Raw genomic sequence first — 86975 nt, 5'->3', positions numbered from 1 at the left:
TAACATCCCTAACTTTTGCTATTTATTTAAACTTTATAACTCAACAACCTATCTTAGATATAAAAAACTTTATATTTTAACTAGCACAATTGGTGCACTTAATTAGAAAAGAATAAATTTGCTTGCAAGCTGATTTTTTGCGTATCACCTTTAAACCCGAACATTCAACTATGAAAACTGTGAGAATACTAATCGTAGAAGACGAAACACTGACTGCGGCAGACATCGAAGAAAAATTGACTGCTTTTGGCTATGAAATTATAGGCACAGTGCGTACTTATGAAGAAGCAATCAATGTAGTAAAAAAAGACCTGCCTGATTTAGTTTTATTAGACATCAAAATAGCAGGAAACAAAGATGGCATAGAAACAGCCAAAGCCATCAATCAGATTGCCCAGCTTCCTATTATTTTCTTGACAGCGCACAGCGAGCAGGCTATGGTAAAGCGTGCGATGCTTGCTCACCCTTCTGCCTATATTTTAAAACCTTTCCGCACCGAAGATTTTGTGATAAGCATTGACTTAGCTATTCACAATTTTTATGCTTTTCAAAACCAAGCTAAGCCCCAAAGCGGGTGGTGGGATACGGAAAAAGCATTAAAAGATGCTGTTTTTGTTCCTTCTAAGCAAGGTGGACATGAAAAAGTGTGGAAGCAAGACATTTTGTACTTAGAAGCCGACGGCTATATTTCTACCCTCTATACGGCTGATAGCCATTTTGTTATTTCTACCAATATAAAAACTATAGAAGCACAACTCACTGACCCTACTTTCATTAGAATTTCCAAACAACATTTAGTAAACCTACCTCATGTGCGCCGCATTGCCAATAGCAGCCTCTGGATTCGCGACAAAGAATTAGTGATTGGGCGAGAGTACAAGGAGGCTTTTTTTGAGAAAATTCCTAAACTTAAAACAAAGTTGGACTAAACTCAAAATAAGTAATTGTGCAAATTAAAACAACCTTCTGCTGCTATCTAAATCTTTTCTCAAAGGGTAAATCTCTTTGATTATCAATATTTTAACTCCCTTCCCAGAAAGCTAAGGGGTGGAGATGGAATGGTTATTTTTGCACAATTACTTAGAGAAATATCAAAAATCTAAGCTACCAAGTTTATTTAGAACAATTCTAAATTGATGTAATTAGTTTACATATTTTTACGTTTCTATTGAAAATTCGACTCACGCACATTTATTTTGTAGCAATTAATTCTATGAATCATTTGCAAAGATTGATTTTGCTGTTAGTTTTGTATCAAAATTGAATACTTTGAGAAGTTTAGTGAGGTAAGTAAATGATTTTTAAATTTTTGAAATCGTATTAGCCAATTTGATAAAATAAATATATATATGTCAAAGTCTATAACAACTCGCATTTTATCTTTTCTTTTTGCCTTTTTATTGGTGAGTATGTTTGCTTTCGCACAAGACGACGGCACTACTCAAGGAAACGGTACTACCGATAATACTACGCAGACAGGAGGAGCAGCAGGCGGCTTGTCCGACAACGCAGATGTGATTGCGAAAGGGGAAGAACTTTTCAACGGAAATTGTAAGCAATGCCATGCGGTCAATGCAAAAGTAGTAGGTCCTGCTTTGGCAAAGGTCTATGAACGTCGCAATATTCCTTGGTTGATTAATTTTATTAAGTATCCTCAAAAAACCATAGAAAGCGGAGATGCTTACGCAGTAGCTTTGTATAAGCAATATAATCAGTTCATGCCTAACCACGACTTTTTAAAAGACGATGAGATTGTAGCTATTCTTTCTTGGGTGAAAAAAGAAACTGATAATCCTACTGTGGCGAAAACTCCACCTACGGGAGAGCCAGGTACACCTCAAAACCCAACAGAATCTAACTCAGGCTTGTTAGTGGGTATTGTAGTAGCCTTAGCTACTCTGCTTGTAGTGGTTCTGGCGGTATTAGCTATGTTAGGTTCAGTTTTGACCAAGTATTTAGCAAAAGAAAAAGCATTGAGCGAAGCAGATAGAGCAATTTTAGAGCAAAAAGTAGAATGGGGCAAAATATTGACAAGTAGAGGTTTCGTAGGGATTGTAAGTTTTGTATTTGTGGCGTTGGTCTTAAAGGTAGCCACTGAGGCTCTTGTTACTATTGGGGTACAACAAGGATATGCACCAGACCAGCCTATTCCTTTCTCTCACAAGTTACATGCGGGTCAGTATGAAATAGATTGTAAGTACTGCCACCATACAGTGGAGAAAAGCAAACACGCAAGTATCCCTGGACCTTATGTGTGTATGAATTGCCATAATGCAATTAAAACGACTTCTCCAAATATGGATTTGATATACAAAGCAGTAGAAAACGACGAGCCTATTCAGTGGGTAAGAGTTCACAACCTTCCTGACTTGGCTTACTTCAACCACGCCCAACATGTGAAGGTAGCAGGTTTGGATTGTACTAACTGTCATGGAAATATCAAAGAAATGGAAGTAGTGCAGCAAGTTTCTTTGCTCACAATGGGTTGGTGTATAGACTGCCACCGCAAAACGGAGGTAAATGCCAAAGGAAACGGCTATTACGATAACTTATTGGAAATGCACTCTAAGTATTCTAAGCAACCAATGAAAGTGGAAAATATTGGCGGTTTAGAGTGTTCTAAGTGCCACTATTAAAAATTTAGATAAGCATGAGTTTTGGTACTCCTGCTTATTTCACTATTTTGTGAACTAATCTCAAAACAGACCCATTAATCAGTCATTTGAAATTATTTTTTTAAAAATATGAGCGACACTAAAAAGTTTTATTGGAAAGGCATCGAAGAACTTACAAATGATATAGAGGTTGTCAAATATGCGGACAAGGAGTTTCCTGAGCATTTGCCAATCAAAGATAGCTTTGGAGATAACTCGGAAGAGGTAAAATCCAATCGTAGGGATTTCTTGAAACTTATGGGCTTCAGTGTAGCCGCAGTTTCTTTGGCGGCTTGTGATACACCCGTGAAGCACGCTATTCCCTATATCGTTAAACCTGAAGAAATTACACCGGGTATTCCTAATTATTACGCCTCAACGTATGCTGAAGGGGGAGATTATTGTGCTATTTTAGTGAAAACAAGAGAAGGTCGTCCTATTTTTATTGAAGGTAACAACTATTCTAATGTTACTTTTGGTGGGACAAGTGCAAGAGTGAATGCCTCCATTATGTCTTTATATGACATTGAGAGGGCAAAAAATCCTACCATTAATGGCAAAGATACCGATTGGGCTACGGTGGACAAAGAAATCTCAGCTAAGTTGGCTTCTATTACACAAAGCGGAGGACAAATTCGCATCGTTTCCAATACAATTCTTAGTCCTTCTACTAAAAAAGTAATTGCAGATTTTATCGCAAAGTATCCTACTACTGTTCATGTTACTTATGACCCGATTTCTTCTTCGGCTCTTTTGCAAGCAAACAAGGCAAAATTCGGAAAAGCAGTAGTTCCTTCTTATAAATTTGACAAAGCAAACATCATTGCAAGCTTTGGAGCAGACTTTTTAGGGACTTGGATTTCGCCGATAGAATATGCTCGCCAATTCGCTCAGAATAGAAAAGTAAATAAAGATAAAAAGCAAATGTCCCGATTGTACTCTTTTGAGTCTATCATGTCTTTGACAGGGGCAAATGCAGATTATAGAACGCCGATTAAACCTTCACAAGAAGGCTTAGTTTTGGCTAAGCTCTACAATTTGATTGCGGCAAAAGCAGGGAAATCTACGATTAGTACCGCTGATGTCAAAATTCCTTATTTGGAAAAATGTGCGAATGATTTGTGGGAAAATAGAGAAAAAGCCTTAGTAGTTTCTGGCTCTAATGATGTAAAACTGCAAACATTAGCCAATGAAATCAATGAAATGCTGGGTAGCTATGGTACTACTATTGATATAAATACCCCTTCTTTTCAAAGACAAGGCGATGATGCAGCGATGAGTACTTTTGTAAAAGATGTAGAAGCAGGAAATGTAAAAGGTGTTATTTTTTACAACTGTAATCCCGTCTATGACCATCCACAAGGGGCAAGTTTAGCTAAAAATTTAAGTAAAGTAGAGTTGCGAATAAGTACAGCAGATAGAGCAAAGGGGGAAACTTCTTCTTTGTGTACTTACAACTGTCCTGATAGCCACTTTTTAGAGTCTTGGAATGATGCAGAACCAAAGAAAGGCTACTTTAGCTTAGGGCAGCCTACGATTATGACGATTTTCAATACGCGTCAAGTACAGCAATCTCTCTTGACATGGGCAGGCATTACTACCGATTACCTGACTTATATCCGCAATTTCTGGAAAGAAAATTTATTCAAATTACAAAGCAAAGAAAGTGAGTTTGAACTTTTCTGGAAGCGGTCTTTGCACAATGGCGTATTTGAACCCACAGTAGGGGAGGGGTACACCTCTCTTAACGAGGCAAGTGCAACCGCTCCAGCAAGCATAGACTTAGGAGCAATTGCTTCTGAAATTGGTAGTGAGTACAAAGCGACCAATTCAGGAGTGGAATTAGTGATTTACCCTAAGGTACTGATAGGTTCTGGGGCTGAGGCAAACAATCCGTATATCCAAGATTCGCCAGACCCTATCTCGAAAATGACTTGGGGCAACTATGTTTCTGTGCCTTTGAGCATGGCAAAGCAAATGGGCTTTGTCAATAAAGAAAATAAGGCAACCACCGCTACTGTCAAAGTTGGAAATCAAGAGTTTAATCTTCCTGTATTTATCCAACCGGGGCAGGCACCTGATACCATTGCGATAGCTTTGGGTTACGGTAGAGTAAATACTGATAAAATTTCAGTAGGTAAGGTTGCTAATGAAGCAGGTGGAGTAAATATGTATCCTTTTGCAGCACGAGGTAGTGAAGTGAAATATGCTCAATTTACAGGGGTAAGTATTGCAGATTCGGGAGATTGGGAAAGATTAGCTACTACGCAAACGCATAGCACATTCATGGGTAGGGAAACTATTATTCAAGAGGCTTCTTTGGCTCAGTACCAAAAAGACGAAAAGGCTGGTAGATTTTTCCCACATATTAGCGGAAGCATCAAGGGAAAAAGAAAGCCTACAGATGTAACTATTTGGGACGTTTCAAGTGATGGCTATAGTGCTGAGAATGAAACAAGAACAGAATACGAAAAAACACTTTGGAATGCGAGAAGGGGAATTAAGGCTGATATTCATAAGTATCCGAACCACCATTGGGGTATGTCTATAGACTTGAACTCTTGTATAGGTTGTGGAGCTTGTATTACAGCTTGCCATTTAGAGAACAATGTGACAGTAGTTGGCAAGAAAGAAATCATTAACCGCCGCGAAATGCACTGGATTCGCATTGACCGCTACTATACTTCAGAAGGAGATGGTTTAGAAGAAAGAGATTTTGATAAGTTAGCTCAGGTAGTAGAAAATCCAAAAGTGGTATTCCAACCGATGATGTGCCAGCACTGTAACAATGCGCCTTGCGAAACAGTTTGCCCTGTAGCTGCCACTACACACAGTACAGAAGGCTTGAACCAAATGACTTATAACCGTTGCATAGGTACAAAATATTGTGCTAACAACTGTCCATATAAGGTAAGACGCTTCAATTGGTTTAAGTATTACAATAATAACGAATTTGACTATCACCAAAACAACGATTTGGGCAAAATGGTGCTGAACCCTGATGTAACTGTTCGTTCAAGAGGGGTCATGGAAAAATGCTCATTGTGCGTACAGCGTATCCAAGCAGGAAAGTTGAAAGCAAAGAGCGAGGGTAGAAGACCTAAAGACGGTGAAATTACGACAGCTTGTGCTTCTGCTTGTCCTACTGAAGCAATCGTGTTTGGAGATTTGAACGATACAAGTACTAAAATTTCTGTATTGTTGGATTACGAAGTAGAAAAAGGTAGAGCTTATAATGTATTGGACGAAATCAATACTCGTCCTAATGTTTGGTATCTGACCAAGATTAGAAACATAGACGACGAGCAGAAAAAAGCCTAATGCTTATTCCTGCTTTTTATAAAATTTTTGCGTAATTAGAACATTAAAAAATAACTATATATCAAATGCAAATCGTATCAGAAGTAAGAGAGCCTTTGGTAACAGGAGGTAAAACACATAAAGACGTTACCGAAGATATATGCAAACAGGTAGAAGGCGCACCAAGTCCAGCTTGGTTAGCTTCCCTTGCCGCCTCGCTTTTAGCATTGGGTGTAGGTGGGTATTATTTAGGTGATATGCTTTGGAATGGTATCGGACGCTGGGGCTTAAATAAAAGTGTACAATGGGCGTGGGACATTACCAACTTCGTATGGTGGGTAGGTATCGGTCACGCAGGTACTTTGATTTCTGCCATTCTTTTGCTATTCCGTCAGAAATGGCGTACCTCTATTAACAGAGCCGCAGAAGCGATGACAATTTTTGCCGTTATTTGCGCCCTGTTCTGGCCTATTGCTCACATGGGAAGACCTTGGATAGGTCCTGTTTGGGCTTTCCCTTTACCAAACACTTATGGCTCTTTGTGGGTAAACTTTAACTCCCCACTGCTTTGGGACGTATTTGCGATTGGTACTTATTTTTCTGTATCCTTGCTTTTCTGGTATGTTGGCTTAGTTCCTGACTTTGCTACTATCAGAGATAGAGCAACTTCTAAGATTTCAAGATTGATGTACGGTATTTTGAGTTTAGGCTGGGACGGCTCAGCAAAATCTTGGATGCACTACGAAGCAGTTTCTTTGATATTAGCAGGTCTTTCCACACCTCTGGTACTCTCTGTACATACCATAGTAAGTTTTGACTTTGCTACTTCTGTTATACCCGGTTGGCACACCACCATCTTCCCACCTTACTTCGTTGCAGGTGCGATTTTCTCAGGCTTTGCCATGGTATTAACCTTGATGTTAATTACACGCAAAGTATATCACCTCGAGGATTATATTACCATTGAGCATATCGAGATGATGAATATTATCATCATCGTAACAGGCTCTATCGTAGGTATAGCTTATACAACTGAGTTGTTTATAGCTTGGTATTCTGGGGTGGAATATGAACAGTATGCCTTCTTGAACCGCTCTACAGGTCCTTATTGGTGGGCTTACTGGTCTATGATGACTTGCAATGTAATCTCTCCACAGCTTTTCTGGATAAAGAAGATTCGTACAAGTTTAATGTGGACGTTTGTATTATCGATTGTAGTGAATATAGGTATGTGGTTTGAACGCTTTGTGATTATCGTAACTTCACTGCATAGAGATTACTTACCTTCAAGCTGGACTTATTTTATTCCAACTATGCACGATGTTGGCACATATCTATTTACTTTTGGCTTGTTCTTTACTTTCTTCTTCTTATTTGCTAAGTTCTTCCCAGTAATTAACATGGCAGAGGTTAAAGCAGTATTGAAAGAGTCTAACTCAAAGGTGTATAGGGCAAGAAGAACATTGGTAAACGAACCATTACCTTCTTTGGAAGAAACGGTAGTAGAGAAAGAAGCTTAATAATCAAAAATCTATTAGAATCCTGAACAAAGTTTTTAATATGGAAAAAAATAAACATTTTTTAGTGGGCATATTCGGCGACCAAGATGACCTATTACATGGAGTAGAAGACATAAGAAAAAAAGGTGTGAAAATCTATGAAGTATTTACTCCTTTCCCTGTGCATGGTTTAGAACATGCCTTGGGCTACCAAAGGTCTTGGACTCCTAAAGCGGCATTCATGTTTGGCTTTTTAGGTACTTGTTTGGCGATTATTATGCAAGTAGGTATGATGGTGATAGATTGGCCTATGGTCATTGGGGGGAAACCTTATCTGGCTATTCCTGACTTTGTGCCTGTTACTTTTGAATTGACTGTTTTGTTGGCTTCTTATGGAATGACATTGACATTCTTGTTTGTGAAAGGCTATCTGCCTCACAAAGTACCAAGAATTTTTGATATTAGGGCTACTGATGACAAGCACGTCATGGCAATAGATTTAGCAAATAATTCTTTGAGCGAGGAGCAGATTCGTTCTATCCTTAAAGATGTTCATGCTGAGGAAGTTTATAGACGTGATTTTACAGATGAAGAAAATCAAAGTTCCTTTATCAAGTATGTGGTAGATTTATTTACCAATGGAGTAACAAGGTCAAGTAGAATTGCGCATCATCGTTAAAAAATTAAAACACATTAGCAAAAATGTTATCAAGAATACATCTAAGCATAATTGTAGCAATTTTCGCTTGCTTGCTGTATAGCTGCGAGCCTAAAGGGAATTATACAGGAACCGAATATGCACCCAATATGTATCACTCAGTTGCATACGACCCTTATTCCCAGATTATAGACTCTACTACCTATGGACGCGAGTACTATAACTCTAATCCATATAACCAATACAAAGGTAAAAAGCATATCAATATGATGCCTCCTGTGGAAGGAACCGTTCCGCGCCAAAACTATCGCTCAGTAGCAGATAGCTCCAAAGATGCAAGAGATAAGGCTTTGTATTTTTATGAATTGCATGTAGATAGTTTTGCTTTGGCAGGTAGAATTTTGACTAATCCTGTACCTGCAAGTGATGGTGTAGTAGAGGAAGGAAAAAACTTATACCTTACTTACTGCCAGCCTTGCCATGGAGAAAAAGGCTTGGGAGATGGAAAAGTAGGGGCTATGTATAAAGGGGTGGCTAACTTGACAGGGGCAGCATATAAAAACTTGCCAGAAGGACATATTTTTCATGTAATATCTCATGGTAAAGGCAGAATGTGGGGGCTTAAAACCACTATTACGCCAGAAGAAAGGTGGAAAATAGTTCATTACGTAAAGAAATTGCAAAAAGGCGAAGGTTAAGTTTAAATTGCCTTGTTCTAATATTTGAAATTAATTGAAATTGTTTTATTACAGCCTAAAATTATTGCTGTTCAAAATATAAAAAATTAAAAGATAATGAAAGCAGAATCATTCGACATTGATGAAAGGTTTGTTTTTTCAGATGGTGCAAGAAGAAGCATTTTTACCATCTTAGTTATAGGGTTAGTGCTTTTTGTCATAGGAATTGTGATGTTAGTTACAGGAGGCGGTCATGACGAGGCACATGCACTTGCTTTCGCAGGTGGCGAAGGTGGAACTACCTCAGAGCATGGGCATCACTATAGCTGGACTGACCGACTAATAGTTAATTTTTGGATTAACAACGTATTTTTCTTAGGTTTAAGTATCATAGGGGTATTCTTCTTTGCGATTCAGTATGCGGCTCATGCAGGCTGGTCTGCTGGAATTAAGAGAGTGCCTGAGGCTTTTGGTAGCTTCCTGCCTATGGCAGCTGTATTGATGCTTGCAGTATTCTTGATAGGGAATCATACTATTTTTCATTGGACAGATAGTTCCTTGTATGATAAGAGTAGTCCTAACTATGACGAAATCATTGCTGGGAAGCAAGCGTTTTTGAATCTGCCTTTTTATTTGATTAGAATGGTTGTTTTTTTAGGTGGCTGGATTGCCTTTTACTATGCACTTAGGAAACAATCTCTGTTAGAGGATATTGAAGGGGGGACCAAGCGTTTCTGGAAAATGAAAACTATTGCTACCTTATTTATTATTTTCTTTGCTGTATCTTCTTCTGTTTCTGCGTGGGATTGGATTATGTCTATTGATACACACTGGTTCAGTACTATGTTTGGCTGGTATGTATTTGCAAGTTGGCATGTGGCAGGTTTAGCAGCTATTTCATTGGCATTAGTATTTTTGAAGGAAGCAGGATACTTAAAGTTCATGAATGAAAGCCATTTTCACGATATTAATAAAATGGTTTTTGGTTTTAGTATATTCTGGACTTATATATGGTTAGGTCAGTTCCTTTTGATTTACTACGCAAATATTCCTGAAGAAACTATCTATTTTGTAGAAAGATTGGAAAGCGACTTTTACAGTAAGTTTATCTTTTTCAACTTGTTTGTTAATTTCTTCTTTCCTTTCTTAGCTTTTATGACAAGAGATTCTAAAAGAAAAGCGACTATCATCAAAATAGTTTGTATTGCGGTACTGATAGGGCATTGGTTTGATTTCTATTTGATGATTACTCCGGGTACATTAAAGGAAAATGGTGGCTTTGGCTTCTTGGAAATTGGTTTAGCTATGATATACTTGGCGGCTTTTGCTTATGTAGTAGCCAATGCTTTATCAAAAGCACCTTTGATAGCTAAGAACCACCCAATGTTACAGGAAAGTCTGCACCATCATATTTAGAATTTTACTTATTTAAAATTTTCTGAAAGTTTTTCAAAAAAATTCAATTTTTTAAAACCTTTCAATTTTACAGAAAGTAATAAGAGCAAATATTATTCAACATATTATATACAAGCTATATGACAAGTCTTCTCATTATAACAGGTACTATCCTAATCATTGCACTTTTTGCCTTGGTATATAGGATATTAGCCTTAGTAAACATTGCCAAAGGGACGCATGAAAAGCGAGTTGGCTTTAGTAATACGGTAAATGGCTTTTTATTTATTGTATTTTTCATTGTAGGTTTTGGTGCTTTCTTTTGGTATTCAGGAAAAGCAGAATATTTACCACCTCCTTCTTCGGAGCATGGGGTAATTACGGATAACCTATTTTGGGTAACAACAGCTATTATTACGGTTGCATTTGTGCTAACGCACATCTTGTTATTCTTCTTCCCATATTGGTTTAGATTTAGAGAAGATAGAAAGGCATATTGGTATCCAGATAATACAAAGTTGGAGTTATTGTGGACTGCTATACCTGGGGTAGTTATGGCACTATTAGTAATTACAGGTTTAATAGAGTGGACTAAGATCACTGCACCTGCTCCAGAAGATTCTGTTCAGTTTGAAATAGTAGGTAAGCAGTTTAATTGGATGGTTCGCTATCCAGGTAAGGACGGTAAGCTTGGGAAGTATGATTATACCAAAATAGATGGAACGAATCAGCTGGGGATGGATTTTGCTAACGATAAGGCAAATTTTGATGATTTTATTCCAAGAGAAATTCACATTCCTAAGGGTAAACCTGTAAAGTTAAATATTAGAGCGAGAGATGTATTGCACAGTGTATATATGCCTCATTTCAGGGTAAAGATGGACGCAGTACCCGGTATGCCAACTACTTTCTGGTTTATTCCTACTAAAACTACCGCTGAGATGCGTAAAGAACTAAACAATGATAAATTTAATTATGAAATGGCTTGTACTGAGGTTTGTGGAAATGGACACTTTGCGATGCGCATGGTAATAGTAGTAGATGAACCTGAGGAATTTAATAAATGGGTAACAGAGCAGGAGCCTTGGGCAAGTCAAAATAAGGATTACATATCAAGTTTGAAATTAAAAGATTTCAATTTAGCTGATTTAGAAAAGTAATAAAAAATCAATATAAAATATGTCTGTAGTAGATACACAACTTCACACATCTGTTGATAGCCACGTACATCATGACGAACATCATGACCACGAGCATCATGAGCAGTCTTTCATTAGAAAGTATATTTTCTCAGAAGACCATAAGATTATTGCTAAGCAGTTTCTTATTACAGGTATTTTCTGGGCTATTATTGGCGGCGTGTTTTCTGTAATTTTCCGTTTGCAGTTAGGTTTTCCAGAAGCAAACTTAGAGATACTTAGACCTATTTTAGGAGGTTGGATTACAGAGCAAGGTAAACTTGACCAAAATTTCTACTTGGCGTTGGTAACAATGCACGGTACTATCATGGTGTTTTTTGTATTGACGGCAGGGTTGAGTGGTACTTTCAGTAACTTTCTGATTCCTTTACAGATTGGTGCAAGAGATATGGCTTCTGGGTTTCTGAATATGTTGTCGTATTGGTTTTTCTTTGCATCAAGTGTCGTCATGTTTGCTTCTATATTCATAGAAACAGGTCCTGCGGCAGGGGGATGGGTTATTTATCCTCCTTTAAGTGCTTTGCCTCAGGCAAGTTTGGGCTCTGGATTGGGAATGACTATGTGGTTGATAAGTATGGCTCTGTTTATAGTAGGTTCTTTACTTGGTAGTATTAATTATGTTACTACAGTAATTAATCTAAGAACCAGAGGTATGAGCATGTGGAGGTTGCCATTGACAGTTTGGGCGTTTTTCTTGACAGCCGTAATAGGCATACTTTCTTTCCCTGTGCTATTCTCTGCTGCTCTACTATTAATTTTTGATAGAAGCTTTGGTACAAGTTTTTACTTGGACCAGATTTATATAGACGGAGAGGCTCTTCATCATAGCGGCGGTAGTGCGCTTCTTTTCCAACATTTATTCTGGTTCTTGGGACACCCAGAAGTGTACATAGTGTTATTGCCTGCTTTGGGTATCACCTCTGAAATTATCGCTACGAATGCACGTAAGCCAATTTTTGGTTACTCTGCGATGGTAATTTCTATGTTGGCAATTACGTTTATTTCGTTTATCGTATGGGCGCACCACATGTTTGTAACAGGTATGAATCCATTTCTTGGTTCTGTATTTATGTTACTCACGCTAATCATTGCAGTACCTTCTGCGGTTAAGTCATTCAACTACATTACTACTCTTTGGAGAGGAAATATAGTATTTACACCAGCGATGTTGTTTTCCATCGGCTTAGTATCCTTCTTCATTTCTGGTGGAGTAACGGGTATTGCGTTGGGTAACTCAGCGATTGATATTCAGTTGCATGATACATATTTCGTAGTGGCTCACTTTCACTTAGTAATGGGTTCTGCCTCTTTCTTTGGAATGTTAGCGGGTATCTACCATTGGTTCCCTAAAATGTTTGGTAGAATGATGGACGATAAGTTAGGGTATGTCCACTTCTGGATTACTTTTGTGGGTGTTTACTTCGTGTTTTTCCCTATGCACTATATCGGTATTGCAGGTTTCCCAAGAAGATACTATTCATGGACAAACTTTGATGCTTTTAGTTCTTATGCTGATTTGAATATGCTGATAAGTATTGCAGCTATCATTACTTTAAGTGCGCAATTTATTTTCCTATTCAACTTCTTCTATTCTATCTTCTATGGAAGATTAGCACCTTTGAATCCATGGAGGTCAAATACGTTGGAATGGACTACGCCAAGATTACCGGGACACGGCAACTGGCCAGGCAAAATACCAACAGTTTACAGATGGCCTTATGATTACAGCAAGCCTAATGCAAAAGAAGATTTTATACCTCAGCATATCCCTCATTACGAAACAGTTGAGTCCAACTTGGAGCATGAGAAGGTATTAGAGGAGTATGACAGGGAGTTGGCAAAGGAAAGCGAAATTCATGTATCTTCTCACTCACATTAATTTTAAACTGATATTTTGATACTCAATACAGACTGTTTAGAGGGCAGTCTGTATTTTTTTTTCTCCACTCAATACTTTGCTAACCATTCTTCTGGGTTGAGTTTTTTCTTGTTTTGCCAAACTTGAAATTGAAGTTCAGACAATCCATTATTAGCATTTATCCCTACTTTACCTATCCATTCTCTGGCTTTAACTTTTTCTCCTATTTTAATTTTTACTTCTTTAAGACGTGCATACACAGTGTAGTAATCACCATGTTGCACAAGCACCATGTACTCCTCACCCATTACCTTGCTTACAGCGATGACCGTACCCTCATAAACAACTCTTACGCCCTCATTTTGCGAAGTACGAATATCTATACCCAGATTTTCAATAGTAATGTTCTCTAAAACAGGGTGTTTATGTTTACCAAATCTTCCAATAATCAATCCTTCTTTCACAGGCCATGCCAATTTGCCTTTAGCCTCTGCAAAAGATTTTGTATTTACTATGATGCTTTCAGGAGTTCTTTTGCTGGGACTTTCTGTAATATTGCTTTCTATTTGACTGCTTCGGTTTATTGCGGCTGTTACTGCTTTATCAAGTTGTAGCATTGCCTTTTTCCGGTTTTCAATTTCTATAAAAAGTTCTCTCTCCCGATTTTTTAGAGAGCTAATAATAAGTAATTGCTCGCTCTGCAATTCTTTTAATTTTTGTTGTTGATTTTCATAATCAGAAAGCAAGTTTGCCTTTTCAACTTTTTGTTGTTGGAGTCTTTGTTTTTGCGAGGCTAATTCTTTTTGGTGTTTTTCTATCTTCTTGATTTGTTTTTTTCTACCCTCATCATACTGCTTGAGGTAATTAAGTCGCCTTGTGAGCTGGTTAAATGATTCAGAGGAGAAGATAAAGGAAAGTTTATCTAAACTATTATTGACTTTTGCAGAAAGATAAATCATCTCAGCATATTCATCTTTGAGTTTTTGGAGTAGCTTTTCGTTTGTTTTTATTAGAGAATCTGCGTGGGCAATTTCTTGGTCTATGAGAGGAATTTCTTGTAGGATAGTACTCATCAAATGATTTCTTCGTTCTATCTGTCTGTTCAGTTCATCTAACTTGCTAATATTCAGTTCTTTAAAGTGCCGTGTTTTTTTTAAGACTTGGTCTGCTTCTTGTATTTTTTTTTGCTGTATCACTCTTTCTTTATCAAGTTCTTGCTTTGTTTTTTGAGCAACAGTTACATGTGTCCAGTAGCAGCAAAGTAATAATATGAGTAGATTTCTCATTGTGAAAAGAATTTTTAAGGGGTTCAGACAAAAATAAGAAAGTTTTAAAAATGAATATTTGCAACCTTATCAGTATTTTTTTCATCTTACTTGAAAATAAGAGAATTTTTAACTATTTTCGAGATTAATTTTATAGTTTTTTAAAAGTTATTTGTAGGTTATGAAGTAACAATGTACAACTTCTAAAGTAAAAATTTCGTTTTTAATACGGATATTGCATCATCTCATCGGACTATATATCGCCAATAAACAAGCAGCAAATTTGGTAAGAATTAAATTAAAAGAACTTCTAATGGATAGATTTCTACGGCAGTCATTGTGGATAGTTGCACAAAGATTAGCGTTGCTTTTCGTTTTATTGCTTTTTTATTTTGATACTTTCGCTCAGCAAACAGTAATTACGGGAAAAGTAATAGACGCAGAAACAGGTGAGCCTATTCCCTTTGCCAATGTGTATTTTAAGGGTAGTCCTTCCAATGGAGCAACCACAGACTTTGATGGCTACTATAAAATAATTACCGATGCCCCCACTGATTCTTTGATAGCTTCTTTTGTAGGGTATTCTTCTAAAACCCGTTTTGTGGAAAAAGGTAAAATACAGATAATTAATTTTCAGCTAAATGCACAAGTAACTACACTGAGAGAGGTAGTGGTTTCTGCAAAAAACTACGAAAATCCTGCATGGGAAATTTTGCGAAATGTAATAAAAAACAAAGAAAGAAATGATAAAAGAAATTTGCAGGCTTATAGTTATGAGTCATACAATAAAATAGAATTAGATGTAGATAACATCACAGAAAAGTTCAAAAAACGCAAACTTGTTCAACAAATTATTTCTGTCATAGACTCTGCCAAAGCTGTTGCTGGGGAGGACGGTAAACCTATTATTCCCGTATTTATCTCAGAATCCCTTTCTGATTTCTACTGGCAAGCGAATCCTGAAAAACAAAGAGAAATTGTCAAAAAGACTAATATTCAAGGTATTGCGGTGGAAGATGGAAGTTTATCTGCCCAGATAATTGGGACTTCTTTTCAGCAGTATAACTTTTATCAGAATTGGCTAAAAATCCTCAATAAAGATTTTATTTCACCTATTGCAGACGGTTGGAAGGGGTTTTATGACTACGACCTCAAAGACAGCAGCCAGGTCAATGGCATGAAAACATATCGCATAGAGTTTTTCCCTAAGCGAGAGCAAGATTTGGCATTTACAGGAACGATGTGGATTACTGATTCCACCTATCACTTTGCTTTGCAACGCATAGAAGCGACGATTGACAAAAAAGCAAACCTGAACTTTATAGAGAAAATCAAAATACAGCAAGAACTCCAACCTACCGAACCCAATCAGCCATGGCTACCTGCTAAAACTCGTATTCTGGTTGATGTAGGAGATGTTAAAGACGATTGGGCGGGTCTGCTGGCAAAATCTTACATCTCCAATAAAAAATATACCATTAACAAGGTCAAAAGCGATGACTTTTTTAAGGAGAGTATTACAGTCATGGAAGATGCTAACCTAAAAGATAAAGCATTTTGGGAAAGAAATAGGCACGATTCTTTGACGATAACAGAGAAGAATATGTATCAAATGATTGATACTATCAAAAAACTCCCCATAGTCAAAAGCTACATAGAGATTGTAGATATTGCAGTAAATGGCTATAAATCAGTAGGAAAAATTGATATAGGACCGTACATTTTTCTATACTCTAACAATAATATCGAAGGACATCGGATTAGGCTTGGGTTTAAAACGAATGCAGAGTTTAATAAAAAACTCATACTAAAAGGTTATTTAGCTTATGGGACTGAGGACGAGAGGTTTAAGTACGGACTTGGCTTTGACTATATCCTTTCTCGCAAGCCGTGGACACAATTTGGTTTTTATAGCAAATACGATTTAGGTCAAGTTGCCTTGCTCAATTCAGATTTTAGTGCAAGAAGCAATGCACTTTTTGCGTCTTCTGTACTTTGGGGCAATATGTATAATCGTCGTCCTTTTATGCAACTTTCCAACGAGTTTTATTTTCAGACCGATGTAGCTAAAGGATTTATTCAGAAAATAGCCCTTAAAAATCAATTTTTTGACCCCTTATTTAGCTTCGAGTTTTTTGATGGAGTAGAAAGACAACGCACATTCTCTACTGCGGAGGTATCCTTAGAAAGTCGCATTTCGTTCAAAGAGCAGTACATTCAATACGATATGAGTCGCGAATCCATCAATGTAAAAAATACTCCTATTATTACTTTGCGTATGATATTAGGCATGAGAGGAGTATTAGGCAGCGATTTTAACTATCAGAAAATCTCAGCAAATATTTCTCAGCAAATACGCATGGGAGCATTTGGGCGGGGTACTTATTCTTTGACGGGGGTATATATTCCTAATACCCTTCCTTATCCGCTTTTGGAAGCTCATTTAGGAAATCAAACCTATTTTTACAATGGCTTTGCCTTTAACCTAATGAACTTTTTTGAATTTGTAAGCGATAGGGCTTTGTCTTTTAGCTATGTACATCGTTTTGAGGGTTTAATTTTCAATCGCTTACCTTTGATTAAAAAGCTAAAATGGCGATTTTTAGCTACGGCTAATGTGCTATACGGGGGCTTGCGAAAAGAAAATATTGACCTAATTCCTGTTACAACCCCAGACGGCATACCTCTCCGCACATTTTCTGCCTTGAGAGATGAACCTTATATAGAAGTAGGTTATGGCATAGAAAATATTTTCAGATTTCTACGCATAGACTTTGTTCATCGCCTTACCTACTTAGACCGTCCTCACATCAGCCGCTTTGGTATCAAAGGAAGTGTGCAATTTAGGCTGTAAAAAGTTATTTCATCATTTTTTGAAAAGAAAGAAGTAGAAAGTGTTAAATTTGGAGGATAGTTTCTAATTTCAAAAAACAGATGAATCATTGGTTAGTCAAATCAGAACCCAGTGCATACAGTTGGGACGATTTTGTAAACGAAAAAAGAACGTTTTGGAATGGAGTGCGGAACTTCCAAGCCAGAAATAACTTAAAAGCGATGAAAGAAGGAGATTTGGTCTTTTTCTATCATAGCGTAAATAATCCCGCAGTGGTGGGAATAGCCAAAGTAGTGAGAGAATTTTACCAAGACCCTACTACTGACGATGCCAACTGGGTAGTAGTGGATTTAGAGCCTTATCAAGTACTCAAGCATCCTGTCAGTTTGCAAAAAATTAAGGAAACGCCTGAATTGCAAAATATTGCCCTTATTCGTCAGTCGCGACTTTCGGTCATGCCTTTGAAAAAAGAGGAGTTTGACCTGATATTGGCAATGAGTGAGTAACCCAAGCATCATCTAATACTAAATTATTTAGATAATTAATTATAAATCAATATTTTATGCCAAATCAAGGCTTTTTAAAAGTAGAACATATAGGCATAGCAGTAAAAAGTATCAAAGCTTCTAATGAACTTTTTTCAAAGCTATTTGGCAAAGAAGCCTACAAAGAAGAAAAAGTTGAATCCGAAGGAGTTGTTACTTCTTTTTTTCAATTAGGGGAAACTAAAATAGAACTATTAGAAGCCAGCCGAGAAGATAGCCCTATCGCCAAGTTTATTGAGAAAAGAGGGGAGGGAATTCACCACATTGCCTATGAAGTAGAGGATATTATCTCTGAAATGCAAAGGCTTAAAAACGAAGGCTTTATACTCTTGAATGAAGTACCCAAACAAGGCGCAGACAACAAATTAGTGTGTTTTTTGCACCCTAAAACGACCAACGGGGTCTTAGTAGAAATCTGTCAAGAAAATCGTGTTTGATGCCAATAGACATCATTAGGATTGGATTAATTTAATACTAATTATCATTGTTTTAAGATTTTTTGCAACCTTATGAAGTGCAAAATACGTTAAGTAGATAAGAATGTGAGTTTTGGGTTAGTGTATCATTTAAACAATGAAAGCAGATGAAAAATATATTTTTTGTTACCTTATTCATATTTTCTTTTTATTTATTTTTTGCAGAAAGTAAAGCAAATGCACAACAACTTTCACGCGATTTTTGGCACGATGGGGAAGTCAATCTTTTTTCAGGGGAAACTTTGAAAGGAAAAATAAAGTATGATTTAGATACGGATAATATCCAATTGCAATACAACAATACTATCAAATCTTTCAGTGCTTTTCAGGTAGAATCATTCCAATTTTTTGATGAGGTACTGAAAATGCCACGTGCTTTTTATGCTTTACCATACAAAAAATCAGGTAATTACGAAAGTCCTACTTTTTTTGAACTATTGGCAGAAGGCTACCTGACCCTGTTGAATAGAGAAATCATCACTTACAGAATGATGTATCCTACGGGCTTTTGGGGGTGGGGGTATCGTCCTTGGATGGGAACGAGCGTGCCGGTATTAGACGATTCTTATTATGTGTTGTTGATGAAAGAGGAAAAAGTAGTAAAATTAGTAGATACTAAAAAAGACATTTTAGCCCTCATGCAAGACAAAGCAAGAGAGGTAGAAGGCTTTGTTGCTGCCAATCGTATTCGCTTTGATAGGCGAGAGGATTTGGTTCGTCTTTTTGATTTTTATAACTCTATGAAACCCAAAATCAACTAATTTACTTTTTGATAATCGGTTTGAATTTGGGCTTAAAAGTAGGTTTTTCAGGAGGTGGAGTTGCTACTGCACCTTCTTCTTTTTTCTGTTCTATCTCTGTTTTTACTGACTCGGCTTTGATGCTTTCAGTTTTGGCTTTTTCTCTTTCTTCTGCTTCTTTTTTTCGCATGGCTACCTCTTGCTCAGTCATTTTGCTGAATGCAAAATTCATTTGGCGAATATCAAACACGCTGTAATCGTATTCTGGGGTCATAGTAATGCACTCTGTTGGGCAGACCGTAGTACAAAGTCCACAAAAACAGCATTTTGCCATGTCAATATCAAACTTTGTAGCATATAGGCGAATAGGAGTCCCGTCTGAGGCAGTTCCTATTTGCTCTGAGGCTTTGACCGACTCTATGTCTATGCAATTAACAGGGCAGATTTTGGCACATTTATCGCAAACGATGCAGTCCTCTATTTCCACATGGAGTTGGTAACGACCTACGTCTGGGATAGGCAACCTTTCTTTGGGGTATTGCAAAGTAACAATGCCAGCCTCTTGTTGAAAATAATTTTTGTCCGTAGCGGGTATGGTATTGCGAAGTCTTTTATTTTGGATAGCTTTTTTAAAATGCCTGAACGTCAGCCTAATCCCTTTTGAAAGTGTGCTGATAGATTCGTGAACGTTAGTAAAATATTCTTTGGGTGTCATCTAATTGGGTGTTACAAACTAAATGTAGCTTTGCATCACAGTCTTAGGCTGTTTTTTGATGCTTGTATGTTTAATTCGTTTTCTTTAAAAAATGTTCCTCTTTTTACCGAAACTTCGACACAAAGTTACTTTTAAATGATTACTTTGTATATTTACCTCTGAGTAAAAATTTGTAAGGACAAAATCTACTTTGATTATTGCCTTTTATATTTTTGTAAAAATACTCAATATTATGATTCCAACACTTCGCCGACAATTTAATGCTCAATTTTCACAAGAAAAGTACGATGCCCTCTTAGATGACATTGCAGAGGAATTTGGTTATAGAGTAGCCTTCAAGATTTGCGAAACCCCCGTTTTTATAGATAAAAACTTGAAAAACATCTTGATAGAAGCCACTCAAGAAATAGTAGGTCAAATTTGGCAAGCAGATTATGCAGCTAAGATGCACTTAGCTACTCCGCCACATCTGAGCGTGCCAAATGAAGATAACCAGCCTACCTTTATGGCAGTAGATTTTGCTCTGTGCCAAGACGAGCAGAACCCAGAAAGACTTATCCCGCAACTTATAGAGCTACAAGGCTTTCCTTCCCTTTTTTGCTTCCAGCATTTTTTGAACCTCAAATACAGGAAGCACTATGCCATACCTTCTTCTTTGACTCATTTTCTTAAAGATGAATTTGTTACGGACAATCAACTATACATAGAAACGCTTAAAACAGTCATAGTAGGGGAGAGCAAGCCAGAAAACGTAATTTTGCTGGAGATAGAGCCGGATAAGCAAAAAACAAAAATAGATTTTTCTTGCACTGAAAGGTTTTTAGGAGTAAAACCTGTTTGTATCACCCAAGTTCGCAGTGAAAAAGTAGCTAATGGGAAAACTAAACTTTACTATGAGGAAAACGGCAAGAAAATTTGGATAGAAAGGATTTACAATCGCGTTATTTTTGACGAGTTGAACCTTCGCAAAGACTTGGAACTACATTTTGATTTTCGCGAAGATTTGGACGTAAACTGGTTAGCACACCCTAACTGGTTCTTTAAGATTAGCAAATTCACTTTACCTTTCTTAAAAAGCAAGTATGTGCCTCCTACCAAATTTTTGCATCAGCTTCCCTCTATTCCTGATGATTTAGAAAACTATGTGCTAAAGCCCCTTTTCTCTTTTGCAGGGGCAGGAGTAAAGTTTGATGTAAGCAAAGCGGACATAGAGCAAATCTATGCAGATAAGCACCTTGACCCCGCTAATTATATTTTGATGAAAAAAGTGCATTATCAGCCGATTATCCAAACTTTGGATATCTCCGCCAAAGTAGAAATACGCATGTTGCTTCTTTGTATAGATGGGAAAATGGAGGTAGTAACGAACCTTGTCCGATTGAGTAAAGGGAAAATGATGGGAGTAGATTTTAATAAGGGTTTGGACTGGGTAGGTGGCTCGATAGGATATTTTGAAATTTGAAAAGAAAACTTTTAAAGGCAGATGAAAACAGAACAAGATTTAGAAGATGCTTGGGAAAGTCTGGTAGCAAATATTGAGCATATTTTTGGAAAAAAACCAGACTTAAACGGCGTATTGTTTATGATAGGAGTGCAGGAACTGGGGAAGGGCGTAAAAAATTTTTCCAAAGAGGAAAAGCAAGACCTCATGCACATTGCGATATGTAAAGTGCTGAGCCTCTCAGGTTTTTATGAATTGGAAGGAGTAGATGAGCAAGGATGGCCTCACTGGAAACTTGTCAAAAAACTTCCTTTTTTTGATTTGCTTGGACAGGAGAAACTGCTCAAAATACATATCATTGAGTATTTTGAAAAAGAAATCTTTGTCGAAGACCGTTTTACTCAATAAGAAATTAGTTTACCAAAAAATTATTTTCATTTCTTATTTGTGTAAGTCTTGCTTTTTAAGCAAAAAAAGTACTAATTTGGAATTGTTAATCTTTTATGAAACTAATTACTTATAATATCAACGGCATAAGGGCTGTGATTAAAAAAGGCTTCTTGGAATGGCTCGAGGCTGCGCAGGCGGATTATGTTTGCTTACAAGAAATCAAAGCCAATGCTGACCAAGTAGATTTGTCTGTTTTTGAGCAAATGGGTTATCAAGTATATTGGTATCCAGCAGAAAAGAAGGGGTACAGTGGGGTAGCTATTTTGGCAAAGCATAAAGTAAACCGAGTACAGTATGGCTTTGGACTGCCTAAATACGATGTGGAAGGACGTTTGCTGCAAATAGAAACAAATGATTTTGTATTGATAAGTGTATATATGCCCTCAGGAACGACAGGCGAAATAAGGCAAAACTTTAAGTATGAATGGCTCGATGACTTTTATGGCTATGTTACCGACCTCAAGCAGAAAGCACCAGCACTTATTATTAGCGGTGATTATAACATCTGCCATAAAGAGATAGATATACACAACCCAACAAAAAATGTGAACACTTCTGGTTTTTTACCAGAGGAGAGAGCGTGGATGAGTAAAGTGATGGAGAGTGGATTTATAGATACGTTCAGGTATTTCAATAAAGAGCCTCATAACTATACATGGTGGAGTACAAGAGCAGGCGCAAGAGAAAAAAATTTAGGCTGGCGAATAGACTATCATTTAGCTTCTGCGCCTTTGGAAAGTAAGCTGAAAAGATGTTCTATTCTGAACAAAGTATATTTTTCAGACCACTGTCCTGTGGTATTAGAATTAAATAAATAGCACTCAACTATGGGCTTTATTGATTTTAGGTTCAATTTTTGGTATGAATTTTTGGTACTTAACTGTTTAAAAATCTATACATTGTTCTAAACCTATTCTTAAATTTTAAACTTATTTGAATTATTGTGAAACAAATGATACTTAACTCAATAAAAATGATGAAGCCGATGAGAAACATTATCATCTGTCAATTCGTAATGCTGAGCTTATTTTTGGTAGGGTGTGGCAGCGAAAGTGAAGATACTACAAAATCTTTGCAACCTGCCAACGGGGGAAGATATTATGGAGGTGTATTCAGACTGAATGAGTCAGAGTACATTAAAAATTTATTCCCTCATAATATAGTAGATGTATATTCCTATCGTGTAGCCGCTCAGATATATGAGGGACTTTTCAAGTTTGACCAAGGCGGAAACCTCAAAGTAATCCCTGCCTTAGCGGAAAGCTACGAAGTAGATGACTCTTATACAGTCTATACTTTTAAACTTCGCAAAGGAGTACTATTTCACGATGATGCTTGTTTCCCCGGTGGAACTGGACGAGAAGTAACCGCAGAAGATGTAAAATATTGCTTTACAAGACTTTGCACGCAAGACCGCAATAATCGTGCTTTTGATATTTTTGATGGAGTAGTCAAAGGAGCAAGGGCTTACTACGATGCGACGGTAGGTGGAAAAACTCCAAGTACAGAAATTGAAGGGATAAAGGTAATAGATAAATATACTATACAAATTACTTTAGAAGCTCCCAATGTGCTATTCCTCACTCATTTGGCTCGTCCTCAAACCTTCATCTTCCCTAAGGAAGCCTATGAGAAGTATGGCAATGAGATGAGAGTGAAAGCAGTAGGCACGGGTCCTTACAAAGTAGCAAGCATAGACGAGGATATTAAAATCAAATTGGTAAAAAATGATAAATATTATCGCAAAGATAAGCACGGGAATCAACTGCCTTTCATAGATGCCATAGAAATCAACTTTATTAGAGATAAAAAGACTGAATTGTTTGAGTTTCGCAAAGGGAATTTGGATATGATGTATCGCCTACCTACTGACTACATCATCGAGATATTAGAAGAAACACAAGTAGAAGACGGTGGATTGAGCAAATATGAGTTACAAAGAGAACCTGAAATGCAAACACAGATATTCTCTTTTATGAGCATGGACGGAGTTTTCAAAGATGTAAATGTACGTAAGGCTTTTTCATTTGCGATTGACCGAAAGAAGATTTTAGATTTTGTGCTTAATGGAGAAGGCTACGAGCCGGGTATGCACGGTCTGACTCCTCCTTCTTTCCCTGACTATGACATCACAAAAATACATGGATACGATTTCAACATAGACTCTGCCCAATATTATTTGGCAAAAGCAGGTTTTCCCAAAGGACAAGGTTTCCCAAAAATCACGCTTGACCTTAACCCAGAAGGAGATAGGCACTCTAACGTGGCATTGGAAGTACAAAAGCAGCTAAGAGATGTCTTGAACGTACAGTTAGAAATCAATATCCTACCACATGCCCAAATCACGGACAAATGCTTAAAAGGTAATTTCTCCTTGATTCGTCTTTCTTGGGTGGCAGACTATCCAAGCCCTCAAAACTTCCTTTGGATGTTTTATAGCAAGTACGTTACTCCATTAGGGGAAAACTCCTATCCAAACATTCCAAGATACAAAAATGAGAAATTTGACAGGCTTTATGAAAAAGCTATTGCTTCTACCTCCTCAGTCGAAGCCAATAAACTTTTCATGGACGCTGAGAATCTGGCGATGAGAGATGCTCCTATCATAGTGCTTTGGTACGATGAGTGTTATCGCTTGCTTAGTTCTCGTGTAAAAAACTTCCAAAATAATCCTATGCAATATAGAGATTTCAGTGAAGTATATTTCGAGCCTGAAACTTCTAATGCATCTGAAAAAGAAGGAGATAATTAATAACGTAATTCTTGATAAATTGTAGAAGTACAAACAGTTTTCATAGAGATAAATAGCAGCAAGAAGGCTTCCTAAGACAGGAAGCCTTCTTGCTGCAAAAACAAATACTTTTTAAGCAGCTTTTAAAACTTTAAAGATAAAGGCTTTGTTATTTACTCATTATTGATTATTTTTATCATATTTTCATAGCAAAATTGTATTTATCTAATGCTATTTGTAGATTTTATTATCATTATGACCTTGTTTTGGCTCACTATTCCTGCGGTATGTGGTTACTACGCCTATTCTCGCGGTAGGTCATTCTGGTTTTGGTTTGCTATGGGGACATTCCTACCTATCATCTCTCATGTAATTTTACTGTTTTTACCTAATCAAACCAACGAGTTTGAAAAAGAATTGGAGGAGATTCGCTTACAGTATGGTATTGCAGGAATTAAATCTGATAAAACTAATAATGCTCAAATCAATAAATTATTGAAAAAGCCCAGACAAAAAATACATTTTGAAATCAAAGAACTTAGACAAAAAAAAGTAGTAGAAATCTTCATCAATGGAGTCAATCTAAAGCACATCATTCACCAAGCAGAAAAAACAGATGCAAATATTTATGAGGGCATACCTCTGTCCCTTTTCCGTACTACTTCTTTGCACTTGCTTGGAGAACCAGAAGCAGGCTATGGAGATAACGAAAAGAGAGCTGCCCTATTGATTTGTAAATCAGATACTTATTTTAGAAGTGCCTTAATGGCAAAGATAGAAATTCATCGCAAATACATCGTTTGGCATAGTTTTCAGCGTAATCAAAAACCAGACAATCGTTACCACTCCCTTGCCTTTGCTTTTAATAAGATTCAATATATGAATGCTTTAGATGAAATCCAACAAAAAATAGAGGTCGCTTAGAAATAAGTCGCTTAGAAATAAGTCGCTTAGTCCTCTGGGAAAGGAATAAAAACAAAGTTCATAAAGTCCATATCCACAACAAAAAGGCAAGCAAACTCATCAGGCGATTTCCATGCAGACCTGAACAATTCCTCATCTGTAACTAATTGCCTATCAATAAACTCGTTTAAAAAAGAGGCATAATAGTTCCATTCTGTGCCAAATTCTCTCCTTCCTGCCAACAGCGAGCCAATAGCTATCTCCTCCTTACAAATAGGGAAAATAGGGTAATCAGAGTATCCTCTTTTGCGAATCATATAAGAGGTTTCTTTCAGTATATCAGCTACTTTGATAAAATCACTACTAATCGTACCAAGATATTTGCCATTCAACTCAGGGTCGTTGTGCATAAGATTTTTGATTTGGAAATGCAGATAAAACTTACCTGCAAATTTATTCCTAAAAATTAAAATTTTCTCTATTCTTTTATTTTTCTAACATTTTTAAGAGGCTATCCTTACGCCTTTGGGCAAGAGGGAGGTAGATTTTTTCTTGTAATACTATAGAGCCTCCTTCGCGCTTGTCTATGCGTTGCAGGTACGCCAAGTTAATGAGGTAAGACTGATGAGTGCGGAAAAAACCACTGTTTTCCAGTAACTGCTCGTATTCTTTTAAGGTCTTGGAAACAACAATTTTACGGTTTTCTGTAAGGAAAAAACTGGTATAGTTGTTATGGGCTTGTAGGTACAAAATTTCTTGCGTGCTTACTATGTAGATATTGTCGCTGTCTTTTAAGACCAGCTTTTTTACTTGCTGGCTGAAACTTTCTACATTGCTCAGAAGCGTGGCTAACTGCAATTGGTTTTGGGATTGCTGTTGGACTTTTGGGGCTTTTTGTACTGCTAAAAGCAACTCTTCAGGGTCTATGGGTTTGAGCAAATAGTCTAAAGCACTGAATTTAAAGGCTTTTACTGCAAACTCGTCATGAGCAGTAATAAAAACTACCTGAAAATCAATAGGGGAAATGCTTTTTAGTAAGTCAAAACCTGTGCCGTCAGGCATATCTATGTCCAAAAGCACCAAATCGGGAGAGGTTTCCTCTATCAAAGCCAATCCTTCAGCTACGCAAGTAGCTTCCCCTGAGCAAAGGAGGTTTTTCTCCTCTTTCAAAATGCTTTTAATCAAATTGCGGTGTTTCTCTTCGTCATCTATGATAACAAACTTCATTTTAGGCGTATTTTAAGAGCATACGAAGGCTTACATCTGTGCCTACATTTGGCTTACTATCAAATTCTATTCCAACGGGAAAGCTACTTTGCTTAGAAAGTAGGCGAATGCGGTCTTGCAAAATCTGTCCTGACATAGAGCGATGTTTTCCATGCTGAATTTCCGTTTTTTCTTCACAAGTAGGCATACCTACGCCATTGTCTTTGATTGAGATAGCAAGCTGATTATCAGATTTTTGAAAATAAATAAGAAGCTCACCACCCTCTTGCTTTTCTTTGAATCCATGCTCTATGGCATTTTCTATGATAGGCTGAAGAAGCATAACAGGAATCAGGATTTCATCAGTTTCCAAATTTTCATCATGGGTGAGTTGGTAAGTAAATTTTTGGGGGAAGCGAAGTTTTTGCAAGTCCAAATAATAGCGAAGCATCTCTATTTCAGTGCTTAATACTATAAATTCTTCTTGGGACTACTCTAAGGTTTGGCGCATGAGCTTGGCAAACTTGGCGATGTAGGCGATGGCGGTAGAAGTTTCAGAGCGAGAAACTACATCTTGGATAGCTCCCATAGCATTAAAGAAAAAATGTGGGTTCATTTGGCTTCTGCGCCACCTAAGTTCGCTTTGCAAAAGTTGGTAACGTGCCTCAATGCGGCGATTATGGGCAAATTCGTAAACCGCAAAGCCTAAAATTAGTAAGAGTACCAAAGAACCTCCTAAAAGCCAATTGCGTCTTTCTATTTCTAATTCTTGGATTTGTGCTTTTTGAGAGAGGTCTTTGATTTGACTTTCTTTTTGGGCAACCTCAAAAGAAGTTTGCAACTCTGCAATTTGCTTGCTTTTTTCTACATTAAAAATACTGTCTTTGAGTTGTTGATGCAGTATTTGCCATTGGTAAGCGCGCTGGAAATTGTTTTCCGCCGAATCTACTTGGGCATAGAGTCGATAGACTTTGGAAAGCTCTTTGGACGCACCGATTTGGCGGGCTACTGCCTCAGCTTTTTGGAAATAATCTCTTGCTAAACTTGCATTTTTGAGCATTAGATACAGATAACCAATATTTTGATAAGAAAAACACATCAAATAATAATCCTTGACCTCCTTCTCTATTTTCAAGGCTTCTAAGTAGTATTGGATTGCCAGATTGGGCTTGTTTTGTTTTTCATAAATGCCTCCTAAGTAGTTGAGGGTGTAGGCTTCCCCTTGTTTGTCTTGCATCTTTTTGCGAATTTGCAAAGATTGTTGCACGTACCACAAGGCAGAATCGTATTGGTGCATATTGTTATACACATTCCCAATATTCCCGCTAATAAGTGCCACTCCACCTAAGTTTTCCGCTTTTTTTAGAATTTGCAAAGCCTCTTGCATAAACTCCAACGCCTTGGAATAGTTTTTTAGCTCTATATAAATAGCTCCAATATTGTTCAATGACCTCGCTACATTAAGTTTGTCGCCTAAATCCTTTCGTAGTTGTACGGCTTTCAAAAGCAAATCAAGGGCTTGGGGGAACTTGCCCTCATCGGTAAGCAAGGAGCCTAATCGATGCGCCGCATCAGCTTCTATGCCTTTGTAATTGTTTTTTTGGGCATCAGCAAGCACATTTTCACAAATCTCGATAGCTCGTTTGTAATTTCCTTTCTGGAAATAGAGGTTGGCTAATTCTATTTGCTTGCTCATTTTTACAGAATCCGCCAAATCTTCTCTCTCTAAGGCTACCCAAAGACTGTCTTCACTATTTTGCTGGGCAAAAAGTCCCTCTGCTAAGCAAAGAAAAAGGAAGATGAATAGGTAAAGTGTGTTTTTCATGGTGTTTGCAATGGTGGATATAAAACAAAAATACACTAAACCTTTCATATCACCAATGAATGCACACTTCTCTATTTCAAATTCTCAACAAACCCAATCACTTTCTCGACAAATACCGTAGGCTACTCATCTGTCAAAAATGCTAACAAAACTTGCTGTAAGTTTGCAAGGTCAATCAATAAATCACTGATAAACTTTTTATTAGTAAAATAAAAAATATCAATTAAAGTCCGATAAACAGAGTACAACCCAATATCTAAAAAAGACAGATGAAAAAAGTTTTGATTGCACTATTCCTTTTCTTGTTGGTAACAGCATCTACCCATGCCCAACAAGTGCATATAAATAGCCCAGAGGCAGGTGTATGGTTTGCAGGGAGTATAGACCGCTTTCCTATTTGGCTGTATTTTACAAGTCAATATTATGAGAATAACAGCAACAAGCGTATGCTCTCGGCTTATTACGGATACAATTCGCAGAAAGGGAACTCTCTTCATTTAGACGGATATTACGACATAGCAGAAAATCGCTTAGTGCTTCATCACAAAAAGCAATATACTGATGAAATCTTAGAAACCTTTGAAGGGCAAATAACAGATATGTTCAACGAAAGCATCATCAAAGGGACTTGGAAAAACAAGACAAAAAGTTTTTCTTTTACGCTCAAATCTGCTACCCCTATGAATTTTAGTATTGGGGAGATTATTGCTAATGCGTGTACTTTAGGATTGCCCTTTAAGTTTACAGACAAAGATTTTTTTGTTGATGAACTTTTCAAAAGCAATTGGCAAGGCAAAAACTATGCGGCAATGCAGTCGAGTTTAAGCCAATATATAGGTTCTATAAACGGTCTTTGGGAGCATAAGCTCTATAATGGTACAGTTTTGGGCAAAGTTCCACTTAGTACGGGAGGTAATTTGCTGATTTTTTACTTCAATGATATAGAAAAAAATGAGAACGGGGAGGACGGAGAAGAAGCAAATGTACTGGGGGTAGCGATTTTTGATGCAAATAATAAACTCACAGACAATCACGCCTTGTTTGCGGTATCTCAAGGCTTAGGCTGGCAGTACGTAGGCTATGACATTACCGTTACCGCTACTCAAATTACTATTAAAACAACTGATTATGTGATGGATATGGGCAGGAAAGAAGCAGGACAACAAACCAAAGTCATTCGCATTATCAACAATAGATTCAAATAAAAATCATGAAAAAAATCATTATTTCTTTACTATTAACAATCAGTATGGAGGCTTTTGCCCAAAATGCCCCGCAAGGAGTAGTCGACTACTTCCGACTGCTACCCGAGGAGGTGTGTACTTTCTCCCTTCCCCAAAAGGCGGGCAAGTGGATTTCTCTTAGCCCAACTACTAAGGAGGAAGTTCAAACGGTAGTAGATACCCAAAATGGCTTTATCAGAATTACTGACAAAGGCACAAACGGAGGTACACATGAAGTTACTGTGGTGCTTTACCGCAAAGCTAATAAAGACGCAGTAATTGCCGTAAGCGACTACACCCACGATGGAGTCATGGAAACTTTCAAAGTGGATTTCTTTGAGTATAACAATAAGCAATACAGCAAACTGAAGGACGTGATGCCTCAGCTAAACCATGCTTCTTTACTCAAAGAGCGAATAGACACAAAGCAACATGAAGAAATCCTTAGCAATAGCCCTGTGGTCATAGACCTACTCCGCTTTGGTACTATGGCAAAGGCTACGATAGGCACGATGTATATGAATATGCTCTGTAACTACCAAAAAGACCACCCAGATAGCAAAAAAGCCTGCGCCCTTATGGGCAAGCAGTATTGAGTTACTTTGGGATAAGGAACGGGGAGGTTTTCCATAGGAACTGAAAAGTAATCTTTTATCAAAAAATTTTAAAAAAATAATCCAATAGTTTTAACCATTCCATAATCTTTATGAAGAAAGTAATGTTTTTGCTTTCCACACTCCTTCTGGTGAGTGTGGCAGCTCCTCTCTTTGCCTTTGATGTAACCCTTGCAGGTGGGCTTTATTTGCACCCAGATACCAAAGAACTACTTATGGTGCGATGCAACCCCGAAGACGGCTTGGTCAGTGAGGTATTACATTCGCAAGGCGGCAGAAAGTTCGTTCGCTATGAAATCATGAGCCAAGAGGAAATCGTGGATAACAGTACAGCCACCATTCACAAGGTCTTGAAACTCTACCACGAAAAAGCTCCTAATGTAGTCTATTACATGAGAATCATTACGCGTGGCTATGGCGACTACAAAATGATTTTTGAAACTGCTCGGCGCAATGACTCCAGAGTGCTGCTTCGCTTATCGGGAGAAGAAAATATTTATTTTTCTCCTGACGACTCGCCTGCTCAGTCCTTTGCCTCAGCGATGCAGCACCAATATATGCAGTTCTACGACATCAAAAACAATATTTATACCGATGCGGTAGGCGTGTCTTTCTCTGCTTTGGAAGACCCTGCCATGTTTGAGATTATTCTTGCCTCGCAGGGAGAAACTTCGCACTTATACTGCGGCTTTGACAAAGACCTCAACATACTCATAGGGACTGATAATGTGCCTTTTAACAAAGGTGAAATCGTAGGTAAGCTCTCCATACTCTCCAAAGAGCGTTGGTGCCTGAGCCTTTACGACAAGCAGGGAAATTTTATTTCTTCTTTTGCTAATCTCGAGTAGAGTAAAACAGTACACCTGTTAGGTCTTAGACCCGCAGTGGAACTGCTGACAGGTGTGGAAGCAACCTCAAAAACTTATTTATTCCAATTTTAAACCATAAAAATTATATGAAACGCTTATTTCTTTTATGCTCATTTCTATTAGCTTGCGTATTCACTACTTTCGCACAGCAAGCCCGAGTACAGCAAATACTCACCAGCGACATTTGGCTCGTAGATACTGAGGAGTTAGAAGCCTCGATAGAAGCAAAGTATGCCCATATAGACGTAAACAGGCTCTCTGACCAGCAGAAAAGGGAACTTTTTAGCAAGAGAGAAGAAGACTATGCTTTGGTAAAAGTTTACCAGTTGGTAGAGGTGCAGTTTAGCCCTAATGGTCAGTATGCAATTAGGGTAAGAGGCACAGACCAAGACGCAGGACAGTGGCAAGTGCAAAACGGAGGCAAAACCCTCGTTATGGCAAATGCTATGGAACAGACTACTTACTCCATTGAAAGCATCAATGAGAATACCTTGATTACCATTAATACAGCAAATAACGAACGCTTTACCTACTATCCTAAAAACCGCCCAAGAGCAAAAGCAAGCAAACCTGAAAATTTCGTAGGCTATGAGCTTGCCACTTTAGATGTGAGCAATAAAGTAGAAATGCGTATTAGACCAGCAGCAGACGGCAAATCTTTCAGAGTTTCATACTTTGACTTTGCCAAAAATGAAAGAGTAGTGTGCGACTGCCGAATCGACAAGGTAGAAGAGGGCTTTGAAACAGGCATCTGCAAAGGGGAAAACGCAACCGACTACTGGAAAGGCAATACGTATATGTGCTATGTAAAAAATCCTGCTACCAATACCTACCTTATTTCTACCTATAGCAGGCAGTCGACCAACTTCCGCCACCTCTATTTAGCAGCTCCTACAGGGGAGATTTTAGATGCAGAAGCCGCCACCGCCGAAACGCCCAACGCACCTATGGCTATTATGTTTGACCGAATTGTGAAGTGGTACATGGCTAAGTAAGCAACTACACAAGCCTGTCAGGTTTTCAAAACCTAACAGGTTTAAAGAAAATAACTTAAACGATTAAATCCCCATGAAAAACAAAAACCTATTTCTTTCCATAATTTTCCTTGTCAGTCTGAGCCTATTGGCGGCTTGCGGAGGGAAAAAAGACAAAGAAACTGCTGAGAAGACTGCCAGCGAAGTAGTGCCTGCTGATACAGAAACTGATTTCGAGCAGTTATTAGGTGACGACAGGCAGCCCGAACAAGTGCCTTCGCATATCAATTTTAGTGGGCTATACTATGATATAAACAACAATCTCGGCTGCTATCTCTATTGGGATACGCAAAAAGGCGAAGCTACCTCCGTTTATCTGAGCGACTCGCAAGGCAAATGGCAAAAAGCTACTATCCGCTCACAAAAGCCCTCGAATTTTTATGAATATCAGGAAGCCGAGCAGACCGTAGAAGTTACGTATCAGAATCAGCCCTTGAAACTCATCATCACTAAAGAAAATGAGGGTGTAAAAGGAGTTACGAGGTTTATCAGCAGTGCAGAACAACAAGTTTCTGTTCTGCTTGCCGATGCCTCCACTGTGCCTATTACCGAGAGCCAGCCTTTTAACCAGCACATAGCCGAAGCCCTTGTTGGTATTAAATGGCAAGTGCGCGACCCCCAAACTTTTCAGGGTTCTACGACCACGAGCGTGAGTGCCAAGCAACAAGGCAATTGGGTTATACTCACCCTTACAGAGGGCAGCACAAAAGCTACTTTTACCTGCGAAGTGCAAAAGGACAATACTATCCGCTGCGCTACGCAAGGCTTTGAAGATTTTTCTATCAAAGTAAAAATGGGTTATGGAACAGCATGGGAACTGCAATTTGATGCTCCCACAGGCGAGGCAATCATGACCTTGATAAGCCCAAGATAGCTTTAATATCGTTAGACTTTTTATCATTTATAAAACAAAATCACTATGAGCATAAAACTCATCATTTTTGCCTTTTCTCTTGCTGCAGTCTTTGGCTGCAAAGGGAAAAGCAGCGATGAAACCGCCCAAGCAAGTGGGCAAGTCGTAGAAACGCTACCTCTGCCCGACCTTGATGGCGACAAAAAGTCCGAAACCCTATTCCTGACCAACCCTCCGCCCGAAAACGACAATGGAGAAGCCTATACCACCGTAGAAGTTGTCTTTTCCAAAGGGGGCAGGTTTAGCCACACCAATAAGTACGGCTACATATGCATCAGAAAGGAGTTTTTCGGAGAAGATAAACTCACCGATAAGTTTGAGAGCAAAACCTCGCAGTATGTGGGTTATTTTCAGCACGCAAGCCTGTTCCAAGAAAAGTTTTTGTTCCTTTTTGGTGTATCGGTCGAGAGTTCGGAGCATAATACCATCATTCGCTTAGGCAAGTCGGCTGAAGCTACCAAAATTGTTTACGACCAAAATGGCTTGCTTGTAGAAGCCCGCATTACCTATATGGACACAGGCACAGAGCCGAGCATCGTCATCTCTGAAAACCTCTCGCAAGGCATGAGCGAAACGGAAGAAGACGGCTTCTATTTGTCTTACTATGTTCCCTATAAAATCATCAGCTTGGCAGATAGCCCCAGCGCATCGGGCATTGCCTATGCTACCAAGCAATACAATGCGGAAAAATACGTATGGGTAGAACCCCAAGACATTTCTAAGATAGGTATAGGCTACATAGACGATAAAGCATACGTCTTTTCTAACCTTAGTGATGATGCCTTCACACTCAAAGTCTTGCAGGGGTGGTGGGAAGCAGGAAGTGGGGACGAATCCTACCGCTTTGAGATAAAAGGCAACGAGTGGAATGACGTAAGCTATGCCGAAAGCGAAGGCGGTGCCGCCAAAATCAGCATCAAAGGCAATATCCTTAGTCGCAAGCACTCTGTGTATGGGCAAGACCAACTGAAAATCCTCAGAGCAGGACAGGGGCATTTCGTATATATTCACGGCGACTCTGGCGAAAAAACAGTATGCCATAGAATAAAAGAATAATTTAAAACCGAATCTCTGTTAGCGGTCTATAGACCCTGACAGGGCTTAAAAAAGCAAAGAAAATGGGTAATTACAATCGATTTATTGCTACTGATGTAAACAAAATAATGGCACAAGGCAAGCTAAAAATAGAGCGGCGTGCCTCTGAGTTGTCTATTCGGCTCAACTTTTATTGTGCCTACCATCAAGTGCTAATAATGCGTATAACTGCGATTTATCTCTTTGTAATAGCAGCATTCTATTTTTCCGATGAGGTAAATGAAGCCTATGGAAGTGTGAGGACTGCGTTCATTGTAGCAAGTGTTCTTAGCTCGATAGACTTCGTTCGGATACTGTATGGCGTTGTCAATAAGTCGTATATTACACTTACGCCAAGCGAGCTACAGCTTCGTTTTGGTCCCTTGCCGATGCGCGGTGGCTTGAAAATTCCAAGTCGTGAAATCGAGCAATTTGTAGTATCAGATAGGCATCTTTCTTATCAAACTCGTTCGGGGGGCAGTGTCCAAAGCACGTATTTTATTTTATCTTTGATAGACAAGCAGGGCAAGGTGCATAAACTCATCACTACAAAATACGCTACAGGTGAGGGGTTTAGCTTGAACTACATCGCAGCAGAAATGGCGAACTTTCTGCAAGTGCCATGCCAGCAGATGCCTACTGAAGAACTTTAAGGTTGTATAAAATAGCTTAAAAATTAATTACCATGAAAACCAACATCATTCTATTGTTTATTGCTCTTGCCTTTGCCGCTTGCGGAGGCAAGAACGCCCAACACGAAGGCAGTGCTACTATGAAAGCTATTGTCGAAACTGAGCAGAATCGCCAGTATTTTATTCAAGTACTGGACACTGTGAAAGCCTACTCCTCTTTGAAGGATTTGGTAAAAGCTAAAGTCAGCGAAGGAGTATTTGTTGGGGGAGAGGGTATCTCCAAAGACTATGTCCCCATGAAGGACATCAGAGAAGATGCTAATGCAATGGCTACCTTATTGGGCAAATACCAAGACGGAAACATCATTTTTTTGAAGGCTGATGTATCCACCAACCATTACAACGGCATAGAGCTTTATGCTATTGATGCCCAAACAGGCGAGCAGCTTGGCGGAGAACATCATATTATTCTTGGCGGTGGCTACTCGCACATGGGTGTTCAGGGAGATTTCGAGTCCTTGCTCGGTGCAGATGGCAGCCTCACCATAAAAGAAATCGTAAGCGAGTACGACATCGATACAGAACAGCAAGGAAAGCCAACCGTAACGACCAAAGTCTATCGATTCGACAAAACCAAAAAAGCTTTTATTAAGGTAGAATAATTATTTTGGCTCATTTATTGAAAATAGCTTATAAAAATATACTTAAAACATACTAAAACACACAAAATCTCTATGAAACAACTTTTATTCTTTTGCCTGTTTTTTCAAGGTATCATGTTTTCTTGTCTTGCTCAACAAGCAGTTAGCATAGAAGAAAATCAACCTGCTAATTATGATGGCTTAGTGTGCGGTTTTAATATTCGCAATGAGCGAGTTATGGAAATTGGCAAAGAAAACTTTAACAGATTTGAAGTTACGGTTTATATAACTAATCAAAGCGGTTGCCCTAAAATCGTTTTATTAAACGATACCTTCCGTAACTCTTTTGGTATTTTGAATGACCCTGCTATTTTTGCCATTTTTGATTGCCAAAATGCCACAGGCAAGCGACTTACCTCCAAAAGTGCTTCAGTAAGAGCAAATCAGTTCTTTATTCCTGTGCGTATCCCAGAAAGAGGAGCAGACGGCAAAGAAACCATACGTACTGTCAATACACACGCAGGTTTCATTCTTCGCAATGGCGAAACGATTGCCGAGAATATGATTATTATAGTTCCTGAGGGGGAAAGACCACGTATGCAAGCCAGAGTGGTGGTATTTTCTAATTTGTAGGCTGAGTACGTAAGCAAAAATAGCCGTACCACTCCTTCAATTGCACAGTTTGCCGATGCAATTGCGTCACTTTCTAGTGAGGGAGTGAAGATATTGATTATCAAATGGTCTTTCGCCTACGTGGAAAGATATTACATAGGGGCGATTGGTTTTAACAAATCTTGTTTTTATTCACATTTGACAAAAAAGAAATTGATTTTGTTATCTCTGCCCTAACCAAAGGCGACATAAATAGGTGTGATAGGGCAAAAAATATACTTATTCACTATGAATTTGAATTTACGAGAAAAAATACTCAAATTCGTAAAATAAAGTCAAATGTAAGACAATAAATTTATTGTTATGCCCTCTTCCTATCTCAACTTCCGTTTCAGATACCTCAATGAGCAAGGTAAACCTACTTCTATTAGGTATTATCAAGCACGTATCGATGATGACACGGGTATTATATTAGATAATGATTATATCCTGATTTCAGATATTCATGAGGTTTTTCTCTATAACAACCGAATTGCTATTATTTTACGACCATTTATTTCTTTAAGTAAAAATATTGCTGAAAATGTGCTTCCTAATACTTCCAGCATTATCATAGAAGTAGCGGATAATTTGGCAGGCGATGTCAAGAGTGCCATAGACCAGCACAGGTCAGCTCTGCTCGTTTACGCAAGAAAAAATCAGTTGAGTAAAGAAGGCAAAGGCTATACCTTCAAAGCCAAACAATGTCCTAACTGCAACGCACTCATAGATGTAACAGGATTGAAAGAAACGCTCTTTGTGTATTGCAAATATTGCGAAGTACTTTTTGATAAGCATAACGACCTCTTGCCCAACTCTGAAAACTATAAAGTTTGCCCTGAGTGCAACTATTACAATCGTGTGCAGTACTATCCTGAGTTTCATTTTTACGCTTTACCTAAAAATGTCAAAGCGAAATATCAAAATCATTACTGCTGTGATACATGCGCCCAACGCTATCATGAGCAAACTGCTTGGCGCAATGGATTGTACCTCATCGGCATTCCTTTTAATATTTACCTAAAAAATAAAATCTCAAAAGGAACAAACCAACTCTATGCAGGACTTACAGAAGCTAATAGATTGGCTCAGGATGGCAATATCAGAGAAGCAGACATTATCTACGGTTCATTGCTCATACGCAATGAGATGCACCCTGGCATCTATTTTAACTTAGGACAAGCCTTTTTTAAAGCCGCCCACGAAGACATAGAAAATAGGACTGCTTATCTTGAAAAGTCGTATCGCTACTTTGAAAAATCCTTAGAAATGTGCAGTAATTATCAACCAACCATTGACTTCTTAGCTTTCTACAAGAGTCTTTCTTGGACAGTAATAGTCAATGAATAAAATAGCATATTTTTCTTACTTTAATTAATAATCTCATGGAAAAAACATCAAAATACTCTTGCCCTCATTGTGGAAACAAAGTTAGCTTTGACTCTACATTCAAAAACTGATGAATTAAAATCAGTATCAAAGAAGAAGAAAAAATAAAGATTCCAATAAAAGAAAAAGACTAATTTTGCTTTTTCAAAAATTTAAAAGTCAGTGAACCAAACTAACATACTCATTTACAGCACTGCGCTGTTACCTTTTTTTTCTTTTCTATTATGCCTCGTACTAAGTAAGCATTTCTTCAAGCAAGCCGCTTGGATAGGCACAGGCTTAGTTTTTCTCTCTATCATTAGTTCTTCCTTGCTTTTTAAAGATATATGGATAAATGAAAATACTTATACTGATGTCTTTCAATGGTTTAGCCTCAAAGGAAAGAGTTTTGAAATAAGTATTTGGATTGACAAAACCTCTGCTTTGTTGCTTTGGGTAGTAAGCCTCGTGTCTTTTTTAGTACACTTGTTCTCCATAAGTTATATGGAAAAAGAAAAGCATTTGGGAAGATACTTTGCTTTGTTAGGCGTATTTACTTTTGCTATGCAATCCCTTTTACTCAGCAGTAACTTATTGATTATCTATATTTTCTGGGAATTAGTTGGCTTTTGCTCTTATTTACTCATTGGGTTTTGGCACGAAAAACCTGCCGCTGCTCATGCCGCCAAAAAAGCATTTTTGGTCAATAGAGTAGGAGATACAGGATTTTTGCTTGCCATCGTCTTAGTATGGTTTTCATTTAACAGTTTAGACCTACAAGTTATTAGTCATCAAAACTTTGGCAATCTTCACTTCGCATTTTTTATAGGCATAGGGTTTGTTTTGGCTTTGTGCGCTAAGTCTGCTCAACTACCCCTTTCTGTGTGGCTTCCCTCTGCAATGGAAGGTCCTACTCCTGTTTCGGCACTTATTCATGCCGCCACTATGGTAGCGGCAGGGATATATTTGCTCATCAGAGTATATTTTCTGCTTCCTGCGGAAATTTTATCTTTTCTTGTCATCATCGGCACTGCTACTGCATTTTTTTCTGCTTTTTCTGCCCTTAGCCAAACTGACATCAAAAAAGTGCTTGCCTATTCTACCATTTCCCAACTGGGTTACATGACCGTTGCTCTTGGAATAGGTGCTACTCAAATAGCTCTCTTTCATTTACTTACCCATGCTTTTTTTAAGGCGGGCTTATTCCTTTGTGCAGGTGCTATTATCCATGCGCTCCATGAACAAGACATGAATAAAATGGGTGGTTTGCGAAAAGCTATGCCTATTACTTTTGTATGTTATTCTATTTGTGCCTTTTCTTTAGCGGGTTTGCCTTTATTTTCTGGCTTTCTTTCCAAAGATTTGATACTAAGTCAAGTACAGCTGTGGGCAGGTGCGAGTGGGTGGAAATGGGGAATATTAATTATTTTAGTTTTAACCTCCTTGCTTACAGCTATTTACATAGGAAGGCAGTGGAGTTTAGTATTTATCAAAACTCCTTCAGAAAATACTCCTACCAAACTGAGTGAATCTTTTATCTCTTTCTTCCCCTTGATAGTCTTGGCTATTTTTTCAGTGGGCTTCTTTTATTCATCTAATCCATTTATACCTGAAAACTCATGGATATTGGTTTTAGAAGGATATGAGGTAAATCATTGGCTTAGTATGCTTTCTGCTTCTATGGCGGTCTTTGGTTTATTTTTCGCTTGGTGCTTGTATAGCTGTGAAAATGTTAGACAAAACGCAGTAATGAGGGTAGTTTTAAACTCACCACTTTATCGTTTTTCTTACCACTTTTTCTATTTAGATGCTTTTTACACCAAACTCTTTTATCGGTCTTGGACTTGGTTTAGTCAAAAAATTACTCATATTTCTTTTCTTGACCATCTATACGAAAAATATATTATAGATGAAGGTTTGGATTTGACTAAGCATAATGAAAATCTAAGAATCAATAAATTGCGAAAAATATTTGATTTGACTGTACTTGGTTTTGTAGCAGTAGGTTGGGCAAAAAGATTAGCCACATTTGACAATCGCCGTTTAGACAGACTGGTCAATTTATTAGGTATTTTTTGGGTGAGCATTGGCTATGTTACTGCTTGGATAGATAAGTATTTGATAGACAGCTTTGTAAAAATACTTACCATTTTGGCTTTGAGGATAGGTTGGGTGGTCAAGTCCATGCAAGGAGGCAAAGTACAATTGTATTTTGCATGGGCGATAGTAGGCGTTTTGATAGTATATATTTTGCTCGCTTTATAGTAAGACTTTGATTATTAGTTGTTTACTTTTTCTTTAATATCTTAAAATTTTGTATAAAGAAAATGAGAAACCTCACTACCAGCCTAACGGCAAATAAAATAATCAGCAAGTTTAAAAAGCCTATGGGTACAGACTCGTGATAGTAGGTTTCGTAAAATGGGGATTTTCCACTAAAGGAAAAAAGGGCAGGTAAAAACTTTGCTGCGAAGATAATAAAGAAAAATACTATAGTAATTCTGAGTTCTTTTTTCAAAAAATCTTTGGTTTCTTTTTGCATAATGAGTAAATAGATACTTGCTTTGTTTTATTCAAAAACTAAGTAAAGCCTATAAATTTTTTTTATTTATAGGTTTGAATATTTGCTAATGTGTAATTTACTAATAGTTAGTTTGCCAAAGCCATAAGTAAATCGTGTTGTGTAATGATGTGTACTTGATTGTACTCATCTCTTACTAGTAGTGCTTTGTTATTCTTATCTATCAGCGAAGACAGTGCATCTACAGTGTTATCTAAGCCAACAAAACGAAACGGCTTATCCATGATTTCTGATACGGGTTGCTCTTTGAGTTGAGGATTTTCTATAAGTTGGTGTAAAACCTTAGTATCATCTAAACTTCCCACGATGCTTTCTCCTTCAAAGACAGGTACTTGAGAAATGCCTGCTCTGCTAAGTATTTTTACTGCATTACCCACCGTTTCATTTTTATCTACGGCAATTAAGCGAGCTGAGCCGTTGCGTTTTGCAATAATATCTTTAGCAGTGGCAAAACTCCTCTGCTCCAAGAACCCATGGTCTTTCATCCATAAGTCATTATAAATCTTGGCGATATACCTTGTCCCATGGTCAGGGAGAATAATAACCATCACATCATCTTCTTTCAGAGGATGCTGCTTGATATATTCCAATGCCCCATAAACAGCGGAGCCACAAGACCAGCCAACAAATAGCCCTTCTTCTCTTGCTAAACGCCTTGCCATGATAGCGGCATCTTTGTCTGTAACCTTGATAAAAAGGTCAATCAAGTCAAAAGCCACATTTTGAGGGAGAATATCCTCTCCAAACCCCTCTGTTAAGTACGGATAAATTTCATTTGGGTCAAAAATGCCCGTTTCTTTATACTTTTTAAATACAGAGCCATAAGTATCTATACCTACGGTTACAATATCGGGCTTTCTTTCTTTAAGATATTTTGCTGTACCGCTCATCGTTCCTCCTGTGCCTACTGTAGCGACATAGTGAGTAATTTTCCCTTCGGTCTGTTCCCAAATCTCAGGGCCTGTGGTTTCGTAGTGAGCTTGGCTATTGGAAAGGTTATCGTATTGATTTGGGTAGAATGAATTAGGAATTTCGCTGTTTAGTCTTTTAGCCACTGAATAGTAAGAACGTGGGTCTTCGGGTTCTACATTGGTTGGGCAAACCACTACCTCAGCCCCCACAGCACGCAAAATGTCTATTTTTTCTTTAGACTGTTTGTCTGCCATAGTGAAAATACACCTGTAACCTTTAGAAACTGCTGCCAAAGCCAACCCCATGCCTGTATTACCCGATGTTCCCTCTATGATAGTCCCTCCGGGTTTAAGCAATCCTTTTTTCTCTGCATCTTCTATCATCTTGAGAGCGATGCGGTCTTTGACCGAATTTCCGGGATTAAAATATTCTACTTTTGCAAGTATAGTCCCTTTGACTCCTTTGGTTACTTTATTGAGTTTTACTAAAGGAGTATTGCCAATGGTTTCGATAATAGAATTATAGTATTTCATAAGATATTATATCTATGTTGTGAAAATGAGAATGTTACATATTTATAATCAACTTCTGAGCAAGATGCCAACAAAGTTAAAGAAATTAGTTGAATAAATTAAGGTTTATTTTGCCTCACTTCGTCCAAAGTTTTAGCGGCATGAATAAAAGAGAGTTGATGCCTAAAAATTTTCTATTTTTTATCTTAGAGGTTGTTTTTCTAAAAAATATGTCTTACCTTTGCACCGCTTTTTATTTGCGGGCGTGGCGAAATTGGCAGACGCACTAGACTTAGGATCTAGCGGGAAACCATGGGGGTTCAAGTCCCTCCGCCCGTACTTAATCATGAAGTCCTCACCTTGTCTAAGGTTGAGGCTTTTTCTTCTTAAAGAATTTCATTTTTTTAAAACAGTACAACATTGGAAGTAGTAGTAGAAAAAAATCCCGAAGTACTCGAGGCGTATGTCAGAGTGAAAGTGAATGCTGACGACTATCAAGAGCAGTTTGAGAAAAAAATCAAAGAATACGCCAAAAAAGCCTTTGTAAAAGGCTTCCGACAAGGAAAAGTGCCTCCTACTGTTATCAAAAAACTGTATGGTAAAGCAATTAAGGTAGAGGAAGTTAATCAAGTAGCTTATGAGTCTTTGTATAACTACCTTAGAGATGAAAACTTGCAAATCTTTGGTAGCCCTCTTATTGCCTTAGAGAAAATGGGTAAGATAGATTGGGACTATCAAAATGAGTTCGAGTTTGTTTACGAAATAGGTTTACAACCAGAAGTAGTTTTTGAGTTTGACAAGGACTTTTCTATCAAAGAATATGAAGTTATTATTAATGATACAGATGTAGATAACTTCACTAAAAACCTCTTGGAAAGATTTGCGGAGTATGATGAGAAAGAAGAGGTGGAACTCGATACGGACATTTGGGGCAGGTTATCGCCTACCAGCGAGGAGGTATTGATGTTAGATGAAAGAGAGTTCACCAAAGGTAAAGAATTTTTTGGTATCATAGATGTTGATACCTTAATGGAAACGCATCAGAGCTTATTTTTAGGGAAAAAAGTGGGAGAGGTGGTTACTTTTGATTTACGCACAGTATTTCCCACCGATGAGGACTTATCTAAACTTTTTCGCTATCCTGCTGAGGAACTTACCCATATCCAAGGCGAGGTAAACTTCACTATTAATTCGGTTTCTACGAAAAAGGAAGCAGAACTGAATGAGGAAATCTTTAAAAAGATTTTTGGAGAGAAAGTAGAAATAACAACAGCAGAAGATTTTACTGCCAAAATAAGAGAGGTAGTGCAAAAAAGATATGAGATTTCCGCGCGCTTAGAAACTTTGTTTAGCTTTATCCAAGAGTTAAATGAGAAAATAAAGTTTGCCCTGCCCGATGGTTTCTTAAAAAGGTGGCTTGCTTCGCAAAATAACCAAACTATGGACGATGAGAGCTATGAAACTTTCCAGAAAGGTTTACATACGCAAATTCTCATAGACCAGCTGAGCAAACAGAACGAGGTAAGTGTAAGCGAGGAGGATTTGAGAGAATATACCAAAGAAGTACAGATACTTAACCTGTTCTCTATGGGCTTCTTACAAGGAATTTTAGACGAAAATATATTGAACTTATTTGTGGATAGATTCTTTGAAAATGAGCAAAATGAAAATACTTTGATGACTTTTGAGCGAAATATCAGGGCAGCAAAGTTATTGGATACTTTCAAGGATAAAATTAGCATAGAAAAAGTAACTTTGTCCGGAGCAGAGTTTGATAAGATTTTGAAATAGAGTAATATATAATTTTATAAAGCCGTGCTGTTTTATCACAATAGCGCGGCTTTATGCTTTTAGTTTCCCTACTACCACCAACTTGTCAAAAACATGAGCCGTATGCGGAGCATCTTTGAGCTCTTCGGTCAGGTCCTGCCCCGCCCAATGCTCGTAATGTTTCCCATTCCTCCACAGGCGAGAGGCACTTACATCATAGATAAGCCCTTGATAAGCAATCCAAATTTCTTCTTTATCCTGACCATTGCGCAGGGCTAATTGGGAAAGTGTATAAGTATTCATTAGTCAAAAACTATTTCTATGCTTTGCAGTCCTGTGTGGTACTTTTGCCAATGCTTATACTCTTGAATCCACCTAATCGTTTCACTTTCACAAGAGGGGCATGGACTCTCTTTGACAGTGATATTTTGTACTTGATAAAGGTGATTCAAATAAAAAGTTACCGACAATTTACCTTTCAGGATTACATTTTTTTCTTTGGCAAAGTTCTGAAGATGTATTTTTAATGAGTCGGTATAATCACTTTTTTTATTATTATCAAATGGAGGCAATATTCTGCCAATAATCTCATGGCTCGTTTTATTTGCCTCAGTTTTTTTTCGCTCTTTTTCAATTGCTGTCTTGTCGGGTTCGCTTTCTTTTTGTACAGTTTTTTCTTCTCCTACTTTTGCAGGGACTGACTTTGGCAAGTCGTCATCTGCTGGGCTTTCTACTTTTTTAAGGACAGTCAAGGAAGAATCTTGGACTGCTGTTTGGTTGCTTATGGGTGCGGGTGGTGTTATTTCTGTAACCAAAGGGGCATAGTCGGGCTTTCCTTCGATGTGTTTTTTACTTTCATTTTTTAAAGCCAACTCTTTTCGCTGTGTTTCTTTAGCGTCTTTTATGCTTTGTTCTGCGGGCATTTCTGTAGCTGATTCTTCTGAGAGCAAAGGGGAATAAACTTGGGCAGAATCCGCTAAATACGTGTTAGCCTCAGTAGCTGTGTTTTCTTCTATTGCCATTTCTTTACTCGTGAGTATTTCTTTATTTATCTGACTACTAATAAAGTATAAGCCAAAAGAAAATACAATTAGCACAATTACAGCAGCGGCAATTCGTCTTAGGTTGGAGCGAGATAAAAAAACAGTCTTAGTCTGGTTATTTTTTCCTATTTTTGCTTGTATATTTTCCTGCAAGAAAGCAATATGCTTCTCTGCTTGCTTCTCATTAAGCAAGCCAAGCCCCTCCAATGCTTCTGCATACAAGGGATACTTTTCCAATAAGCTCTCCACACGCCGCATTTCCAGAGGAGTCATTTTACCTTCTCTATACAGTTTGAGCTGATGTTCGGAAAGGTATTCTTTATCAATATACTCTTTTTTATCTTTCAAGTTTTTCTTTTAATCGTCAATAGAAATTGGTTTGTAAAAGTATTTTTTCCCAAGTTAGAAAACTGAAACTACAGCCAAAAGTAATACGCTACAAGCCCAAAACAAGCAACTATTAACTTTTCCAAGTAAATTTTCAAGTTTCTTTTTCCGTTTTGTATGTAGCTTTTTACCTTACTAAGTTCATAGCCCGTTATTTCACTTACTTCCTTATAGCACTTTTCTTTCAAGTAAAAAAGTTCTATACAGACTTTCTGTTCCACTGGTAAGTGAGCAATTCCTTTTTCTAATAAGGATAGGTTCTGTTCCAACAAATCTTCATCAGAAGGATTCCAAGATAGTGTATTTTCCATAGTGGATGTAAGATTTTCTCCAAAGTTATCTTCTTCACTGTCCTCCTCTGATTGAAAACGCTCATGGAGAGGAACTGTTTTCTCATTCTTGTTTTTTTGCGACCTCAGATACATCAAGCAGTGATTTTTTACAATTACATGAAGCCAGCTTTTAAAATGGTGTACTTCGCTATTCTTTAGCTTATCAGCTAATTTTTCAAAAATCTGCATCGCCAAGTCCTTGCTTTCCTCTTCTTCTTTTAAGTATTTCATGCACACCCCAAAAATCATACTCACATAGCGTTGGTACAGGTCAGCTACCCAGACGAGTTCGCCTGTTTCCTGATAACGCCTGATGAGTTCCTCATCGGTAATTGGCTTATGAAATAGCTTTTTTAGCATCATTCATTTAGTACGTGGCTGTATTTCTATTTTACGATACCTTTGTCTTTCAAATGTTTAGCAAATTCATTTTCGTCTAAAACCTTGTCGTATATGCTATTTACTTTCTTAATTTTGTTGTCATCTATGATATTCTGTAAGAAGTCGGCAAAGTCCTTGTTTTCGCTTGCTAACCTGTCCATTGCATCAATGTCTAACTGTTTTTTATAGGTTGCTGGCACGATTATCTGTCCTTCTTCGATATTCTCTGCGTCAAGTTTAATCAGCCCAATACCAAAAGAGTTTGCCAAACGCCTTATTTCTTCTATTACTTCTTCATCAATTTTCAACGCAACCAAATAACCTTCATTTGCCCAGCTTGAATTAGATACAGCCTGAAAATAATACTCTCTCAAATTGGAAATATCTATCTTGATTTTCAACTCAAACGAAAACAGTTTGGTCGCTACAATAGAAAAATCGTTTTGAAAGTCAATAATTACTTTCTCATAATTACTAATTCGGTCGTTAAAAGAAAAATAAACCCCTACCAAATCAGGGTGTAACCACTTATTATAGCCCTTTTTGGTTTTGTTTGAATTTTCGTGAAAAATCGTTTTAAGTTTTGCTCCTCTAAAATGGTAGTACGTGTCGGCAAATTTCACAAGCAAAGGGTGCAAATCTCGTTCAGTGAATTTCTCAGGTTTCAGTATTTGAACTATTGTTGAGTTTTCGTTGATTATGGTATCCTGCGTAATATTTTTAAGTCCGAACTTAGTGGGTCTTTTCCCAATAGGTTCAAATTTAGTCTGTGCATTATCCCGAATATCAACATAAAGCCTTGCCGCAAGCGTAGCCCAAGGTGTTTTCCCTTTTGAATTTAGTTTTTGGTCAAGCCCAAGTTCAACGGCTTTCTCCCAGATTTCGTTGGGAGTCAAGGGTTGATTTGCTTGCCTTATTACTTGTTCTGCCAATTCTAAAAAGTTCATACAGTTGTATTTTCTGTTTATTGTTGGTCTTTTACAATTGCTACTAAAAGAGATGTAATCCTTGTTGGGTGAGAGTATAGAAGCATAGCATAGGCATCTCGAGGCAACATCTCTATAAATACAAATAAACAAAAAAATACCTTATTCTCCGCCATAGCCCCTATTTATTTTGTACTTAATCCGCTTATATTCTCTATTTTGTCTAATATTTCGTTCAGCTTTTGTGCTTCCTCTATGCTTATTACTTGCAAAATTTTGTCTAACTCTTCCATTTTCTCATCTATTTTCCTTAGTAGTTCCTGCCCTTCTTCCGAAATCAGCACGTTTACCAGTCTTCTATCTTCTGTACAAATTTTCTTGGCAACTAAGCTCTTAGCACACAGCCAATCTACCAAACGCAAGGCATCTCTATTTTTGTCCAACATTTGCTCTCTGATGTCGGCTGTGCTAATAGATGTGGGGTATGCCCCCCGCAAAATCCGCAATACATTGAGCTTGCTATTACGTAAGGTCAAAAAAGTGGTAATTATTTAGGTGTGTTTTAGCACGAGAAGGTAAAATATTTGTTTCAGAAATATTATTTTGCCACAAGAGCACCAACAGTACAAGTCTGAAGACTTTTATTGTGAGCCTTGTGGTAAATAATTACAAAAATTCAAAGTGCTTGAATGATTGTGAGAAACAACACTAATTTTCCTAAATTGCAGACAGATTCACCTTAAAATCTTAGCATTATTCAAAATCATTAAAATATCACTCTCTCAATTATCATTACACCCATGAAAAGCGTTTACGCAGAGATACTTACCATTGGAGATGAAATCCTTTATGGACACATCACTGATACCAATTCACAATTCATTAGCACTGCTTTGGACAAAGCAGGGATTCAGGTCATTCGCAAAACCTCAGTAGGCGATAACCGAGAGGCGATTATCAATGGCTTAAAGTCTGCCGAGGCAGTAGCAGATATTATTATTATCACAGGTGGCTTAGGTCCTACCAAAGATGACATTACCAAAAAAACGTTAGCAGACTATTTTCAAACTACTTTGGTAATGAACGAGGCAGTTTTATCCCATGTTGAAAACTTGTTTGCTTCGCGAGGAAGGGTGATGAACGATTTGAACAAAACCCAAGCTCTTATCCCTGCTAATGCACAGGTTATTCATAATGCAGTAGGGACTGCTCCCGGTATGTGGATAGAGCATCAAGGGAAGGTATTTATTTCCATGCCTGGCGTCCCTCATGAGATGAAGAAGATGATGGAAGAGTTGATAGTGCCTAAACTGCGTCATCACTTCCAAACTCCCGCAATTATTCATAAATGGATAAAAACTATCAATATTCCAGAATCAACTTTGGCAGAGAAAATAGAAAAGTGGGAAGATGCCCTTCCTGCTCACCTCAAATTAGCTTATTTGCCCAAAATGGGGCAGGTCAGGCTAAGATTGACAGGAAAAGGAGATGATGCAGGGGTGCTAAATGCAGAATTAGAGGCACAGGTAGCCCAACTGATACCTCTTATCAAAGACCATATCTACGGCTATGAAGACGATGAGATAGAAAAAGTAGTGGGTAGTTTGCTAAGGGAAAAAAATAAAACCGTCAGTACAGCGGAAAGTTGTACGGGTGGATACTTGGCACATCTACTAACTTCGGTAGCGGGTTCGAGCCATTATTTTATTGGTAGCATAGTAGCATACAGCAACCAAATCAAAATGAATGAGTTAGATGTTTCCCCAGCCATTTTAGAGGCGTATGGAGCTGTGAGCGAGCCTACGGTTATCGCTATGGCTGAGGGTATCCGCAAAAAGTTTGGTACTTCCATAGGGTTGGCTACTTCTGGCGTAGCAGGACCCGACGGAGGTTCTCCAGAGAAACCCGTGGGAACGATATGGGTGGCTTATGCTGATGAGAGAGAAACTTTTGCCAAAAAACTTACGCTCACTCAAGAACGCATGCTTAATATCACCTTGACTACCAACTTTTTATTGAACTTTTTGAGAATGAAATTGAGTGAGTAGGCTTTAAAATAATTTATACCCTATCAATAAATCAGTGCGAAAACCTAAGGGGCGGAAATAGACAAAAATTTCATAGTTGTTTTCTGTTCGACTGTGTGTACCCTCAAAGTACACATCGTCGCGTTCCGTACCAAAGTTTTTAGTAAAAGAGTATTGGTAATTGTAAAAGCCTTGTTTAAGCAAAATGGTTTTTTGATAGGCTTGTTTTTCAGGTACATAGCTCATGCGATAATCTTCTGTCAATTGCCAATCTGAAAATGCCCCTGTTACATACACCCCTCCCAGCTCCTCGTTTTCAGTTTTTAAGGTGAAGGTTACATTCAGATAGTCTGCATCTGTACCTGCATTGGGCATGAGGAGATTTTGAATAAAAAATCTACCGTTCATGTCGTCCATGATTTTAGAATAAGCCCAGCCATTGCGGGACTTGTCCACATACACCCAAGCATTATTCAAAGAAGCGTTGTATTCTATGTGTTCTATGTTGAGGTTACGCGCCATAAGATTTCGCAAGTCAAACATTCTGAACTCATTACCACCCTTGAACACATTTTCAAAATTAAAATGCTTATAATCTAATCTTCGGTCAAAATCATTGACGAAGGTGGGCTTCAAGCCTGTAATTTGCTTGTCCCAGCGGAAATTTTGCCTGAGTACTACTTGGATTTGCTCTTGTGGATTATAGACTTGATAGCCCGCATAGCCCACCGAAAAGTCAATTTGTTGATTCCTGAAAGAAGCTTCTACGCCAACTACCGTCGCCAAAGTAGAGGAAATAATAGCACTATTTTCATATACCATGAAGCGACACGTCAAAATAAGTCTGCTCTCATTGTTTTCTTCATAGACTTTGAGCAAATAATTTCCTGCTACTTTTACTCTTGGCACGGCAAATCGGTAATGTACGTAACGTACTTTGGTGTTCATAGAAAACTCTCTATCTCTGATATAGAACTCGTTGTAATCGTCTAAATACTCTACAGGATTCAGCTCTGATACTGTCCAGTCTGCATTGCAGTTGATAATTTTTACTGCAAACCGCTCAATATCAGAACCAAACTTATCAAACTCCAATATCAAAGGCAGTGGGTCATTGATAGCTAAGATAGGAGGCGGGAGAGGAATGTTAGGCGCAAACAAGGAAGCAGGATAAAGCAAAACTGTTTTTATATCGGGGTCATAGGTGTAGTTAATATTTTTTAACTCCTGTCCAAAAGATAAATAGCTGATAAGCAAAATATTAATTGCTATACAAATTTTTTTTAACATTTTATTAAAACATTTTTAGTTTATTTCTTTTTTCTGGTATTCCACTGATGTGGGTCACGTTTAGCTTTTCGCAAACCTTCTCCCACTTTAGGTTCTCTACCAAAGTAGAACCAATCTTTTAAGAACCAAGTTCTTTTGCCTCTAAACTCTACATCATCGTGCAGGTGGGTCATGCGTACATGACAGGAAAGCATTTTACAACGGGGGGCTTTCTTTTTCTTCTTCTTTTTTCCTCCCTCTTCGCTTGCCTGTGCCTGTGGCTTGCTACTGCCACAAGAGCTAAAAGACTGAATAGCAATAAATAATAATAAAAAAAGTGAAATATATTTGAGTAATTTTTTGATTTGATTGTGTTTCATAAGATATTTCTTTTTAATGTGAGCAGAAAGACAAAGCACAAAGTTTGAACCATTCTATTAGCAGTTGGCTAAAACATAAGAATCTATCGTATAAAAAGTAGCTTAAATAGCTAACATTTTGAAATAAATTTTGTATATTGCTATAAATTTAGCTTTCTAAGAAGAGTATATTTTCACAGAGGGTTAGTCGCAAAGTTAAGTGAGATGTTCTGTTAAGGACTCATCTCGCTTTTCTTTTTGCCCAGCCAAAGTTTGCGATTTTGCCAGTCTATCGTTAGGATATAAAACTTTAAAAATTCATTTCCTAAGCGGTTTTGCAAAGTCGATTGGAAGATAGTAGGAACACCATTGGCAGTTAAGTCACTGATAGCCAACTCCCTTGCCTTTCCTACAATGAGTGTATCATTGGTATTGGCAAACTCGTAGATGGAAGGCAAGATATTTCCTTGATGAGCCACATTGACAAGCACAGTATCTACTTCCCTTCCTAAATATTTCATAGAGCGATGCAAACTTTTGAAAATATAGTTCAAACTGATTGCTTGGGGACTTCCTGTACTTAGCAAAGCCACAGGACGTCTTGGGAACTGGTTGAGCATAAGATAGATACAAGGAATTCTAAAAATATTGCGAATGAATGGAATAGGATAGTTTTCTGTTGGCATAGAAAACGCTTCTACTTTATTGGCAAAATAAATTTTTTGTTGCTTGTAGTCTATTTGCCAAGCACAATGTTGCATGAGATTAGCCCCAATAATACCGCTGATGAGCATGCTATCCAAAGTAATATTTTGGGACATTTCTCCAACCACAATATCTTGAAAATCTGAGTTTTGTAGTGCAATATTTGTAATGTAAAAAGGTAAGTTTCTCTTAGCCCCTCTGTCGTCTTGGATAGTAAAATTACTTATTTGTTCTAAGCCTAATTTGGTAATAAGACTTTTAGAAAAATAAGTCGGACTTCCCGTATCAAAAATAAAGTAGTAATAGGAATTGGGTTTTGAAAGAGAGGTAGCTTTGGAAAAACAAGTATCAATAAGTTTTAAGATGATGTAATTTTTTTTAAAAAGAAAATCAATACTATCTATCACTCCTTGACGCTGAGTTATTTTTCCTTGCCTCATAGATTGATGAAGGCGGTATAACTCATTTTGTTTCCGCAAAAAAAGAATAAAAACAAAAAATAACAATACTAAAAAGGGAATAAGCAATTTTTTACTCATTCTTAATCAACTCATTGTAAGGAATAACAACCTCAAAACCTTTATTTTTAAAATAATTTTGGGTTTCTTCCTTCGTTTTTTTACTTGTTGCCAGCACAAAGTCGCCTCCCCATGCTCCTAAGGACTTTACCTCGCCCCAAAAGTCTGAAAAATACAAATTTTTTACTCTCTCCATCTTCAAACTTTCGGAAATTAACTCCTCATGTTTACGAAGTAGCGCATCAAATTCATCTAAACTTTGTGTCTTTAGCATCTCTTGTGTAATTTCACTTAGCTGTTTGACCAATGTTTCTTTTTGCTGGTGAATTAGGGAACGATAGTATTCTATGCCTTCTTGAGAGCTTTGCTTTTTACCTAAGTAAACAAAATATAACTTATCTTTGAAAGGAGGATTAAACTCAACTACTTGTGTCTTAGGCATATCTCCTGCTTTTTGATACAAAATGGGCTTGTTGGCTTGGGCGCAGGCTACATCATACCCTGAGCCACCTACCGTAGTAAAAAGCAACTCAAACGGATTAATACCTGCCCAAGTGGCTATATTGTGAATGAGGGTTGAGCTACTGCCTAAGCCCCAAACGATAGGAAACTCTAAAAAAGTTTCTACCAATACATACTCCCTACCTTTCAAGAAATTAGATGCTAACTTGCGGGCTTTGCGAAGAATTTTTTGTAAAAGAATAGACCTCTGAGATACAAAACGGTCAAGGCACTCGAAGTTTTCCACATCAAATCTTGCTTCAAACCATAAATTGCCTTTGTCATCATAACTTTTCCAATGCAGTACCTTATGTTCTGAGGGAAAGTAAGTTACATGTAATCTTTGACCTTTGTTTGTTGGGAGTGCCAAAGCCAATGCACCATCTAACACGTAATATTCACCGCTTAAAAGCAGTTTACCATTGCCGTAATAATCTTGCATTTTTTAAATGAGTAAATTGATAGTATCAATGCCTAAAAATAACTTATTATCAAGAAGTTATATTTGTTTGGTTTAGAATTGACCTGCAAAGTTACAAAAAGTTGCTCGTCTATGCAGAATTGGTAGCTACAAATTTAAAATGCAACAACTTTGCCTTGGTTTTCAATTGACCTTTAAATTAACTACTCTTTTTTCAAATTGTTATCAAATTTTGAGGTTTTATTTCAGTAAAATTTTGTTTATACTCATACCCGACAGGTTTCGCAAACCTGTCAGGTGTAAATTGAGTCGGTCATTGTATGATTACTTTTTTCCTAAATACGGCTTTATCAGTCCTAATTAGCAAAATGTATGCACCTTTGCCTACTTGGTCAAGTTTGATGTTTATCTCCTGTTGGTCAGCTTTTTCCATGCTTGGGAAAATGATTTTTCCAACAGAATCCATGAGATAGACCTGCTCAATAGATGTAGAGGGCAAGGAATATTTGATATGCAACATATCGGTAGCGGGATTGGGAAATGCCTGAAAAAACTGAGCAAAGCGTTCGTCCTCTATCGAAGTAACTTGGCTCGCTTCTGCCGTAGTAAGTAGCTGAATTTCATCTGCATAAAAGATAACATTGGGGTCGTTTTTGTAGATGAATAAAAATGCCTCTACAAGCTGAGGTGGAGTTTTAAATTCTCTTTTCTTTTGTGTAAAACTTGTTTCAGTAAAATTAAGGACTTGTACGGTTTCTGTGCCTGTGGGGGTCTTGTAGCGTACTGCAATATCCGAAGAAGTAGTAGGAGTGCGGTTATTTTTTCCCCAAGCAGTAAAGACATACTCTGTATCTGGGTGTAAATAAATAGGTTGCCCGCATCCGCTTGCGCTACCGCTATTAATCCGCACCGATTTTTGTCCTCTGACCAAGTGAGGAGGGCTATTTTCTACCTCTGCCCCGCCAAAATTTATCCACTCATCTAAGTTGCTTTCAAAACTTCCATTGGATAGCCAAGGGGCAGAAAGGGTAAAATCCTCATTGGTAAAAGCCAGCTCGTGATTGTCTTTCCAAATCAAGTTTCCTACAAAAGACAAGTTTGTGGGCTTGCTTCCGTCGGTTTTATTGATTGCCCAAGCCCCAGAGTTCTGGGTAAGTTTGTGCGCATCCTCCCCTGTCCACTGCCAAGCAATTCGCCCTATCTTCTTTGGTGGGGCAACCTTAAAAATATCTACTGCCACAGCCTTAGAGTAGTTATCTGCTGTACCGTACTCGCCTAAGTGAATGGAAAGCCCTTTTGCCAAAACATCGTCTATATATCTTGTTAATCTTTCTTGTCCGTAAATCCACTCACCGTAGAGATGCAGAGAGAAGGTAATGTTTTTATAATTTTGGACAAAATACTGCCCGAAGGTCAGAATAGCACTATTTTTAGGGTCTTTGTATCCGCTTTCTTGCCCAAACTGATGCCCGTCAAGGACGATGATGTTGTTTGCTCCTGTGGCTCTGATGGCTTTCACTACTGCTTCGTGGGTTTCTTTCCAACGCTCAGGGGCTACACCCCCGCTCCCAGGTTCGTTCATAATGTTGAACCACACATAGGTATTATTTTTGTATTTATTGGCTAAGTCTGTCCACCAATTTTTCAAGTTTTCTAACTCGGCATCGTTGGGATATTTTCCTGTAAAATCATGGTTTTCAAGGATAGCCACGACCTTGCGGGAAGTAAAAGTAGTAATGATTTGGTCGGTATTAGTATTGTTATTGCGGCAGCAGCCGTTAGTAGCCAAACTTGGGAAAAAGTTGATTCTTACCGTGTTAAATTTCCAAACCTTAGTCATCAAATCTGCATCAGGTACAGTAGGGCGGCTCCAAGGCCAGTGCGGTCCATTGACATTAATCCCTTTGATAACAAACTCTTTGCCTTCTGGGTCTAAGATTTTTGTGCCTTGCACTTCAAAATTTTGACTGAGTACCTGCGAGCCACACGAACAATGCAGCAGTAAAAACAATACAAATGAGTAAAAAAAAGTAGTTTTCATATTTTAGATAGCTTAATTTTTTTAACATCTATTTTATCTTTTAGCTGAGAAAATTAGTTGGTTCTCTGACGCTTTCTGTATAAAACTATGTAAGCAGTGGACTTTAGTCTGCCATTGACTAATACCGTAGGTGTGCTATTTTTGTAGCAAATAATGAATATACCCATATAAAACCGTATAGCGGTGGCATATTTCACGCCTACGGTGTTGCTCTGTGTTGCTTGAGCTTACTCTTTTCTACAAAGATGATAGCCCTACGGGCTTAAAGTTACATATAGTATTGTTCATTGGCTAACTCGACAAAAAGCGTCAAAGAACCAATTAGTTTTATCTGTGAAATTGGAAAAAATTAGGAACTACAGTCAAAGAACAGTTTTTTTCTTGAATGTCAGTACTTGATGATTTTTTGAAACTAACTTTCCTAAGTACATAAAAGAGGAGAAAAGTAAAATATAACCAATTATCAGCTACAAAAATTTTACTGTTAGGATATTTTTTTACACTTTTTTACTAAGTAATGCGTTTTTTACTATATTGCCTTCTGAGAACTGAACTTTCCAATGAGATTTTCTATTATTGCAACATTCATATCAACAATTTTCCTTTTTTCCTCTACTCTAAGCTATGGAAGAAGTGAAACGGATAGCCTTTTAAATGCTTTAGCGAGTATTCCTAAAGATACAGCTTTTGTCAATTTGACGAATAAAACTATCAAAGAGATATTTGAAAGCAATCCTACCAAAGCCCTATCTCTTGCCTCTGATGCCTTAGAAGTAGCCAAGAAAATAGGCTATGAGCAAGGATATGCAAATCTGCAAGCCAGCTTGGGCTGGCTGTATTATCGACAAGGCGACATAGATAAAGCTTTCACCATCAGCCAAGAAGCACTTAACTTATTAGATAAAATAGGCAGTATTCAGACTAAGGCAGAGGTGCTTAATAATATTGCCGCTATCTACAACGAGCAGGAGAAATACAAACTTTCCTTAGAGTATTTTGAAAAAGCCTTAGCCATACAGATTTCAGAAAATAATCTCTCTGGCATAGTCAGATGCTACAACAATTTGGCTTTTACCAGTCTAAAAGCAAAGGACTATGCACTTGCACAAGGTTATATCGAGAAAGCCTTAGAAGCAAACAAAAATTTGGGTAATCAGTACTACGCAGGTTTTGCTTATCGGAATCAAGGAGATTTGTGGTATGCACAGAAAAAATACAAAGAAGCTATTGAGGCTTGGAGAACTGCCTTAGACTTGGGTAAAGAAACCAATAGCAGAGCCTTGATAGTAGCCTGCTTGAATCGGATAAGCAATGCGTACATAGACCAAGAAGATTTTGTGCAGGCACAAGTAGCTCTATCTGAATCTATTAAAACGGCTGAGGTCTTCCGCTTGCGTTCTGAACTTCGCCAAGCCTACCAACTCATGGCAAAAGTAGCAGAGCGTTTAGAAAAGCCCTACCTTGCCATAGAGTTTCACAAAAAATTCTTTGCTCTACATGATTCTCTTTTTAACGAAAATACAACCAAGAAACTCAATCAGTTAGAAAGCACTTTTGAGGCAGAACGCAAAGAAAAAGAAATCCAATTGCTCAAAGCCAAAGTAAAAGAAGATAGGCTATGGATTTTTTCTGCTTTAGGTGGGCTTGTTGCCTTAGCCATTATTGCTTTTTTAATACAAAGGAGTAAGCGTAAAATCAGAAAAGCACTTGGCAAGTTAAAAATTGCTCACCAAGAAATCAGAGAAAAAACTGAGGAAATTCTCCAGCAAAAAGAAGAGATAGAGCAGATTAACGAAACCCTTACCCAAACTAATATTAAGTTAGACCAACAAAGCCAAGACCTAAAAGCACTGAACGCTACCAAAGACAAACTTTTTGCTATCATAGGGCATGACCTCCGCAATCCTATTGGAGCATTGATTAGCCTCTTACAACTATTGGAATACGGCAATATCAGCCAAGAAGAATTTTTGCTTTACTCCAACAAGCTCAAAGCAAGTGTCGAGAGTTTGCACTTTACTTTACATAATCTCTTAGTATGGGCAAATAGTCAGATGCAGGGAATAAAAGCTACTCCCCAAGTTTTTGATTTGCAAGAAATTGCTCAGGAAAATGTAAATCTATTATCAGAAATTGCTAAAAATAAAAATATTGACTTGTCCAATCAAGTAATGGCACTTACCAAAGTAAACGCTGACATAGACCATGTAAAGCTGATTTTAAGAAATCTGCTGAGTAATGCCTTAAAATTTACTTCACAAGAAGGGAAAGTAAGTATAAAAGCAGAAGCAGGGCAAGATTTTGTAAAAATAGCTGTAAGCGATACAGGCGTAGGCATGGCAGAGGAGAAACTCCATAAACTATTTACCCCTGCGGTTACAAGCACCAAAGGTACAGACGAGGAGAAAGGCACAGGCTTAGGGCTAATGCTTTGCAAAGATTTTGTAGAGAAAAACGGAGGACAGATTTGGGTGGAGAGTCAAGTAGGCAAAGGAAGCACTTTTTACTTCACTTTGCCTAAGTAAATTAAGCCTATCTATTTTCTGCAAATTCCATAACAGCATCTATGGACATGCGGTCGTTGAGGTGCTGGGCGTAATGCAATTTCCTGATGATTAAGTTTTCATCTAATAAAAACTCCGCAGGCATGGTATTGATAGATTCGCCTCCTGCCATGGCATGTACAGGAAGTCCTTTGAGTTTAGCTTTGATAGCTGTTTGGATAAACATAGTCAAGTGGCTATAAGCAGACTTGAGAGCAGATTGCTCTAAGCCATAGATGCTGTACCACTTTTTCTCAGGGTCGGCAATGATAGGAATGGGGGAAACGTCTTTGTGAAAAGAACTTTTGAGAATCAGCGTTTTACTTGACTCAAAAAAGAAAATCATTTCCAGATTTTTTGCTTTTAATATTTCGTGAGCCTTGGTCAAGGTATGTACTCGAAAGTTGCAGAAAGGACAGCCCACATGCCTAAAAAATGCTATCATTACTTTTTTACCTTTATATTCAGCTAAATTAATGCTCCTTTCAAAAACATCTTCTAAGTGAAAAGAAGGTGCAGTTACATTCAGTGTTAATTTCATATCAAGATAAATCTACAAGAATAAAATAGTATCTGAGGGGGTAAATAGAACAGTCTAATTTATTTACGTTTAAAAAGACAACAAAGTTCAAAAAAAGGAGAGGCTACCCAAAAAATTGGATAGCCTCTTTTACTTCAGCTACAAAACAATCTAAAAAAATGAAATTATTTGTGGTGCTACAAGGATAAACTTTTTTACTTTGCTTTGAACTCTATGATATTAATACCAAAAGCAGGCTGATTACCTCCATTAGTGATATTTTTTACCACAAAATAAAGGTCTTTTTTCCCTGATTCAATATCATTAAGTTTGGTACTTGCCTGCCCCATCATCGTTCCCTCTACGATTATACTTCCTACGAGTTTTCCATCAGGGCTTCCTTGTCTTACTTCTACTGTGCCACCAGCTCCTTGGCTTCCTGAGTAAACCGTAATCTGTTCAATCCCTGTAAGGTCAATGTCTTTGAAACCTATAAGAGAACCCTCATTTACAACGGCTAATTCGCCAATTTGAGGGACGGAATATTTCATCAGGATTTTAAGTATATCTGCTTTACTTGCTCTTAGCTTGGGGTTTCTTAGTACTACTACTTTCTGATTAGTAATTGGAGCGATGCCATTAGCCCCTCTATCCGTATAAGCAGCACTGACAAAATATACTCCTTGGTCGCCTTTGCCAACATGCTCATTCAAGGTAAGTTCCCCTTTTGAGGGTTTGATGTCTTTTTTCTTCTCATCTCCTAAGGACAAGATGTACTTGACCATTTCGCCAGCCTGCTCCTCGCTGAAGTTAGGATGGGCAGACATAGCTTGCTCGCCCCAGCTACCACCACCACCTTTGATAATTTTGGTAGCTAACATACTGATTACCTTAGCATCAGCTTTTTTGTAGCGTTCTGCCACTTGCATATAAGAGGGTCCTATAGACTTGCTATTGAGTTGATGACAAGACTTGCAAGTGCTTTCGTCCATCAATCTTTTCCCTACGATGAAGCCTGTAATTTCGCTGGCAACTTGATGTCCTTGTGCTACTTTGGTTAAGTCGTAGCCTTGTTGTAAGAAATTGACTGTAACGGCTACCTCTTCAGGTTTAATTTTTCCGTCTGCGGTGCTTCCATCTTCCTTATCTTTTACTTTTACTTCGTACTTAATAGGTTTGTTCTCAAAGTAAAAAGAGGAATTGCCCTCCATAGCAATTTCTACCTCAGGGACGTCATTGCCAGCTTTGATTTCTATGCTTTGTGTAGTGCTTGCTCCTTTGCTATCTGTAACAGTTAAGGTAGCGGTGTAAATACCTGCTTTTTCATAGGTAAAAGTAGGATTGGCTTCAGTAGATTTCGCTCCTTTGCCGTCAAAGTCCCACTCATACTTCAGGGCATCTTCATCATAGTCCAATGTTCCCTCAGAAGAAAATTTCACTTGTAAGGGCAAAGCCCCCACTGTTTTACTGGCAGAAAGTTTCACCAAAGGCTTACGATTTCCTGCATTGAAGTTAATTTTAATAAGACGAGCTTCTTCGTTGGCGGCAAACCATTTTGAACCATACTCGAGGATATACAAACTACCGTCTGCTCCAAACTGCATGTCCATAGGATTGTTAAAGCGAGTATTGCCCATAAAAGGCTCTATAGACACTAAGTCGCCATTTTTGTCCATAGTAACTACTAACACCCAGCCTCTCATCCATTCATAGATAAATAACTTACCATCGTAATAATCAGGGAAGGTATTTTCCGTTTTTTGGTACTCGTCAGAGTAGAAAACTTGCCCTGCCATAGCATTTCTGCCACCACTGCCCGAAGGCACATTGACTATAGGGAACTCTGGCGAAGGTCCGTAAGGATACCAAATAAATGCTTTCTGAGCGGGAGGTAGTTGCTTGTGTCCTGTATTATTAGGCGAGGTGTTCATGGGTTTTTCTGCATTAAACGGTTCGCCTGATTTTTTAGCGGCAAAATCATACTTAATATATGCTTTGTTGTTTCCCACAAACATAGGCCAGCCAAAGAACCCAGGTTTTTTTGCTTGGTTTACTTCATCATGTCCTTTGGGACCTCTGCCTACGCTATCCTGACCTGCATCGGGACCTACTTCCCCCCAATACACAAAGCCTGTTTTCTTATCTACAGAAATTCTGTAAGGATTTCGGCAGCCCATGACATAAATTTCTGGTCTGCCCAACTCATCGCCTTTGGGGAATAGATTGCCGTCTGGGATAGAATAAGTCCCGTCTGGCTCGGGCTTGATTCTCAAAATTTTACCTCTCAAATCATTGGTATTGGCAGAGGAGCCTTGTGCGTCCCAAGGTCTGCGTCCTTCTCTCTCATCGCTTGGACTGAATCCATCGGAAGCAAAAGGGTTAGTATTGTCGCCTGTGGAAAGATAGAGCAAACCCTTAGCATCAAAAGCGATAGAACCGCCTGTATGGCAGCACTCTTGGCGTTGGGTAGGAACTTTGAGCATTACTTTTTCAGTAGAGGTCAAAATACTATCTCCATTGAACTCAAAGCGAGAAAGTTGATTATGGCTTTCCGTAGGGTGCGAATAGTAGATGTACACCCATTTATTTTGCTCAAAGTTAGGGTCAAGCGCCAAACCCATCATGCCATCTTCGTGTTTTGTCCAGACATTAAACTTGTTAATTTGTCTGATTTTGTTGGTTTTAGGTTCATACAACATGATTTCGCCTTTTCTTTGCAAAAACATTACTCTACCGTCTTTGAAAACAGCCATTTCAGTAGGTTCATTGAAATTCTGTCCTAAAACCTTCATTTCAAAGCGGTTATCTTCCGGGGGGCGTTTGCTGTAGGCTTTTGAATAGTCCAGAGGTTTGGTAGCCATAGCATACTTGATACCTTCTAAAATATGTTTTAAAAACTCTGGTTCGGAAAAACTCTCGTTGGTATGCCCGCCGCCTGTGTACCAAGCCCTACCGCCGTCGTACTCATGATACCACGCAATAGGGTGAGATTTGCCCATAGAAAGTCCTTTCTCGTTGTCTTTCAGGTAAGATTTTTCATCTAAGTCAATCAACACCTTCACATTGTTATTGAAGTTCTTGTAGCTATACCACTCGTCGTTGCGTTTCCATGTTTTGGGTAAATGTGCCGTAGAACTATGTTTTCTATCTACTACCTTCATCTCCCCCCAACGCACATTAGGATTACCAGGGTGCCCGCTAAACTGCCCTCCTACAAGTTTGTTGTACCAAGCCCAATCGTACTCAGTATCTGCGGCGGCGTGAATCCCTACATAGCCACCACCAGCTTGGATATAGCGTTCAAAATCAGCTTGTTGAAACTTATCCAATACGTCCATTGTAGTCGATAGGAAAACGATTGCGTTATATCGCTTTAAATTAGCTTCATTGAACTTGCTGGCATCTTCGGTGGTATCCACCGCAAAGCCGTGCTGCTTTCCCAATTCCATGATAGCCTTTTGTCCGTAGGGGATACTGCTATGCCTGAACCCCTTAGTTTTGGAAAAAACCAAGATTCTTGGCGTGTCGGCTGGTTTCCAAGCCATGATGAAGGGCAAGAATAACCCCAGCATCAGGAGTTTTAAAGTCCACTTTTTCATACTTACTTTTAGTTATGAGTTATAAATTATTAATTGTAAATGGATTATGATTGATATACGATTGCTGCTGTACTTTCATTTTACGAAAGAAAATATAAAGATAGGATTTTTTAACTTAATTAGTAGTTTGAGGCAAATGTTTTATAGATAATTACATACAAGATAGATATTTTTACAAAATAGATATTTTTATAGATTAAAAAGATAAACTTTCTAAATTGGGGAGGACATCTAACTTATCCTACTCCACACCTTGCCTCCTTGTTGAATAGAAGTTAGGTGCCGCTTGATAAATACATTTTCAGGGAGAGCCAAATTAGGGTCTTTGTCTAAAAGTTCCTCAGCAGTTTTGCGAGCCTCTTGGAGAATGATTTGGTCTTTGGCAATGTCGCCAAGTCGGAGGTCAAGTACTCCGCTTTGTTGCGTACCGTCCAAGTCCCCGGGTCCGCGCAGTTTGAGGTCTATGTCAGCAATCTCAAAGCCGTTGCTGGTGCGAACCATCGTATCTATGCGAATTTTACCTTCCTTGCTGAGTTTGTAGTTGGTTATCAGGATACAATAAGACTGTTCTGCCCCTCTCCCTACTCGCCCGCGAAGTTGGTGCAGTTGCGATAGCCCAAAGCGTTGAGCATCTTCTATGACCATCACAGAAGCATTGGGAACGTTCACGCCTACCTCTATTACTGTAGTTGCTACCATGATTTTGGTTTCATTTTTTACAAAGCGTTGCATCTCAAAATCTTTGTCTTGTGGCTTCATCTGCCCATGCACTATACTAATCGGGTATTCTGGAAATGCTCTTGCAATGCTCTCGTAACCGTCCATGAGGTTTTTATAGTCGAGTGCTTCTGATTCCTCTATGAGTGGATAGACGATATATACCTGCCTTCCTAACTGTATTTGTTTTCTCAGAAAACCAAAGACTTTCAGGCGATTAGCGTCGTAAAAGTGCATGGTTTGGATAGGTTTTCTGCCCGCAGGCAACTCGTCAATCGTAGAAACGTCCAAATCTCCGTACAGCGTCATTGCCAAAGTACGAGGGATAGGCGTAGCCGTCATAACCAAGACATGAGGAGGAGGCAGTTCTTTGCTTTCATTTTTTTTCCATAAAGCCGCTCTTTGCGCCACGCCAAAGCGATGTTGCTCATCTATGACGCAAAGCCCTAAATTATGAAAAACGACATCTTCCTCTATCAAGGCATGAGTTCCTATGATGATTTTCAAATCTCCCTGCCTGAGCATCTGATGGATGATTTTTCGCTCAGAAGTTTTGGACGAGCCTGTGAGTTTGGCAATAGTAATTTTGAGTTTATCAGCATACTCCTTTAAGCCGTTATAATGTTGCTCAGCCAAAATTTCTGTAGGAGCCATCAAGCAAGCCTGCGTGCCGTTATCAATAGCAATGAGCATACAAATAAAAGCTACCATCGTTTTTCCGCTCCCCACATCTCCTTGCAACAGGCGGTTCATCTGCTTCCCACTGCACAAATCCTTATAAATTTCCTTAATTACTCGCTTTTGGGCATTGGTCAGGTCAAAAGGCAGGTGATTGTTGTAAAACTGTGTGAGTAAAGCAGTTGATTTGAGGATTTGTCCTTGATGTGTATGCTGGCGCACTGTTTTCTGCCAAAGCAATTTTAGCTGAATGAAGAAAAATTCCTCAAATTTGAGCCTACGAACTGCTTGATGCAATTTCTTGGGGTTTTGAGGAAAGTGCATCTGCTTAATTGCTTCATTTTTAGGGATAAACTTATACTTTGCTATGATTTCATTAGATAGCGTTTCAGGGATTTTATCATAGCCAATTTCCAAAAGATTTTTTACTAAAATACCAATACCCTTACTGTCTAAGCCTCTTTTTTTCAGTTTTTCAGTAGTCGAGTACACGGGCGAAAGGGCAGTTTCTGGCGTTTTATGCTCCAAAAATAATTCAATTTCTGGGTGTGCAATATTGAAAATTCTCCCAAAAAGTTGAGGCTTGCCAAAAACAATGTATTCATAACCCTTTTTCAGTTTAGGCTGCACCCACTGGATTCCTTGAAACCAAACCAATTCAACAATTCCTGTATCGTCTTGGAGTTTAGCGGTCAGTCTTTTCTTTTTCTCTCCACTGCCAACTAACTGTACTTCAATGATTTTTCCTTTTAACTGCACATAAGGATAGTCTTCGGTAATCTCTCCAATATTGTAAAACTTGGTGCGGTCTTCGTGCCGAAAAGGGTAGTGTGTAAGCAGGTCTGCGAAGGTAAATAGCTGCAATTCCAAACCGAGCAGGTTTGCCTTTTGCGTTCCTACACCTTTGAGGTATTCTAATTTGGTATCGAAGAAATAAGTTTGCAAGTGATAAGAGGTTAATAATGAATCATCAGTAAAAGCAGTAATCGTAAAGCCATGTAAAATTAGCTTATATCAAATTTACTTAAAAAAAAATGCTGTCCAAATACTAAAAATTCTTGTTGATTTTTTTAATAAACCTTACATTAGGCTGCTTGTGTTTAGTCATGTTTTTGCAAAAAAACGACTGATTGTCTTTAAAAAATTATTAACTTTTATTTACTAAATAGAATTTTTTTCTTAATTTGGCAACAATAGCTTAAAAAGCTATCGATTTACCTCACTGAATAAGAAACATACAATTTTTTCTTTATAAAGTTATATCCTATATTTCAGCAAACAAGAGTCTGAAAATGAAGCGGGGCATATTTTTACCTATTTTATTTTGTATATTTTTCTGTAATTTTACTTCTATCCTTGCCCAACAAGGAAAGATTAATTACTTGCTGGACGAACTCAAAGTAGCCCGCGCTGATACGGCACGTATCAGAATTTTTAATGAATTAAGTGTAGCTTATCGCAACAATGACATCAAAAAATCTTATGACTATGCTCAAAGGGCTTTAGTAATTGCTGATAAAAATAATTCTAAAAAAGGCAGAGCCAATGCACTTTGGAATTTAGGTGCTATTTATTACAGACAAGCAAAATACGATACGGCAATCATTTATCACGAAGAAGCCTTAGAAATCAGGCAGAAGATAGATGACCAAAAAGGTATAGCTTCTTCTTTCAATAGCATAGCCTTGATAGAGGCTCAAAAAGGTAATTATGCCAAAGCCTTGGGCTTTCACCTCAAGTCCCTCAATATCAGAGAAAAATTAGGAGATAAGAGAGGCATGGCTTCTTCTTACAACAATATTGGCAACATCTATATCCAACAAAAGAACTATGATTTAGCCATCGATAACTACGAAAGAGCATTAAAAATCAATCAAGAAATCAACGATGAGGCACAGGAAGCTACTTATTTGGGTAACTTGGGCTATAGCTATATGCTCAAAAAAAACTTTGTATTTGCTACTGATTATATGCTTCGCTCTCTGAATATTTCTGAGAAGAACAGTGATAATTACATGATAATTAATAACTTCATCAACTTAGGGAATACTTACAAAGAGCAGAAGAAATACCCTATTGCCTTTGATTACCTGAATAAAGCAATGGAGAAAGCAAGAGAAATGAATGTGCAGGAAGCCAAAGCAGAAATTATGCAAATCATGGCAGATATTTACTTGGCGCAAGGCGACTTGGACAAAGCCATAGAAAATGCCTCTCAAAGTCTTTCTATTGCCCAACAAGTAAAAAATAAGGAACGCATACTCAACTCAAGCAATATTCTCTATCAGGCTTATAAGCAAAAGCAAGATATTCCCAAAGCACTGCTTTATCATGAAATGTTTGCAACTATTAAAGACAGCATTGCCAAACAAACCAATGACAATGTATATGCGGAGTTAGAAGCCAGATTTCGTTTGGAACAAAATGAAATCCTCGTAAAAGAGCAAAAGCAAGAAATGGAACTAATGAAAAAACTCCAAGCCGCCGCAGAAGAACAGCAAAAAAGACAACGGTACCTGAACATTGGGGTAGGAATTATCATCTTGTTCTTACTTATTTTTGGGGTATTGGTCTATAGAAACTACTTACTTAGACAACAGCACAACAACCGTTTGGCAAGTGTAAATCATGAGTTAAGATTGCAGAAAGAAGAAATATCCAACCAAAGAAATCTTATCGAGCATCAAAACCATGACCTCAAAGAGCGTAACTCACAGATTAGCAAAAGTATAGAAGCCGCACTATATATTCAACAGGGTATTTTGCCTAACAAGCAAAAATTAGATTCCCTATTGGGAAGTGATAATTTTGTGATATTCCACCCTCGCAATATCGTTTCTGGGGATTTTTATTGGATTGGGCAGTTGGAAAATAGGATAGTATTGGCAGTAGGAGATTGTACGGGACATGGAGTTCCTGGAGCTTTTATGAGCATCATTGGGAGTACCTTGTTAGACCGTATTGTGCGACTGAAGAAAATCTGCGACCCGTCTTTGATATTAACAAACTTAGACCAAGAATTAAAAACCATACTCCGCAAAGAAAGGGAACAGAGCGATAATGGCATGGATGTAGGTATTATCTGCTTGGAAAAGAATGATATAGAATGGAAAAGGGTGATATTCTCAGGAGCAAAGATTCCTTTTAGATTTATAAGAAAAGGAAATAGAGAAGTGGAACAGATCCAAGCAGTGAACCGTAGCATTGGCTTTGTGAGCAAGAAAGAAAAAGACTTTATTAACCACGAAATCTATTTGGAAAAAGGAAGTCAAATTTACCTTAGTAGCGACGGCTATGCTGACCAAGACAATGTGAGGCACGAAAGATTAGGGACAAACCGCTTCTTGAACCTGATTAGCGAATGTGCGGAAAGACCTATGTACTTACAGCAGACCTACTTAGAGGATAGCCTACAAATCTACCAAGGAAATGCTCCTCAGCGAGATGACATCGTTGTCGTAGGGCTTAAATTAAGTTAGCTTTGAGAAATACTACCCGAATAAAAAGATTAGGAAAAGTCCACAGAAGTAGTATCAAAATTTACTCAGTATATTGAAAAATAAATACAATTCCTCAAAGGTATTGTACAAGGGTACAGGGGCTATGCGGATTACCTCTGGCTCTCGCCAATCTACAATGACTCCATTTTTAGTCAGAAATTCATATACTTGCTTGCCTATTTTTTTGATGACTAAGGAAAGTTGGCAGCCACTCTGCCTCTCATCTCTGGGAGTAATGACTTCAATATTGAACTTATTTGTTTTTTGATTGAACTCGTCAAGCAAAAAATAGATATATTTTTGCATTTGTAAGTGCTTATTCCAAAGTCTTTGCATGCCCGCCTCCTCAAAAATCTGTAGCGAGGCTCTATGCACAGCCATAGGCAAGATTTGTGCGTTGCTGAGTTGCCAGCCTTCTGCCCCTCGCATAGGTTTGAATCCTTTTTTCATCAAAAAACGCTCTTTTTCCTCATGTCCCCACCACCCTGCAAAACGAGGTAAAGAGGTAGCATCAGCATATTTTTCGTGGATAAAAACTCCCGAAGTGCCTCCTGCCCCAGAGTTTAAGTACTTGTAAGTACACCAAGTAGCAAAGTCGACGTTCCACTCGTGCAGTCGCAAAGGAATATTACCTGCGGCATGGGCTAAATCAAAACCTGCAACTGCGCCTACCTCATGGGCGGCTTGGGTAATCGCTTGCATGTCAAATGCTTGCCCTGTATAGTAGTTTACTCCCCCAAACAGCACCAAAGCAAGTTCCTCGCCTATATCTTTGATTTTCTGGACAATATCTGGTGTATGTAAGTAGTATTCATTGGCTTTTGGAAAAATCTCCACGATGGCTTGCTCAGGGTCAAATCCATGAAACCGCACTTGACTTTCTACGGCATATTGGTCTGAAGGGAAAGCCCCTCCTTCCATTAATATCTTGAATCGCTTAGAAGTAGGGCGGTAGAAAGAAACCATAAGCAAATGCAAGTTTACAGTTAAGTTATTCATAACCACTACTTCTACGGGTTTTGCCCCTACTAAGTTAGCTGAGGGGGCAGTCAGTAGCTTATGGTAGGAAAACCATGGATTCCTTCCGTGAAAATGTCCTTCTACCCCAAGATTTGCCCAGTCATCTAACTCTTGTAAAATGGCTTCTTTGGCGGTAGTTGGTTGTAAGCCAAGCGAATTTCCTGTAAAATAAATCACTTCTTTTCCTGACGAAGTTTTAGGAATATGAAACAAAGAGCGAAAATTTTTTAATTCGTCTTGGGCATCTAAAGATTGAGCAAAAGCAAGAGAGTTTTCCAAGTACATAGATGTTTTAATTTTTCTAATGGCTTAAAATTTTTCAAAAATAGTAAAACTATATATGCCTATACTTATTTGGGTCTGCCTTCTTTTTTGATAAAGTTTAGTACCAAGCCATCTACCCAACCAGGGAAAAGTTTGTTAAGCCAAACGGTCAGTTTGCCCATCAATGTCAGGATAAGGAATTTTTTTCGCTTAATAGTAGCCTTGTAGATATGTGCGGCACACTCCTCTGCACTCATCATGTCTTTCTCATTTCTGGGCGAGTCATTTTGCATACTTCCGTCTTTGGTAAATGAGCGAAACCGAATGTTAGAAGTGGTATAATAAGGGCAAACCGTCATGACGTGTACTCCTTTATCTATCATCTCGGTTCTTAAAGACTCTAAAAACCCCTGCAAGGCAAACTTAGAAGCGGAGTAACCTACCCTTGCAGGCAGCCCGCGAAAACCCGCAATAGAAGAAATACCAATCACAGAACCTTTCTGCTGTATGATATAGGGCAAGCAACTCTTCGTAGCGTAAATCGCTCCGAAAAAGTTGATGTTCATGAGTTGCTCTATGACCTTGACATCTACGTCCTCAAAGTAGGCTCGCATAGACATTCCTGCATTGTTGATGAGTATGTCTATTTTTCCAAAACGCTTTAAGGTTTCTTCCGCCATGCGTTGGTTATCTTCCTTAGAAGTTACGTCTGCTTGCAGAGCCAAAACTTCTATACCTTTGGCTTTGAGTTCATTTTCTGTTTCTTGGAGAGCCTCGAGGTTGCGTCCTGTAATAACTACCTTAGAACCTTTTGAGCCAAACTCAAAAGCTAAGGCTTTTCCTATGCCAGAGTTTCCCCCTGTAATAATCACTACTTTGTCTTTCATAAGTAAGTATATTGGGTAAAAAAATAAGTAACCGTGCTAAATAAAACTATATGCTGACTTAGAGCATCAGTTTTGCTACCATTATCAGCCTAATCGTCTTCATTTTGAATTTTGCTCATATTGCGTTTGGCGAGCAGATAGGCTTCGCTTAGGTCAAAGAAAGTAAAAGTATCTCTATAGGCTTTGAAAACGTTGGAAAGATACTGGTCGTAATAGTAAGCGAAGGCATGTAGGATTTTGGCTTTGATTTCTATATTTTCCTCAAAAATAGTCAAAATGTTAGTTTGAGGAAGTACGTACAAATCGCAATATTCCGAATAGCAAATGGCGTTGTAGTTACGTCTGGCTCCTTCCAAAAGTGCGTTATCGCCAAAGGATTCTCCTTTTTTGATGATGATAAGTTCCTCAAATTTGTCCTGCACATCTAAATTAAGCATGATTTCGCCAGACTTAATGATATAAAGTGCTTGGCTTGGGTCATTGCGAAAGAAAATGGCTTCATTTTTTACATACTTTCGCAAATGCAGGAAAGGTACAAACTCTGCCAATTCGTCATCTGTCAGTTTCTCAAATAACTTGGACTGTCGCAAAAAGCGAAAAAGTACTTTTTCTTTGGCAGAGTAACGCTTGGCAAAAAGATTCCAGAACATAATAAAAGCAGTTCGTTTTTGCAAAGATATGGATTTGGAGTAAAATTAACGAGTTCTACGATTTTTCTAAATTTTTTTACTAAAAACCTATTTTTTACTTTATACCTATCTACTGCCTATTGATAGGGTAAATATTTAAGCATTTTTGAAATAAACTCTCCTTTCTTTGGAAAGTACGCGTTTTATTTTGACTAATTTTTTAAAAAATTTAATTTCTTACTAAATTCGTAACTGCCTCTTAATCAGTTAATTTTTGTAAAAATATTAACATTTTTCTTCTATTTTCGTTTATTTTGTTAAAATCAAATAGATAAATTTTAAAAGAATCAACCTTACAGAGATTTTTTTAGAGTTATTTTTTTGATTGAAATATTGTTCAAACTTCATCTAAAGTGAGAGCAGTGTTCATGTTTTTTTAACTCACAATAAACAACGCATAAAATATGAAACCTAAGGCAAATGTATGGAGGCACTTCTTGGGATTGGTGCTCTTGTTTATCCCATTACATATTCTCCCCGCACAAAAATTCATTTTTTCAAAAAACCACTGGCATCAAGGTGAGATTACACTCAAAACAGGTGAGAATTTGAAAGGGCTGGTAAAATATCACTTGGAACATGACTTGATAGAGTTGCAAGTTGAAAATACTACTAAAACTTTTGGAAGTGCGCTATTAGAAAGTTTTTCTTTCATGGACACACTTACCAAAGTAGAGCGAGTGTTTTACTCTCTGCCAACAAGGACACAAACAGATTATAAAGCCTACCATCTATACGAAGTCATAGGAGAAGGGGATTTTGCCATACTTACTCGTGAAAAAGTAGTAATGAAGCCACACAACAAAGGCAGAGAACTCAAAGGCACAGGAAAATATGACTGGGTGTTGGAAGATAATTTTTATTACTTGGACAAAGATGGCATAGTGAAACAGTGCGGAAAAATCAATGACTTGGCGGGTTTGCTTGATGTTCCTTCTGCTGACTTGAAGCAGTATATTAAAAATAATAAAGTCAATATGACAAAACGCAATGACTTTATGAATATGATTACCTATTACAGTATCTATACCAAGAAATTTTCTATTAAAAGTAGGATTACTTTGGGAGAGTAAAGATAAACCCTCTGAAATTAGTCAAAGGCTGTCTATTAGTTTAGATAGCCTTTTTTGTTTTTCCAATTTTAAAAATAAAAAATAAAAAAATCAGCAATAAAGGAGAGAAATAAATATCTGTAAAGTCATGCCACAAACGCACCAAAGGAGGGTGGGCTGTAAAAGTGAAAATCAGCACAATAGCAGTAAAGAAGTAAAACAGAATAATGACAACAAATACTTTGAAAAAAAAACTACCCTTCCAATGAAAATATATACTAAGGCAGAGCAGAGTAAGCAAAAGAAAAAAAGGAGCAGAAAATAGAATACCAAAATTAGCTAAAAATACAGGGATTTTTTGTTGGAAAAATACTAATAAAGGTCTGAGTATAAAATTTTCGTTTTTTATAATAGACACCTCAAAAAAAGAATCTAAGACTAAAACTATTTTTTCTCGGAGGATTCCCAAAATAAAGTGTAATCCAAGCAAGAAAAAAAGTAAGATTCTTTTGAAAATCATAGATTTAGTCATTTTAACTTTTCATTGTTTTGGTGTCTTTCTGCGTCTCTTTTAGTTTTTTTATCTAAATTTTTTTGTAAGGCTTCCGTCAAATCTACTCCTGTTTGGTTTGCCAAGCAAATCAGCACAAATAGCACATCAGCCATTTCATCAGCCAAATCTATTTCTTTATCAGATGCTTTAAAGGATTGGTCGCCGTATTTGCGTGCCATGATGCGGGCTACTTCCCCTACCTCCTCCATGAGAATTGCCGTATTGGTAAGCTCGCTGTAATACCTTACTCCTATGGAATTAATCCATTTATCTACTGTTTGTTGTGCTTCCTGAATAGTCATGATGATTAAATTTCTATTTCATTGATTCTTCTGACGATATTGCGAATGACCGCATCAAGTTCAATAGCTGTCTGAGAGAGAAGAACAAGATACTCATAACCTTCGCACAAAGATGATATGCTTATTTTTTTAGGTAAAAATAACTTATCTTTCTCTTAATTAATGTATTTTATGCGACATAATTTTGAAAAAAAAAACTACCTTTGCTTAATAAGCATAATCCATATAGACATGAAATTGATTCTCAAAATTGTAGTCTCGGCAGTAGCTATCTTGATAACCACAGGTTTATTGGAGGACTACGGCGTATATGTAAAAGATTTTATTACTTCCTTGAAAGTAGCTGTAGTATTAGGTTTGCTCAACACATTCATCAAGCCTATTTTCAAGTTGCTGACCTTTCCTATTACGTTGATGACTTTTGGGCTTTCTCTTTTGGTCATCAATACCATTGTCATTATGATAGCAGACCATTATGTAGCCGACTTTCAAATAAGCAACTTTATTGTAGCCTTTGCCTTTGGATTAATTGTTTCAGTGGTAACTTATGTTTTGGAACTCATCTTTGGGCTTAATTAGCTACTTGAAAAATCCTTTGACTCAATCATTTTTATATGTGTTTCCAAACTTTGTTAAAGGTTTGATTTTGAATTGATTATATAACTATTTTAATAGCTGTAGATAATGTGTTAAAGTAGTTATTGTTCTATGAGAAATGGTTTTCTATTTTATACACTTGTAGCCATTCATATTTTTTAATAGCAATACAATGGACAAAGCAATTCTTCTCACTAATGGCTTATTAGCCACTACCAATGCCAAAACAGCACACGGACTGATAAGAGAAAGTGAACGATTTGAAATAGTAGGAGTAGTAGATGAAACACATGCAGGCAGAGATGCAGGAGTAGTATTGGACGGTAAACATAGGAATATACCTATTTTCGGAGATGTAAAAGGAGCGATGATTACTCAGCCAAGCTATTGTATCGTAGGGGTAGCTACTGTTGGCGGCATTTTCCCTGAAAACATGATAGACAGTATCAAAGTGGCTATCCAATACGGGCTTTCTATCATCAATGGATTACATGATTATTTGAGTGAAAGACCTGAAATTCAAGCATTAGCCAAAGAATATGGCGTACAACTCATAGATATTCGCAAGCCAAAGAAATTCAAAGACTTACATTTTTGGCAGAATAGAATTGGAGAGGTCAAAGCTCCTATCATTGCTGTATTAGGCATGGACTGTGCCATGGGTAAGCGTACTACTACTCGTTTGGTGGTCAATGCTTGCCAGAAGGCAGGAATCAATGCACAGATGATTTATACAGGACAAACAGGCTGGTTGCAAGGGGGAAAGTATGGATTCATTCTGGACTCTACGCTCAATGATTTTGTGGGGGGTGAGTTGGAAAATGCGATTTTGACTTGCTATCAAGAAACCCAAGCAGAGGCTATTTTTATAGAAGGGCAAGCGGCACTCCGCAATCCAAGTGGTACATGTGGTTCGGAGTATTTGATTTGTGGCAATGCAAGATACGTGATTTTGATGTTTTCTCCTAAGCGTAAGTATTTTGAAAATGACCCTGCTTGGGGAGAAATTCCCTCTGTAGAATCTGAAATTCATCTGATAGCATGTTATGGTGCAAAAGTAATCGCCTTGGCGATGAATACAGAAAACTGCTCACAAGAAGAAATGATGACCTATCAAAAGTTTTATGAGGATAAATTTAACATTCCTGTCTTGCTACCTTTGGAGCAGGGAGTGGATAGAATAGTTCCTATCATTCAAGATTTATACAGGTAAAAATCAAATCAATAAGAAATTTTTTTTGCAGATAAATTTAGAAACACAAAGCCAAAGCAACCTTGTCTTTTTTCTCTTGTCATATAATATTACAAAAAATGAAAAAAGATGATGAAAAAATTACACCTACTGTTCGTAAAAGCTTTGTTGTTGCTTTTTTTATCCTTAGTTTTCGGTACACACCATAGCACTGCTCAGGTAATCATTATACAGCCAAGAATGCCACAAGTGATTGTAGTGCCTCCAAGAGTGATAATCACCACCCCAAGAGGATTTAGAAATCCAAGACATTTTTGGGGAGGTCGCAAATTCCAAAGGAAACTTTATCGCCACAGAGGCTGGGGCTGGCGTAGGTGGTAAGCACAACTTTTGAGATGATATTTGATTCTCGTAAAGCGACCTATAGCCTAAGAAATCGATACTTTTATGCAGTTTCTCTGGCTCATTGATTACCTAATACATTTAAAAAAAAATTACGTGTTTTTCGCTTGATTAAGAAAGTTTAACTAAATTTGCAGTCCTTTCAAGGTGAAAGGCTCACAAAAGTTTATTTGTGAGGTAGTTAATAAAATCTAAATACTTTCGCCCCTTGCACCAAGCGAAAGTGTATAAAGGTGCAAAAAATAAATCTAATGGCAAATAATCGAATAGAAACTCAGGTAGAAGACTTTGATTGGAGCAGTTTTCAAACCTCAAAGAAAAACAAATTTGGTACAGGCTATAGCTCAGATGAGAAAGCAAAATTAGCCGCTCTTTACGATGGAACTCTTACAGATGTTAAAGAAACGCAAGTAGTTAGTGGTACTATTGTTAGTATTACAGACAGAGATGTGGTAGTAAACATTGGGTTCAAGTCTGACGGTCTTATCCCTCTTTCAGAGTTTAGGGACATGAACGACTTGAGAATTGGCGAAGTCATTGATGTATATGTCGAGAACAAAGAAAATCCGTTGGGGCAGTTAGTACTTTCTCGCAAAAAAGCTAAGGTGGTCAAAGCATGGGAAAACATTGAGTTAGCACTGCAAAATGATACCGTGATTGAGGGAATTGTAAAGCGTCGTACAAAAGGAGGTTTGATAGTAGATATTTATGGAATTGAGGCGTTCTTACCTGGTTCTCAGATAGATGTAAAGCCTATCAGAGATTTCGATATCTTTGTGGGTAAGAAAATGGAAGTAAAAGTAGTGAAAATCAACTATGCGAATGATAACGTAGTTGTTTCACACAAAGTATTGATAGAAAAAGACTTAGAAGCACAAAAGGCAGAGATTCTGAGCAATTTGGAAAAAGGTCAAGTCCTCGAGGGCGTGATAAAGAACATGACCAACTTTGGGGTATTTATTGACCTTGGTGGGGTAGATGGCTTATTGCATATCACAGATATTTCTTGGGGAAGAATCAACCACCCAGAAGAAAAACTCAAATTAGACCAAAGAGTACGCGTAGTGGTATTAGACTTTGACGAAGAGAAAAAGCGTATTTCTTTAGGTATGAAGCAGTTAGACCCACATCCTTGGGAAACTTTAGGAGAAGATGTCGTAGTTGGCTCTGTAGTCAAAGGTAAGATAGTGAATGTGGCAGACTACGGTGCATTCTTAGAAATAAAACAAGGAGTAGAAGGACTTATCCACGTATCAGAAATGTCTTGGTCCCAACACCTAAGAAATCCACAAGATTTCATCAAAATTGGAGATGAATTAGAAGCTGTAGTATTGACCTTAGACAGAGAAGAACGCAAAATGTCTTTAGGATTGAAACAACTTTCTTCTGACCCTTGGACAAGACCTGACCTCAAAGAGAAATATGCAATTGGCTCTAAGCATGTAGGCATAGTCCGCAACCTGACTAACTTCGGTCTTTTCTTAGAATTGGAAGAAGGTATCGACGGTTTAGTACACATCTCTGACCTCTCTTGGACAAAGAAAATCAAGCACCCTTCTGAATTTATCAAAATAGGAGAAAAATTAGAAGTACAAGTACTTGAATTAGATGTAGAGCAACGTCGTTTAGCACTTGGACACAAGCAATTAGAAGAAAACCCTTGGGATACTTTTGAAACCGTATTTACTGTGGGTTCTGTGCATAAAGCTACTATTATCAGCAAGAATGATAAAGGTGCTTTGTTAGAACTGCCTTACGGCATCGAGGGTTTTGCCAATACTAAACATTTGACCAAAGAAGACGGCTCAAAAGCGGAAGTAGGTGAAACCTTAGATTTCAAGGTATTAGAGTTCACTAAAGACGACAAACGCATCATCTTATCTCATACCAATACATTTAAGGAATCTAAAGAAAAAGAAACTTCCAATGCTTCTAAAGAAGATAAAGTAGAGGAGGTTTCATCAAAATCTACTTTAGGGGACTTAGAGGCACTTTCTCAATTGAAAGATGAAATGGCAAAAGCTGAGTAATTTTTTAATACGTTAAGAAAAGTAAGGAAGCTACTTGTAAAAAGTAGTTTCCTTTTTTTATACCCTAACAGCTTGTCGTGCCAGCAGTTTCCACTTACCTTTCTGTTTTTGCCAAACTAATAATACGTGTAGCTTAATATTTGAACTTTGTCCATTGTCAGTAATTTGGGCTGTGAGTTGGTGTCGTACCAAAGCTACCTCTTTTGAAAGTGTAATTTTCTGGTCGGTCAATTCAATACTAATAAAATCGGATTTACCACTAAGCAACGCTTCCATAAAGGCTTTTTTGTCCTCTATTTTCCCGCTGGAGTGTCCATAGCTTAACTCTTCAGCGACTATAGCCTCCAGATTTGCCGAGGTAGGGTCAATCAATGCTTTCTTTAAAGCTTCTACCGCTTCTGAAACTTGTTTTTCTTCTTTACTTTGAGCAAAACAAGCACAAGTAATGAAGCAAAAAATGGTCATTAAAAAGATTTTCATTTTCATATATTTTATAAATTAGGAGTTTTTATACTTGGGAAGCTATTTTGTAATGCTATCAAATCTACATAGAAAGTTAGGATAAGAAAAGAAAAATAGTACAAAAAAATAGAGGAATATTTAAAATTAGGTTAGCTACTCACATTTCTTTCAAAAGGTTTTACATTATGATTAGAACACAGAAATTACAGACAGAGGAGAATTTTTACATATCTCAGCTGTATTATTAGCAAAATCTGTGTTCTAAATTTCAATTTATAAGAAAATGTAATCAGATATTCATTACAGCACAAGAGCAAATATAATGATGTAAAGCACTACAGCCGCAAGTAATCCGTACCATGCAGAAGGGATAAACTTCTCTTTATCAATAATATACGCAAGTAAAACGCCTAATAATCCTAAAAGAAAGCCTAAAATAAAACCTATGGCATCAATGGCTTTAGCTTTCTTTTTGCCTTCGGGCTTCATCTTGCTTTCGGCTTTCTTTTTGAGAAGTTTGAAGGCTAACTTTTCTTTCCAATTGAGTTTGCTTCCTTTTTTAGCTTCTATCTCGCTCATTACTTTTTCCCAAGTAGGTTGAGCAGTAGTAGCAACTGGTTGTAGGTTTAGTTTATTGGTAAGTTGTTCTGTATCAATTGCTGAAACAGTTTTTAGGTCAGCATTAGGAGCAGTGGCAGACATCAATGTCATGGCAAAGAATACTACCAAGATTGAAAAAATTTTTGCTTTCATAAAGATGTTTTTTGTTTTTAGTATTGCCTACGATTTGAGGGTTTCGGCTTTCCCTTTCGTACTCTAACAAAAGTAGATAATATATGTTAAAAAGAAATAAAAATAATGAAAATTTATTGTAAAAATGTGAAATGCAAGAAAATGGAATAGATAGTTATATTTCTATGTATCGCTCATAGATTTCTTTTGAAACAGCTTTTATTTTTTCCTCATCGCCTTCAAAAATAGCATCTTCTATTCTTGCCAATTTTTCCTCTAAACCAATAGGATACTTACCTAAGCCATAACGAATCTGATAAAGCTGATTTTCTAATTCCTCAGTATGATAGATAGGTATTTTTAAAAGCTGATGGATACCCTGAGTAAGGATTTTCTGAGATGGGTACGAAATAGTGTCATTTTGTTTCTCATCTATCTTATTTTCTACTTGCTCTATTTTCAAACATTGTGTTAAAATATCAAATAGTTTTCGCAAGTCTATAGGTTTAGTTAGATAGTAGTTTACGCCTTTGGCAAAAGCCCTTTCCTGTTGCTCTATGAAGGCATCGGCAGAAATTGCTACGATGGGGGTCTGGGCAAGTTCAGGCAAGCTCCGCAAAATTTGTGTAGCTTGTAATCCGTCCATTTCTGGCATGTGTAAATCCATAAGAATCAAGTGGGGAAGTAGCCTTTTAGCCTGCTCAATAGCTTGTTTGCCATCTTCTACTACGTACACATCTAAATCGAAGTGATGCAAAAAATCTTTGATGATTTGCTGGTTCATTGGGTTGTCTTCCACCAATAAAATGACATTATCTTTAGAAAAGTAAGCATAATCAAATTGTAAATCTCGCTTAAAAGCATACTGATTTTCAACAGATTTTAAAGGAAGTTTAACTGTAAAAGTGCTTCCCTTGCCTTCTGTACTTGTTACTTCTATGATTCCATTGAGCATTTCCACCATTTTTTTGGTGATTGCCAAACCTAAGCCAGTTCCCCCAAATCGGCGTGTAATGGAGTTATCTGCTTGCTCAAAGGGTTTGAAAATCGCCTCTATGCGATTGACAGGGATACCTACGCCCTCGTCTATGACTTGAAGCACTGTATATTCGTTCTCTTTGTATGCTCTCAGATACACATTTTTTCCTTTGGGAGTAAACTTAAGGGCATTGGAAACTAAATTCATCAAAATTTGATTGAGTTTAGTGCGGTCAGCTTCTACTGTATTAGGTACTTGGCTATCAAAGTAATAGGAAAATTTGATGCCTTTTTCTGAGGCTATGCTTTTGTTGATATGATAAATTCCTTGAAAGAGTTGGCGCAGGCTCAGGACTTCATGCACTACCTCCATTTTTCCTGCCTCAATTTTTGAAAGGTCTAAAATGTTGTTAATCAAGTCAGAGAGATTCTCTCCGCTGATTTTTATGTTTTCTAAGTAATAACTAAAATCCTCAGAAAGAGCAGTTTCTTTGCTTTGCAAAAGCATGAGTTGAGTAAAACCCACAATGGCATTGAGCGGTGAGCGAATTTCGTGGCTCATATTGGCTAAAAACTCAGCTTTAGCTTGATTGGACTTATCTGCACTTTCTTTGGCTATTTGCAGCTCTGTGGCAAGTTTTTTTCTATGCTCTATCTCCTTTTCCAATGCCTGAGTGCGTTCTGCTACCTTGTTCTCGAGAGTTTCATTCAGATTTTTAAGTTTACTTTCTGCAACTACTCTCTCTGTAACGTCCCTAAAATGCGAAACAATAGCATTGATTCCCGCTTCTTCTAAAAAATTGGTCAGAGAAGTTTCCGTCCAAATGTAATAGCCTTTTTGATGCAAAAGTCTTTGAATAATAGTAATTTTTCCTCCTTTTTTGCTAAGTAAATAATTGAAAAGGAAGATATTGGCGTGGGCATCATCTACATGAGTAAGTTCGTAATTGTACTTACCAATGAGATGATGCGGAGCATAACCAAGCAATTGGTTCGCTGAGGGGCTGGCATAGATGATTTTGAGTTCTCTGTCAAAGAACAAGATGCCATCGTAGCTGTTCTCAATAATTAATTTAAACTTTTTGTCATCTATTTGTATATCATCTATTTGCATTTCAGCAAAAGCTATAATAGTTGCTTGATAATCTGCTCTACAGTCATTCCCTCTGCCTCTGCCTTGAAATTGCGAACAATTCGGTGGCGTAAAATTGGCTCTGCTACAGCTTTAATATCTTCAATGTCAGGAGAATACTTGCCATTCAACAGGGCATTGCATTTTGCACCTAAGACCAAATACTGAGAAGCTCTCGGTCCTGCTCCCCATTCCAAGTAGTTGTTAGCCAATTGAGTAGCAGATTCTTTATTAGGACGTGTTTTGTGTACCAATTTGACCGCATACTCCACTACATTGTCAGCGATAGGCACTCTCCTGACCAAATGTTGGAAATAGATAATCTCCTGCGCACTGATGATTTTGCTAAGGTTTGGCTTTTTGTCCGTTGTGGTGCTTTTAACTATTTCTACCTCAGACTGATAGGAAGGATAATCCAACCAGATATTGAACATGAAGCGGTCAAGTTGTGCTTCTGGAAGTGGATAGGTGCCCTCTTGCTCTATAGGGTTTTGGGTAGCCAAAACAAAGAAAGGACGGTCTAAGTGGTGTAACTCTCCTGCAATCGTTACAGAGTATTCTTGCATAGATTCCAAGAGTGCTGCTTGGGTTTTAGGAGGAGTACGGTTTATCTCATCTGCTAAAATGATATTGGCAAAAATAGGACCTTTGATAAATCGGAAATTGCGGTCTTTGTCTAAGGTTTCAGAACCCAAAATATCCGAAGGCATGAGGTCTGGCGTAAACTGAATCCTATTAAAGTGCAAATCAAGCACTTTGGAAATAGTTTGTATCAATAAAGTCTTTGCCAAGCCAGGCACCCCTACTAAAAGGCAATGCCCTTGACAAAAAATAGCAGTCAGAAGCAAGCGAACTACTTCATCTTGACCAATAATTACTTTTGAGATTTCGCTGTTGAGTTTTTTGTAAGCATCGTAAAGGGCTTGAGCCGCTTCTACGTCAGAGTTAAATTTGGCAGTCATTCGTAAGTTTTAGAAGTTTTAATTCACTGACAGTAAGTCAATTCAATGAGACATCGTTTAGTAATACTATCTTATTCAAAGAAGGTCAATAGTCTTAAATTTTTCGTAATATAAGCATAATTTGGATTGAGTGTTTAAAATTAAGATTTTTTTTAATTCTCTAATATGCAGTCAGCCCTTAGAATTAGCAGAGTGGTTTCTCCAAACTGTAAAATACGCATGGCTATAAGGCTACCTGAAAAACTTAAACACAATATCAAGAATTATTCATACCCAATTTACATCTTTTGCTTACCTTCGTTTTTAAAAACTATAACACCATAAAAAGTAAATATATGGAAAATTCTACTTCTCGTCGTCGTTTTTTAAAACAAACTGTCGCAGTTTCTGCAAGTTTGTGGCTGGCTGATATGCTTTACGCCAATCCCTATCAGCCGCTGCCTATGTGGAAACCACAAGGGAAACCTGTAAAAATTCAGGGTATAGTGCGTTCAAAAGGCAAGGGAATCGCAGGTGTGGCTATTTCTGACGGTCGCTCTGTCGTGCAAACTGCCAAAGACGGCACATTTACTTTAATTGCTGATAGTAACCAGCCTTTTGCCTTTATTTCAGTGCCTTCTGGCTATGAAATCCCTACAAATCCTACAGGAACAGCCTTATTTTATAAACCAATTTTAGCAAATAGCGAGCAGATGAAAGTAGAGTGGGATTTAGCCCCTGTAAGTCAAAGCGACAGCAAGCATGGCTTTTTGGTTTTGGCTGACCCTCAAACCTTAGATATGGACGATATTCGCCGCTTTCAGAATGAAACTGCCGTAGATGTTCAGAATTTCTTAAAAGGTGCTTCCAATCGTGCTTTTTTCAATGTGGCTTGTGGTGATATTATGTTTGACAACCTCAGTCTATATTCGGAATATGAAAAAGCGGTAAAGCAAATGGGCATACCTGCTTTCCAAGTAGTGGGCAATCACGACTTGGATTTTCAAACCACAGACGAAAATTCAGTCAAGACTTTTCAAAAATTTTTCGGTCCTAATTATTATTCTTTTAATCGAGGCGAAGTGCATTATATAGTTTTAGATGATGTTTTCTATCATGGTAACGGTTATATGGGCTACTTAGACCAGACCCAATTGGATTGGCTCAAAGCAGACTTAGCCGCCGTAGAAAAAGGTAAAACAGTAGTTGTTTTTACTCATATCCCTCCTTATACTTTACAGTTTGCAAGAGCAGGCGAGGCAAGACCCTCTAACTCGAGCATAATTACAAACCGCCAAATGTTGTATCGTCTATTAGAGGGCTATAAGGCACACATTATTGCAGGACACATGCACTTTTCTGAACGCCTTACAGACAGCAATGTATCTATTTATGTAGCAGGAGCGGCTTGTGGGGCGTGGTGGACAGGAGATATTTGCTACGATGGCACCCCCAATGGCTATGCAGTTTATGAGGTAGATGGCAGTCAGTTTACCGCTTCTTATAAAACCACAGGAAAATCTATAGACCACCAAATGCGTCTTTACAGTGCGGGGAGCGACAAATCTGCTCCTAATGAGTTTATCGCCAATATTTGGGACGCAGACAATACTTGGAAGGTATTTTGGTACGAAGACGGAATGAAAAAGGGCATGATGGCACAACGCATAGGTTCTGACCCTCTTTCTGTAGAAAAACATTTTGGCAACAAACTACCTCAAAAGCATACTTGGGTAGAGCCTCAGCAAACCTCGCATCTTTACTATGCTCCCTTCGCCAAAGATGCCAAAGAGATTCGCATAGAGGCAATTAGCAATACAGGAAAGACGTATTCGCAAGTATTGAGTTAAAAAAATAAATCAAATAAGTATGTTTCCCTAAGCAACCTTTGTGCTTGTACTTGCATCTATGTAATCAAACAAAGCAGGTAGCAACATGAAAAAGATACATACTTATTTTTTAGTCTTGATAGGACTATTTTTAGCTTTTAATGTTTTTGCTCAAAGTGTAGATAAGCAAGAAGTTGAACCTTTTAAGGAAGTAAAAATTTTTGGGTGTCTTAGCGTAGAGTTGGTAGAGAGCGATAAAGAAACGGTAGAAGTAGAGCTAAAAAGCAAGCGAGTTTACAAAGAAGATGTGAAGATAAGTGTTTCAGGCAGAACGCTGAAAGTAAGTTTACGTTATGAGGATGGGCTTTTTAGAGAACGCAACTGCGATGGTGCAAAGGCACATATCAAAATTTCTTACAAAGTACTTAGAAAAATCCAAACAAGCGGTGGGGCTGAGGTCAAAATTAATTCTTTAGTAAAAGGAGAAACTTTTGAGGCAGAAGTAAATACAGGAAGTACGCTAAAAATGGAAGTGGAAGTTGGGCAAATATGGTTAGAAGCTCATACAGGAGGCGAACTGCTCGTTTCAGGTAAGGCAGATATTGAGGAAGTCAAAGTACATACAGGAGGAGTGCTGAGAGCTTATGACTTGATTTGCAAGGAAGCATACGCCAAAGCCAATACGGGTGGAGTAGCCAAACTCCATGTAACTTCTTTGATAGAAGCCTCTGCCAGCATAGGAGGGGCTATTTCTTTGAAAGGCAACCCAAGTAGGCAAATCATCAACACGAGTTTGGGTGGGGATATAGACATTTTGCGATAGTTTTATCGCTCCATGTCTTCTAAGAATTGCAGAGAATCCAAGTTCACATTCAAGCTATCGGGCTTAGGTTTGCGAGGCGTAGGACAAAAATACGGTTTATTAATTTTGATAGTAGGCGTTGGGAAAGTGCCTTTGGTGATATTGAGTTCAGGAGTATCATAGACTTTTTCCATGAATCTGCCATAAATAGGCAGGGCAGTTTTCCCTCCTTCGCCTACTTCTCCACTTCGGAAGTGGATACTACGGTCATCGCCGCCTACCCAAACGCCTGTTACTAAGTCTTTGGTTACTCCAAAGTACCAGCCGTCAGCATGACCTGAGGAAGTGCCTGTTTTCCCCCCAATGTCATTTCCTCCAAAGAGTTTAGGGAATGAGTACAATCCCCCTGATGTTCCCCCTGGTTCTTGTAAAGTTCCTTTGAGCATCTCCAGCATTAGGAAAGCGGATTCTTGCTTTAATGCGGCGTATCTTTTAGGCGTAAATCTATGCAAAATGCGACCATTTTTGTCCTCTATGCGAGTAATAAAAATAGGCTCCGTCCACACTCCTTCGTTCAAAAAAGTACCAAAAGCCCCTGTCATTTCGTAAAGGGTTACATCGTTAGAGCCTAAGCTAATAGAGGGAACTTCTTTTAACTTGCTGGTAATGCCCATTTTACGAGCATAGTGAGCCACCGTAGTCCAACCGATGAGTTCTGTTAGTCTTGCCGCTACGGAGTTGATAGAGCGTCCCATGGCATGGCGCAAGGTCATCGTATCGTAAGAAAAAATCCAATCGGCATTGTGCGGTGCCCAAACTTTATCTTCTCCATCTTCTTTGTACCTAATGTAAATAGGGGCATCTATCAATTTACTGCAAGGAGAGTAGCCCATAGAATCTATAGCGGCAGCGTATAAAATAGGTTTAAAAGTAGAACCCGGTTGCCTTTTGGCTTGCATCACGTGATCATACTTGAAATATTTGTAATTGATGCCTCCCACCCAAGTTTTGATATGTCCTGAAAATGGGTCAAGCGTCATTAGCCCTGCATGAAGAAATTTTTTGCAATAACGAATAGAATCTAAGGGACTTAATAAAGTATCAATATCTCCTTTCCAAGAAAAAACTTTCATTTTCTTTGGCGTTTTCAGGTAAATATCAATAGAGTCTGGTCTTTTCTTGTATTTTTTTTCTAAGTCTTTGTACCAAGAAGTGCTTTTGGCTACATTCTCTATGTAGTTAGGGATAGGTTCGCCTCTTTTAGTCGTCCAAGGTTCTAAACCTCTCCACTGCTCGTTGAACTTGGCTTGGTTTTTTTTCATTTCCTCAGCTACTGCCTCCTCGGCTAACTGTTGCATACGCGAATCTATGGTGGTATAAATCCGCAAACCGTCAGCATACAAGTCATAGCCATTTTCTTCACACCATTTTTCTAAGTAGCTGTTCATCACATTCCTAAAATATGTTCCTGCCCCTTCTTCTGGGTTTTCTAAGTATAGCTTGGCTTTCAAAGGAAGTTGGCTGAGGGAATCATATTCACTTTGCGTGAGATAATTGTATTTGAGCATTTGTTGCAAGACGATGTTTCGCCTTGTAAAAGCGTTTTTATAATTTCTGATAGGATTGTAGTAAGTTGTGGCTTTGAGCATTCCAACCAAAAGGGCGGCTTGCTGCACGTTCAGGCGTTGCGGAGTAGTATTAAAAAATGTCTTAGAGGCGATGTAAATGCCAAATGCTCCATTGCCAAACTCCACTGTATTGAGGTACATGGTCATGATTTCCTCTTTGGTGAAGTGTTTTTCCAAATTAATTGCCGTAATCCATTCTTTGGTTTTGATGATGATACCACTCACCACGGGAATCTTGCCTAACAAACCTTGTGAATCTTTGCCACGCATCTGAAAAAGATTTTTGACCGTTTGCTGGGTGAGGGTACTGCCACCTCTGGGGTCTCCACTGAAAACAGAGGCTACTACTGCCATCAATGCCTTTAAATCTACTCCCGTATGTTCGTGAAAGCGAATATCCTCTGTGGCAAGCAAAGCCTCGATTAAGTAAGGAGAAAGTTGGTCGTAGGTTACGGGAGTTCGATTTTCTTTGAAATATCGCCCTAAAAGCACACCATCGGCAGTATATAGCTCAGAAGCAGCAGGGATTTTGGGTCTTTCCAAAGATTCTACACTTGGGATTTCGCCAAAAAGGTATAAAAAATTGTATTCTACGGCTTTAAAATATAGCCACAAGACAAGAAAAAAACCTACTACGCAAGTCCAGCCTCTACGAATCCACTTCCTCTTGCGACTTTCATTGGGTTTGGGAATAAAAAACCGTACTCCTTGGCTGTTGAGCAACCAATGATAGACTTGTTTGAGAAAAGTAGTCAGTTTTTGCAGGTAAATTTGATATAATTTGACTTTACCTTCTTGCATAGAGCAAAGGGCTAAAAGATTCCGTAATAAAAATGTTGCAATATATAAGATTTATTTCACTCCCAAAGTTTATTTTTCATCTAATTTAAGTCTTTGGAAAGGAAAAGTCAAGGGTTCTTTAGGCAAGTCAATCTTGTTATGAAAAACATTTATTTCTATCTGATTGCCTGTTTTGGTAACTTTATCCTTGTAGTTCAGGACTGCTGTACCAATAAAAGGTACTACTTGGGACTGAACTACCTTGAAGTCCTCGTATTTGAGTATGAGTTCGTTATGGCTATTATCCTGCTCTACATCTATGCGTTGGAGTTTGTGATGCTCCCTACTTACTAAACTTACCAACTCAAAATCTCCTTGTTTTTGCCTGATTTTAAAATAGTCTGATTCAATAGCAATTTTTGCTCTGGCATTTTCTACACTCATGGGCAAGTTGCCAATCATCATCGCTTCTACCATTTTGAAGTCAAGTGGGAAATTTACTTTCCGACTAAGAGAATCAAAGCTAAAAAGCATCATACTTTTATTGTATCTATCTACTATCAGTACAGAGTCTTTGGTAATCATGATGCGTGCTGCCTCTATGCCTAACATGGGTTTTACCGACATCCAAATCACGCTATCTCTTTTCATTCGAATATCTACAGGCGAGGTAAACTCTTGGGCAGGGTCTTTGTAGGTAATTTTTCCCCGCGAAGTCAAGTAGTCAAATTTGAGTTCTTCTACCCTGAACTCATTGCTTAATTTTTTATTTCTTACTACATTTTTTTTGCCGCAGGCACTAAGCCCTATCATGAGTATCAATAAGTACAGAAAGAAGTTTTTCATGTTATTCATATAGTTTTTTATCTGCTATTTTTTTATCTATCATGTTGCTTGTGCCTCCTGCTGTTTTGGCTTTTTGCCACTGAATAAGTGCCTCTTGGACTTGCCCAAGTTTGTAAAGCACATCTCCGTAATGCTCGATAATAGTCCCGTCGTTACTGAGTTGTGCGGCTTTTTCTATCCACGTTTTGGCATTTTTGTAATCTCCCATAGTGAAAAGTACCCAACCATGCGTATCCATGTAAGTAGGCTGATTAGGAGAAATTTGCACAAGTTTGGTAGAAAGTTCTTTTGCTCGATTGAGTTTATCTTTCCTCAATGTCAAGTAGTAACTATAATTATTCAAAATAAAAACATCATGTGGATTTAGGCTCAAGGCTTCCTCAAAAGCAATGTCAGACTTGGCGTATTCTTTAGTTGCCTGATAGACTTCTCCCAAATATTTATGCACTTCCGTTAGGATTTCCTTATTTTCTGAGGCAAGCATTTTGGCTTGTTCTAAGGATTCTATGGCATTGTCATATTTCTTTTTGAAAAAATGCCCCACGCCATTCATGTACCAAAAAATGGCATGGTTGGGGAAAAGTTCCAAACCTTCTTCACTGTGTTTTATTAAAGCCTCATAGTCTTGCAGTTGTATATCAGTATCCAATAAACTTGTCCATGCTTGGTAGTTGTTCCCGTCCAACTCTACGGCTTTGGTATAAGCCTCTCTGGCTTCTTTAAATCTGTTGTCAAATCTAAGAAAATCTCCGTAATAGAAATGAAGTTTACTACTTTCAGGATTATTTTTCAAGGTCATCTCAGCCAATTTTATCGCTGTTTTTCGCTTGTTTTCGTTCTCAATGACCATGTAGTAGCCTGTCAGCACTCTTATCTTTGCCTCTAAATCCAAATCAGGATTGTTAAAAGCAATCTCTATTTCTTTGAGTTGGTTTGGGGTATCTCCTTGAATTTGGTAAATATCTGATAGCAAAAGCCTTGCGTAAGAATTATCAGGGGAGTGTTCTATGACAGAAAGCAAAAGTTTTTTGGCTTCTTCGTATTTTTTTTGATTAATCAATATTTCGGCTTGTGCTTCTTTGTACTCCACCACATCAGGGTAAGTATCTATCAACTTTTGTCCTTCTTTTAAGGCACTATTTACATCTTTAAGTTGGAGGTAAATCTTTTGCTTTCGCTTGATAATTTCCTCATCTATGCCAAATTTCTTTTCCAGTTTGTCATAAACCTCTATGGCTTCTTTATAACGCTCTTGGTAAGTATAAATGGTGGCGATATTGTAATAGTAGTTTTCTGATTTGGGAATGTTTTTTATCAGATTTTCATAGACCTCTACGGCAGCGGTAAAGCGGTTTTGCTTGTGGTAAATTTCTGCCAGCAGTGTGTAATAAAACTTATTTTGTGGGTTAAGTTCTATGGCTTTTTTTACGTAAGGGACAGCCTTGTCCAAGCTATCTTTTTTTACATAGATTTCAGCTATTTTAAAGTGTGCGGCGGCATTTTTGGGATAGATTTTAATGCAAGTTTGGAAAAGCGGAAGGGACTTAGCAAAGTTTTGGTCCATCATTTTTTCAAGTAGATAGGCTTGCATAGCATCTCCAAAAATATAGTTTTCATTGGACAGTTCTTGCCCAAATACTTCTCCGTTATCTGCTTCCTGCTCCTGTTTCTGCTCCTCTTTTTTCTCAGGCTTATCTTTTTTTTGGGCAAAAGTAGCTTTTATGGCTATTGTACTGATTATCAAAAAAACAAATAAAGGCAGGGATACACGAATATATCTGATAAGCATAGACTTCATTGGCTTGCTTTTTTTTTTTAATTTTTAAAAATACTTTTCGTCATCAGTTAATCTATTTGCATAGGCGTATAGTTTATACTCAATAAAAATTGGTTTTGGTTTTAGGGATATGAAAATTCCAAGAAATTAAGGTTTCTAATTCCTGCTTATATTGGGCAATATGGGTAAAAAACTCACAGACCTTTTCCTTGAAATCTTGAAACTTCCTATAAAAACAAGTATCAATGACCTTTTTACGCATAAATTTCCATAATCTTTCAATTAGATTAAGATTAGGCGAGTAAGCAGGCAAGAAAAGCTGTTTTATCCTGCTACTTGCCAATTTTTCTTGTAAGTGCTTATTTTTGTAATATCGTGCATTATCACAAATCACATAAATCTTTTCCTTGTCAGGGTGACATGCTTGCAATTGCTCATAGAGTTTCCAA

74 protein-coding genes and 1 tRNA gene are annotated in these 86975 nt (G+C 37.9%); 42 read left to right on the top strand and 33 right to left on the bottom strand.

What is annotated here, in order from left to right; translation table 11 throughout:
• Positions 1-179: 179 nt before the first annotated feature.
• The 9 genes from BM141_RS13895 to BM141_RS13855 all read left to right on the top strand — a co-directional run bounded on the left by BM141_RS13895 (position 180) and on the right by BM141_RS13855 (position 13261).
• Complete coding sequence (locus BM141_RS13895) at positions 180-929, top strand: LytR/AlgR family response regulator transcription factor (protein ID WP_177217388.1); 750 nt, start codon at positions 180-182, stop codon at positions 927-929.
• Between the two features lie 420 nt (positions 930-1349).
• Positions 1350-2636: a c-type cytochrome gene (locus BM141_RS13890; protein WP_091546670.1), complete on the top strand. Its 1287-nt coding sequence runs from the start codon at positions 1350-1352 to the stop codon at positions 2634-2636.
• A gap of 108 nt (positions 2637-2744) precedes the next feature.
• A complete protein-coding gene (locus tag BM141_RS13885; RefSeq protein WP_091546666.1) occupies positions 2745-5975 on the top strand; it encodes a TAT-variant-translocated molybdopterin oxidoreductase in 3231 nt (1076 codons plus the stop codon).
• Positions 5976-6040: 65 nt separating this feature from the next.
• On the top strand, positions 6041-7474 hold the full coding sequence (gene nrfD, locus BM141_RS13880; RefSeq protein WP_091546662.1) for an NrfD/PsrC family molybdoenzyme membrane anchor subunit: 1434 nt from the start codon (positions 6041-6043) through the stop codon (positions 7472-7474).
• A gap of 40 nt (positions 7475-7514) precedes the next feature.
• Positions 7515-8132, top strand: a complete 618-nt coding sequence (locus tag BM141_RS13875; RefSeq protein WP_091546655.1) for a DUF3341 domain-containing protein — start codon at positions 7515-7517, stop codon at positions 8130-8132.
• A gap of 23 nt (positions 8133-8155) precedes the next feature.
• On the top strand, positions 8156-8809 hold the full coding sequence (locus tag BM141_RS13870) for a c-type cytochrome (RefSeq protein WP_091546651.1): 654 nt from the start codon (positions 8156-8158) through the stop codon (positions 8807-8809).
• A 96-nt stretch (positions 8810-8905) separates the two neighbouring features.
• The gene (locus tag BM141_RS13865) at positions 8906-10204 is read left to right on the top strand and encodes a quinol:cytochrome C oxidoreductase (protein WP_091546648.1); all 1299 of its coding nucleotides are present in this window, start codon (positions 8906-8908) and stop codon (positions 10202-10204) included.
• Positions 10205-10323: 119 nt separating this feature from the next.
• Positions 10324-11343, top strand: coding sequence for a cytochrome c oxidase subunit II (locus BM141_RS13860; RefSeq protein ID WP_091546645.1), 1020 nt, complete (start codon positions 10324-10326; stop codon positions 11341-11343).
• 19 nt (positions 11344-11362) lie between these two features.
• A complete protein-coding gene (locus BM141_RS13855) occupies positions 11363-13261 on the top strand; it encodes a cytochrome c oxidase subunit I (protein ID WP_091546642.1) in 1899 nt (632 codons plus the stop codon).
• 68 nt (positions 13262-13329) lie between these two features.
• Here BM141_RS13855 and BM141_RS13850 read toward each other — a convergent pair whose 3' ends face one another.
• Entirely contained in the window at positions 13330-14526 is a 1197-nt protein-coding gene (locus BM141_RS13850) for a murein hydrolase activator EnvC family protein (RefSeq protein WP_091546640.1), read from the bottom strand.
• A gap of 292 nt (positions 14527-14818) precedes the next feature.
• Here BM141_RS13850 and BM141_RS13845 point away from each other — a divergent pair, with 292 nt between their 5' ends.
• From BM141_RS13845 to BM141_RS13830, 4 genes are all read left to right on the top strand, one after another.
• Positions 14819-17359: a DUF5686 and carboxypeptidase-like regulatory domain-containing protein gene (locus BM141_RS13845; protein WP_091546638.1), complete on the top strand. Its 2541-nt coding sequence runs from the start codon at positions 14819-14821 to the stop codon at positions 17357-17359.
• Between the two features lie 80 nt (positions 17360-17439).
• On the top strand, positions 17440-17844 hold the full coding sequence (locus BM141_RS13840; protein WP_091546635.1) for an EVE domain-containing protein: 405 nt from the start codon (positions 17440-17442) through the stop codon (positions 17842-17844).
• 56 nt (positions 17845-17900) lie between these two features.
• Complete coding sequence (gene mce / locus BM141_RS13835) at positions 17901-18320, top strand: methylmalonyl-CoA epimerase (protein WP_091546631.1); 420 nt, start codon at positions 17901-17903, stop codon at positions 18318-18320.
• 146 nt (positions 18321-18466) lie between these two features.
• Positions 18467-19120 (top strand): hypothetical protein, encoded by a 654-nt coding sequence (locus tag BM141_RS13830; protein ID WP_091546628.1) that lies wholly within the window; start codon positions 18467-18469, stop codon positions 19118-19120.
• Position 19121: 1 nt separating this feature from the next.
• Here BM141_RS13830 and BM141_RS13825 read toward each other — a convergent pair whose 3' ends face one another.
• Entirely contained in the window at positions 19122-19814 is a 693-nt protein-coding gene (locus BM141_RS13825) for a 4Fe-4S binding protein (RefSeq protein ID WP_091546624.1), read from the bottom strand.
• A 232-nt stretch (positions 19815-20046) separates the two neighbouring features.
• Here BM141_RS13825 and BM141_RS13820 point away from each other — a divergent pair, with 232 nt between their 5' ends.
• From BM141_RS13820 to BM141_RS13800, 5 genes are all read left to right on the top strand, one after another.
• Entirely contained in the window at positions 20047-21276 is a 1230-nt protein-coding gene (locus BM141_RS13820) for a hypothetical protein (protein WP_091546683.1), read from the top strand.
• Positions 21277-21297: 21 nt separating this feature from the next.
• Positions 21298-21663, top strand: coding sequence for a hypothetical protein (locus tag BM141_RS13815; RefSeq protein ID WP_091546621.1), 366 nt, complete (start codon positions 21298-21300; stop codon positions 21661-21663).
• A 95-nt stretch (positions 21664-21758) separates the two neighbouring features.
• The gene (locus BM141_RS13810; RefSeq protein ID WP_091546617.1) at positions 21759-22523 is read left to right on the top strand and encodes an exodeoxyribonuclease III; all 765 of its coding nucleotides are present in this window, start codon (positions 21759-21761) and stop codon (positions 22521-22523) included.
• Between the two features lie 167 nt (positions 22524-22690).
• Positions 22691-24457 (top strand): ABC transporter substrate-binding protein, encoded by a 1767-nt coding sequence (locus BM141_RS13805; protein ID WP_245764063.1) that lies wholly within the window; start codon positions 22691-22693, stop codon positions 24455-24457.
• A 207-nt stretch (positions 24458-24664) separates the two neighbouring features.
• Positions 24665-25360: a hypothetical protein gene (locus tag BM141_RS13800; protein WP_091546612.1), complete on the top strand. Its 696-nt coding sequence runs from the start codon at positions 24665-24667 to the stop codon at positions 25358-25360.
• A 26-nt stretch (positions 25361-25386) separates the two neighbouring features.
• Here BM141_RS13800 and BM141_RS13795 read toward each other — a convergent pair whose 3' ends face one another.
• The 4 genes from BM141_RS13795 to BM141_RS13780 form a co-directional block, all read right to left on the bottom strand.
• Positions 25387-25749, bottom strand: a complete 363-nt coding sequence (locus BM141_RS13795) for a hypothetical protein (RefSeq protein WP_091546608.1) — start codon at positions 25747-25749, stop codon at positions 25387-25389.
• 76 nt (positions 25750-25825) lie between these two features.
• Positions 25826-26566, bottom strand: coding sequence for a LytR/AlgR family response regulator transcription factor (locus BM141_RS13790; RefSeq protein ID WP_091546606.1), 741 nt, complete (start codon positions 26564-26566; stop codon positions 25826-25828).
• A 1-nt stretch (position 26567) separates the two neighbouring features.
• Complete coding sequence (locus BM141_RS13785) at positions 26568-26996, bottom strand: sensor histidine kinase (protein WP_091546603.1); 429 nt, start codon at positions 26994-26996, stop codon at positions 26568-26570.
• Between the two features lie 39 nt (positions 26997-27035).
• Positions 27036-28370 (bottom strand): tetratricopeptide repeat protein, encoded by a 1335-nt coding sequence (locus BM141_RS13780; RefSeq protein ID WP_177217387.1) that lies wholly within the window; start codon positions 28368-28370, stop codon positions 27036-27038.
• A gap of 269 nt (positions 28371-28639) precedes the next feature.
• On the opposite strand from BM141_RS13780, the gene BM141_RS13775 reads away from it, so the two are divergent.
• The 11 genes from BM141_RS13775 (at position 28640) to BM141_RS13725 (ending at position 39654) form a co-directional block, all read left to right on the top strand.
• Positions 28640-29575, top strand: a complete 936-nt coding sequence (locus BM141_RS13775) for a hypothetical protein (protein WP_143090934.1) — start codon at positions 28640-28642, stop codon at positions 29573-29575.
• A gap of 5 nt (positions 29576-29580) precedes the next feature.
• Positions 29581-30189 (top strand): hypothetical protein, encoded by a 609-nt coding sequence (locus BM141_RS13770; protein WP_143090933.1) that lies wholly within the window; start codon positions 29581-29583, stop codon positions 30187-30189.
• Between the two features lie 110 nt (positions 30190-30299).
• The gene (locus BM141_RS13765; RefSeq protein WP_143090932.1) at positions 30300-31055 is read left to right on the top strand and encodes a hypothetical protein; all 756 of its coding nucleotides are present in this window, start codon (positions 30300-30302) and stop codon (positions 31053-31055) included.
• Between the two features lie 107 nt (positions 31056-31162).
• Positions 31163-32071 (top strand): hypothetical protein, encoded by a 909-nt coding sequence (locus BM141_RS13760; RefSeq protein WP_091546588.1) that lies wholly within the window; start codon positions 31163-31165, stop codon positions 32069-32071.
• Between the two features lie 73 nt (positions 32072-32144).
• Positions 32145-32984: a hypothetical protein gene (locus tag BM141_RS13755; RefSeq protein ID WP_143090931.1), complete on the top strand. Its 840-nt coding sequence runs from the start codon at positions 32145-32147 to the stop codon at positions 32982-32984.
• A 45-nt stretch (positions 32985-33029) separates the two neighbouring features.
• Positions 33030-34079 carry a hypothetical protein gene (locus BM141_RS13750; protein WP_091546583.1) on the top strand — a complete coding sequence of 350 codons (1050 nt, stop codon included), beginning with the start codon at positions 33030-33032 and terminating at the stop codon, positions 34077-34079.
• Positions 34080-34141: 62 nt separating this feature from the next.
• Positions 34142-34750, top strand: a complete 609-nt coding sequence (locus BM141_RS13745) for a hypothetical protein (RefSeq protein ID WP_091546580.1) — start codon at positions 34142-34144, stop codon at positions 34748-34750.
• A gap of 32 nt (positions 34751-34782) precedes the next feature.
• The gene (locus tag BM141_RS13740) at positions 34783-35391 is read left to right on the top strand and encodes a hypothetical protein (protein WP_091546576.1); all 609 of its coding nucleotides are present in this window, start codon (positions 34783-34785) and stop codon (positions 35389-35391) included.
• A 72-nt stretch (positions 35392-35463) separates the two neighbouring features.
• Positions 35464-36003, top strand: a complete 540-nt coding sequence (locus BM141_RS13735; RefSeq protein ID WP_143090930.1) for an ABC transporter permease — start codon at positions 35464-35466, stop codon at positions 36001-36003.
• Positions 36004-36345: 342 nt separating this feature from the next.
• Positions 36346-37371 carry a hypothetical protein gene (locus tag BM141_RS13730; protein ID WP_091546571.1) on the top strand — a complete coding sequence of 342 codons (1026 nt, stop codon included), beginning with the start codon at positions 36346-36348 and terminating at the stop codon, positions 37369-37371.
• A 201-nt stretch (positions 37372-37572) separates the two neighbouring features.
• Positions 37573-39654 carry an NADH-quinone oxidoreductase subunit 5 family protein gene (locus BM141_RS13725; protein ID WP_091546567.1) on the top strand — a complete coding sequence of 694 codons (2082 nt, stop codon included), beginning with the start codon at positions 37573-37575 and terminating at the stop codon, positions 39652-39654.
• 384 nt (positions 39655-40038) lie between these two features.
• On the opposite strand, the gene BM141_RS13715 is transcribed toward BM141_RS13725, so the two are convergent.
• Positions 40039-41415, bottom strand: a complete 1377-nt coding sequence (locus BM141_RS13715) for a cystathionine beta-synthase (protein WP_091546561.1) — start codon at positions 41413-41415, stop codon at positions 40039-40041.
• 140 nt (positions 41416-41555) lie between these two features.
• Here BM141_RS13715 and BM141_RS23675 point away from each other — a divergent pair, with 140 nt between their 5' ends.
• From BM141_RS23675 to tig, 3 genes are all read left to right on the top strand, one after another.
• Positions 41556-41684, top strand: a complete 129-nt coding sequence (locus tag BM141_RS23675; protein WP_262509460.1) for a hypothetical protein — start codon at positions 41556-41558, stop codon at positions 41682-41684.
• Positions 41654-41733 (top strand) — tRNA-Leu (locus BM141_RS13710). The genes BM141_RS23675 and BM141_RS13710 overlap by 31 nt, the downstream gene beginning before the upstream one ends.
• Before the next feature lie 81 nt (positions 41734-41814).
• Positions 41815-43185, top strand: a complete 1371-nt coding sequence (gene tig, locus BM141_RS13705; protein ID WP_091546559.1) for a trigger factor — start codon at positions 41815-41817, stop codon at positions 43183-43185.
• A 51-nt stretch (positions 43186-43236) separates the two neighbouring features.
• On the opposite strand, the gene BM141_RS13700 is transcribed toward tig, so the two are convergent.
• The 5 genes from BM141_RS13700 to BM141_RS13680 all read right to left on the bottom strand — a co-directional run bounded on the left by BM141_RS13700 (position 43237) and on the right by BM141_RS13680 (position 46769).
• Positions 43237-43467 (bottom strand): cytochrome b5 domain-containing protein, encoded by a 231-nt coding sequence (locus tag BM141_RS13700; protein WP_091546555.1) that lies wholly within the window; start codon positions 43465-43467, stop codon positions 43237-43239.
• Positions 43467-44555: a hypothetical protein gene (locus tag BM141_RS13695; protein WP_091546553.1), complete on the bottom strand. Its 1089-nt coding sequence runs from the start codon at positions 44553-44555 to the stop codon at positions 43467-43469. The genes BM141_RS13700 and BM141_RS13695 overlap by 1 nt, the downstream gene beginning before the upstream one ends.
• 68 nt (positions 44556-44623) lie before the next feature.
• Complete coding sequence (locus tag BM141_RS13690) at positions 44624-45289, bottom strand: RNA polymerase sigma factor (protein WP_245764062.1); 666 nt, start codon at positions 45287-45289, stop codon at positions 44624-44626.
• A gap of 23 nt (positions 45290-45312) precedes the next feature.
• Positions 45313-46254, bottom strand: coding sequence for an HTH domain-containing protein (locus BM141_RS13685; protein ID WP_091546550.1), 942 nt, complete (start codon positions 46252-46254; stop codon positions 45313-45315).
• Between the two features lie 164 nt (positions 46255-46418).
• Positions 46419-46769: a MarR family winged helix-turn-helix transcriptional regulator gene (locus tag BM141_RS13680; protein WP_091546547.1), complete on the bottom strand. Its 351-nt coding sequence runs from the start codon at positions 46767-46769 to the stop codon at positions 46419-46421.
• Between the two features lie 264 nt (positions 46770-47033).
• Between BM141_RS13680 and BM141_RS13675 the strand changes: the two genes are divergently transcribed.
• On the top strand, positions 47034-48281 hold the full coding sequence (locus tag BM141_RS13675; protein ID WP_091546544.1) for a competence/damage-inducible protein A: 1248 nt from the start codon (positions 47034-47036) through the stop codon (positions 48279-48281).
• 3 nt (positions 48282-48284) lie between these two features.
• Here BM141_RS13675 and BM141_RS13670 read toward each other — a convergent pair whose 3' ends face one another.
• The 5 genes from BM141_RS13670 to BM141_RS13650 form a co-directional block, all read right to left on the bottom strand.
• Complete coding sequence (locus BM141_RS13670) at positions 48285-49550, bottom strand: type IX secretion system plug protein (RefSeq protein WP_091546541.1); 1266 nt, start codon at positions 49548-49550, stop codon at positions 48285-48287.
• A 20-nt stretch (positions 49551-49570) separates the two neighbouring features.
• A complete protein-coding gene (locus BM141_RS13665) occupies positions 49571-49909 on the bottom strand; it encodes a hypothetical protein (RefSeq protein ID WP_091546538.1) in 339 nt (112 codons plus the stop codon).
• Positions 49910-50121: 212 nt separating this feature from the next.
• Positions 50122-51033 carry a hypothetical protein gene (locus tag BM141_RS13660; RefSeq protein ID WP_143090929.1) on the bottom strand — a complete coding sequence of 304 codons (912 nt, stop codon included), beginning with the start codon at positions 51031-51033 and terminating at the stop codon, positions 50122-50124.
• 91 nt (positions 51034-51124) lie between these two features.
• Positions 51125-52054: a GYDIA family GHMP kinase gene (locus BM141_RS13655; protein ID WP_091546534.1), complete on the bottom strand. Its 930-nt coding sequence runs from the start codon at positions 52052-52054 to the stop codon at positions 51125-51127.
• 292 nt (positions 52055-52346) lie between these two features.
• Complete coding sequence (locus tag BM141_RS13650; protein WP_091546530.1) at positions 52347-54074, bottom strand: cellulase family glycosylhydrolase; 1728 nt, start codon at positions 54072-54074, stop codon at positions 52347-52349.
• 560 nt (positions 54075-54634) lie between these two features.
• Between BM141_RS13650 and BM141_RS13645 the strand changes: the two genes are divergently transcribed.
• Positions 54635-56599 carry a tetratricopeptide repeat-containing sensor histidine kinase gene (locus BM141_RS13645; protein ID WP_091546527.1) on the top strand — a complete coding sequence of 655 codons (1965 nt, stop codon included), beginning with the start codon at positions 54635-54637 and terminating at the stop codon, positions 56597-56599.
• Positions 56600-56606: 7 nt separating this feature from the next.
• On the opposite strand, the gene BM141_RS13640 is transcribed toward BM141_RS13645, so the two are convergent.
• The 3 genes from BM141_RS13640 to recG form a co-directional block, all read right to left on the bottom strand.
• Positions 56607-57158: a redoxin domain-containing protein gene (locus BM141_RS13640; protein ID WP_091546524.1), complete on the bottom strand. Its 552-nt coding sequence runs from the start codon at positions 57156-57158 to the stop codon at positions 56607-56609.
• Positions 57159-57352: 194 nt separating this feature from the next.
• Positions 57353-60736: a ThuA domain-containing protein gene (locus BM141_RS13635; RefSeq protein ID WP_091546522.1), complete on the bottom strand. Its 3384-nt coding sequence runs from the start codon at positions 60734-60736 to the stop codon at positions 57353-57355.
• Positions 60737-60967: 231 nt separating this feature from the next.
• Positions 60968-63076 (bottom strand): ATP-dependent DNA helicase RecG, encoded by a 2109-nt coding sequence (recG, locus tag BM141_RS13630; RefSeq protein ID WP_091546519.1) that lies wholly within the window; start codon positions 63074-63076, stop codon positions 60968-60970.
• 347 nt (positions 63077-63423) lie between these two features.
• On the opposite strand from recG, the gene BM141_RS13625 reads away from it, so the two are divergent.
• Entirely contained in the window at positions 63424-65610 is a 2187-nt protein-coding gene (locus BM141_RS13625) for a tetratricopeptide repeat protein (RefSeq protein ID WP_091546516.1), read from the top strand.
• A gap of 54 nt (positions 65611-65664) precedes the next feature.
• Here the strand turns inward: BM141_RS13625 and kynU are convergent, their stop codons facing one another.
• The 3 genes from kynU to BM141_RS13610 all read right to left on the bottom strand — a co-directional run bounded on the left by kynU (position 65665) and on the right by BM141_RS13610 (position 68452).
• The gene (gene kynU, locus BM141_RS13620; protein ID WP_091546514.1) at positions 65665-66936 is read right to left on the bottom strand and encodes a kynureninase; all 1272 of its coding nucleotides are present in this window, start codon (positions 66934-66936) and stop codon (positions 65665-65667) included.
• A 65-nt stretch (positions 66937-67001) separates the two neighbouring features.
• A complete protein-coding gene (locus BM141_RS13615) occupies positions 67002-67802 on the bottom strand; it encodes an SDR family oxidoreductase (protein ID WP_091546511.1) in 801 nt (266 codons plus the stop codon).
• 89 nt (positions 67803-67891) lie between these two features.
• The gene (locus tag BM141_RS13610; RefSeq protein ID WP_091546508.1) at positions 67892-68452 is read right to left on the bottom strand and encodes a cyclic nucleotide-binding domain-containing protein; all 561 of its coding nucleotides are present in this window, start codon (positions 68450-68452) and stop codon (positions 67892-67894) included.
• 443 nt (positions 68453-68895) lie between these two features.
• Here BM141_RS13610 and BM141_RS13605 point away from each other — a divergent pair, with 443 nt between their 5' ends.
• Positions 68896-69564: a hypothetical protein gene (locus tag BM141_RS13605; protein WP_091546505.1), complete on the top strand. Its 669-nt coding sequence runs from the start codon at positions 68896-68898 to the stop codon at positions 69562-69564.
• A gap of 40 nt (positions 69565-69604) precedes the next feature.
• Here BM141_RS13605 and BM141_RS13600 read toward each other — a convergent pair whose 3' ends face one another.
• Both BM141_RS13600 and BM141_RS13595 read right to left on the bottom strand, forming a co-directional pair.
• A complete protein-coding gene (locus BM141_RS13600; protein ID WP_143090928.1) occupies positions 69605-70063 on the bottom strand; it encodes a hypothetical protein in 459 nt (152 codons plus the stop codon).
• A gap of 8 nt (positions 70064-70071) precedes the next feature.
• The gene (locus tag BM141_RS13595; protein WP_091546499.1) at positions 70072-70398 is read right to left on the bottom strand and encodes a nucleotide pyrophosphohydrolase; all 327 of its coding nucleotides are present in this window, start codon (positions 70396-70398) and stop codon (positions 70072-70074) included.
• 231 nt (positions 70399-70629) lie between these two features.
• Here BM141_RS13595 and BM141_RS13590 point away from each other — a divergent pair, with 231 nt between their 5' ends.
• The 4 genes from BM141_RS13590 (at position 70630) to rpsA (ending at position 74619) form a co-directional block, all read left to right on the top strand.
• Entirely contained in the window at positions 70630-70977 is a 348-nt protein-coding gene (locus BM141_RS13590) for a phage holin family protein (protein WP_177217386.1), read from the top strand.
• A 190-nt stretch (positions 70978-71167) separates the two neighbouring features.
• Positions 71168-72208: an N-acetyltransferase DgcN family protein gene (locus BM141_RS13585; RefSeq protein WP_091546493.1), complete on the top strand. Its 1041-nt coding sequence runs from the start codon at positions 71168-71170 to the stop codon at positions 72206-72208.
• Between the two features lie 108 nt (positions 72209-72316).
• Positions 72317-72568 (top strand): hypothetical protein, encoded by a 252-nt coding sequence (locus tag BM141_RS13580; RefSeq protein WP_091546489.1) that lies wholly within the window; start codon positions 72317-72319, stop codon positions 72566-72568.
• Between the two features lie 272 nt (positions 72569-72840).
• Positions 72841-74619, top strand: coding sequence for a 30S ribosomal protein S1 (gene rpsA, locus BM141_RS13575; RefSeq protein ID WP_091546677.1), 1779 nt, complete (start codon positions 72841-72843; stop codon positions 74617-74619).
• A 57-nt stretch (positions 74620-74676) separates the two neighbouring features.
• On the opposite strand, the gene BM141_RS13570 is transcribed toward rpsA, so the two are convergent.
• From BM141_RS13570 to BM141_RS13555, 4 genes are all read right to left on the bottom strand, one after another.
• A complete protein-coding gene (locus tag BM141_RS13570; protein ID WP_245764061.1) occupies positions 74677-75099 on the bottom strand; it encodes a nuclear transport factor 2 family protein in 423 nt (140 codons plus the stop codon).
• Between the two features lie 282 nt (positions 75100-75381).
• Positions 75382-75834, bottom strand: coding sequence for a hypothetical protein (locus tag BM141_RS13565; RefSeq protein WP_143090927.1), 453 nt, complete (start codon positions 75832-75834; stop codon positions 75382-75384).
• Positions 75835-75988: 154 nt separating this feature from the next.
• Complete coding sequence (locus BM141_RS13560) at positions 75989-77905, bottom strand: PAS domain-containing hybrid sensor histidine kinase/response regulator (protein WP_091546478.1); 1917 nt, start codon at positions 77903-77905, stop codon at positions 75989-75991.
• A gap of 11 nt (positions 77906-77916) precedes the next feature.
• Positions 77917-78885 carry an AAA family ATPase gene (locus BM141_RS13555; protein ID WP_091546474.1) on the bottom strand — a complete coding sequence of 323 codons (969 nt, stop codon included), beginning with the start codon at positions 78883-78885 and terminating at the stop codon, positions 77917-77919.
• 335 nt (positions 78886-79220) lie between these two features.
• Here BM141_RS13555 and BM141_RS13550 point away from each other — a divergent pair, with 335 nt between their 5' ends.
• Positions 79221-80714, top strand: a complete 1494-nt coding sequence (locus BM141_RS13550) for a calcineurin-like phosphoesterase C-terminal domain-containing protein (protein ID WP_091546473.1) — start codon at positions 79221-79223, stop codon at positions 80712-80714.
• A gap of 85 nt (positions 80715-80799) precedes the next feature.
• Positions 80800-81516, top strand: a complete 717-nt coding sequence (locus tag BM141_RS13545) for a head GIN domain-containing protein (RefSeq protein ID WP_091546470.1) — start codon at positions 80800-80802, stop codon at positions 81514-81516.
• A gap of 2 nt (positions 81517-81518) precedes the next feature.
• Here the strand turns inward: BM141_RS13545 and BM141_RS13540 are convergent, their stop codons facing one another.
• From BM141_RS13540 to BM141_RS13525, 4 genes are all read right to left on the bottom strand, one after another.
• Positions 81519-83924: a penicillin-binding protein 1A gene (locus BM141_RS13540; RefSeq protein WP_091546466.1), complete on the bottom strand. Its 2406-nt coding sequence runs from the start codon at positions 83922-83924 to the stop codon at positions 81519-81521.
• Positions 83925-83993: 69 nt separating this feature from the next.
• Positions 83994-84749, bottom strand: a complete 756-nt coding sequence (locus BM141_RS13535) for a lipoprotein insertase outer membrane protein LolB1 (protein ID WP_177217385.1) — start codon at positions 84747-84749, stop codon at positions 83994-83996.
• Position 84750: 1 nt separating this feature from the next.
• Entirely contained in the window at positions 84751-86538 is a 1788-nt protein-coding gene (locus BM141_RS13530) for a tetratricopeptide repeat protein (protein WP_177217384.1), read from the bottom strand.
• An 88-nt stretch (positions 86539-86626) separates the two neighbouring features.
• On the bottom strand, positions 86627-86975 hold a 349-nt coding region (locus tag BM141_RS13525; RefSeq protein ID WP_177217383.1), incomplete at its 5' end, for a transposase.

The organism is Thermoflexibacter ruber (assembly GCF_900113045.1).
In the GTDB taxonomy this organism is placed as follows: Bacteria; Bacteroidota; Bacteroidia; order Cytophagales; family Thermoflexibacteraceae; genus Thermoflexibacter; species Thermoflexibacter ruber.
Note: the sequence above shows the minus strand (reverse complement) of the source record. Positions and strands in the feature narration are given on the sequence as shown.

Excerpts from the sequence above, each read along its gene's own strand:
- BM141_RS13890 (WP_091546670.1), top strand. The coding sequence starts at position 1,350 with ATGTCAAAGTCTATAACAACTCGCATTTTATCTTTTCTTTTTGCCTTT.
- BM141_RS13885 (WP_091546666.1), top strand. The coding sequence starts at position 2,745 with ATGAGCGACACTAAAAAGTTTTATTGGAAAGGCATCGAAGAACTTACA.
- nrfD (WP_091546662.1), top strand. The coding sequence starts at position 6,041 with ATGCAAATCGTATCAGAAGTAAGAGAGCCTTTGGTAACAGGAGGTAAA.
- BM141_RS13875 (WP_091546655.1), top strand. The coding sequence starts at position 7,515 with ATGGAAAAAAATAAACATTTTTTAGTGGGCATATTCGGCGACCAAGAT.
- BM141_RS13870 (WP_091546651.1), top strand. The coding sequence starts at position 8,156 with ATGTTATCAAGAATACATCTAAGCATAATTGTAGCAATTTTCGCTTGC.
- BM141_RS13865 (WP_091546648.1), top strand. The coding sequence starts at position 8,906 with ATGAAAGCAGAATCATTCGACATTGATGAAAGGTTTGTTTTTTCAGAT.
- BM141_RS13860 (WP_091546645.1), top strand. The coding sequence starts at position 10,324 with ATGACAAGTCTTCTCATTATAACAGGTACTATCCTAATCATTGCACTT.
- BM141_RS13855 (WP_091546642.1), top strand. The coding sequence starts at position 11,363 with ATGTCTGTAGTAGATACACAACTTCACACATCTGTTGATAGCCACGTA.
- BM141_RS13850 (WP_091546640.1), bottom strand. The coding sequence starts at position 14,526 with ATGAGAAATCTACTCATATTATTACTTTGCTGCTACTGGACACATGTA.
- BM141_RS13845 (WP_091546638.1), top strand. The coding sequence starts at position 14,819 with ATGGATAGATTTCTACGGCAGTCATTGTGGATAGTTGCACAAAGATTA.
- BM141_RS13840 (WP_091546635.1), top strand. The coding sequence starts at position 17,440 with ATGAATCATTGGTTAGTCAAATCAGAACCCAGTGCATACAGTTGGGAC.
- mce (WP_091546631.1), top strand. The coding sequence starts at position 17,901 with ATGCCAAATCAAGGCTTTTTAAAAGTAGAACATATAGGCATAGCAGTA.
- BM141_RS13830 (WP_091546628.1), top strand. The coding sequence starts at position 18,467 with ATGAAAAATATATTTTTTGTTACCTTATTCATATTTTCTTTTTATTTA.
- BM141_RS13825 (WP_091546624.1), bottom strand. The coding sequence starts at position 19,814 with ATGACACCCAAAGAATATTTTACTAACGTTCACGAATCTATCAGCACA.
- BM141_RS13820 (WP_091546683.1), top strand. The coding sequence starts at position 20,047 with ATGATTCCAACACTTCGCCGACAATTTAATGCTCAATTTTCACAAGAA.
- BM141_RS13815 (WP_091546621.1), top strand. The coding sequence starts at position 21,298 with ATGAAAACAGAACAAGATTTAGAAGATGCTTGGGAAAGTCTGGTAGCA.
- BM141_RS13810 (WP_091546617.1), top strand. The coding sequence starts at position 21,759 with ATGAAACTAATTACTTATAATATCAACGGCATAAGGGCTGTGATTAAA.
- BM141_RS13805 (WP_245764063.1), top strand. The coding sequence starts at position 22,691 with ATGAGAAACATTATCATCTGTCAATTCGTAATGCTGAGCTTATTTTTG.
- BM141_RS13800 (WP_091546612.1), top strand. The coding sequence starts at position 24,665 with ATGCTATTTGTAGATTTTATTATCATTATGACCTTGTTTTGGCTCACT.
- BM141_RS13795 (WP_091546608.1), bottom strand. The coding sequence starts at position 25,749 with ATGCACAACGACCCTGAGTTGAATGGCAAATATCTTGGTACGATTAGT.
- BM141_RS13790 (WP_091546606.1), bottom strand. The coding sequence starts at position 26,566 with ATGAAGTTTGTTATCATAGATGACGAAGAGAAACACCGCAATTTGATT.
- BM141_RS13785 (WP_091546603.1), bottom strand. The coding sequence starts at position 26,996 with ATGCTTCGCTATTATTTGGACTTGCAAAAACTTCGCTTCCCCCAAAAA.
- BM141_RS13780 (WP_177217387.1), bottom strand. The coding sequence starts at position 28,370 with ATGAAAAACACACTTTACCTATTCATCTTCCTTTTTCTTTGCTTAGCA.
- BM141_RS13775 (WP_143090934.1), top strand. The coding sequence starts at position 28,640 with ATGAAAAAAGTTTTGATTGCACTATTCCTTTTCTTGTTGGTAACAGCA.
- BM141_RS13770 (WP_143090933.1), top strand. The coding sequence starts at position 29,581 with ATGAAAAAAATCATTATTTCTTTACTATTAACAATCAGTATGGAGGCT.
- BM141_RS13765 (WP_143090932.1), top strand. The coding sequence starts at position 30,300 with ATGAAGAAAGTAATGTTTTTGCTTTCCACACTCCTTCTGGTGAGTGTG.
- BM141_RS13760 (WP_091546588.1), top strand. The coding sequence starts at position 31,163 with ATGAAACGCTTATTTCTTTTATGCTCATTTCTATTAGCTTGCGTATTC.
- BM141_RS13755 (WP_143090931.1), top strand. The coding sequence starts at position 32,145 with ATGAAAAACAAAAACCTATTTCTTTCCATAATTTTCCTTGTCAGTCTG.
- BM141_RS13750 (WP_091546583.1), top strand. The coding sequence starts at position 33,030 with ATGAGCATAAAACTCATCATTTTTGCCTTTTCTCTTGCTGCAGTCTTT.
- BM141_RS13745 (WP_091546580.1), top strand. The coding sequence starts at position 34,142 with ATGGGTAATTACAATCGATTTATTGCTACTGATGTAAACAAAATAATG.
- BM141_RS13740 (WP_091546576.1), top strand. The coding sequence starts at position 34,783 with ATGAAAACCAACATCATTCTATTGTTTATTGCTCTTGCCTTTGCCGCT.
- BM141_RS13735 (WP_143090930.1), top strand. The coding sequence starts at position 35,464 with ATGAAACAACTTTTATTCTTTTGCCTGTTTTTTCAAGGTATCATGTTT.
- BM141_RS13730 (WP_091546571.1), top strand. The coding sequence starts at position 36,346 with ATGCCCTCTTCCTATCTCAACTTCCGTTTCAGATACCTCAATGAGCAA.
- BM141_RS13715 (WP_091546561.1), bottom strand. The coding sequence starts at position 41,415 with ATGAAATACTATAATTCTATTATCGAAACCATTGGCAATACTCCTTTA.
- BM141_RS23675 (WP_262509460.1), top strand. The coding sequence starts at position 41,556 with ATGAATAAAAGAGAGTTGATGCCTAAAAATTTTCTATTTTTTATCTTA.
- BM141_RS13700 (WP_091546555.1), bottom strand. The coding sequence starts at position 43,467 with ATGAATACTTATACACTTTCCCAATTAGCCCTGCGCAATGGTCAGGAT.
- BM141_RS13690 (WP_245764062.1), bottom strand. The coding sequence starts at position 45,289 with ATGATGCTAAAAAAGCTATTTCATAAGCCAATTACCGATGAGGAACTC.
- BM141_RS13685 (WP_091546550.1), bottom strand. The coding sequence starts at position 46,254 with ATGAACTTTTTAGAATTGGCAGAACAAGTAATAAGGCAAGCAAATCAA.
- BM141_RS13675 (WP_091546544.1), top strand. The coding sequence starts at position 47,034 with ATGAAAAGCGTTTACGCAGAGATACTTACCATTGGAGATGAAATCCTT.
- BM141_RS13670 (WP_091546541.1), bottom strand. The coding sequence starts at position 49,550 with ATGTTAAAAAAAATTTGTATAGCAATTAATATTTTGCTTATCAGCTAT.
- BM141_RS13665 (WP_091546538.1), bottom strand. The coding sequence starts at position 49,909 with ATGAAACACAATCAAATCAAAAAATTACTCAAATATATTTCACTTTTT.
- BM141_RS13660 (WP_143090929.1), bottom strand. The coding sequence starts at position 51,033 with ATGAGGCAAGGAAAAATAACTCAGCGTCAAGGAGTGATAGATAGTATT.
- BM141_RS13655 (WP_091546534.1), bottom strand. The coding sequence starts at position 52,054 with ATGCAAGATTATTACGGCAATGGTAAACTGCTTTTAAGCGGTGAATAT.
- BM141_RS13650 (WP_091546530.1), bottom strand. The coding sequence starts at position 54,074 with ATGAAAACTACTTTTTTTTACTCATTTGTATTGTTTTTACTGCTGCAT.
- BM141_RS13645 (WP_091546527.1), top strand. The coding sequence starts at position 54,635 with ATGAGATTTTCTATTATTGCAACATTCATATCAACAATTTTCCTTTTT.
- BM141_RS13640 (WP_091546524.1), bottom strand. The coding sequence starts at position 57,158 with ATGAAATTAACACTGAATGTAACTGCACCTTCTTTTCACTTAGAAGAT.
- BM141_RS13635 (WP_091546522.1), bottom strand. The coding sequence starts at position 60,736 with ATGAAAAAGTGGACTTTAAAACTCCTGATGCTGGGGTTATTCTTGCCC.
- BM141_RS13625 (WP_091546516.1), top strand. The coding sequence starts at position 63,424 with ATGAAGCGGGGCATATTTTTACCTATTTTATTTTGTATATTTTTCTGT.
- kynU (WP_091546514.1), bottom strand. The coding sequence starts at position 66,936 with ATGTACTTGGAAAACTCTCTTGCTTTTGCTCAATCTTTAGATGCCCAA.
- BM141_RS13615 (WP_091546511.1), bottom strand. The coding sequence starts at position 67,802 with ATGAAAGACAAAGTAGTGATTATTACAGGGGGAAACTCTGGCATAGGA.
- BM141_RS13610 (WP_091546508.1), bottom strand. The coding sequence starts at position 68,452 with ATGTTCTGGAATCTTTTTGCCAAGCGTTACTCTGCCAAAGAAAAAGTA.
- BM141_RS13605 (WP_091546505.1), top strand. The coding sequence starts at position 68,896 with ATGAAACCTAAGGCAAATGTATGGAGGCACTTCTTGGGATTGGTGCTC.
- BM141_RS13600 (WP_143090928.1), bottom strand. The coding sequence starts at position 70,063 with ATGATTTTCAAAAGAATCTTACTTTTTTTCTTGCTTGGATTACACTTT.
- BM141_RS13595 (WP_091546499.1), bottom strand. The coding sequence starts at position 70,398 with ATGACTATTCAGGAAGCACAACAAACAGTAGATAAATGGATTAATTCC.
- BM141_RS13590 (WP_177217386.1), top strand. The coding sequence starts at position 70,630 with ATGAAATTGATTCTCAAAATTGTAGTCTCGGCAGTAGCTATCTTGATA.
- BM141_RS13585 (WP_091546493.1), top strand. The coding sequence starts at position 71,168 with ATGGACAAAGCAATTCTTCTCACTAATGGCTTATTAGCCACTACCAAT.
- BM141_RS13580 (WP_091546489.1), top strand. The coding sequence starts at position 72,317 with ATGATGAAAAAATTACACCTACTGTTCGTAAAAGCTTTGTTGTTGCTT.
- rpsA (WP_091546677.1), top strand. The coding sequence starts at position 72,841 with ATGGCAAATAATCGAATAGAAACTCAGGTAGAAGACTTTGATTGGAGC.
- BM141_RS13570 (WP_245764061.1), bottom strand. The coding sequence starts at position 75,099 with ATGAAAATCTTTTTAATGACCATTTTTTGCTTCATTACTTGTGCTTGT.
- BM141_RS13565 (WP_143090927.1), bottom strand. The coding sequence starts at position 75,834 with ATGAAAGCAAAAATTTTTTCAATCTTGGTAGTATTCTTTGCCATGACA.
- BM141_RS13560 (WP_091546478.1), bottom strand. The coding sequence starts at position 77,905 with ATGCAAATAGATGATATACAAATAGATGACAAAAAGTTTAAATTAATT.
- BM141_RS13555 (WP_091546474.1), bottom strand. The coding sequence starts at position 78,885 with ATGACTGCCAAATTTAACTCTGACGTAGAAGCGGCTCAAGCCCTTTAC.
- BM141_RS13550 (WP_091546473.1), top strand. The coding sequence starts at position 79,221 with ATGGAAAATTCTACTTCTCGTCGTCGTTTTTTAAAACAAACTGTCGCA.
- BM141_RS13545 (WP_091546470.1), top strand. The coding sequence starts at position 80,800 with ATGAAAAAGATACATACTTATTTTTTAGTCTTGATAGGACTATTTTTA.
- BM141_RS13540 (WP_091546466.1), bottom strand. The coding sequence starts at position 83,924 with ATGCAAGAAGGTAAAGTCAAATTATATCAAATTTACCTGCAAAAACTG.
- BM141_RS13535 (WP_177217385.1), bottom strand. The coding sequence starts at position 84,749 with ATGAAAAACTTCTTTCTGTACTTATTGATACTCATGATAGGGCTTAGT.
- BM141_RS13530 (WP_177217384.1), bottom strand. The coding sequence starts at position 86,538 with ATGCTTATCAGATATATTCGTGTATCCCTGCCTTTATTTGTTTTTTTG.